This is a genomic window from Methanomicrobium mobile BP, assembly GCF_000711215.1.
Taxonomy (GTDB): Archaea; Halobacteriota; Methanomicrobia; order Methanomicrobiales; family Methanomicrobiaceae; genus Methanomicrobium; species Methanomicrobium mobile.
Genome location: NZ_JOMF01000004.1, coordinates 115,344 through 230,686 on the forward strand (window position 1 = coordinate 115,344; position 115,343 = coordinate 230,686).

General features: G+C 50.0%; 102 protein-coding genes and 4 tRNA genes (2 of these 106 cut by a window edge). 44 read left to right on the forward strand and 62 right to left on the reverse strand.

What is annotated here, in order from left to right; genetic code table 11:
• From glmU to T502_RS00535, 6 genes are all read right to left on the reverse strand, one after another.
• Positions 1–576 carry the 5' portion of a bifunctional sugar-1-phosphate nucleotidylyltransferase/acetyltransferase gene (glmU, locus tag T502_RS00510; RefSeq protein WP_042705148.1) on the reverse strand. It extends 672 nt beyond the left edge of the window, so 576 of the gene's 1,248 nt are visible here — the first part of the coding sequence; it begins with the start codon at positions 574–576; the stop codon falls past the left edge of the window.
• A 125-nt stretch (positions 577–701) separates the two neighbouring features.
• Positions 702–2,120, reverse strand: coding sequence for a phosphopentomutase/phosphoglucosamine mutase (locus T502_RS00515; protein ID WP_042705149.1), 1,419 nt, complete (start codon positions 2,118–2,120; stop codon positions 702–704).
• A 55-nt stretch (positions 2,121–2,175) separates the two neighbouring features.
• Positions 2,176–2,844, reverse strand: coding sequence for a hypothetical protein (locus T502_RS00520; protein ID WP_042705150.1), 669 nt, complete (start codon positions 2,842–2,844; stop codon positions 2,176–2,178).
• Entirely contained in the window at positions 2,841–3,488 is a 648-nt protein-coding gene (locus tag T502_RS00525) for a cyclase family protein (protein WP_052358930.1), read from the reverse strand. The genes T502_RS00520 and T502_RS00525 overlap by 4 nt, the downstream gene beginning before the upstream one ends.
• A gap of 29 nt (positions 3,489–3,517) precedes the next feature.
• A complete protein-coding gene (locus tag T502_RS00530; RefSeq protein WP_042705151.1) occupies positions 3,518–4,633 on the reverse strand; it encodes a SufD family Fe-S cluster assembly protein in 1,116 nt (371 codons plus the stop codon).
• Entirely contained in the window at positions 4,618–5,349 is a 732-nt protein-coding gene (locus tag T502_RS00535) for an ABC transporter ATP-binding protein (RefSeq protein ID WP_042705152.1), read from the reverse strand. The genes T502_RS00530 and T502_RS00535 overlap by 16 nt, the downstream gene beginning before the upstream one ends.
• Before the next feature lie 307 nt (positions 5,350–5,656).
• Here T502_RS00535 and T502_RS00540 point away from each other — a divergent pair, with 307 nt between their 5' ends.
• From T502_RS00540 to T502_RS00550, 3 genes are all read left to right on the forward strand, one after another.
• A complete protein-coding gene (locus tag T502_RS00540) occupies positions 5,657–5,923 on the forward strand; it encodes a hypothetical protein (protein ID WP_042705153.1) in 267 nt (88 codons plus the stop codon).
• A 119-nt stretch (positions 5,924–6,042) separates the two neighbouring features.
• Positions 6,043–7,296: a helix-hairpin-helix domain-containing protein gene (locus T502_RS00545; RefSeq protein WP_052358931.1), complete on the forward strand. Its 1,254-nt coding sequence runs from the start codon at positions 6,043–6,045 to the stop codon at positions 7,294–7,296.
• 116 nt (positions 7,297–7,412) lie between these two features.
• Positions 7,413–7,796: a hypothetical protein gene (locus T502_RS00550; protein ID WP_042705154.1), complete on the forward strand. Its 384-nt coding sequence runs from the start codon at positions 7,413–7,415 to the stop codon at positions 7,794–7,796.
• A 181-nt stretch (positions 7,797–7,977) separates the two neighbouring features.
• On the opposite strand, the gene sepS is transcribed toward T502_RS00550, so the two are convergent.
• The 7 genes from sepS to T502_RS00585 all read right to left on the reverse strand — a co-directional run bounded on the left by sepS (position 7,978) and on the right by T502_RS00585 (position 16,736).
• On the reverse strand, positions 7,978–9,648 hold the full coding sequence (gene sepS, locus T502_RS00555; RefSeq protein ID WP_084172910.1) for an O-phosphoserine--tRNA ligase: 1,671 nt from the start codon (positions 9,646–9,648) through the stop codon (positions 7,978–7,980).
• A gap of 128 nt (positions 9,649–9,776) precedes the next feature.
• The gene (gene twy1 / locus T502_RS00560; protein ID WP_084172912.1) at positions 9,777–10,787 is read right to left on the reverse strand and encodes a 4-demethylwyosine synthase TYW1; all 1,011 of its coding nucleotides are present in this window, start codon (positions 10,785–10,787) and stop codon (positions 9,777–9,779) included.
• Positions 10,768–12,432: an arginine--tRNA ligase gene (gene argS / locus T502_RS00565; protein WP_042705155.1), complete on the reverse strand. Its 1,665-nt coding sequence runs from the start codon at positions 12,430–12,432 to the stop codon at positions 10,768–10,770. Before argS ends, twy1 begins: the two co-directional genes overlap by 20 nt.
• Before the next feature lie 104 nt (positions 12,433–12,536).
• Positions 12,537–13,811 (reverse strand): peptide chain release factor aRF-1, encoded by a 1,275-nt coding sequence (gene prf1 / locus T502_RS00570; RefSeq protein WP_042705156.1) that lies wholly within the window; start codon positions 13,809–13,811, stop codon positions 12,537–12,539.
• A gap of 283 nt (positions 13,812–14,094) precedes the next feature.
• A complete protein-coding gene (dinD, locus tag T502_RS00575; protein ID WP_042705157.1) occupies positions 14,095–14,955 on the reverse strand; it encodes a DNA damage-inducible protein D in 861 nt (286 codons plus the stop codon).
• Between the two features lie 142 nt (positions 14,956–15,097).
• Complete coding sequence (locus T502_RS00580; protein WP_052358933.1) at positions 15,098–16,141, reverse strand: alpha/beta hydrolase family protein; 1,044 nt, start codon at positions 16,139–16,141, stop codon at positions 15,098–15,100.
• A 43-nt stretch (positions 16,142–16,184) separates the two neighbouring features.
• Positions 16,185–16,736: an NUDIX hydrolase gene (locus tag T502_RS00585; protein WP_052358935.1), complete on the reverse strand. Its 552-nt coding sequence runs from the start codon at positions 16,734–16,736 to the stop codon at positions 16,185–16,187.
• Between the two features lie 481 nt (positions 16,737–17,217).
• On the opposite strand from T502_RS00585, the gene T502_RS00590 reads away from it, so the two are divergent.
• Positions 17,218–17,571 carry a hypothetical protein gene (locus T502_RS00590; RefSeq protein ID WP_042705158.1) on the forward strand — a complete coding sequence of 118 codons (354 nt, stop codon included), beginning with the start codon at positions 17,218–17,220 and terminating at the stop codon, positions 17,569–17,571.
• 90 nt (positions 17,572–17,661) lie between these two features.
• Here the strand turns inward: T502_RS00590 and queC are convergent, their stop codons facing one another.
• The 3 genes from queC to T502_RS00605 all read right to left on the reverse strand — a co-directional run bounded on the left by queC (position 17,662) and on the right by T502_RS00605 (position 19,657).
• Positions 17,662–18,423 (reverse strand): 7-cyano-7-deazaguanine synthase QueC, encoded by a 762-nt coding sequence (gene queC, locus T502_RS00595; protein WP_052358937.1) that lies wholly within the window; start codon positions 18,421–18,423, stop codon positions 17,662–17,664.
• Between the two features lie 120 nt (positions 18,424–18,543).
• The gene (locus T502_RS00600) at positions 18,544–19,152 is read right to left on the reverse strand and encodes a 7-carboxy-7-deazaguanine synthase QueE (RefSeq protein ID WP_042705159.1); all 609 of its coding nucleotides are present in this window, start codon (positions 19,150–19,152) and stop codon (positions 18,544–18,546) included.
• Between the two features lie 82 nt (positions 19,153–19,234).
• Positions 19,235–19,657: a 6-carboxytetrahydropterin synthase gene (locus T502_RS00605; RefSeq protein WP_042705160.1), complete on the reverse strand. Its 423-nt coding sequence runs from the start codon at positions 19,655–19,657 to the stop codon at positions 19,235–19,237.
• A gap of 460 nt (positions 19,658–20,117) precedes the next feature.
• Between T502_RS00605 and T502_RS00610 the strand changes: the two genes are divergently transcribed.
• From T502_RS00610 to T502_RS00625, 4 genes are all read left to right on the forward strand, one after another.
• Complete coding sequence (locus T502_RS00610; RefSeq protein WP_042705161.1) at positions 20,118–20,546, forward strand: 30S ribosomal protein S12; 429 nt, start codon at positions 20,118–20,120, stop codon at positions 20,544–20,546.
• Positions 20,547–20,551: 5 nt separating this feature from the next.
• Positions 20,552–21,157, forward strand: a complete 606-nt coding sequence (locus T502_RS00615) for a 30S ribosomal protein S7 (RefSeq protein WP_042705162.1) — start codon at positions 20,552–20,554, stop codon at positions 21,155–21,157.
• 42 nt (positions 21,158–21,199) lie between these two features.
• Positions 21,200–23,395 carry an elongation factor EF-2 gene (locus tag T502_RS00620; RefSeq protein ID WP_042705163.1) on the forward strand — a complete coding sequence of 732 codons (2,196 nt, stop codon included), beginning with the start codon at positions 21,200–21,202 and terminating at the stop codon, positions 23,393–23,395.
• 360 nt (positions 23,396–23,755) lie between these two features.
• Positions 23,756–25,084: an MATE family Na+-driven efflux transporter gene (locus tag T502_RS00625; protein WP_157197428.1), complete on the forward strand. Its 1,329-nt coding sequence runs from the start codon at positions 23,756–23,758 to the stop codon at positions 25,082–25,084.
• 30 nt (positions 25,085–25,114) lie between these two features.
• Here T502_RS00625 and T502_RS09175 read toward each other — a convergent pair whose 3' ends face one another.
• The 7 genes from T502_RS09175 to T502_RS08435 form a co-directional block, all read right to left on the reverse strand.
• Positions 25,115–25,243 (reverse strand): rubredoxin-like domain-containing protein, encoded by a 129-nt coding sequence (locus T502_RS09175; protein ID WP_281172059.1) that lies wholly within the window; start codon positions 25,241–25,243, stop codon positions 25,115–25,117.
• A gap of 113 nt (positions 25,244–25,356) precedes the next feature.
• Entirely contained in the window at positions 25,357–25,899 is a 543-nt protein-coding gene (rbr, locus tag T502_RS00630) for a rubrerythrin (RefSeq protein ID WP_042705165.1), read from the reverse strand.
• An 86-nt stretch (positions 25,900–25,985) separates the two neighbouring features.
• Positions 25,986–28,151, reverse strand: a complete 2,166-nt coding sequence (locus T502_RS00635; protein WP_042705166.1) for a heavy metal translocating P-type ATPase — start codon at positions 28,149–28,151, stop codon at positions 25,986–25,988.
• A 16-nt stretch (positions 28,152–28,167) separates the two neighbouring features.
• Complete coding sequence (locus T502_RS00640; RefSeq protein WP_042705167.1) at positions 28,168–28,584, reverse strand: MarR family winged helix-turn-helix transcriptional regulator; 417 nt, start codon at positions 28,582–28,584, stop codon at positions 28,168–28,170.
• A gap of 433 nt (positions 28,585–29,017) precedes the next feature.
• On the reverse strand, positions 29,018–29,200 hold the full coding sequence (locus tag T502_RS00650) for a hypothetical protein (protein ID WP_042705169.1): 183 nt from the start codon (positions 29,198–29,200) through the stop codon (positions 29,018–29,020).
• 118 nt (positions 29,201–29,318) lie between these two features.
• Positions 29,319–29,990 carry a hypothetical protein gene (locus tag T502_RS00655; protein WP_042705170.1) on the reverse strand — a complete coding sequence of 224 codons (672 nt, stop codon included), beginning with the start codon at positions 29,988–29,990 and terminating at the stop codon, positions 29,319–29,321.
• A gap of 118 nt (positions 29,991–30,108) precedes the next feature.
• Entirely contained in the window at positions 30,109–30,744 is a 636-nt protein-coding gene (locus T502_RS08435) for an archaellin/type IV pilin N-terminal domain-containing protein (RefSeq protein WP_052358939.1), read from the reverse strand.
• 188 nt (positions 30,745–30,932) lie between these two features.
• On the opposite strand from T502_RS08435, the gene T502_RS00665 reads away from it, so the two are divergent.
• Positions 30,933–32,108, forward strand: a complete 1,176-nt coding sequence (locus T502_RS00665) for a cation:proton antiporter (protein WP_245597717.1) — start codon at positions 30,933–30,935, stop codon at positions 32,106–32,108.
• A gap of 172 nt (positions 32,109–32,280) precedes the next feature.
• Here the strand turns inward: T502_RS00665 and T502_RS00670 are convergent, their stop codons facing one another.
• From T502_RS00670 to T502_RS00705, 6 genes are all read right to left on the reverse strand, one after another.
• Positions 32,281–33,294, reverse strand: a complete 1,014-nt coding sequence (locus tag T502_RS00670; RefSeq protein ID WP_042705171.1) for a PDDEXK nuclease domain-containing protein — start codon at positions 33,292–33,294, stop codon at positions 32,281–32,283.
• A gap of 775 nt (positions 33,295–34,069) precedes the next feature.
• Entirely contained in the window at positions 34,070–38,731 is a 4,662-nt protein-coding gene (locus T502_RS00680; protein ID WP_042705173.1) for a DUF4011 domain-containing protein, read from the reverse strand.
• A gap of 280 nt (positions 38,732–39,011) precedes the next feature.
• A tRNA-Arg gene (locus T502_RS00690) sits at positions 39,012–39,083 on the reverse strand.
• Between the two features lie 72 nt (positions 39,084–39,155).
• A complete protein-coding gene (locus tag T502_RS00695; RefSeq protein ID WP_042705175.1) occupies positions 39,156–39,602 on the reverse strand; it encodes an ACT domain-containing protein in 447 nt (148 codons plus the stop codon).
• A complete protein-coding gene (locus tag T502_RS00700) occupies positions 39,602–40,903 on the reverse strand; it encodes a phenylacetate--CoA ligase family protein (RefSeq protein WP_394296300.1) in 1,302 nt (433 codons plus the stop codon). The genes T502_RS00695 and T502_RS00700 overlap by 1 nt, the downstream gene beginning before the upstream one ends.
• The gene (locus T502_RS00705; RefSeq protein ID WP_042705177.1) at positions 40,900–42,192 is read right to left on the reverse strand and encodes a phenylacetate--CoA ligase family protein; all 1,293 of its coding nucleotides are present in this window, start codon (positions 42,190–42,192) and stop codon (positions 40,900–40,902) included. The genes T502_RS00700 and T502_RS00705 overlap by 4 nt, the downstream gene beginning before the upstream one ends.
• 211 nt (positions 42,193–42,403) lie before the next feature.
• Here T502_RS00705 and T502_RS00710 point away from each other — a divergent pair, with 211 nt between their 5' ends.
• The 3 genes from T502_RS00710 (at position 42,404) to T502_RS00720 (ending at position 45,241) form a co-directional block, all read left to right on the forward strand.
• Entirely contained in the window at positions 42,404–43,276 is an 873-nt protein-coding gene (locus tag T502_RS00710; protein WP_042705178.1) for an ABC transporter substrate-binding protein, read from the forward strand.
• Between the two features lie 184 nt (positions 43,277–43,460).
• The gene (locus tag T502_RS00715) at positions 43,461–44,282 is read left to right on the forward strand and encodes an ABC transporter substrate-binding protein (RefSeq protein WP_042705179.1); all 822 of its coding nucleotides are present in this window, start codon (positions 43,461–43,463) and stop codon (positions 44,280–44,282) included.
• A 161-nt stretch (positions 44,283–44,443) separates the two neighbouring features.
• Positions 44,444–45,241, forward strand: coding sequence for an ABC transporter substrate-binding protein (locus tag T502_RS00720; protein WP_042705180.1), 798 nt, complete (start codon positions 44,444–44,446; stop codon positions 45,239–45,241).
• A gap of 86 nt (positions 45,242–45,327) precedes the next feature.
• Here the strand turns inward: T502_RS00720 and T502_RS00725 are convergent, their stop codons facing one another.
• The 4 genes from T502_RS00725 to T502_RS00740 form a co-directional block, all read right to left on the reverse strand.
• The gene (locus tag T502_RS00725) at positions 45,328–46,014 is read right to left on the reverse strand and encodes an amino acid ABC transporter permease (RefSeq protein WP_042705181.1); all 687 of its coding nucleotides are present in this window, start codon (positions 46,012–46,014) and stop codon (positions 45,328–45,330) included.
• Positions 46,015–46,019: 5 nt separating this feature from the next.
• Positions 46,020–46,784, reverse strand: coding sequence for an amino acid ABC transporter ATP-binding protein (locus tag T502_RS00730; protein ID WP_042705182.1), 765 nt, complete (start codon positions 46,782–46,784; stop codon positions 46,020–46,022).
• 40 nt (positions 46,785–46,824) lie between these two features.
• Positions 46,825–47,511, reverse strand: a complete 687-nt coding sequence (locus T502_RS00735) for an amino acid ABC transporter permease (protein WP_042705183.1) — start codon at positions 47,509–47,511, stop codon at positions 46,825–46,827.
• Positions 47,512–47,604: 93 nt separating this feature from the next.
• Entirely contained in the window at positions 47,605–49,041 is a 1,437-nt protein-coding gene (locus T502_RS00740; RefSeq protein WP_052358943.1) for a BaiN/RdsA family NAD(P)/FAD-dependent oxidoreductase, read from the reverse strand.
• 1,145 nt (positions 49,042–50,186) lie between these two features.
• On the opposite strand from T502_RS00740, the gene T502_RS00745 reads away from it, so the two are divergent.
• Complete coding sequence (locus T502_RS00745; protein ID WP_042705184.1) at positions 50,187–52,196, forward strand: agmatine deiminase family protein; 2,010 nt, start codon at positions 50,187–50,189, stop codon at positions 52,194–52,196.
• 177 nt (positions 52,197–52,373) lie between these two features.
• Here the strand turns inward: T502_RS00745 and T502_RS00750 are convergent, their stop codons facing one another.
• The 4 genes from T502_RS00750 to T502_RS00765 are packed head-to-tail and all read right to left on the reverse strand — an operon-like array spanning position 52,374 to position 55,685.
• Complete coding sequence (locus T502_RS00750; protein ID WP_042705185.1) at positions 52,374–52,766, reverse strand: Zn-ribbon domain-containing OB-fold protein; 393 nt, start codon at positions 52,764–52,766, stop codon at positions 52,374–52,376.
• Positions 52,767–52,768: 2 nt separating this feature from the next.
• Entirely contained in the window at positions 52,769–53,935 is a 1,167-nt protein-coding gene (locus T502_RS00755) for a thiolase domain-containing protein (protein WP_042705186.1), read from the reverse strand.
• A complete protein-coding gene (locus T502_RS00760) occupies positions 53,932–54,981 on the reverse strand; it encodes a hydroxymethylglutaryl-CoA synthase (protein ID WP_042705187.1) in 1,050 nt (349 codons plus the stop codon). The genes T502_RS00755 and T502_RS00760 overlap by 4 nt, the downstream gene beginning before the upstream one ends.
• The gene (locus T502_RS00765; protein ID WP_042705188.1) at positions 54,975–55,685 is read right to left on the reverse strand and encodes a helix-turn-helix domain-containing protein; all 711 of its coding nucleotides are present in this window, start codon (positions 55,683–55,685) and stop codon (positions 54,975–54,977) included. The genes T502_RS00760 and T502_RS00765 overlap by 7 nt, the downstream gene beginning before the upstream one ends.
• A gap of 256 nt (positions 55,686–55,941) precedes the next feature.
• Between T502_RS00765 and T502_RS00770 the strand changes: the two genes are divergently transcribed.
• The 3 genes from T502_RS00770 (at position 55,942) to T502_RS00780 (ending at position 58,301) form a co-directional block, all read left to right on the forward strand.
• Positions 55,942–56,589 (forward strand): DUF120 domain-containing protein, encoded by a 648-nt coding sequence (locus T502_RS00770; protein ID WP_245597719.1) that lies wholly within the window; start codon positions 55,942–55,944, stop codon positions 56,587–56,589.
• A 159-nt stretch (positions 56,590–56,748) separates the two neighbouring features.
• Positions 56,749–57,444, forward strand: coding sequence for a 3,4-dihydroxy-2-butanone-4-phosphate synthase (ribB, locus tag T502_RS00775; protein WP_042705190.1), 696 nt, complete (start codon positions 56,749–56,751; stop codon positions 57,442–57,444).
• Between the two features lie 140 nt (positions 57,445–57,584).
• Entirely contained in the window at positions 57,585–58,301 is a 717-nt protein-coding gene (locus T502_RS00780) for a M48 family metallopeptidase (RefSeq protein WP_042705191.1), read from the forward strand.
• Between the two features lie 64 nt (positions 58,302–58,365).
• On the opposite strand, the gene T502_RS00785 is transcribed toward T502_RS00780, so the two are convergent.
• A complete protein-coding gene (locus T502_RS00785) occupies positions 58,366–58,902 on the reverse strand; it encodes an adenylyltransferase/cytidyltransferase family protein (RefSeq protein WP_084172917.1) in 537 nt (178 codons plus the stop codon).
• The gene (locus tag T502_RS00790) at positions 58,902–59,315 is read right to left on the reverse strand and encodes a Mov34/MPN/PAD-1 family protein (protein ID WP_342665729.1); all 414 of its coding nucleotides are present in this window, start codon (positions 59,313–59,315) and stop codon (positions 58,902–58,904) included. Before T502_RS00790 ends, T502_RS00785 begins: the two co-directional genes overlap by 1 nt.
• Positions 59,316–59,402: 87 nt before the next feature.
• Between T502_RS00790 and T502_RS00795 the strand changes: the two genes are divergently transcribed.
• Positions 59,403–59,849, forward strand: coding sequence for a universal stress protein (locus tag T502_RS00795; RefSeq protein ID WP_042705193.1), 447 nt, complete (start codon positions 59,403–59,405; stop codon positions 59,847–59,849).
• Positions 59,850–59,937: 88 nt separating this feature from the next.
• On the opposite strand, the gene T502_RS00800 is transcribed toward T502_RS00795, so the two are convergent.
• On the reverse strand, positions 59,938–61,398 hold the full coding sequence (locus tag T502_RS00800) for a dihydropteroate synthase-like protein (protein WP_042705194.1): 1,461 nt from the start codon (positions 61,396–61,398) through the stop codon (positions 59,938–59,940).
• Between the two features lie 44 nt (positions 61,399–61,442).
• On the opposite strand from T502_RS00800, the gene T502_RS00805 reads away from it, so the two are divergent.
• The 3 genes from T502_RS00805 (at position 61,443) to T502_RS00815 (ending at position 63,426) form a co-directional block, all read left to right on the forward strand.
• A complete protein-coding gene (locus T502_RS00805; protein ID WP_042705195.1) occupies positions 61,443–62,126 on the forward strand; it encodes a CehA/McbA family metallohydrolase in 684 nt (227 codons plus the stop codon).
• A gap of 31 nt (positions 62,127–62,157) precedes the next feature.
• A complete protein-coding gene (gene truA, locus T502_RS00810; protein ID WP_042705196.1) occupies positions 62,158–62,973 on the forward strand; it encodes a tRNA pseudouridine(38-40) synthase TruA in 816 nt (271 codons plus the stop codon).
• A gap of 231 nt (positions 62,974–63,204) precedes the next feature.
• Complete coding sequence (locus T502_RS00815; RefSeq protein ID WP_042705197.1) at positions 63,205–63,426, forward strand: hypothetical protein; 222 nt, start codon at positions 63,205–63,207, stop codon at positions 63,424–63,426.
• A gap of 309 nt (positions 63,427–63,735) precedes the next feature.
• Here T502_RS00815 and T502_RS00820 read toward each other — a convergent pair whose 3' ends face one another.
• Both T502_RS00820 and T502_RS09180 read right to left on the reverse strand, forming a co-directional pair.
• Positions 63,736–64,656 carry a hypothetical protein gene (locus T502_RS00820; protein WP_052358945.1) on the reverse strand — a complete coding sequence of 307 codons (921 nt, stop codon included), beginning with the start codon at positions 64,654–64,656 and terminating at the stop codon, positions 63,736–63,738.
• A 209-nt stretch (positions 64,657–64,865) separates the two neighbouring features.
• Positions 64,866–65,525, reverse strand: a complete 660-nt coding sequence (locus T502_RS09180) for a J domain-containing protein (protein WP_042705198.1) — start codon at positions 65,523–65,525, stop codon at positions 64,866–64,868.
• Positions 65,526–65,796: 271 nt separating this feature from the next.
• Between T502_RS09180 and T502_RS00830 the strand changes: the two genes are divergently transcribed.
• From T502_RS00830 to T502_RS00845, 4 genes are read left to right on the forward strand one after another with little or no spacing between them, the layout of a single operon-like run.
• Positions 65,797–66,696 carry a thiamine pyrophosphate-dependent enzyme gene (locus T502_RS00830; RefSeq protein ID WP_042705199.1) on the forward strand — a complete coding sequence of 300 codons (900 nt, stop codon included), beginning with the start codon at positions 65,797–65,799 and terminating at the stop codon, positions 66,694–66,696.
• A 1-nt stretch (position 66,697) separates the two neighbouring features.
• Positions 66,698–67,843, forward strand: coding sequence for a transketolase C-terminal domain-containing protein (locus T502_RS00835; RefSeq protein ID WP_042705200.1), 1,146 nt, complete (start codon positions 66,698–66,700; stop codon positions 67,841–67,843).
• Positions 67,843–68,370, forward strand: coding sequence for a 2-oxoacid:acceptor oxidoreductase family protein (locus T502_RS00840; RefSeq protein ID WP_042705201.1), 528 nt, complete (start codon positions 67,843–67,845; stop codon positions 68,368–68,370). The genes T502_RS00835 and T502_RS00840 overlap by 1 nt, the downstream gene beginning before the upstream one ends.
• A gap of 16 nt (positions 68,371–68,386) precedes the next feature.
• The gene (locus tag T502_RS00845; protein ID WP_042705202.1) at positions 68,387–68,632 is read left to right on the forward strand and encodes a 4Fe-4S binding protein; all 246 of its coding nucleotides are present in this window, start codon (positions 68,387–68,389) and stop codon (positions 68,630–68,632) included.
• Between the two features lie 76 nt (positions 68,633–68,708).
• Here the strand turns inward: T502_RS00845 and T502_RS00850 are convergent, their stop codons facing one another.
• The 6 genes from T502_RS00850 to T502_RS00875 all read right to left on the reverse strand — a co-directional run bounded on the left by T502_RS00850 (position 68,709) and on the right by T502_RS00875 (position 72,646).
• On the reverse strand, positions 68,709–69,047 hold the full coding sequence (locus T502_RS00850) for a hypothetical protein (protein WP_157197429.1): 339 nt from the start codon (positions 69,045–69,047) through the stop codon (positions 68,709–68,711).
• 185 nt (positions 69,048–69,232) lie between these two features.
• The gene (locus T502_RS00855) at positions 69,233–69,973 is read right to left on the reverse strand and encodes a metal-dependent hydrolase (RefSeq protein WP_169736965.1); all 741 of its coding nucleotides are present in this window, start codon (positions 69,971–69,973) and stop codon (positions 69,233–69,235) included.
• Between the two features lie 282 nt (positions 69,974–70,255).
• Positions 70,256–71,446, reverse strand: coding sequence for a PDDEXK nuclease domain-containing protein (locus T502_RS00860; protein WP_245597720.1), 1,191 nt, complete (start codon positions 71,444–71,446; stop codon positions 70,256–70,258).
• A gap of 331 nt (positions 71,447–71,777) precedes the next feature.
• Positions 71,778–71,850: transfer RNA gene (locus T502_RS00865), tRNA-Asn, on the reverse strand.
• 154 nt (positions 71,851–72,004) lie between these two features.
• Positions 72,005–72,337 carry a hypothetical protein gene (locus T502_RS00870; RefSeq protein WP_052358947.1) on the reverse strand — a complete coding sequence of 111 codons (333 nt, stop codon included), beginning with the start codon at positions 72,335–72,337 and terminating at the stop codon, positions 72,005–72,007.
• An 81-nt stretch (positions 72,338–72,418) separates the two neighbouring features.
• Positions 72,419–72,646, reverse strand: coding sequence for a hypothetical protein (locus T502_RS00875; protein WP_042705205.1), 228 nt, complete (start codon positions 72,644–72,646; stop codon positions 72,419–72,421).
• Positions 72,647–72,718: 72 nt separating this feature from the next.
• Between T502_RS00875 and T502_RS00880 the strand changes: the two genes are divergently transcribed.
• The 4 genes from T502_RS00880 (at position 72,719) to T502_RS00895 (ending at position 77,168) form a co-directional block, all read left to right on the forward strand.
• Positions 72,719–73,897 carry a M24 family metallopeptidase gene (locus T502_RS00880; protein WP_042705206.1) on the forward strand — a complete coding sequence of 393 codons (1,179 nt, stop codon included), beginning with the start codon at positions 72,719–72,721 and terminating at the stop codon, positions 73,895–73,897.
• Between the two features lie 184 nt (positions 73,898–74,081).
• Positions 74,082–74,972 carry a type II methionyl aminopeptidase gene (gene map / locus T502_RS00885; protein ID WP_042705207.1) on the forward strand — a complete coding sequence of 297 codons (891 nt, stop codon included), beginning with the start codon at positions 74,082–74,084 and terminating at the stop codon, positions 74,970–74,972.
• 123 nt (positions 74,973–75,095) lie between these two features.
• Positions 75,096–76,379 carry an ATP-binding protein gene (locus T502_RS00890; RefSeq protein ID WP_042705208.1) on the forward strand — a complete coding sequence of 428 codons (1,284 nt, stop codon included), beginning with the start codon at positions 75,096–75,098 and terminating at the stop codon, positions 76,377–76,379.
• Between the two features lie 69 nt (positions 76,380–76,448).
• Positions 76,449–77,168 carry an MBL fold metallo-hydrolase gene (locus T502_RS00895; RefSeq protein WP_042705209.1) on the forward strand — a complete coding sequence of 240 codons (720 nt, stop codon included), beginning with the start codon at positions 76,449–76,451 and terminating at the stop codon, positions 77,166–77,168.
• A gap of 98 nt (positions 77,169–77,266) precedes the next feature.
• Here the strand turns inward: T502_RS00895 and T502_RS00900 are convergent, their stop codons facing one another.
• Together T502_RS00900 and T502_RS00905 are read right to left on the reverse strand one after the other, a co-directional pair.
• Positions 77,267–77,545, reverse strand: a complete 279-nt coding sequence (locus T502_RS00900) for a DNA-directed RNA polymerase subunit L (protein ID WP_245597721.1) — start codon at positions 77,543–77,545, stop codon at positions 77,267–77,269.
• Between the two features lie 170 nt (positions 77,546–77,715).
• Complete coding sequence (locus T502_RS00905) at positions 77,716–78,330, reverse strand: translation initiation factor IF-2 subunit beta (RefSeq protein WP_042705211.1); 615 nt, start codon at positions 78,328–78,330, stop codon at positions 77,716–77,718.
• A 95-nt stretch (positions 78,331–78,425) separates the two neighbouring features.
• Here T502_RS00905 and purL point away from each other — a divergent pair, with 95 nt between their 5' ends.
• On the forward strand, positions 78,426–80,498 hold the full coding sequence (gene purL / locus T502_RS00910) for a phosphoribosylformylglycinamidine synthase subunit PurL (protein ID WP_042705212.1): 2,073 nt from the start codon (positions 78,426–78,428) through the stop codon (positions 80,496–80,498).
• A 114-nt stretch (positions 80,499–80,612) separates the two neighbouring features.
• Here purL and T502_RS00915 read toward each other — a convergent pair whose 3' ends face one another.
• Positions 80,613–81,038 (reverse strand): hypothetical protein, encoded by a 426-nt coding sequence (locus T502_RS00915; protein WP_042705213.1) that lies wholly within the window; start codon positions 81,036–81,038, stop codon positions 80,613–80,615.
• Positions 81,039–81,286: 248 nt separating this feature from the next.
• On the opposite strand from T502_RS00915, the gene mptA reads away from it, so the two are divergent.
• The 7 genes from mptA to T502_RS00950 all read left to right on the forward strand — a co-directional run bounded on the left by mptA (position 81,287) and on the right by T502_RS00950 (position 88,272).
• Positions 81,287–82,225 carry a GTP cyclohydrolase MptA gene (gene mptA, locus T502_RS00920; RefSeq protein ID WP_042705214.1) on the forward strand — a complete coding sequence of 313 codons (939 nt, stop codon included), beginning with the start codon at positions 81,287–81,289 and terminating at the stop codon, positions 82,223–82,225.
• A gap of 285 nt (positions 82,226–82,510) precedes the next feature.
• Positions 82,511–83,881: a coenzyme F420 hydrogenase subunit alpha gene (gene frhA, locus T502_RS00925; RefSeq protein ID WP_042705215.1), complete on the forward strand. Its 1,371-nt coding sequence runs from the start codon at positions 82,511–82,513 to the stop codon at positions 83,879–83,881.
• 10 nt (positions 83,882–83,891) lie between these two features.
• Positions 83,892–84,425: a coenzyme F420-reducing hydrogenase, FrhD protein gene (frhD, locus tag T502_RS00930; protein WP_042705216.1), complete on the forward strand. Its 534-nt coding sequence runs from the start codon at positions 83,892–83,894 to the stop codon at positions 84,423–84,425.
• Positions 84,426–84,567: 142 nt separating this feature from the next.
• The gene (gene frhG / locus T502_RS00935; RefSeq protein WP_211248133.1) at positions 84,568–85,341 is read left to right on the forward strand and encodes a coenzyme F420 hydrogenase subunit gamma; all 774 of its coding nucleotides are present in this window, start codon (positions 84,568–84,570) and stop codon (positions 85,339–85,341) included.
• Position 85,342: 1 nt separating this feature from the next.
• On the forward strand, positions 85,343–86,206 hold the full coding sequence (frhB, locus tag T502_RS00940) for a coenzyme F420 hydrogenase subunit beta (protein ID WP_042705218.1): 864 nt from the start codon (positions 85,343–85,345) through the stop codon (positions 86,204–86,206).
• 348 nt (positions 86,207–86,554) lie between these two features.
• Positions 86,555–87,157, forward strand: a complete 603-nt coding sequence (locus T502_RS00945; protein WP_042705219.1) for a hypothetical protein — start codon at positions 86,555–86,557, stop codon at positions 87,155–87,157.
• A gap of 2 nt (positions 87,158–87,159) precedes the next feature.
• Positions 87,160–88,272, forward strand: a complete 1,113-nt coding sequence (locus T502_RS00950) for a sensor histidine kinase (RefSeq protein WP_042705220.1) — start codon at positions 87,160–87,162, stop codon at positions 88,270–88,272.
• A gap of 120 nt (positions 88,273–88,392) precedes the next feature.
• On the opposite strand, the gene T502_RS00955 is transcribed toward T502_RS00950, so the two are convergent.
• Positions 88,393–88,938 carry a DUF2124 family protein gene (locus T502_RS00955; protein ID WP_042705221.1) on the reverse strand — a complete coding sequence of 182 codons (546 nt, stop codon included), beginning with the start codon at positions 88,936–88,938 and terminating at the stop codon, positions 88,393–88,395.
• A 247-nt stretch (positions 88,939–89,185) separates the two neighbouring features.
• Between T502_RS00955 and T502_RS00960 the strand changes: the two genes are divergently transcribed.
• A complete protein-coding gene (locus T502_RS00960; protein WP_245597722.1) occupies positions 89,186–90,667 on the forward strand; it encodes a glutamine synthetase family protein in 1,482 nt (493 codons plus the stop codon).
• A gap of 279 nt (positions 90,668–90,946) precedes the next feature.
• Here the strand turns inward: T502_RS00960 and T502_RS00965 are convergent, their stop codons facing one another.
• The 4 genes from T502_RS00965 to T502_RS00980 form a co-directional block, all read right to left on the reverse strand.
• Positions 90,947–92,380 carry a PEGA domain-containing protein gene (locus T502_RS00965; protein WP_042705223.1) on the reverse strand — a complete coding sequence of 478 codons (1,434 nt, stop codon included), beginning with the start codon at positions 92,378–92,380 and terminating at the stop codon, positions 90,947–90,949.
• Between the two features lie 100 nt (positions 92,381–92,480).
• Positions 92,481–95,390, reverse strand: a complete 2,910-nt coding sequence (locus tag T502_RS00970) for an MEMAR_RS02690 family S-layer glycoprotein (protein WP_084172921.1) — start codon at positions 95,388–95,390, stop codon at positions 92,481–92,483.
• Between the two features lie 215 nt (positions 95,391–95,605).
• Entirely contained in the window at positions 95,606–98,482 is a 2,877-nt protein-coding gene (locus T502_RS00975) for an MEMAR_RS02690 family S-layer glycoprotein (RefSeq protein WP_169736966.1), read from the reverse strand.
• A gap of 256 nt (positions 98,483–98,738) precedes the next feature.
• Positions 98,739–101,603, reverse strand: coding sequence for an MEMAR_RS02690 family S-layer glycoprotein (locus tag T502_RS00980; RefSeq protein WP_042705224.1), 2,865 nt, complete (start codon positions 101,601–101,603; stop codon positions 98,739–98,741).
• A 590-nt stretch (positions 101,604–102,193) separates the two neighbouring features.
• Here T502_RS00980 and T502_RS00985 point away from each other — a divergent pair.
• Positions 102,194–102,266: transfer RNA gene (locus T502_RS00985), tRNA-Gln, on the forward strand.
• A gap of 122 nt (positions 102,267–102,388) precedes the next feature.
• On the opposite strand, the gene T502_RS00990 is transcribed toward T502_RS00985, so the two are convergent.
• The 4 genes from T502_RS00990 to T502_RS01005 form a co-directional block, all read right to left on the reverse strand.
• Positions 102,389–103,093, reverse strand: a complete 705-nt coding sequence (locus T502_RS00990) for a DUF1614 domain-containing protein (RefSeq protein ID WP_042705225.1) — start codon at positions 103,091–103,093, stop codon at positions 102,389–102,391.
• A 139-nt stretch (positions 103,094–103,232) separates the two neighbouring features.
• Positions 103,233–103,835 (reverse strand): fibrillarin-like rRNA/tRNA 2'-O-methyltransferase, encoded by a 603-nt coding sequence (locus tag T502_RS00995; RefSeq protein WP_042705226.1) that lies wholly within the window; start codon positions 103,833–103,835, stop codon positions 103,233–103,235.
• Positions 103,832–104,929 carry a hypothetical protein gene (locus T502_RS01000; protein WP_084172925.1) on the reverse strand — a complete coding sequence of 366 codons (1,098 nt, stop codon included), beginning with the start codon at positions 104,927–104,929 and terminating at the stop codon, positions 103,832–103,834. The genes T502_RS00995 and T502_RS01000 overlap by 4 nt, the downstream gene beginning before the upstream one ends.
• Positions 104,930–105,011: 82 nt before the next feature.
• Positions 105,012–106,328, reverse strand: a complete 1,317-nt coding sequence (locus T502_RS01005) for a tripartite tricarboxylate transporter permease (RefSeq protein WP_245597724.1) — start codon at positions 106,326–106,328, stop codon at positions 105,012–105,014.
• A gap of 90 nt (positions 106,329–106,418) precedes the next feature.
• On the opposite strand from T502_RS01005, the gene T502_RS01010 reads away from it, so the two are divergent.
• From T502_RS01010 to T502_RS01025, 4 genes are all read left to right on the forward strand, one after another.
• Positions 106,419–107,105, forward strand: a complete 687-nt coding sequence (locus tag T502_RS01010) for a uroporphyrinogen-III synthase (RefSeq protein WP_042705439.1) — start codon at positions 106,419–106,421, stop codon at positions 107,103–107,105.
• Positions 107,106–107,155: 50 nt separating this feature from the next.
• Positions 107,156–109,117 (forward strand): RNA-guided pseudouridylation complex pseudouridine synthase subunit Cbf5, encoded by a 1,962-nt coding sequence (locus T502_RS08705; RefSeq protein ID WP_245597725.1) that lies wholly within the window; start codon positions 107,156–107,158, stop codon positions 109,115–109,117.
• Positions 109,118–109,215: 98 nt separating this feature from the next.
• Positions 109,216–109,302, forward strand: a tRNA-Ser gene (locus T502_RS01020).
• A 274-nt stretch (positions 109,303–109,576) separates the two neighbouring features.
• Complete coding sequence (locus T502_RS01025; RefSeq protein ID WP_342665731.1) at positions 109,577–110,803, forward strand: aldo/keto reductase; 1,227 nt, start codon at positions 109,577–109,579, stop codon at positions 110,801–110,803.
• Between the two features lie 57 nt (positions 110,804–110,860).
• On the opposite strand, the gene T502_RS01030 is transcribed toward T502_RS01025, so the two are convergent.
• Complete coding sequence (locus T502_RS01030) at positions 110,861–111,550, reverse strand: hypothetical protein (RefSeq protein ID WP_157197430.1); 690 nt, start codon at positions 111,548–111,550, stop codon at positions 110,861–110,863.
• 423 nt (positions 111,551–111,973) lie between these two features.
• Between T502_RS01030 and T502_RS01035 the strand changes: the two genes are divergently transcribed.
• The gene (locus T502_RS01035; protein WP_042705229.1) at positions 111,974–113,494 is read left to right on the forward strand and encodes an AMP phosphorylase; all 1,521 of its coding nucleotides are present in this window, start codon (positions 111,974–111,976) and stop codon (positions 113,492–113,494) included.
• 66 nt (positions 113,495–113,560) lie between these two features.
• Here the strand turns inward: T502_RS01035 and T502_RS01040 are convergent, their stop codons facing one another.
• Entirely contained in the window at positions 113,561–114,856 is a 1,296-nt protein-coding gene (locus tag T502_RS01040) for a hypothetical protein (RefSeq protein WP_042705230.1), read from the reverse strand.
• 108 nt (positions 114,857–114,964) lie between these two features.
• Between T502_RS01040 and T502_RS01045 the strand changes: the two genes are divergently transcribed.
• On the forward strand, positions 114,965–115,343 hold the start of the coding sequence (locus tag T502_RS01045) for a ribose 1,5-bisphosphate isomerase (protein ID WP_042705231.1). It continues 590 nt past the right edge of the window; only the first 379 of its 969 coding nucleotides appear in the window; its start codon is at positions 114,965–114,967; the stop codon falls past the right edge of the window.

Consider the following 115,343-nt stretch of genomic DNA (forward strand, 5'->3'; position numbering starts at 1 on the left):
TGCGTCGGGAAGCTCGTATTCGCCGCGTTCGGACAGAGAGAGGCTCTTAAGGATGGCAAATATGCCGGTATCGAAGAGGTATATGCCGGCATTTACCAGATTGCTCTTCGGCTCTTTGGGTTTTTCCACTATTGAGAGGACTTTGGCGCCGTCGACGTCCAATACGCCGAAATCCTGCGGATGACTGCTCTCCACCGTGCCAACGCAGGGAACGGAACTCTTCGAGAAGGCGAGGATATCGTCCGAATCGAGGATCATGTCGCCGTTTAATAGCATAAACGGACCTTTGAGAAGATTTTCGGTGCACAGGAGAGCGTTTGCGGTTCCCGACTGTTTTCTCTGCACGGCATACCTGATCTTTACCCCGAACCGGTCGCCGTCTTTGAAGTAATCCCTGATATCCTGCTCTTTATAGCCGACAACGAGTATGAAGTCCTTTATACCCGCATCGCGGGCGGAGACAATCAGATGCTCAAGCATTGGTCTGCCAGCGACGGGGAGCATTACCTTGGGTCTTGAGGCTGTCAGCGGACGCATCCTTTTTCCTTCGCCGGCAGCCAGTATCACGCATTCCATTCTATCTGTCCGTTATCGAATTTAGTATCGAATTTTATTATTGAATTTTACTGTTGAATTTTATTATTGAATTTTACTATCGAATTATATTATTGTAATCTGTTGTAACCGTTTATTTATTCTCTTTATCCGTGGGATAAAGTCTTTCCTGCCGCTTTCAGCATTGTCAGACCTTTTTCCCGCATCTTTTCGGCACTCGCGGTTGTTTTACCCTCCGCGGTTATCCTTACCTTAGGCTCGGTGCCGCTCGCACGAATCAGGCACCAGCCGTCATCTTCCGTGATTCTGAGCCCGTCAGTCGGGTTCTCCGCACCCATCGCCGTGAGCACCTCCTTTGCATTTCCGCAGGGGTAGGAACTCCGCAATATCGGATACGAGGGCATCTTATCGACGAGTTCCGAGATTTTGTGCTCGGAGGCAATGCTGCAGAAGAGACCTGCGGCATAGATACCGTCGGGGCAGAGCGACATCTCGGGGAAGATCCACGCTCCCGAGGCTTCTCCCCCGAAATCGCCCCATGAGAGAAGTTCTTCGGAGACATAGGAGTCGCCGACCGGCGTCCTGCGAACCTCGGCGGTCTCCTCGATTGCCATTGAGGCATCGACGGTCGTAACCACGTGCTTTGCCCCCAGAAACTCCGCAAAGAGCATCATGAGGTGGTCTCCGCTGATGTAGCGTCCCTTCTCGTCGAAACCCATGAATCTGTCGGCATCGCCGTCGTGGACAATCGCACCGTTCGCGCCGCGTTTCAGGACGAAATCATGAATGTAGGGCAGATTTGCCTCCAGCGGCTCGGAAGGCCGTGCAAAGACTCCGCCCGGGGTGCAGTTTATGCACGCGGCATTAACGCCCGCGTCCGCAAGGAGACTTGGGGTTATCACCGAGCCGGCACCGCAACCGCAGTCAACGACCATGCGGAGCTTTTCGCTTATATCAAACGAGTCCAGAATCTTATACTTATGCGGCGTTATGATATCTTCGGCGGACACCGTCCCCTGATTCTCCCACGAGGCTTTTCCTGACGGTTTGCCCCCTTCAAAAGCCGCGATTCGCCTCTCCGTTATTGCCTGCTGCCTCTTAGTGAACGCGGATCCGTCGGGATTTAAGAGTTTTAAGCCGTTGAACTCCTCGGGATTATGCGATGCCGTGATACAGCAGGAGAACGAGGTATTCCTGCCCGCATATGCGACCGTGGGTGTCGGGGCAATGCCGCCGTCGATTACCTTTGCGCCGTAATGAAGAGCGCCGGCGGTAAACGCGTCCTGAAGAATCTTTCCGCTCGTCCTGCAGTCGCGTCCCGTCATTATAGTCAGTTTTGCGGGTTTTGACGGTTTTGAGAGATTTGACGATTTTGTCAGTTCTGTCGGTTTTGCAGCCTTTGACGATTTTGACGAATCCGCAAAAGAATCTGCGCAGGAAAAAAGAGTCTCGGAGTCGGATGAATTAGGGGTATCTTCGCAGGAAACCGCCATTCCCGTTTTAAGAGCGAGAAAGAGGAGTTCACTGTCGTATATCTTTCTGATTCCCGATGAGCCGAACAGCATATACTATCTGATTTTTCTTAATACTTGATATATATTCGGAATTAAACGGTTAGAATCATCGCCTGCCGTAGGGACAATGATGTTTTCTGCCGTGCATGACGCAGAATCCCGTGACGGCGGGACCGATGAAGATCAGTTCCTTTGAAGCGCAATCGCCGTTTCCACAGTTTCCGTCGTTTCCGAAGTATCTCTCGGTTACGGCAAGCTTCTCCTTATCGAAGAGACCGTCGCCGGAGACAAGGATGACGTCGGCATCCTCGGGTTTGCCGACAAGGGTAACACGCTTTTCGGGGTAAAGCGAGCCTGCCTCAAGGAGCATGCCCTCGAGATTCGTGAGGCAGCCGTTCAGATATACCTTTTTCCCCGCGATTTGAGCTGTCAGCTCATCAAGGCAGGCTTTATGCGATTCTTCGCCGCAGGCACGTCCTTTTCTGGTAAAGCACATGAAATTCGAGATGACGTTTAAGATTGCGCATGCCGCCGTTCTCTGAACGGGCGACTTCAGCGGGCTGTCAAACATGAACGAGACCTTGGATGTCGCATCGAGCGGAAACGAGGTTGAGAGTTCCGAGACCCTGCCGCCGTATTCCGTGACAACCGTTATTCCGTCCTCATAGGGACAGCCTGCCGATGCCGTGGGAGATATTCTTACGAGTCCGTCCTCGCAGCCGCTGCCGAAGATGCGGTTTTCGAGTATTTTTACGGCATCGGAGACTATGCTCATATCTTCTCCTTTTCGCCGCCGACAGAGCCGCGTTCGCGTCCGGCAATATCCGAGAGAATTATCCTTGCCGGCGCTCCGTCGAGACCCTTCAGTCTGAGCGGCAGGGCAATCATATTGTAGACACCCGCGGTTACGAACGAGAGGTCCAGAAGTTCCGCACATATGACGTTATTCGAGAGAAGGCGGGTGTGAACACTGCCGTTTCCGCCGAAGGACTCTATCGAGGGTGTATCAATGCCTATGAAGATTACTCCCTCGTTTAAGAGGTATTCCGCCGCCTCATTGGTCAGATGCGGATAATTATCCGTGAAACTCCGCTTACCCGAGAACGAGGTCTTGAGCAGGACACGCTTTGCCCCCTTTACCTTACCTTCAAGGTCGTATCTGCCTATCGAGCCGAAGTTTGCCGAGAGGTCGATGACTCTTGCTTCGCCCATTAAGGTCTCGAAGGGGATTCTGTCGACCGTAATGCCGCTGCTTATGTAGTGCGACGGCGCATCCAGATGTGTCCCGCTGTGCGTGGATAAAGAGAGAGCCGAGACTCTGCACCCCTTCTCTTCCTTTTGTTTTACCGAGATCGCGGGGTCGCCCGGGTAGACCATCATATCGCCGTCAAAAGCCCGTGTTATGTCATGGAATGCCATTGTAATGTAAAAAAATTGAAATCAATTTATCAGAATCCGGATTCGGCGGCGTTTATCACGGCGTCAATCTTCTTCTGAAGCGAGTCGGGAAGTCCGTTTATCTTGACGTCAAGGAATCCGCGGATGATGGTCGCGGTCGCCTCCTCCTCGTTGAGTCCCCTTGCCATGAGATACTCTATCTCGTCGCGGGCAATCTTTCCTACCGCAGCCTCGTGGGATATCTCGGTGTTAGTGAGCTGTCCCTCTATTTCGGGAACGGCATGAATTGTGCCGTCTTTGAGGATGAGTCCCTTGCACTCGATATGACCTTTGGTACCGTCGGCGGCGCCTACGATACGCGAACGCGAGATTGCCTTGCCGCCCGTCGTTATGAGCCTGGATATAATCTCGGCACAGGCACCTTCGGCGTTGAGGAGAGCGCCCTGACCCATATCGAGCTCGGAGCCTTCGTGAGCGATGATGACGGAGTTGAATCTGGCGACCGAGTTTTTGCCGACAAGGTTCGCGACCGGATACATCTGGACATAGCCGACGGGATTCATGCTGACGTAGTTGGAGAGGAAGGTTCCGTTCTCCTCGACCACGGTGCCGCTGCGGGGAAGAACGCGGATATTCTCGCCCCATGTGTGAATCATGGTATTGCTTACGAGAGCGTTCTTACCTACATAGGTCTCGGTAATGCCGTAATGCGTGCCTTCTTTTCGACCGATACTGCTCGTGCAGCCCGTAATCAGGTGAAGTTCGGCGCCCTCTTCGGCGACGATGATATTGTGGACGGTCTGGACCTCGGATTTCTGCATAAAGAGGCAGGACTGGAGCGGGAATATGTTCTTGCTTCCCTTTCTTGCGATTACGGCGAAACCTCTCGGACCCTCCTCCTCTTCGCGTTTTGCTACAAAGCGGGTGTATTCGTCCTTATCGCGGTCGACGATATTCCAGAATTTTTCTTTGAGCCAGTCGTATTTTTTGAGCGCGATATCGATTGGGAGCATCTCAATGCCTTCAATCTTTGATTCCGAGTGATGAATGTGCTGATCCGTCTGGATGAAACTGCCCGAACGGTTGGATTCATCGAGTTCGATGCCGCCCATCTCGAGACGTTTTTTGTCTTCTTCGGAGATATCGGGGATTAGTTCTTCTGACATCTGATGCACTCCCCGTATCCTTTTTCCTGAATTAATTTGAGAATTTCACGCGGATTTCCGTGGCATTTTATCTCGCCGTTGCAGAGCATGTGACCGGCATCGGCTTCGATGTAGTCGAGGATATATCCCGTATGGGTGATGATAAGCCCCGATTTGTTTCTGTGCACGATGTGGCGGTCTTTCTCGAGAAGGGTCGCTATGGATTTGCCGATAAGGGCAATGTTCTCGAGGTCGACGCCGCTTTCGGGCTCGTCGAGCATGATGAAATCCGGGTTCTGGACAAGAAGCTGTAGGATCTCGCTTCTCTTGATTTCTCCGCCCGAGAAACCGGCGTTGACGTCACGACCCATGAAATCGGACATCTTCATCCTTTCCCCGAATCTGCCTATGCTCTCGGGGGAGCAGTTGGCAACGGCGTTGAGCAGTTTTCCGAGTTTGAGTCCCGAGAGTGTCGGCGGACGCTGGAACATCATTCCCATTCCGTATCTTGCACGTTCGTCGAGGGGCACTTCGGTTATGTCGCGGCCTTTAAAGTATATTTTGCCTTCCGTTATTTTGTAACCGGAGAATCCCATTATCGTGCGCAGTAATGTGGTCTTTCCCGAGCCGTTGGGCCCCATGAGAACATGGGTTTCGCCGTCGCCGATAGCAAGACTGACGCCATGCAGGACCTCCTTGCCGTCGATCTCCACATGCAGATTTTCAATATTCAGCATATTCCATTCACCAGTTTTCCGTGTGATCTGTCTACAGATTATGATCATATTTGAATATAGCAATGTCGAAAAATTCCAAACCCTGTTTCAAAGATCGGTGCCTCAAAGATCGGTGCCGAACAACTCATTCAAAAACGTTCGACATATTACGAACGATTTATGCAATATATTAAATCATGTACGAACAATTTTTACTTACAATAAGTATCAAAGAACGAATCCTCAGATATGTCGAATAATATTTCCGAAAAATCACTTTCGCACCGCACGGCTTAGTTGGATATATATGTCTGAGCAATCATTGCGCATGTCAGAAACCTTCTATTATATTGCTAAAAGAGCCGTATTCGAACGACAGATAATCAGAAAAAGTCAGTTTTCAAAGAACTTTGACTGCGGCATGAGCGGTACGGGCAATACATGCGGCTCAAGAGGCTTCGCGGACTTCGGAGGCGCAAGCGTCCTATACGGTCCCTGCAATTTCGGAAAACTCTGCGGTTTGGGGGACTGCCGCAATTTCGCCGATGTCTCCGAGCGCGATGCCGTTCCCGCGGGGACAATAATCGAATGCTGAAGGTATTACCTGAATTACCCGATAGACGAAACAAGCGCCGAATATGAGCACTTGCCGTAAGCACTGATGCAACTACTTGATTCAAGCACTGATGTGAGCACGTGATATGAGCACCGGATATGTCCGAGTTCCTGCGTAATCTGGATGAACTGACCCGCGAGGCGGTTTTTGAAGAGTCTGCGACAGACACGGAGACAGTGACGGAGACGTCATACAACGGCAGCGGGAGGGGATGCTGCGGCAACGGCAATCCGGACGGGGACTGGAAAAGCCTCTTTTACGATCCGCTGGCGGCAAACAACGTCACCGAAGATCACAGATCGCGCTGTCGTCCCTGCAAGATACTTACATCGCTTCTCCATGCCGAATGTGAATACGACTGCGCCTATTGCAGAGTCTGCAAACGAAAGACGCCGGCGTCCGTGACCCCGAAGGAGATGGCGGATTACTTCGTGAAAAATTGGATAAACGGCAGATACGGCGGTATTTTCCTGAGTTCCGGCATCAGCGGCGACGTAGACGGCATAATGGCGGAGATAATCGAGACCAGCGAGCGTATACGAAATGCGGGGTTCAACGGCTATATGCACCTGAAGATCCTCCCGGGCGCAAACCGAAGCGACATCGATGCCGCCGCCGCAATCGCCACACGCGTCAGCCTGAACGTCGAGACCACGTCGCGGGCGCACATGAGCGAGATTGCGAATCTGAAAGACTATACGCAGGATATAATGAAGAGGCTCGACTGGCTCGGTGCGGATGCACCGGGGAAGCATACCACGCAGTTCATAGTCGGCGCCGCGGACGAGAGCGACCGCGAGATTATCTCCTGCATGTCGCATCTCTATAAAAAGACAATGCCGGCAAGAATTTATTTCTCGGCATTTGCGGGGCAAAAAAACACGCCGATGGAGTTTCACCCGAATACGCCCGAATGGCGCACGAACAGGCTTTATCAGACGGATTATCTCCTGAGGAAATACGGGTTCAAAGCCGACGAATTATGCTCGGTACTGGACGAAAAAGAATTCCTTCAGAATGCCGATCCGAAGATGCTTCTTGCCGAAAATCTGCCGCGAATCGATATAAAGACCGCGAATTACGAACAGCTCCTAAGGATACCCGGGATAGGCCCCGTCAGCGCCAGAAACATATGTCGTTTCAGAACCGAAGCACTAAAAGGAAGAGCACGAAAAAGAAAGAGAATTGCAAATCCGACAGGCACTTCGGGTAACGAAAAAAAAGGATATCCTAACGCGGTTGCGGAAGATTGCGACTGGTCAACCGTCTACAGCATGATACCCGCAAAATCACTGCCGTATATCATACTTAGGGACAGCGGCATACAGAGCCGAATCGATGAATATATCTGAATATTTGACATTTAGGCAGATTTCGAAGATATTTACAGTGTCTCCGTGATGGCGAACGGCAGGGAATTACATCAAAACAGACACAATCTTAAACTTAAAAACTCCATATTTTCCTCATGGAAGAAGAATTACCCGAATACAATATCTGCCCGAAATGCGGCAGAAGAAGCACCCCGTACAGCGAGACATGCTGGTATTGCAAGACGCCGTTCTTCAAATCGCAGGATGAGATTGAAGAGACCGTGCAGGAATCACCCGCGGAAGAAGAGATTGAGACCGTCACCCCGTGCCGCCTTGAAAGCATGAACTTTGCTGAGCGTATGTTTGCCTATAATCTGCTCTTAAACGGCGAAATGCTCCTCGAATTCTGCGACTGCGAGATATGCAGAAACGCCTACAACGACCTCAAGGAACTTCTGAACGCGGCCGGCGCCGAGATCAGGGACGATACGGAGAGCATCCGCGGAATTACCTTTGACATGTCCGTGCTCAACTTCTGAAACGGCAGAATATTTCAAGAATCAGAAAATATTTCTTTCAGATTTCAATTTTTTTTCAGATATTTTAAAAAAAAAAGAGTTTTAGAGATTTTCTGATTTTCTGGTGTATTGCAGGCAAATTGCTCGTTTATTTCCGGTTAATTACTGCATTATTACCTGCATATAGCGCCCTTTACGCAATTTACTCGTCGCAGCAGTGCGAAGCGTCATGGCAGTGACATTCGCATTCGGGGTCATCGCATTCCTCGCCGCCGCAGGTGCATTCCGTCGGTTCAATCTCCCATCTGACGGCGGTAAACATCGGACCGCGGACATCTATCTTCTTGTTGTTGTCGGTGATATAGCGCATTGCCCACGGCGCAATCCTGAGGTTAATCTCGGAGGGCACCTTAATCATCTTGAAATCGACGCTTCCGTTCTCGCCGTAGAAGACCGCCTCTTCTATCTTTGCGGCGGCGAGGTTTGCGGCGGCGTCAATGAACGAGATCTGCGCATTTACTCCCTTATCGCGCTGTTTCTTGTAACTCGGAGTGTCGGGAAGACCCAGGATCTTGCCTTCGGAGACGAAGACGTCGTTCAATGCCGCGGGTCCGAGAAGTTTCGAGTTCTCCTCGTCCTCATAGACATAGGCTTTGACGCGGCATCCGAAGCCCATATCGACGTCGCAGGCGAGGAACTCACAGGGACTCGGCGCATCGAAATGCTCGCGGGCGGTCTTTGCGATAGCTGCGGCAATATCGACTCCGATCTGAGTTCTGGGCTCTTCCTTGAGCGAAACGGCGCGGGCGAGCTCGAGGTCGGAGAAGGTCTGCGGGAAGAACTGCGGATGGGTCATGGCGCGGACGTCTTCGGCGCCGTATTCTATCATCGCAAGGCGCTCGACGCCCAGACCGAGGTTCATGACCGGGATCTCGACGCCGTATGCCGCAAGCGAATGCGGTGAGTACATGCCGAAGGTCGCGACCTCGACCCAGCCGTGCGTCGGGTGCTTGGCATAGACCTCGGTCTGCGTATCGGGGATATAGTATTTCGAGCGCTTGTCGTCGGGTCTGAACTCGAAGTCGGTGAATCCGAACGCCGAAAGGAGACCTGCGGCAACCGCTTTTCCGTCTTCGACGCTGACGCCCTCGCCGGCGATGATACACGATGCCGAGTGATAGGTCATGAGGCGTGTGGGTCCCTCCTCCTGTTCGCGGCGGAAACAGCGGTCTATGGCAAACATCCTTATCGGAAGCGGCATCTTGTCCCACATTGCGCCAAGCGACATGAACCAGCCCGAGGTCATGTGCGAGCGCAGGGTAATCCTCGAGGACTCGGGGACGAGCTCCTTAAACTCGGGGAAGACATCTTCGAGGATATTCACGACGAGACCGTCGTCGGTGTTGAGTACGACGGCAAGCTCGTGCGTGAGTTCGTCGCCGTCGATCTCCGATTTCTTGTAGGCATGCAGGGTCTTTCTGAGGTTCTCTTCGGTCTCGGCATCGACGGGGTGACCGATAATCTTTGCAATGCCGTCGAGCTGCTTCTTTCCGATACCGACATTCGGGCGCGGAAGACCGCCGATATAGAAAACGCGGTCGAGAACGGCGGAAGCCTCGGGGCCGAACTGCTTGTAGACCTCGTTTTCGTCTATGAACACGGGCACGCGTGCCTCGTCGAAGCCCATCATCAGATATGCCTCGCGGAGTCTCTGAATGGTCTCCGCAACGGGGTGTTTCTTTGCGCGTCTGATAACGTTTCTCGGATACCTGTCCGCAACGGGGACGGTCTCCATTATCTCCGCGCCTTTGTGCCATGCCGCCTCAAAATCGGATTTGGCAAGATCTCTGAACTCTTTTGCACTGAATTTCATGTATATCGCCGCTGTTCTTCTGTATATGTTTTGGGAATAATGATATTTATGATATCTTTGCGGAAAGATGATAGATTATTTGATGTGCATCGTTTGATGTGAATAATCTGATGCGAATCGCACCCTGCTCAACGTCTTGCCATGCAGACGACGCGGGAGAGGGCGTTTTCGTCGATTATATCGTAATCGCAGTATTTCGCTATTTCCTCGGCAAAACCGCGGACATGCGAATGTTCGGGCATATTCTCCTGTTTCAGCCGTTTCCGGCTGTGACCCACGAACATGTAGCCCTTGACCTCGACAAAGTCGGCGCCGCTGTCCTGATAGATCTTCGCATAACCTTTCGGGTCGATATCGTTGTATCCCGCGACAACCGTCGTTCTGATTGCGCTGCGGCGGTCTTTGAGAAGTGAGAGGCTCTCAGCGATATTGTCCCAGAAATCCGATTCGGGGCGGCATATTTTCATGTAGGTCGCCGGGTCGGGCGCGTCCACCGAGATATAGGTCTGATACGGGCGGCATCTTCGCAGGACATCGGGTCTTGTGCCGTTCGAGACGAGGAAGGTCGTGTATCCTTCGGCGTTCAGCATATCGATGAGTCTTGGCAGATACTCATAGAGAGTCGGCTCTCCCGAGAGGGATATTGCCGCCATGTTCGGGGTGAGGGCTTCGTCCCAGCGCTCCTTCGTCGCCGTGCTCGTCGGCAGTATCGGGTTATATCCCGCAAGGGACTTCTTCTGAAGTTTTTTTATCTTTGCAAGGATTGTTTCGGGGGGGCATTCCTCCTCTTCGCAGACGGCATACTCCATGCATCTCCAGCAGAAGAGGCACCTCTGATTGCATTTGAGAGTCGGCGTAAACTGGACGCAGCGGTGGCTTGTAATGCCGTAAAACTGGTGCTTATAGCACATGTCGCCGCCCTGAAGCGAGCGCTTGTTCCACATGCACGGCTTTAGTGCCGCGGACGACTTATCCGAGAAAAAGAGATAGCCCTGTTTTTCAAGGGCTTTATACGAACCGTTCCCGCTCTCGGGGGAGACGGCGTTTGCAGTGTTTGCAGTGTTTGCTGAAATTACGTCTTTTGCGGATTCCGTGGATTCTTCGAATTCCGATTCCGCATCACATGCTCTTGATTGCATCTATACCGAGTGTTGTCAGCGCTTCGCGGAGCGTGTTTCCGGCGGCTTTCACTATGGTGAGCCTTGAGTCGCGCACCTCGCCTTCCGCCTTGATTACGGGGTTGTAGCGGTAGAACGAGTTGAAGAGGTCGGCAAGTTCGCGGGCATAGATTGCAAGGACATGCGGGCGCAGGTCGCGCGATATCTCGTCTATGACCTTGGGGAACATGCCGATCTTCTTGACAAGCGCAATCTCCTGCTCGGTCTCGGGTGCGAAAACCTCCTTGAAATCGCCGGCTTTCTCGAGAATCGAGCAGGCGCGGGCGTGCGCATACTGGATATACGGGGCGCTCTGCTTCTCGAAGTCGAGGGCTTCTTTCCAGTCGAAGACAGTCGACTTCTCCTGTGAAACGCGGATTATGTCATACCTTACGGCGCCGATTGCGACCGACTCCGCGATACTTCTCTTCTCTTCCTCGCTCAGTTCGGGTCTTCTGAGATTGACCTCTTCGTATGCCCTCTTTCTGACTTCGTCGATGAGGTCGTCGGCGGAGATGAACTTGCCGGCACGCGTGCTCATCGAGCCTTCCGGCAGCGAAACGAACTCGAAGAAGACAATCTCGGGCGGAACGTCGCCGAGGAGCTTGAGGGTCGCCTGAAGCTGCCTGCCTATGAGTTTGTGGTCGGCGCCGAGGATATCGATTGCACGGTCGTAGTTCGCGCCCTTCCATTCGTGGTATGCCAGATCGCGTGCCGCGTAGACCGACGTTCCGTCCGAGCGTCTGAGGACGTATTCCTTCTCGAATCCGAACTCACTCAGGTCAATCGAGAGGGTGCCGTCCTGCTTCGCCTGCGGCAGCGCTTCAATCCTCTTGAGGACGTTTATCATGGACTTGTTGCGGACGAAGTCGCTCTCGAACATGAAGCGGTTGTGCGGCGCATTCATCTCCTTTAAGGTCGCCTTTATGCCGTCAAGGCAGAGTATGACGGCTTCGCGGAACTTCTTGACCATCTCGGCATCGCCCTGCTCTATGAGCGCCATTCTGCGGTCAATCTCCTCCTTTATCGAGGGGTCGGCATTGAGCCTCACGTTTGCCTCGACGTAGACGTCGGCAACGTATCTGTCGCCTTTCTCGCCCTCTTTTCTCGCGATTCCGAGGTTATCGAAGCCCCACGAGACTATGGCAATCTGGCGTCCCATGTCGTTTACGTAGTAGTGAACGTCGGTGTTGTAGCCGGCTTTTCGATAGACTCTCGCGAGCGTGTCGCCGATTACCGAGTTTCTGATATGACCCACGTGGAGAGGTCCGTTGGGGTTGGCGCTGGTATGCTCAAGGCAGACGCGGACGTTCTTCGCAGGAAGCTGACCGTATCCGGGTTTGAGCGCCTCCTTGAGTATGCCTTTTAAGTATTCTCCGCCGAAGACGAAGTTGATGTAGGGACCTTTCGTCTCTATGCTTACGCCCTTTGAGGCAAGCTCCTTATCCAGTTCCGCCTTCAGATCCGCGGCTATCTTCGCGGGATTTTCCTTCCTTTTCTTTGCGAGGGCGAATGCCACCGTTGATGCAAGGTCCGCATGTTCGCCGCCGTCGCCCAAGAGAACGTCATCCTCGCCGGTGACCTTCTTAAGCGCATCTTCAACTGCCTTATATGTCTCGAAATACATTCTTTCACCAGTTATTTTTTCGGTATCCTGTCAATCAGTATTCTGTCAATTATTCAGTATTCTGTCAATCAGTATTCTGTTATTTCTCAGTATCCCGTCTGTTTTCAGTATCCTGTTCTGTATCGCAGAATTGCCGCAAAGCCTCCGAATGCGTTGAAGAGCATTGCGCCTTCCTCGAAGTCGTCCGAGATAATCATGACGGTCGCATTGCCCGCGTCGGCAAGAGCGGCAAGTTCGTCTATGATATCGGTCTCCTCGGCTATGTATACCGGCGCCGAGCACTTCGGGCAGATTCCGATCTCGACGTCGCTGAGTTTCTTGCCGCCGGACATGTTCACGGTTTCCTCGCGGGAATAGTCGCAGTTCTGACAGCAGACCTTTATTCTGGACATCCTGAGGATACTCGAGAGGAGAAGGACATCGACCGCGTTTATCTCGAGGTTCTTTCGGACGCTCTCTTCGCCGTATGCGCTTAAGCCGTCGTCCTTGATGAGTTCCTTGAAGAATCTCTCCATCATGACTTTCTCTTTCATGACCTCGACGCCTTTTAGTGCGTCGGCGGCATTGTCGACGAGCTCGGAGAGTCCGCTTTCGTTGGTGTATGAAACGTCGAAGAGACCGATTATGCGCTTTTGAAGTTCGTGGTGCAGGTATCCGCCGCTCTCGAACTCGTCCTTAGTCGGTGTCGGGCCGCCGATGAGCACACCCTTGAATCTGTCAAAGAATTCGGGTTCGGCAAGGAAGATGTCGTTGGCGCGGTCGGCTACCCTCTTATAGAACTCGTTGATGGCGATGAGACGCAGACGCTGGAAACGCATTGCGGACTGACCGCCTTTTCTCTGCTTGCCCGGGACGGTGGAGGTGACGGTCGTTATCGCCTCGATTCGGTTGCCGCGCAGGAAACCGACGCAGGCTTCGCGTCTGTCGATGACTATGAGTCCGTAGACCTCCTTCTCGACGAGCATCTGCTTTAAGGGCTCGAGCTCGAAGTTCGAGGAGCATCGGTAAGAGTAGGATGTTATCGGCTCGGGCGGCTCGAGTATAGTACAGTCAAGGTCGGTCCTGTCGCCGCCGAGCTTAACGGTTCCGCAGAAGATTGCCATTCCGTTCTCGGGCGCATGCTGGTAATTCTTCAGGCGCGAAAGTATCGAGGAGATTGCGCTCTGAACGTTTGTTCTTGTCTGTTTGCTCTTGATGTTGGCGCACTGTCCGAATTCGTCGCGAAGCTGCGCTGTTACATCGTAGATCTGTTTGTCCCGCGGAATGTAGATGGAGATTAGCTCCGTTCCGCTTCCTTCTTTTTCGGCGAGTTTCTCAAGTGTTTTCTTGAATTCGTATCGTTTTCTCGCGCTGTCCAACTCTGATGTTTCTTCTGCCATGTAATTTTTTTCCGTCCGAGGATTTCCGTTTCGGGATATTTCGGTCTGAAGGCGACTGCATATGATCGCACCGACCGTGATGCATGAACTTTAGTATAATTCGACGTGTACAGCATTAAGTCTTAGTCTTTTATCAGGATTCTGAGGGGGTCTAAGAGATGGCGGGTCAAAGATAGGACAGAAGAGGGGCGGCATGTCAGGGTGCAATCTAATCAATGCTTTGTGCAGTCATGCTTTGTGCAATCACATTTTGTGCAGTTATATCAACTGCTCCATTCTCATCTTATCCATCGTTATCTTCTCCCTTCAAACATCCCGATGATTCGGCAAGTTTCTTTTCCTGCACTTTTACGCGCCTCTCAACCTTTTTGATGTCTTCAGCCGGCGGAAGTTCTTCCGGTTTTATTCCGCGTTCTCCCAGCATCTGTCGAATTGTCGTATTGTTTTGAACGTGCTCGTCCGTAATCGGAGACTCTCCGTACAAATCTTTCTGCTCGACATTGTAATTAGTCATCTCTGTCGCAAGATTCTTGGCAGCGATTGTTAAAGAAGGCAGAAAATCTGCCAGGGGACGGTTTTCCCGGACGCCAAGCCGTTGCTTCATGGCTCCCGTGGAATTGCCGCCAAACAGCGCTTCATCTCCTTTTGAACGAATACGCCCGAAACCTGCGTCATCAACTCCGCGTTCATAGATATTCTGAGAAAGCCTTTTTTCTGACTCCTTAAGCCGCTCTCTGGCATTACTGCGCTCAATGAAAGCAATCCTCTCTTCAATCAGTTCCTGCTTTCTCGTCTGTACCGCAAAATAACTCTGTGCAAAAGCAATTTCTTCCTTTCGCGGATCACCGTTCTGCGCTATAAGATAACATGCATATCTTGTAAGCATGTAATCAGTTACTGTCCTTTGTCCCCCTTTTCCGATCTCGATCATTTTGCTGACCTCAACAAAATGATCCGCGCATGAAACACCGCATTTTTCGCACGCAGTCATCGCATTTGTGATCGCATTTTCAAAGTTCCTCCATTGAGCATATCCCAAACAAGTCATCAGTTCCCTTGCAAGCCAGTATTCAATATTACTGTCCGTATAGTGGACAATTTGATCAAATGTCTGTTTTAACTGCCCGATTTGGTTCTTATCCACTTAACAATCCCCCTTTCCTTTTTCAGTTTCTTCGGTTCAGTGTTCAACTGCACTTGTTTAATTGCTGTTTAATTGCTGTTTAATTGCTGTTTAATTGCTGTTTAATTGCTGTTTAATTGCTGCTTAATTGCTGCTTAATTGCTTAATATTCGTCGGAAGGAGTCTGCGTCCACAATCCGACCTTTGTTCCCGACTTCAGATTCTCCAGCGCCGTTGCGTTGCCCAGCGTCCTCAGCAGGTACTGATCGACTTCGGCGTTTATTCCGTGACCGCCGATGAACATCTCAAAGTCTTTCGGCTCGCCGGCACGGTTGTATAATCCGAGTCCCTGATCGTAGGGGATTAACGAGTCGGAGGCGGAGTGAAGGATATAGACTTCGCGCGGCGCTATCTTGCCGATATAGGTGTCGGGGTTGATGCTTCTTACAAATATGTCCATTCCGCCCTGTCCGGCTATGCCTTCTTCATAGACGTAGCCCGAGGTCGATATTCCGACATAGCCCGCAAAGCCTTCGTCGATTGCGGCGGCAACGCAGGCGTATCTTCCGCCGTTGGATGAGCCTGCGGCATAGATCGGCAGGTCGGAACCGTAGATGCCGGCGATGTATTTCTGCGCGGCGCAGAGGTCGAAGATTATCTTGTAATACTGCGGAGTGGTTCCGCGTGAGAAGGTCTTGTATTCGTTCTGGATGTTTAAGGGGACGCCTGCCGTTTTTCCGCCGTTGCCGCGGATATCGACTGCCATGAAGACAATGCCGTCCTGAGCATATTCTATGGAACGGTTGAGGTGTTTGTCTGCGGCAACTCCGGCGCCGGGTGCGAAGATTACGGCGGCTCTTGCCTTAGATGCGTCGACAGGCTCGGCAATGAGGGCATATACGTCGCTGCTGCCGTCGTTCATGGTCAACTGCGTTATCTTGACGCTTCCGTCGGCGGCGTAGGTGACATTGCCGGCGGTGTATGCGTAGTCGGTGCCCGTAAGCTTCAGAGCGCCGTATTCCGTGAGCGAATACGAGTATTTTTCACCCGCACCCGAGCTTAAGGGCGTGCGTTCTTCGTTTGCCGCCGTGCATCCCGCGATAATTGCGGAGGCGAAGACTGCGGCGATGAGAAGGGCAAGCGCCGCCGTTGTGCGAAGACTGCGGGGCATCTGCCCGTATTTTTCGGTTTCCTGATTTTCTTTCATGTTATCTTTATTGTGCCGTATTTATTGTGCGGAAAATGCGGACTTACTCATTTCCGGGAGAGTTTACGTAGGCTTTCACGGCTTCTTCGGAGAGTAGTGACTTAAGGACGAGGCATATTGTCTTGGCATCGACGATTCTGCCGTCGCGGATCATCTCGAATACCTCTTCCTTCTTTACTTTGACGACCTCGATGAGCTCGTCCTCGTCCTTGTGGAACTCGTTCGAAGGCGTCAGGGAATGTGCCTCGTAGAGCCAGATTCTTTCGTTGGTGTAGCCCGGCGTCGTATAGATAAAGCCGATTGGGACAAGCCTGTCCGACCTGTAACCCGTCTCCTCGATGAGTTCGCGGTATGCGGTCTCGTCGGGTGTCTCCCCCTCGTTCATAGTGCCGGCGGGAGCCTCGTAGATGTATTCGTCTATCGGGTAGCGGTACTGCTTTATGAGGTAGCAGCTGTCCCCTTCGATGGGGAGCATTGCCACGGCGCCGCCGGGTTTTACCACGACACGCTCGAGTGTGACGCCGCCCGGGAGGTCGACTTCGACACGCTCGATCTTGAACCTGCCGCCGTTGTAGATATCATCGATTTTTTTCATGACGCATTCTCTCGGTTTGTTTTTCAGTATTTTCCGTAAGTATAGTTTCTCGGTTTTTCTATTAGTATTGTCTATTGGTATTGTCTCTTCGGTTTTACCGGGATTTCCCCGTTCTGCATCAGGTTCAAAACCGCGCATAAACTTTTGCATCTTTACATACCGGCATCTTCAGATAACATTTTGCAAATTACATATTACGGATTTGCAAATCAACATTTTACAGATGACATTTTGTAAATTATACTTTACACACGTGCATTTTGCGGATTCACGACCTTTAAAGCTTTTGAAATGTTGCAGGCAATATTGTCCGGATTTTAACAGGTATTTTTTTGTTTGCCGCTTATTTACGTGCCGTTTACCGTGTACGTTACAGAATTCATAACGCCAAGCATTACAGGAAACATTTATAAAACATTGTACCACCAAGATTATATTATGGTATCGGGGGATACCATGCCAAAAATTACGATGGGGAATTATGATAAAAAACTTTGGGGACTGCTCGGACATGTGCGAATTTTGCAGGCATGTTCAAATCGATAAATCGAGATGTACAGGTGATCTCTGCTGTGATGCCTTCCCGAAAGGCATCCCGGTATATATTCTCTGGGGATACGACCACAGAGAGTCTTACCCGAACGATCACGGCATAAGGTTTGAAATCAGGGATGATCTCACGGATCTGGATGTCGTGATGATGCAGGCGAGAATGGAGACAAGAATCTCCGAAGACCGCAACAGACAGATCCTTGAGCATCGCCGGAAAGACATTGAGAATTACCTAAAGCGAAAGCAGAATCGAAAACCGATTCCGATTGAAAAAAGATATTAATTCGGATTATAAATCACTCAGATTTTTTGTTATTTTTTTGATTTTTTGCTGTTTTCCGCGGATTCAGATTTGATATTTCAATTTTAAGACTCAAAGCAGTCTCTTGAATTTTGCCGGCGCCTTCTTGTTTATCTCGACGATTGCCTTCTCATAGGGGATGGGGTCTTCGACGCCGATCTCGTTGAACGCCTTTAAGCGATAGTAGCAGGAATCGCAGGTGCCGCATGCGTTCTCGTTGTTCCTGTAGCATGACCATGTATGTTCGTAGGGAACGCCGAGCCTCAAACCTTTCTCGAGGATCTGCTTCTTGTTCATCCTGACAAACGGCGTCATCAGCTTTATGTGAACGGAATCGGATGTGCCGAGATCGATAACCCGCTGAAATGCCTCGATATATTCGGGGCGGCAGTCGGGGTAGCCCGCATAATCCGAGGACTGAACGCCGATGAATATCGCATCGGCATTGCGTGTCTCGGCGTAGCTCGTCGCTATCGCAAGAAGGTTGGAGTTTCTAAACGGCACATAGGTATTGGGGAGTTCGCCGGCGTTCGCCGATGACTTTGCGGATTCCGCCGCTTTGCCTTCGCCCTCGTCCTCACCGTGACTGTGAACCTTCAGATTCGTATCCGTAAGGGAGCTGCCGCCGAAGACCTTCAGATGCGTGAGGGGTATGTGCATGAACTCGAGTGCGTCCAGCGAAGCCGCGATCTTTTGTGCGCAGGCAAGTTCCTTTGCCTCGGTAAGCTGACCGTATGAGGTGTGAAGCGCCAATATGTCGTAACCCATATCCTTGGCAACATAGGCAAGTGTGGATGAATCCATTCCGCCCGAGATAAGGCATACTGCTTTCATTGTATAATCGTGGTAATTGAAAGATAAAAGATGTTTTTAAAAGGGTTTTTAAAAGGAGTTTTAAGAGTTATTATTGCGGGTTATTGCGGTTTATTGCGGGTTATTGCGGCTTGTTGCCGGTTATTTCACGTCGATAACCTTGTGAAGCTGCACCTGGAAGGTTACCGGGATACGGTTTTCAAGGATATACTCCGCAATTGCGTGGCAGTCGCTGCCCCAGACGGGGGTTATGAAGAGTCTTGCCGCCGTATCGTATGACTCGATGATACTTTGCGCATATTTAAGATCCGTCATGTCGCCGACGACGAACTTCACCATATCGCGGGGGCGGAGTTTTGCGAGTATGGAGAGGTCGCTGTGCTCCCCCGAGGAGGGGCACTTTACATCCATGCATATTGCCGCATACGGGAAGCATTCCGAGGGATCTATGGTGCCGTTGGTCTCAATCTCGACATAATATCCGTCATCGTACAGGCGCTTTAAGAGCGGCACCAGGGCTTTCAGATGAATCAGCGGCTCTCCGCCGGTGACACAGATATTGGCGCAGCCCAGCTCGGCAATCTTCCCGCAGATCTCCTCATGGCTCATATCGGTGCCGCCGTGACGTGACTCGGGGGTATCGCACCACTTGCAGTTGAGGTTGCAGCCCGCAAATCTGACAAAGACCGCCGCCGTTCCCTGAAACGCACCCTCGCCCTGAAGACTCTTAAAAATCTCAAATACCTTCATTACAGACAATCACTTATCTCGGACAATCATTAATCTCGGACATTCATTAAGCAATCTTATCGGATAATCGCAAACGGCGCTCTCAGTGTGCCTCGGGCGTGCCGGGCGTCCATTCGGCATAGCAGGATGTCGACTCCCAGACCCTGCACTTCGAGACATTTATTATAATACCGAGTTTTGCGCACTCCGCCTCAAGCTCTGCCGACATCCTCTCGGCAAGATGCTCGCTTGTCGGGTCGCCCTTTGTCGTGACAACCTCCTGAAACTTCTTCAGGCAGTCCACCATCGGATCCTCCTCGTTGAGAATAATCTGATGATCGTAGCGGTTCACGATGTTCTTAATCAGATTATAGTCCACAAGGATCTGTGAATCCTTTGCGACGGCACCGTCAACCCAGAACTCGACGCGCCACTGGTGACCGTGAAGGCGGTAGCATTTGCCCTCGTAGTGCAGAAGCCTGTGCGCCGCCTCGAAATATGTCTCTTTATAAATCCTTACAGTCATGATTTTCCCGCAGTTGCCGCAGCATAGTTGCCGCAGCATTTGTTATATCAAATGTTTTGTTATATCAAATGATCAAATGCGCGCACGGAGATTCGCGCACGTAAATTGATATCAGTCCTTAATTATTTGCGCTCTCATGAAGTAAATGTTTACCACGATGTAAAAACTCTTCAATTTCGGCGGCGATTTCGGGGCATGACCGCGCGGAAAAAGTGTGCGGGCTAATATCTTTAATATGTCACAAGTTCAAATTTTAGGGAGAAGTCTGATATGTACCGACAGCGGCGGTGAGGACAGCAGGGTAGTATCTGCCTGTTTTCTTTAAATCTGCTGTAAATCAGCCTCGCTTTACATGCGATTTCATTGAATTACTCTGTAGTCGGGCATACCAATTTCGCGCGAGCAATCGCGCATCTCCAAAGAGGCAAAATGGATACATTCCATCAATTGAGGTGTTCAATTGGGTAACGGAAAATTCGCAGCAAGAAAATGTAAGCGCGACTCTAAAAACAACAGATGGCGCGACGTAAACTATTCAAGAAAGGCTCTCGGCCTTGACATCAAATCCGATCTTCTGGAAGGTGCACCGCAGGGCAGAGGAATCGTTCTTGAAAAGATAGGTGTAGAAGCAAAGCAGCCGAACTCGGCAATTCGTAAGTGTGTCCGTGTTCAGTTAATCAAGAACGGCCGTCAGGTCAGCGCGTTCGCGGTCGGCGACGGTGCAATCAACTTCATCGATGAGCACGACGAGGTCACAATCGAAGGTATCGGCGGTCGTCTCGGTCGTTCGAAGGGAGATATTCCCGGAGTCCGTTATCAGGTCACTGCCGTTAACGGCGTCTGTCTTCGTGAAATGGTTCTCGGCAGAAAGGAGAAACCGCGCAGGTAATTATCATGGCAGATGAAGCAAGCACACAGGCACAGACCGGCATTGAGACAAAGAGCCTTCTTTTCAACAAGTGGGATATCTCCGAGGTCAAGGTCAATGACCCGGGTCTGGTACGCTACGTAAGCGTAAACTCTCTCATTGTTCCGCACTGCTGCGGCAGAAAGCAGAAACAGCAGTTCTCAAAGTCCGAGATGCTCATCGTCGAGCGTCTGATCAACAGACTCATGCAGACCGAGCACAACACGGGAAAGAAAGAACTCACAACCCGTATCGTCGAGGAAGCCTTCGATATCGTCAACAAGAAGACCAAGAGAAACCCTGTTGAGATTCTTATCGAGGCAATCGCGAACGCGGGTCCGCGCGAAGAGACCGTCCGTTTAAAGTACGGCGGTATCAACGTCCCCAAGTCGGTCGATACGGCACCTCAGCGCCGCATTGATACCGCGCTTTACTTCCTTGCAAAAGCAGTTCAGCAGGGAAGCCACAAAAAGAAGCGTGCGGCTTCCGCAGTCCTTGCGGAAGAGCTTATCCTCGCAGCCGCCGGTGACACCCGCAGCTTCTCGGTAGCAAAGAAAGAAGAACGTGAACGTGTAGCTAAATCGGCACGTTAAACCTGATTTAACTTATAAAATACTTTTTTTTGGTGTATCTACATGACCAGACGAAAGAAAATGGTGGAAAGGGTTACGGAACTGATGGATCAGCCGAAGATGATCCGTAACATCGGTATCGTAGCTCACATTGATCACGGAAAGACCACACTCTCTGATAACCTTCTTGCAGGCGCGGGAATGATCAGCGAGGAGATTGCAGGTAAAGCCTGTTGGATGGACTCGGATGAGGAAGAGCAGGCACGCGGTATCACTATCGATGCTTCGAACGTCTCGATGGTTCACGAGTATGACGGCAAAGAGTATCTCATCAACATGATTGATACTCCGGGTCACGTGGACTTCGGCGGCGATGTTACGCGTGCAATGCGTGCCGTAGACGGAGCTGTTGTTCTCGTCGATGCCGTAGAGGGAACGATGCCTCAGACCGAGACCGTTCTTCGCCAGGCACTCAAAGAGGGTGTCAAGCCCGTTCTGTTCGTCAACAAAGTCGACCGTTTAATCAACGAACTTAAAGTCGACGAGATGACGATGCAGATCCGCCTCGGAAAAGTCATTGATAAGGTTAACAAACTCATCAAGGGCATGAACGAGGAGGCATACAACAACGGCTGGAAGCTCGATGCGGCACAGGGAACCGTCGCATTCGGTTCCGCTCTCTACAACTGGGCAGTTTCGGTCCCGTACATGAAGAAGAGCGGCGTTTCGTTCAAGGATGTCTACGAGAAGTGTACCGCCGGCGACATGAAGTGGCTCGCAAAGAACAGTCCGCTCTGCTCGGTTGTTCTCGATATGGTAGTCAACCACCTGCCCAACCCGCTCGAGTCGCAGGAACGCCGTGTCAACATTATCTGGCAGCACGGCGACAAGTCGACCCCCGAGGGTCAGGCAATGTACAAGTGCGACCCCAACGGTCCGGCATCTTTGATGGTTACCGATATCTCCTTCGATCAGCATGCGGGTGAGGTAGCAACAGGACGTCTCTTCTCGGGTACGCTCAGACGCGGTACCGAGCTTTACGTAATGGGTACCGCAAAGAAGATCAACCGCCTTACCCAGGTAGGTGTCTTCATGGGTGCGGAGAGAATCGAGGTGGAGGCAATCCCCGCGGGCAACATCGTTGCCGTCACGGGTCTTAAGGACGCAATCGTCGGTTCAACCGCATCGACCCTTATGGAGATGACTCCGTTCGAGTCCTTAAAGCACTACTCCGAGCCGGTCATGACCGTAGCCGTCGAGGCTAAGAACATGAAGGATCTGCCCAAGCTGATTACGGTTCTCCGTCAGGTCGCAAAAGAGGATCCGACCGTTCAGGTTACGATCAACGAGGAGACCGGCGAGCACCTTATCTCCGGTATGGGTGAACTTCACCTTGAGGTTATCACGGGACGTATCGCACGTGACAAGAATGTCGAGATTGTCACTTCACCGCCGATTGTCGTTTACCGCGAGACCATCACCGGCAAGGCAGGTCCCGTCGAGGGTAAGTCACCGAACCGCCACAACAGATTCTACATCGAGCTTGAGCCGATGCCGGCAAACCTCGTCAAGGCTATCAAGGACGGAGAAGTTTCCATGGATATGCCCGCACTCGAGCGCCGCGACAAGTTAATCGAGCTGGGTATCGATAAGGAACAGGCAAAGAACCTTGTCGCCATCGAGGGTACAAACACATTCTTCGATATGACAAAGGGTATTCAGTACCTCAACGAGACCATGGAACTTATCTTCGACGGCTGGAGAGAGGCTCTTGCAGGCGGTCCGCTTGCGGATGAGCAGATCCAGAATGTCATGATTAAGCTCGTCGATGTTAAGCTCCACGAGGATGCAATCCACCGCGGTCCGGCACAGGTTATTCCTGCGGTCAGGTCTGCCGTCAAGGCGGGTGTCCTCATGGCGGGCGACACACTCCTCGAGCCGATGCAGTTCCTCCAGATCACGGTTCCGCAGGAACACATGGGAAGCGCAACCGGTATGATCCAGGGACGCCGCGGTCAGGTCTCGGATATGACCTCCGAGGGTGACACGATTACCGTTATCGGTAAGGCACCTGTCGCTCAGCTCTTCGGTTTCGCCGGCGATGTCCGCTCGGCTACCGAGGGTCGTGCAATGTGGTCTACCGAGTTCGCAGGTTTCGATGTTGTTCCGGCAGGTATCCTGAAGGACGTCGTCAAGGAGATCAGGAAGCGCAAGGGACTTAAGGAACAGATTCCGACACCCGAGGATTATCTCGTATAATCCCCAATACAAACACAAATCGGATACTTTCAATACGCGGGTATCGGGGACGGATACAATAACAGATACTGCGTCCCCGTTTACCCGAATATCATACAATATCACATCATTTCTCAACCGTTGCTTTATGCAACGGTTGCCTTCTTTCCATACGAAAACCTCGGATTGAGTGGGTTTTTACCGATTCGAAATAATTGACTGCCCGAATTGTTTGACGATGTCATATTGCCATTAGGTTTTTATACATATTTATTCAATCATTAATCGGTACACCTCCTAAGTGGTAGTCGGAGTCCTTTTTAGGGACGGCGTCAGTACCGCGCCCGCGTCCGATATACTCGAGGTAATCGGAGGAATAATGTGAAAACATTTTTCAACGTACCTTCAGCCGAAGGTATCAAAGAAATTATGAAGAGCGAACGCTTTAGCAAAGCGGAATATCTGCTTCTGTTGTCGTTGATAGCATTCACGTTCATACCGAGCATCAATCAGCTGATTGTCGACAGGTTCATCACCGACATCGGCGGAAATGTCCTGGAGATTGCGGGACAGATCGAATGGTTTGATCTCTTTAACGAAACGATTCTGGCATTTCTGACCGTTCCTTTGTATTTCGTGTTCAACAGGGCAAAGGATGACGAGGAGTTCTCCAGCAGGATTAACACGACATTTGTCATAGGGTTTGTCCTGTATACGCTGATCTCGATTGCCATATACTTCTACGCGGGTACTCTGACCGCATACATGAATGCTCCGGCAGAGAGCGTTAATTACCTGTGTCTGGAGACAATCGGGTTCGTAATAGGATTCATCAGTTCATATCTGTTCGTAGTTTTCGTTGTCAGAGGAAAGAAGGAAATTTTCGTCTCGCTTCTGATCGTGAAAGTAGCCATGCTGTCGATAGGGAATGCGATCCTCATTCCGGAATACGGCGTCATAGGTGTGGCAATGACCAACATATCGGTAAATCTGATGATCTCGATTATTTCGATACTGTTGCTTTACAGGGAGAAACTTCTCAGAAGATGGGGCGGAATCAATAAGCCTGCGATTGCCGATTGGGTTAAGACGGGATTATTCTCCGGAGGTACGGTCTTCGTCGCCAATCTGATCTATGTACTCATAGTGATGAAGATGGTCAACGAGGTCTCGCAGATGAGCAATTACTGGCTTGCCAATAACTTCATCTGGGGGTGGCTGATCATACCGATAGCGGCAATAGGAGAGATGATGAAGAGGGAATACTACAACGGATACAGAAGGATATGGAACTATCTTGCCCTGACTACATTGGTTTTGGTTATCTGGCTCATATCCGTTCCGCTTTGGGATTTCATGTTCCGTGAGATCATTCAATGCGAAGATCCGTCGGCGATTACCGGGATACTCTATATGAGCGTTCCGTTTTATGTATTCTACGCATATTCCGTGATTATTCAGGCAGTGCTGATCTCGGTCGGAAAAACGAGATACATCTTCTACGAATGCCTGTTTGTCAACTTTGTCTATTACGGCATAGTATACGGTCTGTATCTTGCGGGTGTGTTTGAAGCCTCACTTGAGTTCATCATACTGATGTTCGGAGTCGGTTTGGCTGTATGTCTTGTGATAGATTCGGCATTCTATCTCTATTCGATGAAAGACATACCGAAAGAATATCTCACCGAAGATGCGGCATTGACCAATTAGAGGTCTTATTACCTCTTCTTTTTCTGCCAATCAAATATTCCGTTTTTTTATGAAAGCCTGCGGGTGATCGCAGACGGGGCAGGTATCGGGCGCTTCCCTGCCGATACCGATATCTCCGCAGTTTGCGGCTGTGCTCCGTGACCCCACGTACTTCTTCATTTTGAACTGTTGCAAAATTTGCAACAGTTGCCCCAGCCTGTATTACATGATAAAAATCCCCAAATCAATGGATAATTGCCGAAAAAAAAGGTGTTGCAATAAATTGGGTAAGTTCAGTAGTTGTCTGCCTTAATCTCAAAGTATGCCTGCGGGTGATCGCAGACGGGGCAGGTCTTGGGTGCTTCCTTGCCGATACTGATGTGTCCGCAGTTTGCGCATTTCCAGACCTTAACTTCGGGGCGCGAGAATACAATCTCTTTCTTGACGTTTTCAAGAAGTTTGCGGTAGCGCTCCTCGTGCTCCTTCTCAATCTTTCCTACAGCCTCAAAGAGTGCCGCGATGTCGTTGAAACCTTCCTCGCGTGCTTCTTTTGCAAACTTTGCATACATATCGGTCCACTCGAAGTTTTCTCCCTCGGCGGCGGCAAGAAGGTTCTCTATTGTGGAGGGTACGTTGCCGTCATGGAGGAGTTTGAACCAGATCTTTGCATGCTCTTTTTCGTTGCCCGCAGTCTCCTCGAATATTGCGGCTATCTGATTGTAGCCCTCTTTCTTTGCCTTTGACGCAAAGTATGTGTATTTGTTTCTTGCCTGAGATTCGCCTGCGAATGCGGTCTGCAAATTAGCTTCCGTCTTTGTTCCTTTAAGATTTGCCATAACTAATCCTCACTTGAGTTAATTTGTTTAACATCAAGTTGTTAGTACTTTTCACTAATATTACTTTGCGTATATACAACGGCGGTTTACCTGCCGAGTTTCAGCGGCAGGAGTGCGGAGTTGACGAGGACTCCCATGACCGCGACCTCGTGACCGAGTGCGCCGACGACGGGGGTAACTATGCCCAAAAGGGCGAGGATGACGAGTCCCGCGGATATCAGGACGGCAAATGCGGTGTTGAATTTGATCGTCCGCACCGCCGTCTTTCCGATCTTAAGAAGCATGCCGACGGCTTCGAGGCTGTCGCGGAGGATTACGGCATGTGCGGTCTCGATTGCCGCGGTGTTCTCACGCGAGGCGATTGCGGCGCCGAGGTCCGCCTGCGCAAGTGCGGGGCTGTCGTTGACGCCGTCGCCGACGAAGCAGACTTTGTAGCCTTCTTTCTGATACTTTTCCGTGATCTCTTTTTTGTCGGCGGGGAGTATGCCGGAGTAGAGGTCTTCGGAATTTATGCCGCATTTCCCGGCTATACTGCGCACAATCTCGTCTTTGTCGCCGGAGAGGATGGCAAGTTTGCGTATTCCCGCGTCTTTGAGCTGCGAGATTACACGCGGCGATTCCTCGCGTATCCTGTCGGAGATGCCGATTATGCCGATGATTGTGCCGTTTCTCACGACGAAGAGGGTGTTGTAGCCCGCGGTCGAGAAGCGTTCGCCGGCACTTTCCGCCTCATCGGTGAAGGTTACGTCCGCGGACTGAGTGAAACGGCGGTTGCCGACCCGAATTACCTTTGAATTTTCTTTGAATTCGGCGATCATGCCGTTGTTGACCGCGGTTCGTATGCAGTCGGCGTTCTCCGACGCGGCGGTCGGTATGCCTGTTTCTGCGGCATAATCCGTGACCGCCTTTGATACGGGGTGCTGAAGTCCGTTCTCGGCGATTGCCGCTTCGGTTATGACCTCTTCTTTCGTGACGCCGCCGAATGCCTCGACTGCCGTGACCGTCATCTTACCCGTAGTCAGCGTGCCGGTCTTGTCGAAGAGGACGGCGTTTATCTGCCCCGCTTCTTCGAGGTATCTGCCGCTCTTGAAGAGTATTCCGCGCCTTGCTCCCGCGCCGATTGCGGCAATCGCGGCGGAGGGCGTTGCGAGGAGGATTCCGCACGGACACGAGACGATTATGACGGTGATTGTCTTCTCGATACTGCCGGTGACGAGAAGGATTAAAGCCGCGACAATGAGGGTTATCGGGGTGTAATACCGCAGGAATTTCTCGATGAACGGGTATGACGGCGGTTTTCTCTCCTCTGCCTCGTGGACGAGTTTGAGTATCTGCGAGTAGGTGGAGTCGTTTCCGCGACGCTTTACCTCTATCTCGATGAGTCCGTTGAGGTTTACGCTTCCGGAATAGACCATGTCGCCGACGGCTTTGTCCACGGCGATGCTTTCGCCGGTGATGCAGGATTCGTCCATGCTGGCGGCGCCGGAGATGACGATTCCGTCGGCACAGACGATGTCGCCGGGTCTTATGCGTGCGATGTCGCCCGCTTCTATATCGTCGACCGGCACTTCGATGAATTCGTCGCCGTGATCTTCGCAGCCGCATCCGTCATGTTCGTGGTCTTCGCAGTGACATTCGCCGTGTTCGTGCTCGTGTTCGTGTTCGTGGTCTTCGCAGTCGCAACGGTGTTCTTTGCGCTTTATCAGACCGAATTTCGGGTGGAGAGAGGCCAGTTTGTGTATGTCCCTGCGCGAGCGGCTGTATCCGTAGTCTTCGGCAATCTCGCCGAGGGTGAGGATGAAACCCACTTCGGCGGCGACCATGTAGTCGCCGAGCCAGACGGCGCCGAGGATTGCCAGACCCGCAAGCTCGTAGAGTCCTCTTCTTTCGATGATGAGTCCTTTGAGTGCGTAGTATATGATCGGTATGCCGGTGAAAGCCGCGGATACGAGAGCGAGCGCCGATATCTGAAATGCCGTGAGATAACCGCCGTATTCACCGATTAGCGCCGCTAGAAGCGTGACGCCGGCGATGACGAGCAGGATGTATTCAGGTTCCTTCCACCACGGCGAATCCGCATCCCGTTCTCTGCCGTGGTCGTGACCGCAGCCGCAGGGACAGCCGTGCGAGCCGCTGTGTTCGTGCGGGTCGTGATGTTCGCGGTCATGATCGTGTTCCGCGTGTTCTTGGTCGTGATGTTCGTGATCGTGCCCGCAGGTGCATCCGCAGCCGCATTCTTCATGATGACTCATGTTTTCCCCTTTCGACCTAGATCTCTTTGTTTATCTTCTCGAGAACCGCGGTGAAGCACTCGATCTCTTCGTCGGTGAGCAAAGCGGCAATCTCCTTCGCAAAGCTGAGGTGATGCCGGTGATGGTCAAGATACGCATCGTTTCCCTTCTCGGTCAGGCGTATGATATAGGAGCGCCTGTCGTTGTCGGCACGTTCGCGGACGGCGTATCCGCCCTTTTCGAGTCTGTCGACCGTTATCGTGGTGGTGCCGGTCGTGACCCCGAGCGCCTTGGAGAGATCTTTCATGCTCATGCTCCCGAACTGCCCGAGTTTCTCGATTGCGTGTGCACCCGCGACATTGAGCTTTCCCTGCTGAATCACGGACTGCTCCCATGAGGACATGCGGTCGAAGAACTCTACAAGATTTTCATTCAATTCATCTATCGGATCCATATTTTCCCCGTTTCATATTGTTTGATCTGCGTATTATTTGACATAATGATTATTTGACACACACATAGTTTGAATATCAAACAATATATAGTTTTTTTAGACGCAATTTACGAAAAAAATGAGGCAGACCTAAATTCACGGGCGGAACGGGCAGTTCGGGTAACGGCGGATGGACTGACTAAGGGTAAAACTGCGAAAAAAGGTGTGGTAGTTGTGGTGATTTTTGTGGAGTTTGTGGTGGTTGGGGTATGATTTCGGTGGAGTTTGGGGTATGATCTTAGTGTGGTTTTGTGGTTGTGGTGGAGTTTGTTTAGTGTCAGCGTCAGTGGTTACGCTGTTTTGTGGTTGGTGTGGGTGTGGTTGTGGTTGTGTTTGTATTTTTCCTGTGTCTGTCCTTTATTGCTTTGTCTTTGGCTTTTCCGTCTTTCGGCAATTACTGATCATCCCTGACGATCAACGCGCCGCCGAGGAGGAGCACAAGACCGAAGAGCATGGCTATTACGCCCATGAAAGACTGCATGATCATCTCGAGTATCTCAATCTTGAATGTCATTCCCGCGCCCATAAGCAGAAGCATGAGTCCGAGAATAATTGCTACTAATCCTAAATAATCCATATTTCCTCCGATATTGCGGCAGTATCACGGACTGCCGCGGTGTTTACATATCTTTGCCGTATTAATCATGAGTCCTATGATTAAATATTTTTTACTTTTGCAACCCGCAACCTGCGGTTCATAATCCCAGCTGTTTGTAATACAGGTAGACCGCGAGGGCGCCGGCGAAGACCGACATGAGCAGGCAGAAGAGGGCAATCTGGAGATAGCCGTCGGTCTTTTTGCGGATGCGGTTGAGCTCCCCGTCCCTTGCCTTGATGAGCCTTGAGAGTTCCTTCAGTTTGTCGTTTATGTGCCCGGTATCGCCTTTTTTGAGGTAGATTGTGATGTCGTTGAGGATGTTTCTCTCCAGCGGCGGCAGATCGGAGTAGGGCACCTGAATGTCGTTCTCGGTGATGATGCGGTCGAGAAGTTTTTTCCATTCGAGGATGTCCTCTTCGCGTGTCGTCCGCGGGATTATCTTCTCGTCCTTGGAGATGAGAGCCACGAGGTATTCGCGGAGATAGCGCGAGAGTCCGTATCTGTAGCTTATGTCTTCGTCGCTCAGCGAGGCGACCGCCTCATAGATATTTAAGATATCTTCGAGGGTTTTTATCGATTCAAGCTGAAATCCTTCGGTCAGACTTCGGAAGAACTTCGCTTTGAACTTTTTTTCGAGCCTTATGTCATCGCGGTCGCGGATCTGACCCGCACGGTTTCTGCGAACGGCAATCAGGGCTATGACTATTATTATGAAATATGCGACCAGAACGACGGCGGGCACAATTTCGGCAGACAATTCTTCAACCATAATCGAGTTCTCATTATGATTGGGCGCTAAGGGATATATCACTGCTGAAATTTTTGCGGGGTTAAAGAAAAGGGATTTACGGGAGTTACGGGTTTTACGGGTCTGTGGGCTTACGGGGTTACGGCTGAGCGGGCACGGTTCGCGATATGAACATCGAGAGACCCAGAGGCTGCACTACTTCAATCCAGTATTCGTCGCCGGGTTCCAGCTCCCTGTCCGCCGGCAGATGCACGAGAATTATCGCATAGTCGCCGTTGTAGAGAAGTATGGCGTCTTTACCGGCATCGGAGCCCGTATTTCTGTAGATATTCCATTTTCCCGCCGCCGGCGGATTGCCGTTGTCGTAGAGCGGGCTGTCCTGCTCGATGGTGCAATACCCTTCGGGCGTTGCAAAAGAGATTGTCATCTTGGAGAGATCGGCGGGAACAAGGGAGTGCGGACTCCTCATGTATATCCGAATCATCCCGATGTTGCCCGTCGTCGAGTTGCGGATGTACATGACTTCGTCGACGAGGATGGACGAGGAGCTCTGCTCGAGTGCACTGTAGATTACCGCCTGACTTTTCTGAACGGTATGGAAGCCGCTGCCGAGAACTACGTAGGAGAAGGCGGCTGTCACTACGACGAAGGCAAGAAGTACTATTGCGGCTTCAAGCCCGGTAAAGCCTTCCGAAGATATGCGTCCGCCGGCGCTGCGGTCTTTGCGGATCTTCGGGTTTCCCGCGTTTTTCGGAGTTTTTCGGTTGCGGCTCATTTCAGGATTCGAGAATGTATTCTGCGTTTAATATGTTAGATGATATTTAGATTATGCAATAAGTAATTATCTGATATGCCATTTTTAGTCCGCGACCGCGATATTGCGCGTGAAAAGACTGATATATCTTCGATTTTAAAATAGTGATTATGTTGCCTGTGAATATTTTGGATTCCGTCGAATTGCAGATGAGTCTTCTGCTTTTCGTGGCTCTGGGCGGCTATATGCTGGCTTCGCGCATTCATCAGTCGGCGGTCGTGGGAGAGATTCTTATCGGTCTTATCGTGGGACCGAGTTTTCTGGGTCTGATTACGTATACGAGTTTTGTTCAGAGTATAGCTTCGCTGGGCGCCGTTATTCTGATGTTCGTCATAGGTTTTGAGTTTAACATCAGGGATCTGACGGATATACGGTTCGGCATTATCGGTCTTGTGGGCGTGATTGTGCCGTGGCTGGGCGGTTATGCGACGGCGGTTGTCTTCGGTTTCGACAATGTGAGCGCTCTGTTTATAGGTACGGCGCTTACGGCGACGAGTATCGCGATTACCGCGAACGTGCTTCGCGAGATGTCGCTTCTGGAGTCTGCGGCTGCGAAGGCGATTATCGGTACCGCCGTCATCGACGATGTCCTGAGTCTGCTGGCGCTCTCGATTACGGCTTCGGTCGTTGCCGGTTCGTTCTCGCTTGCGTCAATCGGAATTACGATTCTGATTCAGGTGGGCTTCCTTGTCATTGCGGGCGCCGTGGGTATCTTCGTCATCTCGAGGTGGCTGGAGAAGATAGACAGTACCGAGTTTGCCCGCAAGAATCCGGAGTTTGTCTTCATCTTCGCGGTTATGGTTGCGTTCCTCTACGCGACCCTTGCCGAGATGGTGGATGTTTCGGCTATCATCGGTGCGTTCATCGCGGGTGTCTCCTTTAACGGCGTTAAGCTGAAGCACGGCAAGAATATCGAGGAGGGCGCCGATTATCTCTACATCATATTTGCGTCAATATTCTTCGTCTCTCTGGGTATTCTCGTGGATATGTCGGCTCTGACCTTCGATGCCGTCCTGTTCCTCGCGGTTCTGACGGTCGTGGCTATCCTGACCAAGGTCATCGGCTGCGGTGTTCCGGCAAAGCTCCTCGGATATTCCAAGAGCGATTCCGTTGTGATAGGGGTCGGCATGGCGCCGCGCGGCGAGGTGGCGATGGTCGTCGCTCTTATGGGTCTTACCATGGGACTTATCGGTCAGAATATCTACGTGACCATTGTTCTCATGAGTCTGATTACGACGATTCTCACGCCGATTGCTTTGAAGAAGGTTATCAAAGGCAACGGAGATACGCAGGCACCTGCGGCTGAAGGTGCGGGTGAGGCGTAGCACCATAGGCGGAATGTGGAAAACACTTAAATAAAATAAAAAATGCAAAAAACACAAATCGGCAAGTGAAAACTGCTTGCATAAGGCTTGGAATTGCCTGTAAAGGCATGACCGCGCCCCGATAAAAAGGGTACGCACTGCGTACCCTTTTCATTTTATTTTAACTTTATCCTTAGGATTTGCAATCATCAGATTTTGCGGATTCCAAAGCATCATATTCCTTTTTCAATTCGCGCAACAGTTCTTCTTCGGTAGGGAGGAACAGCTTGTATTTTGATGCAAATACCTGCGTCTCGTTTTCCGGCAGGGTATATTTTACAACGGCATCGCTTTTAGCGGCGCAGAGCACGATACCGATTGGCGGGTTATCACCCTCGTTCATCAGTTCCCGCTCAAAATAATGGACATACATCTGCATCTGCCCCAAATCCTGATGCGTCAAATCTCCGACCTTCAGGTCAATAAGAACAAAGCACTTCAAAATGTAGTTGTAAAATACAAGGTCGATTCTGAAATGCCGACCGTCAAAAGTGATCCTTTTTTGTCGTGCGACGAATGAAAAGCCTCTTCCGAGTTCCAGCAGGAAATTTTGAAGATGTGTGATCAGTGCCTGTTCAAGATCGCTCTCGTAAAATTCGTCATTCGGCGTAAGTCCGAGGAACTCAAGCACATACGGATCGCGGATTATGTCTTCCGGCGTTTTTGGCGGTTCCAACTTCTTAATTTCCTGCGATACCGCATCCTTATTGCGGCTGGAAAGCAGTCTCTCATAGAAAAATGTGTTAATCTGCCTTTCCAACTGTCTTGTGCTCCACTGTGATTTTACGGCTTCGTCAAGGTAGAACTGCCTTGCATTTTCGTTTTCAACCCGCATTAAAAGGCGGTAGTGCGTCCAGCTCAATTCACTGCGCAATGCGTCTTCGTTCGGGAAGGTAAGATAGAACTTGCGCATATTTTTGAGATTAGTAACATTAAACCCCTTACCGTAATCCTTCGTCATCTGAACGGAAAGTTCCTCGATCAGTCCGTCCCCATATTCGGCACGGTCTTCTCCACCCTGTTCGTCAATTATGGACTTTCCAATCTGCCAATAGGCTTCGACCATGGCATAACTTGCTGTCTGAAAGACCTTGTCTCGTGCCGCATCAATTATGCCTCTAATCTCGTCATAGAATCTGCCGTTCATATCATATACCCCATATTTGATATTCGCCCAGACATCCTAAAATATCTTATAGTTGTGTTTAACGCCGACAGCAAAAAAGGTACGCACTGCGTACCTTTTTCAGAAAAGCAATATAAATAACTTTTCCCGATCCGCAAAAAAGGTACGCACTGCGTACCCTTTTTGAAAAACAATTTTTTAGGCATATATATAGAAAACAAACAATATACGTGCAGATTATTTTTGAAGATCAAGGTCGGAGTCAGGTTCAACCCGCTACAAAGTGCGTACCCTTTTCAGGAAACCTATATAAAAATATTTCCCCGCTCTGCAAAAAAGATGCGCACTGCGTACCCTTTTTGGAAAACAATTTTTCAGACAGATATTACGAAAACAAACGATATACACACAGATTATTCTTTAGGATCACGGTCTGAATCAGCATTCAATACGCTACAAAGTGCGTACCCTTTTCGAAATTTCGCTTAAAAAAACTTTCGCCGTTTTTCACCGATGCCGAGTGCAAAAAAGGTACGAAGTGCGTACCCTTTTCAGGAAACTCCTATAAATAAATTTCCCAAACCTGCAAAAAAGGTACGCACTGCGTACCCTTTTTGGAAAACAATTATTCAGACAGATATTACGAAAACAATCAATATACGCGCAGATTATTTTTTAGGATCACGGTCAGAGTCAGCTCCAATCCGCTACAAAATGCGTACCTTTTTCAAATTTTCGCTTAAAAAACTTTCGCCGATTTTTGCAGAATATCAGCGTAAAAAAAGGATCAATTGAATCATTTTGATTTAAGCTTAATCATATTTCCGGATATTTCAATTGTATTATTTAACAGTTGTAACGCGGAGTCTAAATACGGAACCATTTTCGGAGAAGATCTCTGGAATCCCTGTAACCTTGCCACAGTACGATATAACCCGTCCTTATCGATAGAAACATTTTGTTCTATTATTACACGCATACCTGCTGCCAACTCTTCAGGAGCTATCTCTTTGATCTCACGATATACTCCGGGGTCATCCCCTGGGATCCTGAAAACATATGAATTCCTGTCTTTAAGATATAAAAAGCCATTTCGTCTTATTATTCCATAATCTATGCAGTCCTTCATAAAATATTCATACTTACTTTTTACAGTACTTGTAACTTTATCTTTACCGAATACCGACTTAACTATCCTCTTCAATAAGAAACCTTCATTCACTGGTGCCTCGATCTCCAATACGGCTAATACAATATCCACTACTTTATCAAACGATTTCCCATTCAGAGAGTCATTGGCGAGAGTATATACTGGAAATCCCGAATCATTTTCATCTATTTCTCCCTCAAAGGAATCATCTTCAGATATCAAAGAGTCCTTGAAATCGTCTTTTGCCGAGATTACTCTCTCGGCACGGGAATCGGTGATTGCATTTTTAACAGCTTCGAGAAGTCTCTCTTTTTCTACGGCTTTATTCCTGAACCAGTCCGTAGACCAGATGCGGTAGAATTTCCAGCCCATACTCTCCAGAATTTCCTGACGGAGTCTGTCTCTGTCTCTGGCATTCTTTGATGAATGATAGGTGGCACCGTCGCATTCTATCGCCAATAAATAATCCGAAGTGTCCGGTCTCCTTAATCCGAGATCAATCCTAAATTGAGAACATCCGACCTGCGTATCGACCTTATAGCCTTTACTTCTAAGGAACTCACAGACTTCTTCCTCAAACGGCGAATCAAACCGTTCAAACGGATCCACTTCAACGGATCTGTCAAGGGCAATCGTGCCGTTTTCGGCATAATCAAGATATTCCCTAAGAAGTCTCGAACCTTCCGCCCGGGTTCTGCTCAGATCAATATCCATGTATTTTATGGAAGCTACAAGTTGAACGCTTATTTTTGCACGGGTTACTGCAACATTAAGCCTTCTTTCACCGCCGACTTTGTTAAGCGGTCCGAAGTTGTGAAGTAATTTACCTGCTGAATCTTTTGCGTATCCTACACTGAATATGATGGTGTCTCTTTCATCACCCTGAACGGTTTCCAGATTTTTAACAAAGAACGGTTCTTCAGCATCTTTGCGGAAGAAATATTCTTTTGACGGATCCGTTTCTCTTCTCTTGGAGAGTAGATTGTCAATCAAATCCTGTTGAGATACACTGAAGGCAACGACACCGAGACTTCTGTCTGGGTGTTTTTCAATATTTTTAAAGATAAGATCCACAATGTATTCGGCTTCTTTGCGGTTGGTCTTTGAATGATGATCAAAGGATCCTCCGTCGACATAGAAGAATTCAACGCCCTCATCATTCCTTTTTGTAATGGATGAAGGGAACGTAATAAGTTCGTTGTCATAGAAATTCTTGTTGGAGAATGCTATAAGCTCTTCAAATCTGCTCCTGTAATGCCATCTCAGACGCTTTTGACTCACGGATGCCGCACATATGTCAAGAATCGACTCGAAGTCGGTCACATCCCCGGTTTCCTCATCATCGTCATGCACCTCGGCGGTTGATACGAAGAAATTGCTGGGGGGCATCTGCTTCGAATCGCCCACCACAATCATCTTATCGGCACGATATATTGAACCGACAGCGTCCTGAGGGAAGATTTGTGAGGCTTCATCAAATACAACCAGATCGAATTTGATGCTCTTTTGTGTAAGAAACGTGCTTACACTCTGCGGAGACATAAGGAAACACGGTTTCAGTTCCTGTATGAATGTACCGAGTTCATCAAGCAGATTTCTGACACTCTTCTGTTTTCTCTTCTTTTTACCTTCTCTCATCAGAATTGCCGCGGGGCTTTTGGCAGAAACAAACTCCAGAGAGGGTCTTTTTGCCGCCAATTTCGCCCTTATCTGGGATATACTGATGTTAAACTGTAATTTGTCAAGCTGAACAAAATTCTCGACCTGTTTGTCATGCGTAATCCTGTTAAACGCGAGCAATTCATCCGAAGAATGAATAATACAATCTATCCATTGCTCATAGTATTTGTATTTAAATGAGATTGGAATATGCTGAGAAGGCACATTTGCCGCAATTGCGGCATCGACAAACCTGTCGATTCCCAGATCATGCATCTGCATGTAAAGACGATTGAACCGTGACCAGTTCTCAAGTTTATTGCTTTCATTTTTACATGCCGTCATCTTGTCGCGTGACTGCGCAAGATCCGCGTTGTAGATATCATAGGATTCCACATCAAAACATCCCGCAAGATAATCCGCCGTTGCTTTGGATTCATTGAGGACTTTCTTAAGATCATAACTTATCAGATCGAATTCGTCACGGCATTTCTGATACTCCTCATTATCCATGCAGGATATTTTAGGTAAGTCACCTGTGATCTGAAGTGCCGTTCCGAAATAATACAGTTCGTTATTGATCTTTTCCCAGTCCGAATCATACCCTGTGTATAAAGTTCCGAGTGAACTCTTTACGGGTCCTTCCATCTCGGCATATTCACCCAAAAGCTGACGATATATGGACAATTTCTGCGTTATTCTAACGGCTTCGTCATATGAGACTTTCTTCCTGCTTTTGCTGTAAAAACGCAGATCGCTCATTATGTCCTTATATTCACCGCTTAAGATCCTTGAGGTGAAACTCTTGTATTTTCCAGTCAGACGATAGTGATAGTGTCCTCCGTCGAGCACGTATATTTCTTCATCATATTTTTCCTCGATTTCGGATTTTAATGAGATAATACGCCTCGCCAGAACTCCCATCTTCCAGAGTTCTTCCTTGATATAATCAAAACGCTCTCTCTCAAAAAAGGTCGGCGTAATCAGATTGCATCTTGCGGCGACAAGAAATATAGTGCCGGATTTTGCCGCCTTGGAGATTGAACCGAGATTTACGCCGTATTTTTCCGCAACAGATGTCTCTATATTCGCAAGTTGTCCGAAGACATCAGCCATAATGCCGACTGATTCTTTTACCTTTTCATAAGTCTGATAATTTGTGTCCGGATTGTTATAACCGTACCAGGGATTATTCTTGTACTGATAGCCGATTGACGGAATAAAATCAACGTACTGCTCAAGGAGATTGATTGCCGACCGGAGATAATCTTCGTCTTTACTTTCTATATCCTCAAGTGTAAGTTTGACTTCCTTTGCATCACGGCACGCGGCACATTCGGAGTATAACTGATATAATGAACGGTTGATTCCCTCACGTTTTTTGTGAAGTTCGACTTCGTATGAATCAAGTATCTTCTGACTCTTTTCTTTGGATAAGATCTTCTCATCGGCAATGTTGGAGACCGTGGTCTTTGCCAGACTCATTGTCTTGCAGAGGTTATCGATGACTTCTTTTTTATTGGCTTTGTAACTGTGCAGTTCCAGACAGAATTCATCCAGTCTTGCTTTCTTCAGTTTTTCAAATACGACATTTAATGCCGCCTGCTTCTCGGATACGAAGAGGACTTTTTTGCCGTCATAAAGACATTCGGCGATAATATTTGTAATGGTCTGACTTTTTCCCGTGCCCGGAGGTCCCTGAAGAACAAAACTTTTTCCGGCTTTAGCCATCTCGATTGCTTCTATCTGACTTGAATCCGCGTCAACAACGTTGTGAAGTTCTATCAGCGGGTTGGAAAGCCGATATTCGCTTTCGTCGAACTCAAATCCGTCATTTTCTGATGATTCGCCGAGCAATTTTCGTATATTGGCGTTTCTAAGGATTGCTTCCTTGTTATTCATCAGATCCTTATACATGTTCAGCTTATTGAACGAGAAAATCCCTATTTTACATTCATGAGATACCGTCCAGCCGAGTTTCCCGACCATTGACTCGATTTTCGAGAGGTAATCGTAGAGTGTTCCGTCCTCATATTCGGGGAGAACTATTCCGCGTTCAGCCTGTATTTTGTAGCTGAATACGGGATTTAAGAGGATTTCATCCTCCGACATCTCGACATACCACGGATCTATCGCCGAATCGTTTCTGAATTTGACCGGCACCAGCAGAACCGGCGCTCTGAAAAATTGCCTGGACTCATCGCTTTCGTTCCAGTGAATGAATCCGAATGCGAGATATGCGACATTGTTACCCGTCTCTTCAATATACGCCCTCGCCTTTTTGTCGATGTTCTTGAGCGCCGTCACAGGGCTTACATTCGGATTATACAGAAGGATTTGACGGGATTTTTTAATTTTTGGACAATATTTTGCGAGATATTCTTCACGGTTAAGTTTTACGGGCTTTTCGGTTTCTTCTTCGCCGTCTTCAGGTTCATAGTCGAAATAGTCGTCAAATGTGGTATCAATGATCTCGGGATTATATACTTCAAGTGAGAATGAGGTCTCTATTTTGTCAAATAATTCCGATGCAGACGGCAGGATTATTTCAAGAGTGGAAACCTTGGTATCTCTGAAATTTACCAGATTGTTTCGTTTCCCGGTATCCAATAACAGACTCGCCCATTTCTCTAATTTCTTTGTGTCCATACTGATCCCTTCGTTCAGGCATTGCCGTATAAAACCCGTATTCGGTGTTTACGCCTGCCAGTCGGCGCATTCCGAATAATGTAATTGAAACGCCCTCATTTTATCATGGTCACGGAAAATGAGTCTGCCAGAATAATTAATAGTGTTTCATAAACCCATATTATGCTTTCCTTTGTCAATATATCGCCAAAAATCACGAATTTTATGGTCAAAAACACTAAAAAACACACAAGAACCTTTAGAACATCAAAAAACATCAGAATTGCAAAATCATAAAAAACGGACCCAGCGGGAATCGAACCCGCGTCTTTGGGTTCGAAGCCCAAAAGGATATCCTCTACCCTATGGGTCCGCACAGGGTGATAAAATAACGCTATTAGTATTGAATCTGATAAGATTAAAAAACAGCGGATTAAGAGTGTGCTTACAGGCACTCTTCCGCTTTGATAAGCTCTTTGCCCGCCGCAAGAAGTTTCTTGACCGCCGACGTGACGTCATCGACGCGGATGATGAGAACCGCGCCGTTCCTGCCCGAATACGCATACGCATACTCGATATTGATACCCGCATCCCCGAGAATCGACGCCGTCTCGTAAAGACCTCCCGGTCTGTCCTCCATCTTGATACCGATAACATCCGTATACGAAACCATGAAACCGATATCCGCGAGCTTCTTCAGAGCCGCCGTCGACTTATCCACGATAAGCCTCACGACGCCGAAACCTTTCGACTCGGCAATCGAGAAAGCATAGATGTTAACGTCCGCCTCCTCGAGCCCCTTCGCAATCGCCGAAAGGCGACCGGGTTTGTTCTCGGAAAAGACCGAGATCTGTCTTATAACATACTTGCAAGAATCTGAATTTTCCGTCATTATAATACTCTCCTGTCAATAACTCTCTTCGCCTTACCCTCGAAACGCGGAAGCGAATCCGGCGCCGTAAGCTCCACATCCACGCTCACGTTGAGTGCGTTCTTAAGCTCATACGCCACCTTCTTTCTTATCTCGAGAAGATCGTCGATCTTATCCGAGAAGAACTCCTTACGCAGCTCCACCTGAACACGCATGCTGTCCAGCGAACCGTCGCGGGTCACTATAATCATGTAGTTCTGACCCGAGATCTCGGGTATCTGCATAAGACAGTGCTCCACCTGCGACGGGAAGACATTGATGCCGCGGATAATCAGCATATCGTCGACCCTTCCCGTAAGGCGGCTGATACGCGGATGCGTGCACCCGCAGGGACAAACCGAAGTGTCCAGCGAAGTAATATCGCCCACGCGGTAGCGTATCATGGGCATTGCCTCCTTCTGAAGCACCGTCACCACAAGCTCGCCGCTCTCTCCGTCGGGAAGATTCTCGCCCGTCTCCGAATCGATAACCTCGGTATAGGCGATATCGCCCCAGATATGAATACCCTTCTGCTCGGCGCAATCGGTAAACATCGGACCCGAAATTTCTGAAGTGCCGAAGATATTGTGGGCGCGGATACCCAGCCTCTCCTGAATCCTGTCGCGCATACCCGCAGTCCACGGCTCCGCTCCCAGAACCGCGACGCGAAGCGAAGTATCGTTCTTAATCGAAACACCCATCTTCTCGGCAACGTCGCTGATATGGTTCAGATACGACGGCGTGCACGCGATAGCAGTCACGTTGAGATCCTGAATCAGCGTAATCTGCTTCTCGGTACTGCCGACGCTTGCCGGAACAACGGTGGCGCCGACCTTCTCGGCGCCGTAGTGCAGCCCGAGACCGCCCGTAAACAGACCGTAACCGTAGGAAACCTGCATCACATCCCCGCGGCCGATACCGCACGAAGTCAGCGAACGTGCAAGCGACTCCGTCCAGACATCCAGATCCTTCTGCGTATATCCGACCACGGTCGGCTTTCCCGTCGTTCCCGACGAAACATGATAACGCACAAGCTCATCCGTCGAAGCCGTAAACATCTTGTTGGGATAATTGTCGCGGAGATCCTTCTTGTACATGAAAGGAAGTTTCTTCACGTCGGCAAGAGAACGGATATCGTCGGGGTGAACCCCCGCATCCTTCATCCTGTCGTGATAAAACGGCGAAAAACTGTAAAGTCTGTAGACCAGCGTCTTCATCAGCTTATACTGAAGCTTCCTCAGTTCATCGACAGGCATCTCCTCAATTCTAGGATTCCATCTCAAAATTTGTCACCTCTCTTATCGACAACGCGCTTTGCCTTGCCCTCAAACCTCGGAAGCGACTCCGGCTCAACAAGTGCAATCTCGGTTCTCACCTGTAATATTGCTTTCAGCTGTTCTTGTATCTTGCGCTGAATCCTCTCGAGATCGCGAAGTTCCCCGCTGAAGAACTCCTTCTTGATCTCGACCTCAATCTTCATCTCGTCGAGGTGGTTGACGCGGTCGACATAGACCATGAACTGATCCCCTACTTCGGGAATCGACTTCAGAACATCCTCGATCTGCGACGGGAAAACGTTGATGCCGCGGATAACCAGCATATCGTCGCTCCTTCCCGTAAGACGCGCAATCTTCGCACCGCGGCCGCACGGGCACTCGTCCTCGAGGATCATGGTAATGTCGCCCGTACGATACCTCAGAAGCGGCATCGCCTCCTTGACAATCGGCGTCACGACAAGCTCTCCCTTATTACCCGGCTCCAGAACCTCGCCCGTCTTCGGATCGATAATCTCCACGATATACGAATCGTGCCAGAAATGCAGACCGTTCCTCTCCTCGCACTCGAACGCCGCACCCGGACCGTACATCTCGCTCATGCCGTAGGAATCGAAAGCCCTCACGCCGAGCCTCTCCTCCAGCGCCTTTCGCATATTGTCCGACCACGGCTCCGCACCGAAAAGACCCGTCTTCAGCGTCGGCAGGTCGGTTCCCATACTCTCCGCAACCTCGGCAAGATGCATCGCATAACTCGGCGTCGCATGAAGTGCGGTAACGCCGAAATCGTTTATCATCTCAATCTGCCGCTTCGTATTGCCCGTGCCCGACGGAACCACCGTCATACCTATCTTCTCGGCGCCGTAGTGGAAACCGAGACCGCCGGTAAACAGACCGTAGTTGACGGCATTCTGGAACGTATCCTCATCCGTAAGACCCGTCATTGTCATGTTGCGGGCAATAAGCTCAGACCAGTTGTCGAGATCCTTCCTCGTATATCCCACGACCGTCGGCTTGCCCGTCGTTCCCGAAGTCGTGTGAATGCGCACGACCTGCTTCTTCGGCACCGCAAAAAAGCCGAACGGATACCCCGTGCGCAGATCCGTCTTCCTCGTAAACGGCAGTTTTTGAATGTCGCTTATCTTCCTGATGCCGTCGGCATCGACGCCCGACTCATTGAGCATCTTTTTGTAGAAAGGTATATTTTCCGCCTGACGGATAGTCCACTTCAGGCGCTTCAACTGAAGACTCTCGAGAGCATCCCCCTTAAGAGTCTCCATCTCTTTATTCCAGAACATTTGCACTACTATGTTATGCGATAGCATGACAATATAATATCGCTATCGTCCCAAAGCCCCCGCAGACCCGACGCAAAGACGCCGAGCCGAAACAGGATACCGGATACCGGAATACCAAAATACCGAAATACCCGAATACACGAATACACGAAAAACGCGGGTGCGGAATTTTTCACAAGTATTATACATGTACTTAACAAACTGAAATAACATGGATAAGAAAATTCTATCTGTATGCATTATCGCACTCGCGGTGCTTGCCGCTGTGTTTGCGGGATGTACGGGCACGCAGCAGTCTGCCGCAACCGCAACACCCACACCCGTAACGAACACCGACAACCCGACGGCCGCACCCACGGAAACCGAGGCTCAGACCGAGGCTCCGACAACGGCAGTCATTGAAAAGACCGTCTACATCATCGGTATCGACGGCGAATACCCTCCGTATTCCTACGTTGACAAAGACGGAAACGCACAGGGATTCGATGTCGACTGTGCAAAATGGATCGCCGAAGACCAGGGCTTTGAAGTAAAATTCCAGCCGACCGCATGGGACGGAATCATCCCCGCACTTCTTGCAAAGAAGATTGATATGGTCTACGCAGGTATGTCAATCACACCCGAACGTGCCGCCAAAGTCACCTTCTCGGATGTCTACTGGGTAACCAACCAGGGCGTTGCCGTAAAGAAAGGCTCGTTCATCACGATTGACGACGTCAAGTCCGGCAAAGCAAAGATCGGAACCCAGAGAGGCTGCACCGCTGCCGAATGGATCCAGAACGAATTAATCGACAAGGGAATCCTTGACGCAAGCAAACTCGTATTATACGACAACTTCCCGCTCGCACTCACCGACCTCGAGAACGGCCGCATCGATGCCGCAATGTACGACACACCCGTCGTCAGGAAGTCAATCGAAGGCAAAAACCTTGAATTCCTCGGCACAATCGAGACCGGCGAAGAATACGGTATTGCCATCAGAAACGAGGACACCGAACTTCTCGAGAAGATGAACGCGGGTCTCAAGAACCTGAAAGCCAGCCCGGCGTGGGCAGAACTCGTAGCGAAACACGAACTCGAGTAAACCAAAAGCGTCCGGCAAAAACGGACACACTGAAAAGATCAAAAAATAACCATATTTTTTGATTTAGCAACTTTTAGAGCCCGCAGTATTCTCTTTTACGCAATCGTGCGGCAGACGCATACAGCCGATTAAGCCGCATGCTACCTGCACAAATATTATACCCGTAATATCCCTACTGTTTAACATGCACAAAAAGATCCTGCCCGTATCCCTACTCGCAATCGCGATTATTGCCGCCGTAATCGCGGGCTGCACGACAACACCCGCATCACCCTCATCCGACACACAAAACGTAACCGGAAACGCGAACGGAATCGAAAGCGGAAAAACAATCGCGGTCGGCATCGAAGTAAAATACCCGCCCTATTCCTACATCGACAAAGACGGAAAACCGCAGGGATTCGACATAGAATCGGCGAAATGGATAGCCGAAGATCAGGGACTGAACATAGAATTCCGGACGGTGGAATGGGACGGAATCATCCCCGCACTCCTCGCAAAAAAGATTGACATGGTCTATTCCGGCATGACAATAACCCCCGAGCGCGCCGAAAAAGTCGCCTTCTCCGACATCTACTGGGTAACCGATCAGGGAATCGCCGTGAAGAAAAACTCCCCTCTCACGCTCGACGATGTCATGAGCGGCAAAGCGAAGATCGGCACTCAGAGAGGCTCGACCGCCGAAGGGTGGATTAGGGAAAACCTCATCGGCAAAGGAATACTCGACAGCGGCAAACTCGTCTTATACGACAATTTCCCCTTCGCAATAACCGATCTCGAGAGCGGACGCATAGATGCCGCGATGTACGACACACCCTTCGTCAAAAAGAACCTCAAAGGCAGAGACCTTGAATTCCTCGGCATTGTCGAAAACACCGAAGAAAACTACGCCGTCGCCGTCAGAAACGAAGACATCGAACTTCTGGACATGCTCAACACCGGTCTCAAGAACCTTAAAGCAAGCCCCAAGTGGGCGGAACTCGTAAAGAAATACGAACTCGAATAAAGACAGAGCCGGACAGCCCGACAAACTCTATTTTTTTTTGAAACGCCCGATTACGCCCTCTTTTACGCATCCGTGCGGTCCGCCGCATGTGTCGCATACGGACGCAGACAGCCGCAGATACCCTGCACAAATATTATACCTTAATATACCTACTGTTAAACATGCACAAACAGATCCTGCCCATAGCCCTCCTCGCAATCGCGGTCATCGCCGCCGTAATCGCTGGCTGCACCGGAACGCCGCCGGACAACGACATCCCCGACCCCGACCGGACATACTACATCGTCGGCATAGACGAATTCTATCCGCCCCATACCTACCTCGACGAAAAAGGAAACCCGGTAGGATTCGACGTCGAATCCATGATCTGGATAGCGCAGGATCAGGGACTCGACATACGGTTCAAAACCAGAGAATGGAAAGGAATCATCTCCGCACTCCTCGACAAAAAGATCGACATGATCTACACTGGTCTCTCGATTACACCCGAACGCGCCGAAATAATCTCCTTCTCCGACCCCTACTGGGCAATCAATCAGGGCGTCGCCGTAAAGAACGGCTCGCAGATCACAATGGAAAAGGTCATGAGCGGCTCGGCAGTCACGGGCGCACCCAAAGAGAGCACGGCGGCGGAATGGGTTCAAAGATACCTTGTCGGCATCGGCGTCCTTAAAAAGGACAGATTCAAACTCTACGACGATTTCCCGGGTGCAATCAGGGCACTCGAAGACGGACAGATTGACGCCCTAATCTATGATACCCCGGGACTAATCGAGGCAATCGAAGACAAAAACCTTGAATTCATCGGCGCAATCAATACCGACGAAAAATACGGCATTGCCGTCAGAAAAGAGGACGCACAGCTTCTCGAAAAGCTCAACGCCGGTCTTAAACACCTCAAAGATAGTCCCAAGTGGGCAGAACTCATAGCAAAATACGAACTCAACGAAAACAACTGAAACGGATAAAACCCGAAAGTAAAAACCAAAAATAAAAATCAAAAATCAAAATAAATAGAAAAATACTTTTTTATCCGTTTATCCCGTCATCTCTTCTGTGTGCCCGGCACGGCATACTTCTTCTCGAGGGCATTCGCACCCACCGTCGTAACCGTAACCAGCGCCAGATACACGATGCCCACGACAAAGAAAACCCCGGGCTCGAAATACTTCGTGAAAACGATCTTGCCGGCGCCGGTAAGCTCCACGAGCGTGATCATGTAGGCAAGCGAGGAATACTTGATAAGATAAATAAACTCGTTGGAAAGCCCCGGGATTGCCCTTCTCAGAGCCTGCGGCAGAACGATATACATAATAGCCTGCCGCTTCGTCATACCCAGAGCGCTCGCCGCAATCAGCTGACCCTCCTTCACCGAGATGATGGCGCCGCGAACGTATTCCGAGTTGTAAGCGCTGTTGCAGCAGATAAAACCGATAATCGACGCCGTAAACGCGTCAAACGTAACACCCACGTAAGGCACGGTCGGAAGACCGAAATAGAGGATGAACAGAAGGAGCATAAGCGGGCAACCCTTCACAAAACCCACAAACAGCCTGCATATCCAATTGCCGTAACTCTTACCGTAAACCCGACCGACCGCAAGCAGAACGCCGAAGGCAATCCCGAAAGGCGCGGTAATCAGCACCAGCAGTACGGTTATCATAAGACCGTCGGCAAGCGCCGGAAAGAGTATGTTAATACAGAAATCGATAAACTGGGCTGTCTCATCCATAATGGTCAGTCTCCGCTCAAATCACCGATTTTTCCCATGAAACTGCGTATTCTCTCAAACCCGCCGCCGTCTCCGAAGACCTCCGCGGGCGTTCCGATCTCCTGAATGACGCCGGATTCCATGAAGACGATCTCGGTCGCAACCGACCTTGCAAAACCCATCTCGTGAGTGACGACAAGCATGGTCATGCCCTCGAGGGCAAGCTTCCTCATGACCTCGAGGACCTCGCGGGTAAGCTCCGGATCGAGCGCCGACGTGGGCTCGTCGAAGAGGATGACGTCCGGCTCCATCGCCAGCGCTCTTGCAATCGAGACACGCTGAGCCTGACCGCCCGAAAGCTCCGCCGGATAATGGTCGGCGAAATCCTCCATTCCGACCTGCCGAAGCTCGTAAAGCGCCTTCTCACGCGCCGCCTCGGGGCTCATGCCCTTGACCTTGATAAGCGCAATCTCGACATTCTTTATTGCCGTCAGATGATCGAAAAGGTAAAAATTCTGAAAGACCATCCCGATCTTCTGCCGGAACCGATTGATCTTCTTGCCGCTGTTCGTGACCTCCTCGTCGTGAAGCCAAACCCTTCCGCTGTCGGGCACGGTCAGCTGATTGATACAGCGAAGCAGAGTGCTCTTACCCGTCCCCGACGGTCCGATAAAGACAATGGTATCGCCCTTACGGACATTGAACGAGACCCCTTTGAGCACCTCGGCATCGCCGTAGGTCTTGTGTATGTCCTCCACCCGCAATATGTAGTCGGTCTTATTTTCACTCATAATATCACCCGGGTCTTCTTCCTACCCGTCCTCACACTCCTCACACTATTCCCGCCTGACCGCCTCCCGAAAATCCGGGGATGGCAACCCTCTTCTCGAGATATGCAATCACCCGCATTCCCGCGAAATTCAGCATAATGAACATCAGAGCACAGAGAATGTAAATCGGCATCGTAATATAGGTCTGTGTCACAATCTGCGAAGTCCTCGTCAGGAGTTCGGCAACGCCGATAGCGTAGCAGATTGCCGAATCGGTCAGAATATTCGGATACTCGTTCGACCACCCGGGAAGTGCGATGCGGACTGCCTGCGGGATGATAATCGTCCGTATTGCCGCCGCACGGCTCATTCCGAGGGAGCGTGCCGCCGTCATCTGCCCCTCGCTTATCGACTGGATGGCGCCGCGGAAGATCTGCGACTGATAAGCCGCACCGCGAAGTCCGAGAACGGTTGCGCCCACGAAGAACGCATCCAAATCCAGATTGAGCAGGGGAAAGATCGTGAAATAGAACATGAAGAGCAGAACAAGGACGGGAAGACCGCGAAAAAACCAGACATACAGACCGATGACATATTTCAGCGGTCTGCTCCCGTATACCTGCCCGATTGCCATGGGCAGACCCAGACATGCGCCGATGATAAGAGCGGAGGCTACAAGCCCTACGGTAACCAGAATACCCTCAACAAGATACGGAAACCATTCCGCAACCACCGAAAACAAGTCCATCCAGTGCGCACCCCTGTATTAGCAGTCTTAAGCAGTACCTATTTATCCTATGATTTTTTTATACTTCTCTTTTTGTCCTGCATGACCCCGCGGTCACGCACCTTCTGAATTCCGAAGTTTTTTATCTATGGCGGCACCCGCGGCATATCCCGTCGAGAATGCCGCCTGAAGATTGTATCCGCCCGTATCGCCGTCTATGTCCATGACCTCGCCCGCAAAATAAAGACCCTTACACAGCTTCGACTCCATGGTCTTCGGGTTTATCTCTTTCAGACAGACGCCGCCGCGGGTGACCATCGCCTCGTTGATGCCGCCGAGCGCCTTAATCGTCAGTTTGCAGTCGCAGAAGGCTTCGGTAAGCCTGTTCCGGTTCTCTTTCGTCAGATGCGCACAGGTAAGCCACTCATCGATTCCCGTAATCTCCATAACCATGCGAGCAAACCTTTCGGGAATCACGGTCGCGTTTCCGACGTTGCCGTTACCGCCGTTACCGCCAACAGCGCCGCCGACACTGCCGATACTGCCGACACCCCCTGCGCCCGAAAGCACCGACTTCACGAGTTTCTTCGGGTTCTCCGCCGCAAGCCGCGTAAGACTCTCACGGAATTTCTCCGCCGTCATGCCCTCTATGAACGAAACGCGGATGAAATCCCCCTTCTCCGCATATCTGGAGAGATGAAGGATCCCCGGACCCGAAACCCCCTTATGAGTAAAGAGGATATCCCCGACATTCTCGCGGATCTTCTTATTCCCGTGATAGAGAGATATCACCGCATTAGGGAAGGAAATCCCCGAAAGGCTTGCAAACGGGTAATCGCCGATGACAAACGCACATAGTGCGGGGGCAACCGGCGTTATCGTATGCCCGAACGACTCCGCAAGTCCGTAGCCGTCGCCCTCCGAACCCGTCGCGGGATAGGTCATGCCGCCGCAGGCGATAACAAGATTTTTCGCATAAAAGCGCCCGGATTCCGTCGATATCTCGAAGATTCCCTCCCCGCAGTCTCCGAGATCACCGTTATCTCCGTCACCGCCGAAATCGCCGCCGGCAAAAACCGCATCGCGGACGGACTCTCCGCATCGGATCTCGACCCCGCAGTCACGCACCCTTCCGAGAAGCACCTCCAGAACATCCGCGGCCCTCCTGCTCACCGGAAATACCTTGCCGTTACCGTCGGTCTCGGTCTTAAGCCCCCGCAACTCAAAGGATTCAAGCAGATCGCGGTTGGAAAACCCCATGAGCGAAGCCTTCAGAAACTGACCGTTGCCGCCGTAGTGCCCGAAGAACTCCCTTATATCGCCGCCGTGAGTCAGATTGCACTGCGACTGCCCCGTAATGAGAAGTTTCCGCCCGCAGGTACTCTTCTTCTCAAGGAGAAGCACACTGTTTCGCCCGCCGCCCGAGGCGGTTTCCGCACAGACAAGCCCCGCCGGACCCCCGCCGACTATTGCCGCATCCCAGACGAAAGGCATACTGCGCCCTTCGCGGAAATCTTCCCCGCATTTGCCGGTATTCTCAGCCGAATTCATATTTCAGTAAAATCTCCGCTTAATACAGATTATTTTTGCGGCTGATAAATACATGAGTCATTACGATTCCGGACATAATCGGGGCATAATCAATGACATGAACAATGAGCATAATCGGGGCATAATCCGCAGTACTTAAACGTTTTGTATAATATGCACGATAATTATTTATCCGACAAGATAAAATTTCGCCTGATTTCCGATATGATATAACTGCGTAACATGCCGATTTTCCAAAACCACGCGAGATTTTTCCGTTATGCGTATCGCCGCTTTCAAACCGGCTTTGCGTCAGGAAAAGTTGAAGAAAATATATATAGTTTGAAGTTGATTTTAGGGTATAGACTTAAAAGGGGGAATGAAACGACTAAAATGGTGATAACGAACTGAAAAGATGGGTTTTATATGGTTTTACGCCTGCTGACATAGATGAAGACCGATAAACATGCATAAAGTCATAAGTACCCGCGGAGAAATTTGCGGGATACCATCATGATGTTCCGGCGAGAGCATATACTCTGATTCACAAGCAAAACATACAGGCACACAATCAAATAAATCATACCAAAGGAAGTCCGATAAGCAATCGGAACGATAAATCACTCACTCTACGCAAAAAAGCACTGTCACATTTAAAAACGCATGTCATAAGCCCGTGTGAATCTGACCGTCCCACGGGCAAGATCATTCATTAATCCGACCCGCGATAAACTGACCACTTAAGAACGGGTCGGAATCCTCAAACGCACAAAAACACCTAACGGTTCTTTAACGGGATCTGCCCGAACAAGGGCAGATCATTATTATTTTTTTGATTTCGCAGTTTTACCGCAGATATTTAACCGGCACGGCACTTTTCCCGCAAACAGTTAACGCCGTTAACACCCCGGGCGTTGTTAACACCGTTAACATTGTTGACAATGTCAGCACCGACAATAACGTTAACACCGTTAACGCTATTGGCACAACCAACATGTTAACACCGTTAACACTGATAAATCCGTTAACACCGTTAACACGCTTGCCGTCGTTATCGCCGTCGCCTTTTTACATTGACAAGAATTATAACGGCTCTGACAAAATATTTTCAAAGAAAGTTCTCTCATAAAATTCTCCGATAAAAACAGTCAATAACGGCAATAACGATGGTAAAAACAGCACTCATTCAGATGCGGGTCGCGGGCGACCCGAAAGAGAACCTGCAAAACGCTCTCTCGATGACAAAAGAGGCGGCAGACGCCGGCGCAAAGATAATCTGCCTCCCCGAACTCTTCATGCACCGCTATTTCCCGCAGAAAGAGCACTTCGACGAAGGAATCTCCGCCGAAGACCTCGCCGAAGAACTCAACGGAGACACAATCGCCGCATTCGCAGCCGCGGCAAAGAGGCATCATGCCGTAATAATCGTCCCCTTATTCGAGAAATGCCCAAACGGACGGGACTCCGGCGTTAAAACCGCAGGCACACACACATACCGCAACTCGGCGGCGGTAATCAACTCCGACGGCACCGTATTTCCGCCGTATCGCAAGATGCACATCCCCTACGACCCTTACTTCTACGAAAAGAACTACTTCGCCCCGGGCGACGAAATACCCGTCTTCGAGACCACCTACGGACGCATTGCCGTATTAATCTGCTATGACCAGTGGTTCCCAGAAAGCGCAAGAATCGCGGCGATAAAAGGCGCACAGGCAATTTTTTACCCGACGGCAATCGGCAGACCGAAGGAATACGCCGACGAAGAAACAGCCGAAGGCGACTGGCGGGAAGCGTGGAAGACCGTGCAGCGCGGTCACGCCATCGCCAACAGCCTCTGGATAGCGGCGGTAAACCGTGTCGGCATTGAGGAAGAACTCGACTTCTGGGGCGGATCCTTCGTCTGCGACCCCTTCGGAAACGTCGTTGCGCAAGCGGGCAACGAGCAGGGCATCATCTTCGCCGATATCGACTTTGACTTAAACGACGACATCCGCGCCGGCTGGGGCTTCATGAAAAACCGCCGTCCCGACCGCTATCATGCAATCACGGGCTCGCAGGACGAGCGTTTCTTAAGCGAAGGCTGGCACGCATCTCCGAAAAACCTGCCCGCAACCCCGAAAAAATGCGGATACCGCATGCCCGCCGAATGGGAACCGCACGACGCCGTCTGGCTGGCATTCCCCCACGACGAAGAAACCTTCGAAGAGCTTGACGCCGTCGAACAGTCCTATATCAAGATAATAACCGCAATCGCAAACAGCGGCGGCGAAGAAGTCAGACTCCTTGTCCTCGACGAAACCATGCGAAACCGCGTCTGCGAAATGCTCGCCGATGCCGGCGCAGACCTCACCAAAGTCAGTTTCCGCATCCGCAGATACGCCGACGTCTGGTTCAGGGACTACGGACCAATCTTCGTCGTAAAACGGGATGCGGAGAATGCCGGCGAAAACGACCGCATTGCCATCACCGACTGGGTCTTCAACGCATGGGGCGGCAAATACGACGAACTGCGCCCCGACAACAACATCCCCGCTTGGATAGCCGCGACCGACAACATCCCGAAATTCTCCGCCGAGATCGTCCTCGAAGGCGGCTCAATCGACGTAAACGGCAGAGGACTCCTGCTCACCACAAAGCAGTGCCTCTTAAACGAAAACCGAAATCCGCGGCTCAATCAGTCGGAGATAGAAGAATACCTCTCGGAATACCTCGGCGCCGAAAAAGTCATCTGGCTCAACCGCGGACTTGAAGGCGACGATACCGACGGACACATCGACGACATAGCCCGCTTCGTAAACGAAAACACGGTCATCTGCGCCGTCGAAGACGAAACAAACAGCGGGAGTGAAAATTACGCCGTCCTCAAAGAAAACCTCGAAATTCTCAGAGCCGCAACCGACGCCGACGGCAACCCCCTAAAAATCGTCACCGTCCCCATGCCCGATAAAATCGACGACGAATATCCCCTGCCCGCAAGCTACACCAACTTCTATATCGCCAACACCGCCGTCCTCGTCCCGACCTTCGGCTGCGAAAACGACCGCATTGCCCTCGAAATAATTCAGGATGTCTTCAAAGACCGCAAAGTCATAGGCATAAACTGCCGCGAAATGGTCTACGGACTGGGCACGATACACTGCGTAAGCCAGCAGCAGCCGAAAACTTACAAATAACTTTAAAAAAAGGAATAAAGCAAAAATTAGGTTTTGGTTTTTTATTTGGGTTTTTAATTTCGGTTTGATTTATTCTATGACCTGTTGATTTTCTATTTTATTTGTTTATTGTATCTTATCGTGATATTCCGTATATTTTCTGTTCGGTATATTTCAGTGATTTTCCCGTAAATTTACCTATTCGCGGATGAACTTCGTTCCGTAGACAATGATACCGCTGTCGCCGTCCGCGGAGATCTTTCTGAAGGTCGACTTGACCCTCATGCCGATATAAACCTCGTTTATATCCGAGCAGATAACCGGCGCCGTCAGGCGCGTACCCTCGTCAAGCTCGATGATTGCGACAACGAAAGGCGTCTGAAGATCGAACTTGTCGCTCGCGGTCCTTACGACCGAGAACGTAACAATCTTGCCCGTGCCCTTGAACTTATAGTCGACAATCTTACCCTCGCGTCTGCACTTGGGGCACAGCGACCTCGGCGGGAAATAATAAGTGCCGCATGTCTCGCATTTCGTACCTATCAGATTATACCTGTTAGTCTGTTTTCTCCAGAATCGTGGAACCGACATCTTTAAACCCTCCTGAAAATACTGGTAACGACCGTAGCGCCGGTGCCGCCCACATTGTGCGTCATACCAATCTCGGCGCCGTCAACCTGCCTCTTGCCCGCCTCGCCGCGAAGCTGGGTAACAACCTCGCAGACCTGCTTGATACCCGTAGCACCTACGGGGTGACCGCATGCCTTCAGACCGCCGCTCGTGTTAACCGGCAGCTTGCCGTCAAGAGCAGTGTATCCTTCGGCGGTGAGCTTGCCTGCCTCGCCTTTCTTGCAGAAGCCCATATCCTCGATGGCACAGATCTCAGCAATCGTAAAGCAGTCGTGAACCTCGACGAGATCGACATCCTTGCGCTCAATCTTTGCGATATCGAAGGCACGGTTTGCCGCCGCGACCGTCGCATCGAGTGTGCTGATATCGCGCCTGTCGTGAAGCGAGATTGTATCGGATGCCTGCGTCGATGCCAGAACCTTCACGGGGCAGTCGGTAAACTCCTTTGCACGGTCGAGCGAACAGAGGATAACCGCCGCAGCGCCGTCCGTAACCGGCGAACAGTCCATAAGACGCAGCGGATCGGCAACAAGAGTCGAGTTGAGAACCGTATCAATCGTAATCTCCTTCTGGTACTGTGCAATCGGGTTTCTGGCGCCGTTGTAGTGGTTCTTGACCGCAACCTGAGCAAGCTCCTCGCGGGTCATGCCGTACCTGTTCATGTAGTCGCGTGCCATCATAGCATAAAGCGACGGGAAAGTAACGCCGTACATTCCTTCCCACTCGCGGTCGGCGGCGCCCGCAAGGGCATCCGTAGTCTCTCCGCCCGAGACATCCGTCATCTTCTCGACACCCGCCGCGATAACGATATCCTGAGCGCCGGAGGCGATACAGTTGACCGCCTGACGGAATGCCAGACCGCCCGAAGCACATGCCGCCTCCGTCCTCGTCGCCGGAATGTGGTTTGTCGCAAGACCCGAATAATCCGCGATGAGCGCTCCGATATGCTCCTGAAGGACGAAACGTCCTCCGCTCATGTTGCCGACGAACATCTCCTGAATATCGTCGCCGTCCATACCTGCATCGTCGATTGCCTTAACGCCGGCTTCGACGCACATTTCTCTGAATGAATCGCCCCAGCGCTCACCGAACTTGGTGAGACCGACGCCTACTACTGCTACATCTCTCATTTTTGCATCACTATCTTACCCTTGTGTTTTGCATACTGTGCGTAGTCGAGGTAAATCTTGTCATTGAGCATTGTCTCAACCGAAGGTGCCGCTTTCCTGTCAATCTTGGTGAGGATAGCGTCCGTAACCGTGATATCGAATGCATCCGAACCCGAGCCGGAACCGTATGACGTGACAAATATTCTGTCTCCCGGTTTTGCGACATCGAGAACCGACGAAAGACCGACGGGGACCGCACCCGAGTAGGTGTTTCCGAGACGCGGCGCACAGAGACCCTGCTTAATCTGCTCGGGCTTGAATCCGAGCATTGCCGCGACATTCCTCGGGAACTTCGCATTGGGCTGGTGGAAGATTGCGTAGTCGTAATCCGCCGGCTTTGTTCCCATCCTGTCCATCATGAGGTGAGCCGCGCCCTGAACATGCTTGAAGTATGCCGGCTCTCCCGAGAACCTTCCGCCGTGTCTCGGATATGCCTGACCCTCGCGTCTCCAGAAGTCGGGAGTATCGGTCGAATATGAACATGTATCGTTAATCTCGGCAATCGGGTCGTCGTTTCCGATAACGAACGCCGCACCGCCTGCCGCCGCCGTATACTCCAGAGCATCGCTCGGTGCACCCTGTGCAACATCCGAACCGATGGCAACTCCGTATTTTATCATGCCGCTCTTGACAAGACCCATACAGGTCTGAATGCCTGCGGTTCCCGCCTTGCATGCAAATTCGTAATCGGCTGCCGTCATGACCGGCGTCGCACCGATAGCCTCTCCGACCGTAACCGAGGTCGGTTTGACCGCATACGGGTGCGACTCGCTGCCCACGTAGATTGCGCCGATATCGGCGGGGTTGACATCGCGTCTTGCCAATGCATTTCTTGCCGCATTCACTGCAATAGTCAGTGAATCTTCATCCATATCCGGAACGGATTTTTCAAATACTCCGAGTCCGTTGGATATCTCGGTGCCGTTTGCACCCCACACTTTCGCAATCTCATCCGCTTTTATACGGAATTGCGGGATGTAGGCGCCGTATGTAATAATTCCTACCATGATAATTCCCTTAGTGTTTTTACAATGTCGCCGACTTCCATCTCGGTCGTCAAAAGAGCAATCCTGTCGCGGGAAGCGAGTTCCGCAACCATCGGATGCAGTTTTTCGGGTGAAATTCCCTGAAGAATGACACACCTCGGCTTGAAAGGAGTCACGCGAATTGCTATCATAGGCGATTTTCCTGTCGATACATTGGTAAAGATCAGTGCCCGTTCTGTACTCCAGCCGTAGATTTTGTTAAATTCCGCGGCTGACAACGAGACAATCGCGTTTAAACTGTTGACTACGGTATAACCGTAGATCTGACAGTCCATTGACCCATTTACGAGCTTACAGCCCAGCTTATCGCAGAATTTCTTCAGCGCCAGCGGGGTGTCGTAATCGTGCATGTCGTAGATTACTTCGTCGTCAAAGTTACTGTAGAGGATATTGGCGTATTTATTCATGTAACGTCCGCCGTTCTCCTCGTCAATGGATAAAATGGTTTCAACAATCTTTCCGACAACCGCGGTACCCGGACTTTTCCTTCGACCTCCTTCATAATCGGAGATGACCGAGGGCGAGAATCCGAGCTTCTCTGCCAGAACTCCGGGAGTGATGTTGAAGTTGATTCGCCATTTGCGAAGCGCATCACCCGGGGAATCTGAGAGCGTAATCTCTCCCGCCATCTTTTCGGCAAGACGGGTACGCAGTGCGGAATTCATACAATATTATGGTGTCCTTATATGTTATATAGATAACGAACAGTAATTCGTCATTTCACGAAACAACCCCGTCCCGCCGTGCCGCAAAAACGCCTCGGGAGAACCGGTTACACCAAAATACCCCCGTATATCGATAATCATAATCCCGTGAGATGACGACAAAATATGCATCGCCGTTGCCGCATAGCAGGATCAAAGAACTTATATGTTATGCCTATCAAGTAAGTTGTTACGTATGATCAGTGCAGAAGATCTGATGTTCCTTAAAAAGATCGGGCTTATGGGCGGATTTAACGGTCAGGTCGCCATATCCTCGCAGAAACTCGGCGATTCCCTGAATATGAGCGCAATGACCGTCTCCCGACGCCTAAACGCTCTCGAAAAGGAGAATCTGATAGTGCGATCCGTAAGACCCGACGGTCAGTATGTCTCGATAACCTCAAGCGGCGAGGACACACTGAAGAAAGAATACTCCGATTACAAAAAGATATTTGAGGATAATGCGGGTATTCTCAGAATCGACGGTGAAATCATAAGCGGTCTCGGGGAAGGAAGATACTACGTCAATATCCCGGGATACTCCTCGCAGTTTAAGGAGAAACTCGGAATCGACCCCTTCCCGGGAACGCTCAATATCAAGATATTCCCCGCCGCCATCGAGACCAGAAAGAAGGCGGAACTTCACGGATGGACCGATATCGACGGGTTTACCGCAGACGACAGGACGTTCGGAAGCGCAAAGTGCATTCCGTGCAGAATCGGCGGCTACAAATGCGCAATCATAGTGCCGGGGCGCTCGCATTACCCCGAGGATATCCTTGAGATAATCTCGCAGGTGCATCTGCGCGACAAACTCAAACTCACCGACGGCAGTGTCGTGACCGTCGAGATTTGCATAAAATAACAGAGATTTAACCGAAAATTTATCGAAATTCAACCGAATATTTACCGAAATTCAACAGAAACTCAACAGAAACTCAACAGAAACTCAACCCAAATTCAACCCAAATTCAGGCAATTAATCCCGATACCCGATACTGACAACAGACAGGAAGAATAAGATATGGATCCCGAAACATCAAAACTTGTTGAAAAGGCAATTGAAGAGCTGAAGAACGGCAGGTTCATCCTGCTCTACGATTTCGCCGACCGCGAAGGCGAGACCGACTTTGCAATCCGCTCGGATGCGGTAAATCCCCGCGACATACTGCGGATGCGAAAAGACGGCGGCGGGCTTATCTGCACCTCGATTCACTCGAAAGCTGCCGAACTCATGGGACTGCCGTTTGCAAGCGACGCCCTCAGGATGACAAAGATTGCCGAGCGCGAAGGCGACATTCCCTACGATAAGGAGAACCATTCCTCATTCTCGCTCTGGGTCAACCACTGCGACACCTATACGGGTATCCCCGACAACGACCGCGCCCTCACCGCAAACCGCCTTGCCGAGCACGTAAAACAGGCAATGGCGGGAACGCCGCTGGAGTTCAGGAGCGAGTTCAGGACGCCGGGGCACATGGCAACCCTTCGCGCAAACGACAAACTCCTCGACAAGAGGCGCGGACAGACCGAACTCTCGATTGCACTTGCGCAGCTCGGCGGCTTTACCCCGTGCGTCACCATCTGCGAGATGCTCGACGACAACACGGGCAAGGCACTGACGAAAGCCGACGCGGAAGCCTACGCAAAGAAGAACGGCTTTGTCTTCGTAGGCGGCAAAGAAGTCGTCGAATACTGGGAAGCACATAAGGTCTACTGAAAAGCGACCCGATTTCACCCGTATTTTCACCTTCGTTCCGCCTTATTACCGCATTTCCCCACATTTTTTCCATCGGTTCCGCCGTATTTTTTGCCGCGACCCTAATCGGTTTTATCATCAATCGCGGCATAATAATCAGTATGCCGAGATCCCGTGACGACAGCGCAACGGAAGAGATGGTCTATGAGGGCATCCCCGTCAAAATCGTCCGAAAAAACGTCAAAAACCTGCGTATTTCGGTACACTCCGACTGTACGGTCAGGCTGACCATACCCAAAGGCTGTGACCCCCTCGACCTGCTCGAAAAAAAGCGCGACTGGATGCTCGACAAAATCGAGAACAACCGCAGCCTGCGGGAACGCTGCGAATCCAGATCCGACCGTATGCTGCTCTTCGGGAAAGAATTCGCCATGCAGCTTGACGCCGACCTGAAAAAAGGCTGCTATATAGACACCGAAACCATGACAATACACTACGCATCCGTGGCGGATTTCGGCAAATTCGTAAAAAAAGCACTTGAAGAGAGGATAGAGCAGCGCATCTGCATGATCTCCTCCGCCATGGGCGTATCGGACCATGTCGGAAACATAACAATAAGAAAGCAGAGATCGCGGTGGGCAAGCTGCTCGCATGTCAACAACTTCAACTTCAATATCCGCATGGCAGCGCTACCGCTGAAGTTCTTCGACTACATAATCGTCCACGAACTTGCGCATATCAGAGAAAAGAACCATTCCCCGCGTTTCTGGGCGATTGTCGCGAAACATTGCAGCAATTACATGATATGCAGGAAGCATCTGAAGGAATACTGGATATTCTGCAACACAAACGTCTACTGGAAAGCGCTGATTGAATAAAAAATCAAAAAAAATCAATAAAAAAATAAAAAAATAAAACCAATATTAACCTGTTTTCTCGTATTTACGCCTTTTGAGCGGGATCGCCGCCGTCCTGTTTCATGAAACCCGGGCATCTCTCCTTCAGGATATTGTTCATGATTTCGCGCGAACTCGAGAAGCCGTCGCCCTCGAAAGCGCCTATCTTAACCACGTCCGCACGAAGTCCGCGCTTTTTCAGATCGACCTTCAGCTTTTCGATATCGAAATACTGGTTGAAGCCGATTGTGATGATATCGGGGTCAATCTCCTCGATAAGTCTGAACATATCGCCGACATTGCCGAGATGCGCATAATCGACCGTCTTCAGAGCGCCGACCATGAACACACGCTGATGCTCGGGCACGACCGGCTTGGGCTTGTGCTTAACGTTGGCATCCCGCGCCACAATCACGTGGAGCTCGTCGCCCAGCTTCTTCGATTCCGTCAGATAATAGATATGGCCCTGATGCAGAATATCGAAGGTGCCGGTCGCGACCACCTTCACGGGCTTTCCTGGTTTTGAGACTTTTCCTTGATTTTCAGGATCTTTCTCCCCCGCATTCGCCCCGCAGCACCCCATCAGTCGACGACCTCCATCTCGTAGGGCTCGCCGTTGGCACGAAATGCCCGCCACGTATTTTCATTGTATGGCGTGCCTATGATAATGTGGTAACGTCCGATCTTGGGAAACATCTTCAGGTCGGCATCGGACGGACGGACAAGACCGCAGGGATGCGAGTGGGCACTGCCCGCCGTGTCCGTCGAAAGCGGCATCATGTCAATGCTGAAACTGGCACTGTTCTCGTTCGAATACGTCCCGGGCGCCAGCTCAAGCTCCTCGATAATACCGTCCTTCGCCTTTAAAATCGCCAGAAACTCATTCGGATGCTCTGCCTTTCCCAGCGCAAAGAGCATCTCAAGAAGTTCGCGTCTAATCTTCATCTCGGGCATGTGATGATATATGTTTACATCCTTTACAGATAATTCTTTCACAATCCGACATTGAACACGCACGATTCGCAATGCCGTTCGATAACCGTTCGATAATATTAATGCCGCCGGGTAGCGATATAACAGATTATGTATTCCAGAATAGTTGTTGCAATGGACGGTTCCGAACAGTCCTACAAAGCACTCCGAAAAGGTCTCGAACTTGCATCCCTTACCGGCGCAAAGGTCTACGGGCTGCACGCCGCAAGTCCCGGGCTTTACAGTTCCTCATTCGTCGGCGACGACGTTGACGCGGCAGATCCCTCGATAAACAGGGTAAGTGCAATGAAACAGAAAGAGATTAACGGGATCCTCGACAAAGGGGCGGAGATTTCCAAAGAATACTCCTGCGAGTCTGAGTTTGCCGTGGAATACGGCGACCCGAGAGACGAGATCATCGACTATGCCGAAAAAATTGACGCAGACCTCATAATCGCGGGCTCGAAAGGCAAGAATCTCCCCAAGAGAATCCTTCTCGGCAGTGTCAGCTCCGCGGTCGTGACAGGAAGCAAAATCTCAGTCCTTGTCGTCAAATAAAGTCCAAAACAGTCCTAAAACTGCCCTAAAACAGCCCTATAACAGTTCGGAAAGAATTACGAAAAGAGTCGGGCGGGGGATTGCCGACTCAGAACTCTCCGTCCTGATCGAAACTCCTGTTGTAACGAAGCGCAAGCTCCGCCTTATAGAGTTCCTTGCCCAGATATGCCGCGTGACTCATGAGAGAAACGCGGTCATCCTTCAGCAGAGCCTCAAAGATATCATACCAGTTTTTGCCCTTGAAGGCACAGCCTTTGTGAACCGCGACAATCAGACCGTCCTCGATGCAGATGCGGACATTCCCTCGCGGGTCATAAGTCAGGTCGCCGTCGGGGTCGCCTTCGGGGACGATGACGCTGCGCTCATACTCCGGTGGCGGCGTTATCCTGCGGCGTTTCTCCTTTATCTTAAAGAGACCGAGTCCCAGATCCTTCGGATAGGGGCGGTCGGTCATGAGGGTCATCATATCGACGGCACGCCTCATCTCGGCGACGCTGCCGAAAGTCTTGTCCGAATGCTCGCTCGTGAAGATGACCGAAGCCCCCGCCTCCTTTGCAATCCCCGCAAGAAGTGCGTTGACGCCCACCGAATCGACGTCTATAAGCTCGGTCACGTTGCCGGCGCCGAAGAAGAGCGGGCAGTCAATACCGCCCTCGCGGGCATGAAGGCACTCCGCCGCGGACTCCGTAAGACCGCTTCCAACGGGCTGAATGAGAGTATCGGCGATAATCTTTCGTATTCCCGCATGTCTTGCCGCGGCTATGTTCTCGCTAAGCGGCCTGTCATGCGGCACTATGACGGCGGCAAGGTCGCGGGCGGCAACGGCACCCGCGGTCTCCCCCATGTTGCCGTCGTGAAGCGAGAGCACGATATCGGCATACGGCAGCGCCGCCTTAATCAGCGCGGGGTTTTGGGTATCGACCGAAAAGAGCGTGCGCGGGTGGCTGCCGCGAATGGACTCAAGGCTCTCGAAGGTGCGCACGACATCCTCCGGCGCGGCGTCGAAACCGAAACCCAGATCGACGATATCCGCGCCGCTCTCGATAAAGCGCTTCGCCTTCGCGATGAGAACGGACGCCGCGGGTTTATGCGCATCCATGATCTCCGCCAGAACCTTCATTCGCGAGCCGCCGCCGAACTTCACCCCCCTTATCTCGAAATCGAAATCGGCATTCTCCTCAAGGGATTTCAGCTTTGAGAGCGCATCCGCCTTCTTTGATTCCTCGAAGAGCTCGTCGGCGGGCACCGTCTTGGAGAGCGTGACACTGCCCGACTCCAGCTTTGAGAGGACCATTCCGAGATCCGCGGCATGGCGCGGTCCCATGAAAATCGGCACCCCGCACTCCTTTTCCGCGCCCGAAAAATCCGCCGTGCACATCCCCGAGACCAGAACCATATCGCACGGATTCGCCTCGATAAGCTTTTTCAGCGCCTCCGGCGTGATAAACGCGGCTATCTTCCCCGACACCCCGATGACCGTATCAAAGCCCTTTGACGATTCGCGCACGATTGGATAGGCAAGTGTTCCCGTCGCGAGAAGTATTCTCATATGCTTGAATTAATATCCGATAGAAGAAAAATACTACTGATTCGATGTTGAAGTGCGACCTTCATGTCCACACCAACTACTCAAGCGACGGCGAGAGCAGAGTAGAGGACATAATAGACAGAGCAATAAAAATAGGGCTTGATGCCGTGGCAATCGTCGACCACGACACCGTAGAGGGCGCGGCATACGCCGTTGAATACGTGAAGTCCAATAATCTCGATATCGTTGTGATACCCGGCATTGAGGTCTCCACAAAGCAGGGGCACCTTCTGGTAATGGGCGTAACGCAGGCCCTGCCGCCGAAAGAGGACTTCTTTGAGACCGCAAAACGCGGACGCGAGATGGGCGGGCTGCTCATCCTTCCGCACCCGTATCACCAGTTCAGGCACGGCGTCGCCATCCGCCTCAGAAACGCCTTCGAAGCCGTGGATGCGGTTGAATCCTTCAACAGCCGCTACATTGTCGGCTCGGCAAACAAAAAAGCGGGCAGAAAAGCGGACTTCTTCGGCAAGCCCTGTGTCGCCGGCAGCGACGCCCACAACTACAGATATGTCGGCTACGGCGTTACGCTCATTGACGCGGAGAAGAACCTGAACTCGATTCTGAACGCAATCCGCGAGGGAAAGACGACGCCGACGGGCAAGATGACACCCATACGTGCATATGCACGCCAGTCGCTCAAGAATACCAAGCGGAAGATCATGCGCAGGGTTCACAGAAGGGACTGACGGCAAAGGGCAAAGGAACAAAAACGGCAAAATGCGGCTTGCTTTCAGGGTATCATATATCGGCACGGATTTCGCGGGATCACAGCAGCAGCCCGGCGAGAGAACGGTCTGCGGCGAGATACTCGACGCAATCCGCGGTCTTAATCTCATATCCGACGCCGCGGACGATGCCTGCGCACATTTCAGGTTCTCGGGACGCACCGACCGCGGCGTCAGCGCAAGACACCAGATTGCCGCGTTTGACACCGACTTTCCCGAACGTGCGATCTCAAAGATAAACCAGAAACTGCCCGCCGACATTACCTTTACGGGCTATGCGGAGGTGGACGCGGATTTCAACCCGCGATATGCCGTAAAAACGCGAACTTACAGATATTACTTCCCGATTATCGCCGAAGGCGAATACGACCTCAAAGCCATGCGGGATTGCGCCGCACTTTTCGCGGGGGAACACGATTTCACGGCATTCTCGCGGAGTTCCGAGCGAAGCCCCGTCCGTGAGGTCATCTCCTCGGAGATATCCGCGGACGCCGACGGCGGATTCCTCGTCTATGAAATTCGCGGTTATTCTTTCGTCTGGAACCAGGTCAGATGCATAGCCTTTGCGCTCGATGCCGCAGGGCGCGGAGATTTAAGCGTCGCCGACGTAAAACTCGCACTCGAAGACCCGGAAAAATTCGGCAGGCGTTTTCCCGCCGCACAACCCGAAGGACTCATACTCTGGGATACGGAATGCGGCATTGAATTTACCCCGATGCCGGAGAACAAAAAAAGCACTTTGCTCGCAGGCAGTCTCATACGCCGATATTCCCGGCTCAAAAAGACAGCGGAAATCTGGAATAAATGACATGAGGCATTATTTTCCGAATATTATATTTTGCTTTTTTGCCGCATGAGGACACTATATATAATTTGATTCAGTCATATTAGAAGTACGGACTCTCTGTGACAGCCGCCACCCGTCACAGCCGTCACGGGATTTATCCGGCGGGTGCGGCAGGGGGCAGGGAGTCATACCAAAACGGCTTAAACATAAGTCGATGCAAAGAATCCGAACACATACACGGGAGGAGAAAAAATGAAAACCCAATCAAAGAAAGAAGTCGCCGTAAGCCTCTGGGATATGGCAGACAAGATAATCAAAGAAGGCGACTACGATGTCATAAACGTCAGGAAAGCACAGTTCATCGACGCCGTCAAAGCGGCTTCGGCATTATCCCCCGCCGAGAAAGAAGAGATCCTAGAGATCTTTCAGACAGCGGGCGCCGCCGAGGTCAAAAAACACCTCGAAGAACTGTGATCAACGCGTAACGTCACATCACAGAGTCCGTCAAAATCCAATCACAAATCCAATCACAATTCCAACCAAAATCACATCATAAATCCAACCAAATCACATCATAAATCCAACCAAATCACATCATAACCCAATCAAAAATACAATCGGCAATCAAACCCGAAATCCAAACCAATTTCACTTTTTTTGCGGCATCGGTCGCAACAGATCATTAAATGAAACAATAATTATTAATTCGACAAATACTGCCGCAACGGTCTACGATGCAGTTAAAACAGCATAAAAAAGATATTCAAAAAAATTATGGAAATATCAGATTGTTCTGTATTCCACATTCTTTGAGAGCGGGTTGATAAGCAGCGACGGAATTGAACTCGATGTCTTCAGGTTGAACTTGAAAGCGTCCTTGTTCGTGATAACGCCCTCATACTCGGCTGTAAGCTGATAATCCGTGTTGAATATCTCAATGCCGAAGACCTTCACCGTCATGTGCTTCGTGGGGAAAACACCCTGTTGTCCGATGGCAAGAGTCTGTCTCTCGTTATTGACCATGAGCGTCACCGAACCGCCGCTTGAAAGTGCGTTAATCGGCATTCCGAGGAACTGGCAGTTCGTGTTGTCGGGGACAAAGACCTCATAGTTCGCCTGATAGGAGAGCGGATAACCGTATCCGTCAAACGTCTCGACACCCGAGATAAGCGAGATGTAGGCACCCGCAAGAATTGCGATGAGGATGACGACAATAATACCGACATTCCTTAAAGTGTGGGACTGACCCTTCTTTGCGGCTTTCTCCGCGGCAAGTCTCTCCTTCTCCTCCTGCTTCTGCTTGGCAAGGATCTCCTTCTCGATCTCGGCTCTCTTCTTATCCTCTTCCGCCTTCTTTCTTGCCTCTTCGCGTTCCCACTCCTGACGCTCCTTATCCTTCCTCTGCTGCTCGATGGCGAGGGCTTCCTGACGCTGTTTTTCGGCAAGCAGACGCTCCTGCTCCGCCTTCTCCCTTGCCTCTATCTCGGCATACTTCTTTGCCTTCTCGGCATCTTCCTTTGCCTTGAGGTCGGCTTCGTACTTCTTAATCGCTTCCGCCTCAATCTTTGCGCGTTCGTCATCGGAAACGCCGGCAGAAGCCGCAGGCGCTTTGGAATCCGACGGAGAATCGGACGGCAGTTTGACAGCTTCACCGACTTTCTGCGTAAATCCCGTAAGGGAAGCTTTGTCAGGTAATTTTACCATTTAGATTCACCTGTCTAAGTGTATATTTGCAAAATATTTAAAAGATATGTCTTTGCATAACGATTTTTAAAAGAGAACGGATTTACGGAAGATTTGAAAAAAAGTTACGGGCAATCGGAGGCAGTCACCGGAGGAAGTCGGCATATAAATCTGCAATCAATCTGCGTATCAATCTGCAGATCAATCCTTATATCAATCTGCATTAATGCTCAGATACTCCTGATGCGGAAGGGTCTGCCCTCGATAATCACGTACTCGTTCCCCGACATAAACAGGTGCTCGGCATTGTTCACGGTATAATCGACACCGCCTATCCTGTAGCGTTCCCTGCCCTCGTGATTTATGCGTGTTACCTCGCCGATATGCAGCATGGTGTCGCCGTCGACTATGATGTATTCCTTATCGCCGATGACAATGTGTCTGGCATTCTCGAATCTTCTTTCGACGCCGTCAATGAGGAAACGTTCAACCTCGCCGCTGTAGAACTCATAGTCCGCCATACGCGAGTAATCGTCCTCGTCGGAATCTTCCGAATCCTCCGAATCCTCCGAATCATCGGAATCCTCCGACCCATCATCGTCGAAGCCATACGAGCCGTCGGTATCGTCATCGGAAGCATCAAAATCCTCGCCGTAGAGGGATGCCTTAAGCCTGCTGTCGTAATCCCGTTTTGAATCGGGATCCGAGAGAACGTCGTATGCCGCGGAGATCGCAAGAAAACGTTCTTTTGCCTTCGGATGCGTCGACGTATCGGGATGAAAAGCCTTCGCGAGACTGCGGTAAGCCTTCTTTATCTCCTCGTCCGAGGCATCCGCCTCCAGCCCCAGAACCTCATAATAATCTATAATACTGCCTGAACCGTGCGCCATGTTTTACCCGTATATGTAAATCCGTATATGCAAATTCGTATATGTAAATGAATATCTGCGCAATCAGTGATAAGTTCTGCTTATCATGCCGTTATTATAATACTGTGCAATCAATGGGTGCTATCATGCCCTGTTTATCATATCCGTCCAATATCCGTCAATTATCATCCCGCATTATCCCAGCATCATCTCACGGGACATAAAAACATCAAAGAAAGATAAAGCAAACTGTCATTATAAATGATGATAAATTAAGTAGGGAGGTTATTACATGGCTGAGATTCCTGACGAGGAATTCATATTGAAAACGACATCCGCATGTGCGGGGTGCAGTGCATCCCTGATACTGCGCTATGTCACAAAAGCCGCGGGAAAAGACACGGTTCTGGTCATTCCCGCGTGCTGTACAAGTGTCATACAGGGAGTATATCCCAACACCGCCGTTAATGTTCCTGTATATAATGTGGCGTTTGCATCCGCGGCAGCCGTCGCATCAGGAATGAGCGAAGCTTTCAGAGCGGTCGGAAAAAAGACAAACGTCATCTGTTTCGCGGGTGACGGCGGCACGGTCGATATCGGCATTCAGGCGCTCTCCGGCGCTCTCGAACGCGGCACCGACTTCTTATATATCTGCTACGACAACGAGGCATACTCCAATACGGGTATGCAGCGCTCGGGTGCGACGCCGATTGGCGCAAAGACCACGACAACGCCGCTGGGCAAAAACGAATACAAGAAAGACCTCGATGCAATCGTCGAGGCACACAACCCCGTATATATGGCAACGGCATGCAGTGCATACCCCGTCGACCTCTACAACAAGGTCAAAAAGGCGCTCTCGATTCCGGGTCCGAAGTTCATTCACGTGCTCTCACCCTGCCCGCCGGGATGGAGATTCCCCTCCGAGAAGACAATCGAGCTCGGAAAACTCGCCGTCACATCGGGCATGTGGTTACTCTACGAGCGCGAGAACGGAAAACTGACGATCACCGGCGCTTCAAAGGCAGCGATGAAGAAGAGCACGCCGATTGAGGACTACCTCAAAGCACAGGGCAGGTTCAGGACGGCAACACCCGAAGACATAGCAATGCTCAAGGAAAACTCGAAGAGAAAGATGGCACGCCTTGCGCACGAAGCCGAGGCACAGGCAGCCGAAGCGGAGGAAGCATAACATGCTTACGTTTTCGACAGGCAACAAAGCCGTGGCAACCGCGGTAAAGGACGCAAAGACGGTCGTCGTCGCCGCATACCCGATTACCCCGCAGACCGAGGTCGTCGAGGAGACCGCAAACAATGTGGCATCCGGCGCACTCAAGGCACGCTATATCCCCGTGGAATCCGAGCATTCCTCTATGGGCGCATGTATCGGAGCCGCGGCAACCGGCGTCCGCACGTTTACGGCGACAAGCTCTCACGGTCTTGTCTACATGTGCGAGCAGATTCACATGTCGGCGGCGGCTCGCCTGCCCATAGTGATGGCAAACGCCAACAGGGCACTCGGTCCGGGCTGGAATATCGGCGCAGAGCACACCGATTCCATGTCAATGAGAGATTCGGGCTGGCTTCAGGCATATGTGTCCACGGTTCAGGAAGCCTACGACACAACGCTCATGGCGTTTCGAATCGCCGAGAACGAGAACGTTCTCCTGCCCGTCATGATAAACCTCGATGGATTCCTTCTGACGCATATCACGCAGCCGATGGACACAATCGACGATCTCGGCGACTACCTGCCGCCGACGAACACGCCGCATGCAATCGACATCAATAACCCGGGCGGCTACGGAACGCTCACTCCGCCGACCGAGCACTTCAAGTTCAGGCACGATATCCAGCGCGGCATGAAAGACTCCGTTGCCGTCATAGAAGACGCACAGGCTGATTTCGCAAAGCGTTTCGGCAGAACCTACGGCATGTACGAGGAATACCTCTGCGACGATGCCGATGTCGTCATAGTGGCGGCGGGCACACTCGCGAAGGAGTCCGAGGTCGCCGCCGATATCCTCAGAAAAGAGGGCATCAAAGCCGGCGTCCTGCGCATTCGCTGGCTCAGACCCTTCCCCGACCTTACCGCGGCGCTGAAAGGCAAGGACGTCGTCGTTATCGACCGCGACTACTCGTTCGGTCTCGGCGGCATACTCGTCAACGAGATAAGAACCAAGGCGCTGGAAGCTTTCATAGGCAAAGACGGCAAAGCCAATCTGCCCTTCAGCGTGATTGCGGGTCTCGGCGGTCAGGAAGTCACCTACGACGATATCGCCGACTTCGTGAGAAACCGCAAAAGCGGCGGAGAACTCTGGTTCGGGGTGACGGAATAATGTACGAGATAAGACTTCACTCCCGCGGCGGTCAGGGCGGAGTTACCGCGGCAAAACTCATTGCGCAGGCGGCCTTCCTTGACGGCAAATACGCGACGGCAACCCCGCTCTACGGTGCGGAACGCAGGGGGGCGCCGGTTGTCTCCTTCATCAGAATCGACGACAAACCCATCAGAATCTACTCGCAGATCAGAAAACCGGACCTTGTGATAGTTCTCGATACCTCGATAATGCAGACCGTAGACGTTCTTGCGGGTCTTAAGGCGGACGGCAAAGTCCTCGTCAACAGCCAGCACCCCATGGAGCTGGGAAGCCATAAGGTGTATCACACCGATCTTACGGGCATTGCCCTCTCGCTCGATCTCGTCCTTGCGGGCAATCCCATACTTAACACCCCGCTTCTTGGCGCGGTTGCAAAGGCAGGCATTATCTCGCGCGAATCCGCACAGAAAGCAATTTCAAGCGTGTTTGCGGACGACAGGAACACGAAAGCGGCCGTAAAGGCATTCGAGGATATGGAACCGTGAAGGGAGGAATGAAATCATGAAGGTAAAACTTGCAATATCGAAACCGACCGTTGGAGCATCGGGAAAGACGGGTTCATGGAGAACGTTCAGACCCGTCGTCTCGCACGAGACCTGCACGAAATGCGGCAACTGCTACCGTTTCTGCCCCGATGCGGCAATCGACACGGAGTTCAATATCGACTACGACTTCTGCAAGGGCTGCGGAATCTGCGTGGAAGTCTGCCCCAAGTCATGCATTAAGCTGATACGGGAAGATGAATAAATAACCAAGAAAATCTCAGCCAAATTTTTAACTTTTTAAAAAAATGTTATATGATGGAGTTTTAGTCAATGACGGTCTAAAAGATCCATTCTTTTTCAGTTTTTGATTTGCTTTTTGATTTTTTTGGCGCTCCTATAAATTCATCGAATGAAAGATTCTTTCTACCGTCTCCAGTAAGCATTTTTCTCATCTGTCCTCTACCAGTTTTTGGTCCCTTCTTTGGCGCTCCTATAAATTCGTCGAATGTAAGGTTCTTTCTTCCGTCACCGGTAAACATTTTTCTCATCTGCCCTCTACCGGTTTTTGGTCCCTTCTTTGGCGCTCCTATAAATTCGTCAAATGTAAGGTTCTTTCTTCCGTCACCGGTAAGCATTTTTCTAATCTGTCCTCTACCGGTTTTTGGTTTACTTGCCATTTTCTCTCCTCTTTTTTATAATTTTATTGACTTTTTTGACTTTTTTGGGAAAGCTTTCTCCCATGCTGTCTTCTTTCTGCCGTCTCCGGTAAGCATTTTTCGCATCCGTCCCGTTTCAGTTTTTGGTCCTGAGTTAGCCATAATAGGGAATATCAAATAATATCTATAAATATCTTTTTCCTCTTCTATCGATTGCTTCGCTTGCAGTTTATCGGATGTTGCGACCAGATGTACATTATTACCCAGACCAATAAACTGAGAAATACTGCAATTCCTACCATTTGAACTGGCGTTAATCCCTCAATAAAATTATATTTGGCATATGCCGGCGTTCTTTGCACTGAGTTAATGTATACATATGACACAACGCTCAATACTGCAAACATCGCCGCAAATTGGTGGGGACGCTTGTCGGGTAAAAATGTGTTTATGCCTCCCCGCAGTTTTCTTTCAGAGAAGGGATAAAACAAACGAATTCCGGAACATGTGCAACAGTCTTCCAGCAGATGAAACAGTGCGCCCGCAAAAAGACCGATTGAAGCAATAATTAATCCGGAATTCCAATAATTCACAAGATATAAGATTATGTTCAGCGGGATTACAATCAGCAATGATGCGACAAAAACACCCGGAACACTGTGTAACAGTCCCCTGTGTGACTCATATTTATTATTCGGATCATCCTTGATTGATCTGAATATCTTACCCGTTATTTTTGAAGATGCGGAAACTGCATAACCCGCACCCCGCATCACATCCCCTCTTTTTTCATATGGGGATACGGATGCATCTATGTCCGGAAGCAGAGAACCTATGAACACTCCTATTATGAACATAAGAACATAGGTTGAATTTATTGCGATAATGGGAGTCGAAATCAGGAGCGCCCATGTTATACTAATGAATATGTGATCTTTTCCTTTCACGTTTGAAGAACCCCATTGAACTTCAATATTTGGTATGGTTGTTTTAATCGCATTTATACTGTCTGTTTTAGATTTTATCAGAGTCCAAAAAGAAAATAAATAAAAAATTTTTCGTCTTTTTTGTTGTTTGAATAACAATGACTATATATATTATGAATTTGGCAGTCACTGACTGCAAAATTCATCTTATTTAACGATTTTGCACGCGTGTGAATTTGAGCGTGACTCTGCAAAAGATCATCCAAATGGCGGAAATTCACAGTCAATCTGACATTTAAACGCTCAATCGGATTTATTCACCCTGTACTCAACACCCGCTTCTCTCAAAACATTTGTCTCATTCAATACAAAACGCTCAAGTTCTTTAACATCGGGGAGCACTGCCTCATACTTGGAAACAAATACTTCATTAGATAATCCGCCGGTCGCATAATGAACAATATCCTCATCTTTTCTGGGACATAAAACAATACCGACGGGAGGATTGTCTCCGGCGGTCATTTCATTCTCACGATACCAATTCAGATACATGTTCATCTGACCGATATGAGCATGACTTAAACCTTCCATCTTCAAATCCACAAGGACATGGCACTTTAAGATCCTGTGATAAAAAACCAGATCTACGGCAAAATACTCTCCTCCGATTAAAATACGTTTTTGCCTTGCCTCAAAACAAAAACCATGCCCCAATTCGAGCAAAAATTCTTCAAGTTTATTCAATATTGCCGATTCAAAAGATGATTCATCCATGACATCGAGTGACCTCAAACCCAAAAAATCAAAAATATACGGATCGCGGATTACCAGAGCAGGGGACTGAATTTCTGCGCCGCTGTTTGCTAAAACAGACAGTGCCTCTTTATCCTTGGATAAACCGGAACGCTCAAAGTACATGGAATCAATCTGTCTTTTCAGCTCACGCACAGACCACGTACCTTTTATGCATTCAGTTTCGTAAAACAGACGCTTCAACGGGGACTCAATCTCGATAATTTCGCATATGTGTGTAAAAGAAAGCGAAGTTACAAGTTTTTCAGGAGGAATTCTGAATTCGGGAGTCAGTGACTCCCGAATTCCTTGTATTTGAATATTATGTTCACTGCCGGATTTCAATTCAGCACCCGAGCAGACAGAAAGATACTGCTCTCTCACGCTATCGGGCAGAATCTTCTCAATTTCAGGATACCTTTCATAAAATAAAACATAGCGCCTTAAGTCACGAGGATCGCACCTTTTCATTCCCAGATCTTTCAGCGAATGTGAAATGCGTTCAAAAAGTTTCTCCCCGTACTTTGCCTTTTCCTCGCCGTAAAGCTCAAACTCTGAGATATATGCACCTATACACCAGTTCCTGAGAGTAAGTCCAACATTCACAGCCCGCACAGCCGATTCGCAAAACTGAGAATCAACAGACTTGATAGCGCCAATAAGACCGTTAAAAGATAATTCACTCATACCTGATTTCCCCATTAATCAAAAACAGAAATAATGCACCCAATGATTCATCAAATAAAGCCATGCACCTAACCCTGTTTTAAAATTAATATTAAATATTGATTAATTTATTGCTTTAAAACAGAGCGGATCATAAAAAAACGAAATTGAATCAATAATAACCGCCTTTTTTTTGTTGTTCGAATATCAGTAGTTATATATATTATGAATTTGGGAGTCAGTGACTCCCGAATTCATTATATTTAAACCATTGCACACGGACGGATTTAAAACACGGGCACTCTAAGTCACAAGCGAATGCGTAATGTACCAAAACAGAACAGAGCGTTAGAACAATAACGCCAAGCGCCCCCAACAGGACTCGAACCTGTGACATTCTGATTAACAGTCAGACACTCTACCAACTGAGTTATGGAGGCTTGTCAGCATTGCGTAACAATGTTGCCATATAACCTTGACTTTTGATGTATTAAAGATTATGAATTAAGTCAGTATCAGGAATTAATTCTGCGGCATAAAGGGTCGGCATAAGGGATTGGAATTACGCCGGCGGATAAGCCATAGGATAACCGATCAGCCCTGCTCACCCTGCTCTTTTTTACAGTTGCGGTCTGCCTCATCCTGCCGTGTCTTTACGGACTCGATGAGCCTTATCAGCGAATCCAGATCCTCGTTCAGACTGCCGATGAGCTCCGCCGCCTTCTCGGTCGCAACCGCACCCGCGGGCGAGGCTTTGATATATCCCGAATGCTCCAGAACCTTGAGAGAATAGCGCACCCGATGCGACGGAATCCCGAGAATCTCCGAGAGTTTCAGGATACCAATCGGCTGATTGTCGAGGACGGCACGAATAACCTCGAGATGCCGCGCCACAAGTTCGACCTCATTCATAAGCTTTTGAATCATGGATAAACCCCGCATTAACCCCGCATATTCATTGCATAATCATTGCATACTCATAGCATACTCATTTTAGGCATCACGACGTCAGTCCTGTGCCATCAGCCATTCCTTATCCCGCTTATAGTGCTTTGCGAACAGATACGCGATAACGCCGGCAAGAACAAAGCAGACAACCGCAATCTGAATACTGTAAAAAGGAATCAGACCAAACAGCGCAAGAATGCCGATAGCGACCAGCAATATCATGAAATTGAGCATCATTGCAAGTTTCGTAAACTTCATCCTGAAAGTTCGTTCAGCTGTAGGATTCATTACATTAAAATATAATCTTAAACCGTAAAATTACTTCTAAATGTGAATCATAAATTACAACGGCGGCAAAAAATGAAAAATATCGACACACTCTTAAAATCGGCGAACGCCGACGCATACATCCTCTACGCAAACTCAAACGATCCCGACATGCGCTATATCTCGGGATTTAACGTAAGCGACCCGCTGTTATGCATAAAATGCGCAGGCAAAAGACCGGCCCTCATAGTGCCGCAGATGGAAAAGGAGAGAGCCGCCGCGGAATCCGCATGCGATGTGCTCACCCGCGGCGAAATAGGATTCTTCGAATATTACGAAGAATTCAAAGACGGATTCAAAGCGCAGGCGAAGATGACCGCGGACTACGTCGCCGCAAACGGCACCCAAGACCGCGACGGCAAAAAACCGACCGTCCTCGTCCCCGAAAACTTCCCCATAGTCTTCGCAGGGGAACTCGGGAACTACTGCACGCTGACGGTCGACCGCGGGGGAATGGGGGAGATTCGGAGCGTAAAGACCGCCGATGAAATCGCAAAGATACGAGCCTGTCAGGCGGTAAACGAACGTGCCCTCGCATTCGCCGTCAACATCATAAAAACCGCACCCGCGGATAACGGAGAACTGCGTATACCCGCCGGCATGAGCGGCGAAGGCGAACCGCTCACATCCGATGTCCTGCGCGGACTTATAGAATGCTTCTTCCTGAAAAACGGCTGCATTGCCGAGGAAACAATAGTCTCCTGCGGCACCGAGACCGCAATGCCGCATAACATCGGGCACGGAGTCCTCTGCGAAAACGAGCCCATAGTCCTCGACATATTCCCGCGCGACAGAAAAACGGGCTACTACTCCGACATGACAAGAACCGTCCTAAGAGGTGAGCCCTCCCGCGAACTCGCAAAACTCTACGAGACCGTCGCCGAAGGAAAGCGCCTCGGAGAATCCATGATACGCGCCGGAATCAAAGGATGCGATGTCCACAACGCCGTCCTGAAATACTTCGAAGACAGCGGATACCATACCGAAACCGAAGGCTTCATCCACAGCCTCGGACACGGCGTCGGTCTCGCAATCCATGAACAGCCCTCACTCTCGCCCTCCGGCGGCGAACTCGCACAGGGTCATATAGTCACGGTCGAGCCCGGACTCTACTACAAAGGAATAGGCGGCGTCCGCCTCGAAGACATGGGACTAGTCACCGCCGGCGGCTTCGACTGCTTCACGAAATTCGAAGAGAGACTCGTGCTTTAATGCTTAATGCCGCGGCACATAACCCGCAGACATAATCCCATAATCCGACTTCGGGTTATATCATCCCCGACATCCAAATAATAATGGCTTAAATAACCGACATATAACCTACTCAAATAACTGACTTATTACACACATATAACTGACAGATAACTGACTTAAATAACGACATAACAGAGGAATCATGACCAAATACACACTTGACGACGAAGTCGTCGATGCATATGTCGAGGCAGGCAGACTCGCCAAAAAACGTCTTGAAATCGCCGCATCAATGGTAAAACCCGACGCACTCATCCTTGACGTGGTCGAGAGCACCGAACAGGCAATCAGGGACGAAGGCGCTGAGATAGCCTTCCCGGTCAATATCTCATTAAACGAAGCCGCGGCGCACGACACGGCGTCATTCGGCGACGAACGCGTCTTTTCCAAAGGCGACGTCGTAAAAGTCGACCTCGGCGTCCTCATTGACGGATATATCGCCGACACCGCAATGACCGTAGACCTCGGTAATCACGCAAAACTCGTGGAAGCGTCCAGAAACGCGCTCAACGCCGCCGCAGCCATGGTCAAACCCGGCGTCAGAACCGGCGAGATCGGCGCCGCCGTTCAGGCGGAGATAGAAAAACTCGGATTCCTGCCCGTATCCAACCTCACGGGTCACGGACTGGGATACTACCACCTCCACGGCATACCCACATTCCCGAATGTTGCCGTGAGCGGCGGCACCGTCCTCGAAGAGGGCATGACCTTTGCAATCGAACCCTTCGCCACAACCGGAAGCGGTCACGTGACGGGAGCGCCGAGAACCGAAATATTCAGCCAGATCGGACGAAAACCCGTGCGTCTGCCCAGCGCCAAGGCGCTTCTGAAGACCATCGAGACGAGAAAAACCCTGCCCTTCTCGCGCAGATGGTATCACGACAAAAACTCCGAGGTAAATATCGTCAGAATGTGCAACGAAGGCATATTAACCGACTATCCGGTACTGCGCGACATTCAGGGATCCTTTGTCTCGCAGGCGGAGCATACCTTCATAGTAACCGAAGACGGCTGTATAATAACGACCGCATAATCTGTTTACGCCGGATTGTCCGCCGTATCGGACAAATCGGCAAACTTTTTTGCCGTTTGGCACCCGCATACGTGTAAAAGATACATATATGACAATTTAAGCCGAATATACTACGTTGTACGCATGTCTTTAAACACAGATGCAGAAGCGCTGGAGATAATCGAACTTCTCCTCACGGGCGAGATCATCAACAAATACGATAGTCTGAATAAGGATGATCTCCCGCCGCGACTCAGAAAGATTCTCGGAGCGCCGAACTGCAATACGGAGATTGAAAGACCGATCGTCTTAAGCGAAGCGATTGTCGAGAAGACTCTCGGAATCGGCGCCGCATACGAAAAAGTAAGCAAAAACCCCTTTGTAAAATACGAGGACTTCGGAAAAAGGCTCGGCATATCCGCACTCGACGCCGCCGCCGGCTGGTTCCTCAAGCAGGATGTCTCCGACCTCATAGCCGAAAACCCCGCACTTTCCTACTACTACGAGCAGGCTAAGACACCCGGAGTCTCCTACGACGAAGCCAGAAGACTTACGCCGCGATACTGCGAGTCAAGAGATTACCTTGACGCCAAACTCGAAGAGATCATAGGCGACGACGAAGAACTCAAACAGGCAAGAAACCTCATACTCTTCTCGGCATCCGAGGACGGCGAGATGTCGCTCGAAGACCTCGTATGCACGCCGCGTCAGGAAGAGATGATAAAGAAGATAGACGTCGCTTTAAAGAATCTGGACTTCCTCCGCGAGAGAAAGATCTACGAGTTCGGAAAGCTCCTCTTCGTGGGACCCCCGGGAACGGGAAAGACCTCGCTTGCGCTTGCGATGGCAAAGAAACTGAAGATGCCGCTTCTCGAAGTCCGCCTCGCCATGATAACCTCGCAGTATCTCGGCGAGACCTCCAAGAACATCGACCGAATCTTCGACCTCGCACGCAGATTATCCCCGTGCATCCTCTTCATCGACGAGTTCGACTTCGTCGCCAGAAGCAGGGTTACCGAGGATAACGGCGCAATGAAGCGTGCCGTCAACATGCTCCTCAAGAACATCGACACAATCAGTTTCGTCAAGAACGGCGTCCTCCTCATCGGCGCAACCAACCACCCGGGGATGCTCGATGAAGCGGCATGGAGAAGGTTCGACGACGTCGTCGAGTTCCCGCTGCCCGACTTCGCGATGAGAAGGGAGATTTTACAGAAGATCACGCGCTGTCTCGACTGCACCTGCGACTACGACGGTCTTGCCAACGAGACCGAAGGCTTCAGCGGCGCCGACCTCAAGATTATGATAAAGGAATCTCTTATATCGGCACTTATGCGCGACAGTTTCGTCATGGACGACGGCGACATCGAACAGGGCATGAGCAGTGTCCGCGACCGCGAAAACATCCGCCTCGGCGCCTCAATCTGAGAAAAAAGATTAAATCGATAATAAACAATAACGGATTATTACGATAATCGGTGCGGCAGGTTACGAAGGATGAAGCTGACGGTTTTGGGCACGGGCGATACGGTGGGAACGCCGAAGATAGGCTGCGACTGCGATGTCTGCAAGGCGGCGCTTGCCCTGGGGAAAGAACGTCTGCGCTCGACATATCTCATCGAGGAAGACGGACACCACCTCCTCATCGACACGTCGCCGGACTTAAGGAAACAGCTTCTCCTCGCAGGCAGCCCCAAGATCGACGCGGTCTTATGGACGCACGCGCACTATGACCATATCGCCGGCTTCAACGAATTCTACAGGATTCAGAAGTTCCCTCCGGGGTATGCGGCGGCGACCGCGATGGACGACATCGCAAAATACTTCCATTTTATCAATTTCAAAAAATTCCCGCAGGAACCTTATGTGCCCTTCGAGCTCTTCGGCATAAAGTTCACCTTCGTCGAGGTCAACCACCCGGGGATGTACACCTGCGGCGTCATAATCGAGTATAACGGCAAAAAAATCGGAATCACTTCGGATACCAGCGATATCCTCAAAGACGAGACGGTCGCGGCTTTCGAAAACTGCGACATCATGTTCATCGACGCCCTCATGAATCCCACTATCCATATCGAAAAGCACATGAACTACGCCGAAGCGATTGCGTTTGCGGAGCGCGTGAAGCCAAAGGAGTTCCATCTGGTTCACATGAGCCACAATATCCCTCTTGACTGGAAATACGTCTGCCACGACGGATTCAGCGTCGAGATATAATCCTTATAACCGATATAACCCATATAACCGCCATAATCGTGATAACGGGTTCAAATCGCTTAAACTGTTTTTAAAATAAACTGTTTTAAAAAAGTAATTTATGCCTTCTCAATCTGTGCGAGAAGAGAAGCGCAGTCTTTTGATATCTGTTGAGCGGCGGTCTTGATGATATCAATCGGGTTCTTTTTGTTCTTTGTCGTTACGAGAAGAATCGGGTCCGAGAAGGTATATTCGCTGTAATACTGAACAACATCCACATCGGGATTGGTGATGATGACTTCCTTTAACAGATTCATGTAGGTATGATTTTCACCGACAAATGTGAGCTTTGCCTTATCTTCGGTCAGCTCGATGATCTTTATTTCCATAGATACCATACATATACGATTTTCATTAAGTAAAAGATTCCCATAAAATGCGGGTCGCGGATATCGCACCGACCTGCCGCAGCGTATCAAGGACGGAATGATTGCGGGAGCGCGGAAAAATGGAATAAATCGCGTAAATGACTGTAAAATTGAAAAATTATAAAACGGTAAGACGGCTTTTACACCATCTTCTCGGTAAACACTATCATTCCCGCAACTCTGGTGATTCTTACCTTCACTCTCTGACCGGGCTTTGTTCCCGTCACATAGAGCGTGTATTTACCTATCTTGGCAACGCCGTCGCCGCGCTTGGAAAGGAACTGGATATCGACTTCCATCTCCATGCCTTCCTCGACCTGCTCGGAGATATTCTCGGTCTTTGCCTTCCTCTTGCGAATCGGGCGGTGACCGCCGCAGGCATCGCACTTAAGGGTGATAGTCCTTCCCTCTTTCACAAGTCTTGTATCCGGCTTTCCGCACTCGGAACAGATGACATAGTCCTCGATGTATTTGCCGATAATGCCGCCAATCTGCTGTTTGTCGAACTTACCGTTGAAGACCGCACGCGAAGAATCAATCTTGCCTGCCGTTCCCAGCTCGCCGCAGAGGTATTTCAGGACGCCGTCGGGCTCGCGTCTTAAGACCGAGACAATCTCGGAGAAGTTCTCGATAACGGTCGTCTTACCCTCCACGAACACCCTTGCCTCGGGCACAATAAAACGTCCCTCATCTCCGGATTTCTCGGTAATATTGGTATATGCGTGCTTCAATAGAGCCTCGTATGGATCGGTCATGCATATATTGTTGGATTTTATAGTGTAATAACTGCTCGTTATGGGAATTAATCTGCACGTATTATCTTTTCTTAAGGCACATAATTTCTGTACTTATGCTATGTTCAAGCGACGTTGAATATATTCAGGATAAAATCGGACGAAAACTCACCGATTTGGAAGCGGCGTGTTTTGAGAACCTCTGGAGTGAGCACTGCTCATACCGCTCCACAAAGAAACTTCTGCGCACCATGCCGACTACGGGCAAAAATGTCCTGCTGGGACCCGGCGACGATGCGGCGATTGTCGCATTTTCGGACGACATCGCGATAGCAATCGGCATGGAATCGCACAACCACCCCAGTTACGTCGACCCCTACGACGGATCGGCGACCGGCGTCGGCGGTATCGTAAGGGATATCATATCCATGGGATCGCGCCCCATCGCCCTCATGGACCCGCTCTACTTCGGCGACCTTAAAGGCGAGAAGAACCGCTACCTCTTCGAGCACGTCATCGCCGGCGTCGGCGACTACGGAAACTGTATCGGCGTCCCCGTCGTCCGCGGCGAACTCACCTTCGACGAGAACTACAGCGGCAACCCGCTCGTAAACGTGGTCTGCGTCGGCGTCGTCAGTCCCGACAAATACCTGACTGCGCGTGTCAAGACCCCGAAGAGCCGCCTGCTCCTCTACGGATCGTCGACGGGAAGGGACGGACTGGGCGGCGCATCCTTCGCATCCCGCGACTTATCCGAGGATGCCGAAGCCGCGGACCGACCCGCCGTTCAGGTCGGCGACCCCTACACAGAAAAACTACTTATCGAAGCCACAATGGAGATGACGGCGACGGGCAAGGTCCTCTCGTGCCGCGACCTCGGTGCCGCGGGACTTGCGGGAGCATCCTCGGAGATGTCAAGCTCTTTCGGCGCAAGAATTGAGGCGGATAAGGTCCACCTCCGCGAGAGCGGCATGAACGAGGTCGAGATTATGCTCGCGGAATCTCAGGAGAGAATGCTCATAGAGGTAATGCCGCAGGACATCCCGCTCATGACCTCCATCATCGAGAAATACGACCTCAAGTGGAGCGATATCGGAGAGGTCATCGAAGAGCCGCGTTATATCGTCACCTTCAAGGGCAAGACCGTCTGCGACCTTCCCATCGACCTGCTCGTCGGCGGCAACCCCGAGGAGTCGTGGCCCGCAAAGTCCTACTCCGCCGAAACAGCATATAAGAAACCGACCGCGGATATCAAAGAACTCTGCAGACTCATCATCTCGCACCCCGACATCGCCTCGAAGGAATGGGTCTACCGCCAGTATGACAGCGACGTTCAACTCAGAACGGTCTCGAAGGAAGGCGGCGCCGCCTGCGTCAAACTCGGCGATGCGGGACTCTACCTCTCATGCGGCTGCTGTCCGCGTCAGATTGCGCTCAAACCCTACGAGGGCAGCGCAAACACGGTCTACGAGAATGCCGCCAACCTCGCGGCAATGGGCGCCGAACCGCTCTGCGTCGTCGACTGCCTCAACTTCGCAAGCCCCGTCCACGAGGAGATATTCTGGCAGATTGCCGAGTGCGTCCGCGGTATGGGTGACATGTGCCGCAGACTCGACGTCCCCGTAGTCGGCGGAAACGTCTCCCTCTACAACGAATCCGACGAGCTCAAGACCCGCATCCTGCCGACCCCGTCAATAGGCATGGCGGGAAAAGGTGTGGTCAGAAAATTCGTGAAGCCGGCCGCGGGCATGAAACTCGGCATCCTCGGAGAGACAAAGGAGGAATACGGCGGCTCGATGCTCGACCTCGTCACGAAATGCGGCGGAGCTGCCCCCTCGATTCCCGACGTCTCCGTCCTTAAGGAAGTACGCGGACTTGTTAACGACGGCATTGTAAAATCCGCGTCCGACATCTCCAGAGGCGGTCTTATCGGAACGCTCGCCTCGTTTGCACCGCAGTGCGGCATTGACGTAAGCGGCACAAAAGCGGGCGCATTCGCCGAATTATTCTCCGAGTCCTACGGCAGATTCCTTGTGGCATACGAGGGAGCGGCTCCAAAAGGCGTAAGAGAAATAGGAACCGTCGGCGGCGATTCGATGACGATAAAAGCCGACGGCACGACGGTAACAATACCCAAGTCCGAGATGGACGAATGGTATAACTCGACGACCGCGCTCATGAGATTCTGAAACGGTGAAGTGACGTTAAAATTTAAAAATTAAAATTTAAAAATTAAAAAATACTTTTTTCAGGGTTTTCCGGTTTTTACGGTCTTTGCGGTTTTTCCGGTTTTTGAGGTCTTTTCAGCAAAAATCATCGGTGCCGACGATCCTGATTTTGACACCCTCGGGCAGGGCAAACTCATCGCGGCGCGGACAGTCGGGATGAAGAAGCAGCAGGCAGTTGGAATCCAGAAACCACAACTCCTGCCCCGCTCTCAGATAAGGTCGAACAAAACGCGGAAAAATCGCCTCGAAGATCGCCGGCGGATGCGTAATCAGCACGATATCGCTCATCGCGACGGCATCGGATATGAAATATACTTCAAAACCCGCCGTCGACGCCCTCTCCCAGCTCGGTCCCGGGCGGACGCCGACAACCGCATTAATCTCAGCCCCGCGCAGGCATTCCGCACATACGGCACCCTCCGCGCCGTATCCCGTAACGCACACATTTCGCCCGCCGCAGTTTCGGGCAAAATAATCCGCCAGAACGTCCCTGTTTATCATAAAATCACCGAATTATCGAGTAAACTCATTTGTAAGAGAGGTATGCATTTTCATAAATATTATATCACTTATTACAAAAACATAAAGCACTACAAAGTTGCTCAGCGGGATCTTTGAGAGCGATTCGGAATTGCAGAGAAATCGGTCAGAATTGCATGAAACCTGCCTCTCAAAGAAAAGTCAACGGTTGCTACGGTGCGAAGATCCCGTGATATTCCCGTGTGGGCACAGCTATGAGGTAAAAATCAATGGAATTACCGGACACACAGTCTACTCTGCCGGAAGTAAGAATCAATCTGACAAGAGTAGGCGTCAAGAACGTCAAGAAACTCGTTGAAGTTGCCAGACCCGGAAAGAGACCCGTGATATTCATATCCAGTTTCGATGTCTTCGTCGACCTGCCCAGCAGCCTTAAGGGTGCCAACATGTCCCGCAACTTCGAAGTAATCGACGAAGTACTGCAGCAGGCAGTTCAGGGAAAGGTCAACGGCATTGAGGACGTATGCAACTCGGTCGCCAGAAAACTTCTGGATCACCACGAATACTCCGACCGCACCGAAGTCAGGATGAACAGCACCTACATGATGAGACGCCAGACGCCTGTCTCGGGAACGGAATGCGACGAGGTCGTAAAAGTCGTCGCCAGTGCGATTGCGCAGAGAAACAAGTCTAATCCGATTGTCAGAAAGAGCATAGGCGCCGAGGTCACCGGCATTACTGCATGCCCCTGTGCACAGAATATAATGAAAGAGGTTGCCGCCTCAAAACTCCGTGACCTCAATATCCCCGAGGAGAAGATCGCCGAGTTCCTCCGCGACGTCCCGATGGCGACGCACAACCAGCGCGGAGAAGGCTTCCTCTGCATCGAGACCGACGACGACCAGTGCGTCAACCTCGAAGACATCATTGCAATCCTTAAGGACTCCATGAGCGCAAAAATCTACGAGCTCCTCAAACGCGGCGACGAGAGCTATGTAGTCCTCAATGCCCACAAAAACGCACGTTTCGTCGAGGACTGCGTCCGCGAGATGGCAAAACGCGTCGTAAACGACTTCTCCTTCCTCCCCGGCGACTCGCTTATACGAATCCGCCAGACAAACAAGGAAAGCATACACCAGCACGATGCATACGCGGAAAGAAAAGCGACAATCGCGGAACTTCGTGCGGAACTCCAGGAAACATCCTAAATTTGTAAAATAATCCCGGATTAAACCTAAATTTCTTTTTAACATTTGTGATAAGCTTAACAGAATGTAACGAGTAGTAGTTTTGCTACATAAAGTAACACGAAACTAAAAAAACGTAGCAAAATCCTACGTTAACAACGAAAGCCTTTTTTAAAGCAACACTGAAAGTTTACTTAGCGTACTGAACCCTATGGTTTCAGGTACGTGTGTTGCAATAAATTTAACGTGTGTTTTTACACCAAAGTACAGACATCTGAACAAAAATATTTAAATGAGGCGATTAATTTGTCGAAAGTTGTAGAGATTTCCCCAACCACAAGACATGAGGGTCACACGAAACTTGTCCTTAAAGTAAACGATGAGGGCATAATCGAACGTGGAGACTGGCTCAGTATTACACCTGTCAGGGGTATCGAGAAACTCGCAGTTGGAAAGACAATGCACCAGGCACCCAAGATCTCATCGCGTGTCTGTGGAATCTGTCCGGTTGCACACACCCTTGCCGGTATCGAGGCAATGGAAGGTTCAATCGGCTGTGAAATTCCGGATGATGCATACCTTCTGCGTATAATCCTGCAGTGTGCAAACAAACTGCACAGTATTGCACTGCATAACATCCTTTCACTTCCGGATATGTATTTACCGGGAACTGATATTCACATCAACCCGTTCTCGAAGGAAGAACCAGTACGCTCAGTTGCATTGCGTATCCAGAGACTCCGTGAGATCGGACAGACCATCGGCGAGATTGCCGGCGGTGAACCTATTCACCCGAGCAACCCCCGTATCGGCGGTATGTACAAGAATATCTCCCCGCGTGCAAAATCCAAGATCTATGACCTCGCAAAAGAGGGATCCGAGCTTGCACGTGCACACATGGACTTCATGATCTCCGTCTTCAAGGACTGGGACAACCGCAGCACGGCATCCGTTGCCAGCAGCTACGAAGTCGAGAAGAACGACAAATTCGGTTTCCACGACCAGGGTTACATGGCTGTAGACCCGCTCTACGCAAGCACAAACCTTGATGCGGACCCCAAGTGGTTCCCCGAGCGCTGGACCGAAGTCAGACCGTGGGACTGGTACATGGGACAGCAGGACATCACACTTGATGACCCCAACTACCCGAACAAGGCAACAACACCCGCGGGTGCAAAAGCATGGCCGCAGATGGAAGCCTGTACGGCTGTTCCTCTCTATGACGGAGCACCTGTAGAGGTCGGTCCGCGTGCACGTCTTGCAATCTTCCGTAACTATGACAGAAAAGGCGCAATGGGACTCCAGATCGCCCGTCAGATGGAATATCCGGACTGCCTATACGCAATGATGGATGCAGTTGACGCACTCAACACATCAGGACCTGTCGTAGCGGATGAGATCCCGCAGGGTGACGGTTCACTCGGATGGGCAGCAAACGAAGCTCCGCGCGGAACAGATGTACACCTTGCAAAGGTCAAAGACGGACGTGTTCAGTGGTATTCACTTCTTGTGCCGACCACATGGAACTTCCCGACAGTCAGCCGTGCACTCGAAGGAGCGCCATGGCAGCTTGCAGAGGTCATTGTTCGTGCCTACGACCCATGTGTATCATGCGCAACACACATGATGGTGGTCGATGAAGAGAAGAAGGTAGTGGCCCAGAAGCTTGTTCAGTGAGTGAGTGTTGATGTCTGACTGGTATGCGGAGAACATGATTATCGGATGCGGCAACCCGCTCCAGACCGATGACGGATTCGGTCCCGCAGTCATTGCGGAACTGAAGAAGCTCGATCTCCCCGATAACGTAAAAGTTCTGGACGCCGGTCTTGCAGGTCCGCACTTTCTCTTTACCATGATTGCACAGTCGGAAATGCCTGTGAAAAAGATGGTAATCGTAGATATAATGGACTTCGGCGGAGAACCCGGAGAGATTACCCGTGCAACACCCGACATTCTGATGCCGGGCGCATATACGGATCCTCATTCATGGGGACTCAAGGAGCCTTTGCAGGAGATAGCACAGAAAACCGATGTGGTTATCTTCGGATGCCAGCCGCAAAGCATTGACATATCCCAGATCGACAACGAGTCGGAAGACGCGGAGTTCTGGGTCACTGAAAGCGTAAGAAAGGCCATTCCGAAGGCAATGCAGTTAGCACTTGCCGAAGTAGGGGTGGATTATGGGACTGCTATCACGTCTCAAAAAGATCTTCACGGGTGATCAGGAAGCTGAAGCAAAAGCAGCTCCCGAGAAGAGAAGCGAGCCCGCTGCAAGCAAAACGGCAGCCGCAAAGCCTGCTTCAAAACCCGAAGATGTGAAGGTTAATCGAATACAGGATGCAAAAATAAAGGAGGATAAGCCTGTGGTAGAAAAAATTACCGTTGGACACGTTCATATGTCCGGATGTACCGGATGTCTTGTATCTCTTGCAGATAACTACGAGGGATTATTCAAGATTCTGGATGACTACGCTGACCTTGTCTACTGTCTTACACTTGCAGATGTAAGGCACATCCCAGAGATGGATGTAGCACTGGTAGAAGGTTCGGTCTGTCTCCAGGATGAGTGTTCCGTTAGAGAAATTAAAGAAACCAGAGAGAAATCGAAAGTTGTCGTTGCTCTCGGTGGATGTGCAGCATATGGAAACATCACAAGATTCAGCCGCGGCGGTCAGTGGAACCAGCCCCAGCATGAGTCATTCGTACCTATCGGTGACCTGATTGACGTAGATCTTTATCTGCCGTCATGTCCGCCGGGCGCGGAAGCAATCAGAAATGTCTGTTTAATGGCATATCTGCTTCTCAGAGGCGACGAGTCACAGAAGGCCCTTGCGGCAGCTTACTTAAAGCCGCTCATGGAACTTCCGAAACGCGGAACCGAAGCCTGCGGCTGCGACTTAATGGTCGATGTCATCAACCAGGGTCTCTGTATGGGATGCGGAACATGTGCAGCAGCATGTCCTGTCCGTGCAGTATCAATGCAGGCAGGTAAGCCGAACGTTGACCGCGAGATGTGTATCAAATGCGGTGCATGTTATGTACAGTGCCCGAGGAGCTTCTACAGCTTCGACGTCGTAGGACAGTTCGAATCAATCAGCGAGCTCATCGCAACTGTAATGGGCAAAGGAGGTCAGTAAAATGGTTCTCGGAAATTACAAGACAGCAGTCTGTGCACGTGCTGCGGATGCAGACATTCTCAAGTGCTCACAGGACGGAGGAGTCGTAACCGAACTCTTCACATATGCGCTCGAGAACGGTGTCATCGACGGAGCAATCGTTGCGGGACCCGGAGACGCACCATTCAAGCCGGAGCCGATTGTCGCAACAACAAAAGCCGAGCTTCTTGCAGCACGCGGTACAAGATACACAATCAGCCCGAACATGAGCCTTATCAAAGAGGCAACCCGTTCATACGGTCTTGACAAAGTCGGTATCGTCGGCACTCCGTGTCAGATGCAGGCGCTCAGAAAGGCACAGCTCTACCCGATTGGTATGAGAAAAGTACCTGACAAAATTGCGCTTGCAATCGGTATCTTCTGTATGGAGAACTTCCCGTACCAGGGTCTTGAGGCAATCGTCGAAGACCACTGCAATACCAAGATGGAAAGTGCCGTCAAGATGGATATCGGAAAGGGTAAATTCACAGTGTACACCGAACGCGGAGCAGTCACACAGATTCCGCTCGGAGCAACACACAAATATGAACAGCCCGGATGCCACGTATGTCTGGATTACGTAGCAAACATGGCTGATGTCTCAACAGGTTCAGTAGGAACCCCTGACGGATGGAGCACGGTCTTCGTCCGCACAAAGAAGGGAGAAGATGTCTGGTCAAAGGCAGTAGCGGCAGGCTACTTCGAGACCAAGGACATCGCAAGCGTTAAACCCGGACTTGACCTTGTCACGAAACTTGCAACCGGCAAGATCGACAGGAACAAGAAGACACTCGAGGAACGTGCAAAGATGGGTGTCGGCAAGGGTCTTCGCAACCCCTACATCTAAATTTTTTTTCGTTTTTTCGATTTTTTTCGCTTTTTTCATTTTCTTCCCGTTTTTTCGTTTCGCAATTCGTAAGTGCGGTTCAAAATCGCAATCGCGGGAATGCCGGACCGAAATGTTATTATCGGCAAAATATTTTTGAAAAAAATGACAATTTTTGTCAAGATCATGCATGATTAACTTTATTTAGAAACACTTCTAATGATCCATTATCAAAAAGTGCCAACCGACAAACGATCCTTTTGACTATCCGATCATTCAACCATGATCCTTTCAGAATATTCAATCCGCCCGTTTACCGGTCGCACTTAATCAAAGCATAATCTTTGTGGTCTTAATTCAGGTGAACTGATGAAAGTTGAGATGACTGCGGAAGCGGCTGAGAAGGCTAAAGAGATTCTGAATATCTGTATGAAACGTCCCGAGCATGTGCTCGGCATAATCAGTTCCGGGGTTTCAATCAAGGTCGCCGGCGTCAACATATACACCGTAAAAGAGATTGTGGAATCTCCGAAGAAAGAATTTGAAGAGAGTTCAGCCACTATCGGGCTGAGTTTCACGGGAGATCTTGCGGGTATAATAGCCGTTTCTTTTCCGATGGAGAGCGCCGCCAAACTCGTAATGGCTATCAGCGGCGAAAATGCGGGAACACCCGAACTTGACAGGCTCAGGATTGCGACCTTAAGAGAGGTCGGCGGCATTGTCATCAGCGGCATCATGGGCTCAATCGGTAATGTCCTGGACAGTCATATGGATTATACGGTTCCGTCCTATGAGAAAGGTTCGATAGCATCGCTCCTTAACCTCGGCGACAGGATGATGGACTCTCTTGTCCTTATTGCGAACGTCTCTTTTACGCTGCACGATTTAAACGTTGAGAGCAATATCCTGATGGTCCTTGAAGAGGAACAACTGAAACTGCTGCTCGACAAAATAAAGGGGATTCTGTCTTGATTATGGCGAACGACAACTTCTTTAAGATTACCGAACTCTTTCCGGTCGGCATCTGCGTTATCGACGGCACCAATCGGATTGCGTTCTGGAACAGACTCATAAGCGAGTGGACGGGTAAAACGAGCGATGAGGTCTCGGGAAAGATACTCTGCGAAGTATTCCCGCACCTTTCCGGATCGTCCTTTGAGGAGCGCATAAAAGAGATCTTTACGGGCGCACCGCCGGCGATATTCTCGTCGCAGCTGCACGGCGCCATTATACCGACATATCTCCCGTCGGGCGAACCGCGCATTCAGACGACAACGGTGCTTCCGCTTCGCATAGAGGATGAGATATACGCCGTCATCGTCGTCGAGGACTGTACCGAGCTCAAACGTGAGGTTACCGCCTACAGGAGAATGAAGGACAGCGCGATTCTGGCATTAAACGACAAAATCAACGCGGAAAAAGAGGTCGTCCGTGCCAACGAGGAGTCAAATCTCTACCTCGGCATCATGTCTCACGACCTCAAGAACACCAACGCCATTATCATGAGCTATGCACTTAAGATGGCGGAATTCGATAACCCGGAAGTGGTTAATTACGCCAAGAAGATAATGATGGCGTCAACGGGAATCAATGACATCATAAGAAATGTCTCCGTAGTACGAAAGATGAGTCATGAATCGCAGGGCCTCAGACCGTTCCCGCTTAAAATGGTCATCAAGGACGCGGCAAGAAACTTTGAAGGGCTTAAGTATGAGATAATCGGCGATGACGTGCGCATATTCTGCGATGACCTTATCTCCGAGTTGTTCGTAAATATCTTCTCAAACTGCGTCAATCACGCGGGCATTGCCTCAAAGATTCACATCACCATAGGCGAGAAAAACGACAAAGGATATGTCCGTGTCTCGGTTGCGGATGAGGGACCCGGCATCTCGGAAGAGCGTAAGGCGGATATCTTCGCCAAATTCACCAAGAAAGTCAGGGAAGAGAGCGGAGATGAAGGAACGGGACTTTACATCGTTAAGGTGCTCATGACACGCTATAACGGCAATGTTTCGATTGAAGACGCATACCCCGACGCCATAAGAAAAGGTCTTAAGATATGCCTTGATTTCAAAACGGCATAATTTAAGACCATTATAAGTATTTTAAAACATATTCAGACCGTAAAATAAAAAATATCAAATTGATTAAATCTGTTTCAATAAAATCTGTTTCATTAAATCTGTTTCATTAGATCTGTTTCATTAAATCTGTTTTTTGAGCACTCGTACGGGGCTTATGGTTGCGTCGATGAGCAGGTCGAAATCCAGTGCATCCGCCCAGCCCTCTTTCTCGAGGAATCCCATAAAGCAGACGCCGACACGTTTGCAATCATACTTCGAGATTACTTTAAGCGCATCGGCGACGGGGATGCCGGTCGACTTCATCGAAAGCCCGCCCATTATCACGGCAACCGCGGCATCGAGTTTTATGGGTTCGCATGCGCCGCATGACCCGTCTGCACCGCCTGCACCGTCCGACCCGCAGGTTTTGCGTGAGACCGTCTGCATGCCGATATCCTCTACCAGTTCGAGATACACCGCTTTTTCTTCGCTGAGGAAGGGCACGAAGATAAATCTGCACGGCAGTGTTCTTGCCGCATATGCCAGCAGTTCGACTATGGGAAGGCATGTGCCGCTGCATCCGTAAAAGACAACCTGACTGCCGGCGGGCAGTTTGAGGTCCTCGAGATATTTCTTGAACGGGCGCAACAGTCCCGTTATTCCGTCCAGTCTTTCAATCTCCTGCATGAAAACTGATTGGCGCCGCCGCATTAAAAGATTTACTCAACGCCACAGTGATTTGCACAAGATAATTTACACGGATATCATGTGCGCTTTTTCCGACCGCGGTGCCGGAAAAACCGAGTAACGCCGTGAAAAAACCGCGGTCGGTCCCGCTTTTTTATAAGTATTGATGAATAAAATCGACACTTAACAGCGAATATATACGGTAAACCGCATACATATTAGATGAATGAATGACTCTGAAATTTTGATGAATCCAAACGATCTGGTACAGTTCCTTAAGAAAGATCCCAAAGACTTCACCAAGGACGATATTATCAGATTCTGTGAAGAGAATAAGATTGAAATGGTCAACTTCCGCTACGTTGCCGCGGACGGCAGACTCAAGACCCTTAACTTTGTTCTCTCTTCAAAGGAGTATCTGGACACTATTCTCTCGGACGGCGAAAGAGTAGACGGCAGCAGTCTCTTCCCGTTCATCGAGGCAGGAAGCTCCGACCTTTACGTAATTCCGCGCTATTCCACGGCTTTCATGGACCCGTTCGCGGAAGTGCCGACACTCGACATACTCTGTTCTTTCTACGACAACACCGGTAAGCCGCTGGCGTCGTCGCCGGAGTATATCCTCAGGCAGGCGGCAATCGCATTCAAGAGAGAGACCGGCATGGACTACAAGTGCCTCGGCGAACTTGAATACTATGTAATCAGCGACGTTGACGAGATCTACCCCGGTGTCGACCAGAAAGGTTACCACGAATCCGCACCCTACTGCAAGTTTGCGGAGATGAGAACCCAGGCTCTCCTCATGGTTGCGCGTGCCGGCGGTAAGATCAAATACGGTCACTCCGAAGTCGGTTGTTTCACAAAGGACGGCAAATACTACGAACAGCACGAGATCGAGTTCCTCCCCTGCGACCCGATTCTCGCGGTCGAACAGCTCATCATCGCAAAATGGGTCCTCAGAATGCTCGGCAGCCAGTACGGCGTCGAAGTCTCATTTGCGCCGAAGATAACTGTCGGCAAGGCAGGTTCGGGCATGCACTTCCACATGCTTGCCGAGAAGAACGGCAGAAACGTGATGGTAAAGGACGGCAAGCTCTCGGACACCGCAAAGAAGATGATCGCGGGTATCCTCGACATCGGCGATGCGATTACCGCATTCGGCAACCCGATTCCGACATCCTACTTAAGACTCGTTCCGCATCAGGAAGCGCCGACCTACATCTGCTGGGGCGACAGAAACCGCTCGGTAGTTGTCCGCGTTCCGCTCGGATGGACAGGCTCGACCGATATGGCAATCGAAGCCAACTTCGGTCTTAAGAGAAGAGTCGAGAAGGCATCGAAGCAGACCTTCGAATACCGTGTTGCAGACGGCGCCGCGGACGTATACGAGACGGTCGCTTCGCTTATCATCGGCGCAATGCACGGTCTTTCAATGCCCAATGCGCTCGAGATGGCAGACAAACTCTATGCCTCCGGCAACATCTTCGACAAGGAATATGCCTCGTTCTTAAAGAAACTCAGACAGCTTCCGACCTCATGCAGCGAGTCCGCGGATGTTCTCTTAAAGAACCGCAAGCTCTTCGAGAAGGACGGAATCTTCCCGCCCGGCGTCATCGATGCCCAGGCTAAAAAGTTAAAGGCATTCAAGGACGCGGGTCTCTCCGACAAGCTCCTCGGCAACGAAAAAGAGTTCGCAAAGCTTGTTCAGAAGTATATCCACATCGGATAAACGGATAGACAAATAAACAAAACATCGGGTGCACGGTGCCGACGGTCTTCAACGCTGTTGCATCATGCGATAATAACTCGATTCAATAATTTTTCCGGTTTTTTATTTTTAGTGTCATGAAGTATTTTTATCAATAATTCCGGCAAAAATTCCTGTTAAAAAAGTAATTGATTATTTGGATTTTACTTGGATTTTACTCGGATTTATTTGTATTCGACATAATACACAGTTATTCGGCATGATGCCGTGGATATCGTTCCGATACAGACATTATGCCGGTTACAGCCCGCCGTCGTCGCGTCTGCGCGGGGCTCTTCTCTGACCGCCCTGTCCGCCGCGACCGAAACCGCCGCTCCTGTTCATGACGACGTATGCAACCACGGCAATCACGGCAATGACCGCAATGACGCCGACAATCGTCATAAGCGTGGAGTCTTTCTCGATGATGAACGTAATATTCATCTCGGTGCATCCCAGCGGCACCTGACGCATGTCGGAATAGTCCTTATAGTCCTTCGCTTTTACCGTAAAGGCATAATCCTCGTTTGTTATAAGTTCGGTCGAAAGTTTTCCCGTCGCATCCGTGACACCGAGAACCTTGCCGTTCGCGGTTACGGTCGCATCCCCGACCAGATTATTGTCCTTGTCGATGACGAGAATCGATATCTTCGCCGACGAATACGCAAGTTCGACGATTATGTTGTCGGTCGTCGGGTTTACATCGATGTTCGCCTTATAATCGTTGTATCCCGCTTTTCTGACGAGGATCTCATGGTTTCCGGATGAGAGCTGTTTTACGCCGCTTCTGCCGTATGAATCGGTAAGTCCCGTAAGACTGCCGTCAATGTAAATCTCGGCCTCGCCGAGCGGGCGTTTCTGCGCATCATATACGGATACGGTTACGGGATTCAGCGACTTGTAGAGTGTCGCGGTATAGATAATCTCGTCGCTGGAGAAGTAATGGTTCTCCTCAAACGGCTCGTAATTGGTTTTCTTCACGGCAATCTGATATGACTTCTCATGCTCGAGATTGAGATTTACCTTGCCGTCACTTCCCGTCTCGCCCGCGAGTTTGCCGTCAATGTAGAGCTCGGCGCCCGCAAGAGGTGCTTTCGAAGTGCTTTCGCCGTCAAGTATCTGGAATATGACCAGATCGTTTCTCTGCATGAGGTAATCGACGCTCTTCGATGCATCCGACATCTCGACCGTCTTAACAATCGTCTCGTAGTTCGTCAGCTTTACCGTGACGACATACGGGGTGTAAAAAGAGACTGCAAATTCCGCTTTGCCGTTAAAGTCCGTGGATTTGCGCGCATCCAAATCAATGCCGACTACCTCCACAATCGCGTTCTCGAGAGGCTCGAGAGTGTCTGATTGCAGGACGTTAACGGTGAGCGATCCCTTTTCGCGCGTCAATTCGACTTTGACGGTTGTCTGACCCGGGGTTACCTGATTGCTCCAGTATTCATAGCCGTTCTTCTTGACGCCGATACGATAACTTGAGATAAAGGAATGCGTATGCTCAAGCTGTCCGTCAACGTTTGTTAATCCCACATAGCTTCCGTCCACATATACCGATGCCCCGGATACCGGCTGATTGTTGTTTTCGTCAACGACGGTGATTAATACGGTCGTTGTCGTAGCCGAAACCGTGCCGACCGTAAGGATTAATCCGAGTATCAGTATGAACGCCGAAATTATACGTTTATACATGAATTACTTTTCTTTTCATAGCTTTTATAATATTCTGATTGAATGGGGGGTTGTCTTAAAAAAAGTGTGCAAAAAATATGAAATAAATCCGGAAAAATACTCACCGGATATGTTTTCCGATTACAAAAGCCAAAGCCCCCGCTGCACCAAGCCCGATTAATGCAATCAGTGCTCCGAATCCGGGCGCAGTCGTTGCCGCCGGAGCGGATGCGGTTGCAGGTGTACCTGTAGGTGATGAGGCAGGTACGCTTGTCGAACCTGCTGCAGGTGCCGCCGCCGGTGTTCCCGCAAGTATGTTGAATGTGGTTGTTGTCGTAACATCGGCTTCGATTGCTTCGACGTTTACGATGTATTCGTCCGTTTTGAAGGTCGATGCATCGACATCGAGCGCCCATTCGTTATAGGTCGAGCCTTCGTTAACCTTTACGGTCGAAGAAACGCCCGAGAACTCACCGCTCTGTGTCTTCTGTGTCGGCTGGAAAGATGATGATGTAACTTCGACGATAAGAGTGTCGCCTACTGCGAGGTTTGTCGTACCGGTAATCTTGAAAAGGTCACCGATGTAGTGGTCGCCTACGGAGTTAACTCTGATCCATGGCTCTTCAACAAGGAAGGTCAGCTTTGTGTAAGTATCGTCAACGTTCGCCGAGTTGATTGCCGTGATTAAAGCTTCCGCGGCATCCGAGCCCTGAAGTTTGCCGTTACCTGCGACGATAAACGCAACTCCGTTTACATCCTCGGCGCCCTTAGGATTCGTGATTACCTGTATGGTCTTTGCATCCTCGTTCTTCTGAGACTTTACATCGAAAACGCCGTTGTACATAGGGTGCTGGACAACCACAAAGTACTGACCAGATGCAAGATCCTTTGTATCGGCTGAACCGAGTTCATACTCGAATGACCCGTCATCGTTCACGGTCTCGGTTACCATTGATGACTCCATAAGATTGGTCTTTTCGCCGTTCCAGTAATTCTTTCCGAGAATCCAGACGGCAACACCCTGTGTCGGCTGACCTTCGGCGGTTCCGCGGATGTAGAGTTTGTCACCTTTTGCGACCGTGGATGACGATGTCGTTGCCGTAACAAACGGCTTCTTGATTACGACGGAAACGGTATCGTATTTGACGTCCGAAAGCGTCTTGTTAATGCCGCTCTTTAAAGCGAAATCGGATGTCGCATAGATTGTGTATGTGCCGGCGTCAAGGATTGAACCAGAGGTATCCCACTTGTATTCCCAGGTATCATCGGTCTTGACAGTTACTCTTGTATTATCCTTCGAAGTCGGATTTGTCTTGGGTGCGTCGAGTTTGCCGCCGGCAACCGGCAGGTTGGGTCCCGTGATGAAGAGATATACGTCATCCGAGTCCGTGTTTGTACCCGAGAGCGTTACCTCTTCACCCAGGTAGTATGAACCGTCGCCGGATGCCGAGACCGTGACCGCTCCCTTTTCGACCTTTACCTTTACGGTATCATATAGTTGCATATCAAGCTCATAATATTCTTCGGGACTGAGAGGTTCATCCAGATATTTTATCCTCTGTGCACGGATAGTGAACGAAGTGTCTTTTGTATTCTCATTGGTCATTATGCCGATGTTTATGCTGCCGTCAGCGGCGAGTTTTGCAACGACGGCATAATTGCCGGTGAAATCACCTTCCTCCGTCACTCCTTCTGGCAGATCATCCGCTATATTCGTGTGGGAGGGCTTATATTCCGTTCTTTCCGCCTGCAAATAACTCATCGGAGTAACATCCTCCTGATCCTTAATGAATGCGGGCACCTCTTTATAGTTATAGCCGCTTACACCCGTAAACCAGACCGCGTAAAGTGCTCTCGGAGTGCCGTCTACTCTAACCGAGAATCCGTTATTACGGATAACGGTCGCTTTGTCCGACGTTATCTTTACGGTTTCCCTGTCTACCGTGACCTTTACGGTATTGGAAACAGTCTGTCCCGTAATCTCGCCGAGGTTATCCTCCATGCCGTTGACGTTGATCTCGGCATAGAACTGATATTCGCCCGTAAGTATTTTATGCCCGAGGACTTTGTCATTATCAACAATACGTCCCGCACTCCAGACGGGGGTTGCGTTATTTACCCAGAAATCGGAACGATTCACCTTAATGGCCTGAAGATTTACATTCGTAAAGTTACCGTCGTTTGGATTAGGAACCACTATCATCGACTTAAGTTTTGCTTCGTCGGGAGTTATTGCATAAACTTCGATGCCTATATCGTCATAATTCGGAACTGGTCTCCGGTATACAAAGTCCAAAGATTCATCATCTATTGTGCCATCATCATAATACGTATAGCCATACGTGACATTCAGAATATTACGATACTTTCCTATTTCAGTGCCTGTGATATTAAAAAACTCTGTCCTATAATAATCTCCACCATCAGACCGCTTAGCAAGTAAATTATAAAAAGTATTCTCCTCCTGGTCGTTTTCTCCGCGTAAAAAGAGCGGCGCAAAAGTACTTTCAATCTTAAGCATTACCGGATCATCGGCGATGACTTTCTTGCCGTCAATCGAAGTTGTTCCGTCACCCCGGTAGCTGTTTATTTTTAAAGAAGGCTTCTCAACATAGAATGCCAATTCGGCAAGACCGCCGGTTGCATTATATGAATACCATGGACCCGTATAGTCTGCGAATCTTGCCGAATCAAAATAGAAATGGTATATTTCTATAGGCGCGATAGTAATTACTTTTCCGGGAGTGTCCGTTCCGACTCTTGAACCCGGCGCATACCATGCGATGGTTCGTGTTTTATTGAGAGTCTCGTAAATATTCAAATTGGACTCTCCGATAAAGACTGTATCCCCGGGAAAAATACCGGTTGAATACGGATTGTCAATTACACCCGACCCTCCGGGTATGGGTTGATCGTAGTATCTGACCGTGATATATGTCACATAATCCGTCGCCTGAACGGCGGAGACTGTCAAAAATAGGGCAATCAATACGAGAGATAACCGAACTATGATGATATTATTATGTGTCATTTTCGTCTTTTCGGGTTTGGTTTTATTGACGGCATCCTCATTGAATGACAGTACAAATGCAGGGTAGCCGTCTCATGCAGTTTACTTCAGTACAGGCATGTTACTAATTTAGATAGATATATTTAGCGTATATGAGTAATAGTTCTTCGCAGATTTTCGCCACCATAACCCTTATGATCATGAATGCCTTAAAAAGGGAAATCACAGATCTTTTCTTACGGATCTTTTCCGATTACAAAAGCCAAAGCCCCCGCTGCCACAAGCCCGATTAATGCAATCAGTGCTCCGAATCCGGGCGCTGTCGTTGCCGCCGGAGTCGGCACGGTCGTCTTGGCGGGTGAGGCTGACGGAGTTTCGGATGCGGAATCGCTCTCCGACTCGTCTGCCGATTCATCGGCGGATTCATCTTCGGTTTCGTTTACAGATTCGTCTGCACGTTCGTTTTCCTGTTCGTTTTCAGGCTCGTTTACCTGCGGGGTTACGGGCGTTCCTTCATGGACGTTAAACACCGTGGTTTCTTTGATATCCGCATCCACGGATTCGACGGTAAATATATACTCATCCGGCTTGAAAGTCGAAGCATCGACATTGAGTGCCCATTCATTGTATTCCGAACCCTCGGTAATGGCTATCACTGAAGAAATGCCCGTAAACTCGCCGCTCTGTGTCTTATCGGTCGGCTTGAAGGACAGAGATGTAATTTCCGCAATAAGACTGTCGGCGATCGCAAGGTTGGTCGTGCCCGTAATTTGGAATTTGTCGCCGACGTAATGATCGGCGATTGAATTAATCCTTATCCACGGCTCTTCGACGATGAAGCTGAGCTTGGTATAGGTATCGTCGATATTCGCCGAATTTATCGAGGAAATCAGGGCATTCGCGGCATCGGAACCCTGAAGTTTGCCGGCGCCGGCGATTATAAACGCAATGCCGTTCGCATCCTTCGCTCCATAGGGATTTGTGATGACATCAACGGCGTTTTCATCTTCGTTGACCTCGACCATGACATCGAACTCCTCATTATACATGGGATGCTGGACAACAACGAAGTACTGACCCGAGGCAAGGTCGCTTGTGACCCCCGAACCGATCTCGTATTTGAACTCGCCTTCACTGTTCACGCCCTCGGTTACCATCGCCGAACTCCCAATCTCTTCCTTCTCGCCGTTCCAGTAGTTCTTTCCGAGAATCCAGATGGCGACACCCTTTGAAGGCATTCCTTCCGCCTTTCCGTTGATGAAGAGTTTGTCACCCTTTGCCACCGTGGCGGCGGAGGTTGTTGCCGTAACGAAGGGTTTTCTTAGCAGGATGCTCATACTGTCGTATTCCACATCAGAAAGCGTGTGTTCGGTGCCGCTCTTAAGCGCAAATCCCGATGTTGCATAGATTGTGTATGTTCCCGCATCAAGAACCGAACCGAGTGAGGTCTCCCACAGATACTTCCATGTGTCATCGGTATTGACGGTAATCCTCAGACTGTCGCTTTCATTCTGCGGACTTACCTTAGGATTGTCGAGTTTACCCCCGGCAACGGGCAGGTTGGGTCCGGTGATAAAGAGATAGACGTAATCGGAGTCCGTATTCGTACCCGAGATTGTTATGTCGTCGCCAAGGTAGTATGAACCGTCGCCTTTTGCCGAGATGACTACGGCTCCCTTCTCCACAGTTACCTTTACGTAATCGTAGAGCTGATCGTCAAGTTTGTAACCGCTCGGGTCATCTTTCGAATAGGGATTGCGCAGATTCGGAATTCTCTGAGCGCGGACGGTAAAAATCGTCTCCTTTGTATTCTCATCCGTCATCAGACCAAGGTTAATAGTGCCGTCTTCCGCTGTTTTGGCAACGACTGCATAATTGCCCGTGTAATCGTGCTCACCCGCTTCATACACGTCGCCAGGCAAATCGGAAGCAATATCTTTCGACATATAAGTAGTGTTAACTGCCTGAGCATAGGTCATCGCGGTAACATCGTTCTGATCCCTCATGAATGCGGGCACTTTTTTATGATCGTACCCTCTTACGCCCGTGATCCAGACGGCATAGAGTCCTTTGGGAGTACCGTCGAGAGTCACCGAGAAATCATTATTACGGGTTATGACTGCTTTCTCCGCCTTGATTGTAATATCTTCCTTCTCGACATTAACCGTTTCAACGAATGAAACTGTCTCCCCCTCTATTTCACCGAGGTTATCCTTGATGCCGTTTACGTTAATGTCGGCATAAAACTGATATTCCCCGGTAATAATCTTATGACCGATAACATTGTCGTTATCGACGACACGTCCCGCACTCCAGACAGGATGATCGTAATTAATCATATAATCGGTGCGATCGGGATGCCAATTTTGGAGAGATGCCACATTATAGTCGGGGCTGAATATATCGGGAACTACAATCAAGGATGAAAGTTTCGCTTTGTTCGGCGCAACCGCATATACGTTGACACCCGGCATTGAATCTGAAAGGGTTACGGTAATATTATCCGGATGCTCATCCGCTGCTTCAAAAGCTTCGGAATATGCAATGCCATAGTATATACCCGGAACAGATAAATTTGTATAATTTACGGCACCGCTGGTATTGATTGCAAAGAAATCAAAGACACCGTATGGCTTATTTGCATCGGTAGAAGCACGCTCAAAGAGTCTCTCGAACGGACTTTCAATTTTAATCATTAACGATTCATCGGCAACAACTTTATAGTCGCCGATAGGATAGGTTTCATTCTCCTTATAAAGACTTATGGATAATGAAGGCTGTTCCACATAGAATGCCAATTCGGTATTGGCGGAATCAGTGGAATTATAAGCATACCACGGACCTGTATAGCCCTCAAATGTTGCCAAATCCACATAATAATTTTTTATTTCCGCAGGTGTGAGCGGGACTACTTTTTCGGGTTCATCCGTATGGACATTTGAACCTTCGAAAAAATATGCTATCTCAGTCTCCAAACCGAGAGCCGCGGATACATTCAACCCGGATTCGCCGATAAATATAGTATCTCCGGGATAGATATTTACTGCGAGTTTATTTCCCGTGTCGTATGCCTGAACGATTCCGACTGTAAAGAATATTCCTATAAATACCAAAACCGGAATCATACGAATGTGCATAAAATACTATTCTCCTTATTGGCTTTATAATATTCTGATTGATTATAAAATTGCTTCGCAGGATTATGCCGTAAATGTGAATAAAATATCTGCTGTAACAATAGAATCCAAAAAACACTTAAACACGCGTAAATCCACAATTTAATCAAATTTAACACGTGATAACAATGATAAAACAGTCGTAACTAATCAGATAAATTTACAAAAAAAAGTTTTGAATTTAGGGATTAATTTAATCCTTTCTGATGATCAGAGCAGCTACTGCTCCAAGACCGATGAGTGCAACAAGTGCTCCGAATCCGGGTGAAGCTGTTGCTGCCGGGGTCGGTGCGGTTGTGGGTGCACTGGTCGGTGCTGAGGTAGGTGCTGAGGTCGGTGCACTGGTAGGTGCAACGGTTGCTGATCCAGTCAGGATGTTGAATGTTGTGGTTGTTGTGCATTCTGCTTCAATTGCTTCGACGTTTACGATGTACTCGTCTGCCTTGAAGGTTGATGCGTCAACATCGAGTGCCCACTCATTGTATGATGAACCTTCGTTAACCTTTACTGTTGAAGATACACCGGAGAACTCTCCGCTCTGTGTCTTCTGGGTTGGCTGGAAGGATGAAGATGTAACTTCTACAATGAGGTTGTCACCGATTGCAAGGTTGGTTGTACCTGTGATCTTGAACTGGTCACCGATGTAGTGGTCGCCTACGGAGTTAACTCTGATCCATGGCTCTTCAACCAGGAATGTGAGCTTGGTGTAGGTATCATCAATGTTTGCGGAGTTGATTGCCTGGATTAAAGCTTCAGCGGCATCTGAGCCCTGGAGTTTATCAGCAGCACCTGCGATGATGAATGCCTGACCATTTACAGTCGCTGTCTGAGTTCCCTTCGGGTTTGTGATTACCTGTACGGTATCGTCTCCACTGTTGTACTTGGTCTTAACATCAAATTCACCGTTGTACATCGGGTGCTGGACAACTACGAAGTACTGTCCTGATGCAAGGTCTTTTGTCTTAGAAGTACCGAACTCGTACTCGAATGAACCGTCATCGTTTACATTCTCAGTAACCATGTAGGAGCGTTCATATTTTCCGCCCTCAAGTCTTTCACCGTTCCAGTAGTTCTTTCCAAGGATCCAGATAGCGACACCCTGTGTCGGGTTACCTTCTGCAGTTCCGCGGATGAAGAGTTTGTCACCCTTTGCAACTGTGGATGCCGAGGTTGTTGCCGTAACGAATGGCTTCTTGATTACTACTGAGACTGTGTCATACTCTACATCAGAGAGTGTCTTTTCAGTACCGCTCTTTAATGCAAAGTCAGAGGTTGCATAGACTGTATATGTACCTGCATCAAGGACTGAACCTGATGTATCCCACTTGTATTCCCAAGTGTCGTCTGTCTTTACAGTAACTACCTGACTCTGAGACGCATATTTCGGACTGAACTTCGGGTTATCGAGTCTGGCACCCGCAACCGGAAGGTTAGGTCCTGTGATGAAGAGATAGACATCATCTGAATCGGTGTTTGTACCCGAGAGGGTTACTTCTTCACCAAGGTAGTATGAACCGTCACCGGACGCTGTGATAGTAACAGCACCTTTCTCAATCTTTACCTTTACTGTGTCGTAAAGCTGATCGTTAAGATATAATTTTTTATCAGTAGGTGTAGATCCGGAATAGATTCTTTCTGCACGGATTGTGAAAGATGTATCCTTAGTTTCCTCATTTGTGATCAGACCAAGGTTAATTGTACCTGCTGCATTGAGTTGTGCAATAACTGCATAGTTACCGGTGTAGTCGTAATTACTATCAACCGTATCATTTACAAACGCATTCTCAGGTATATCAGAAGAGATCCTTCCTCCAGATGCCTTATACTCTGAATAGTATGCCTGTGTATGATTCATTGGATAAACATCCTGCTGGTTCTTTACAAATGCAGGCACTTCCTTGTAATCATAACCGTGTGTGCCGGAAATCCAAACAGCATAGTATGCTTTTGGAGTACCGTCGACTTTAACCGAGAATCCATTGTTACGGATAACTGTCGATTTGTCAGAGGTAATTGTTACAGTCTCCTTGTCGATTGTAACTGTTGCAGTGTTGGAAAGTGTCTTTCCGGTGATCTCACCGAGGTTATCTTTCATGCCGTTTACGTTGATATCAGCATAGAATTTGAATTCACCGGTAAGTAACTTGTAGCCGAGCTGTTCTTCAACATCAACAACTTCACCTGCACTCCAGACAGGATAGATAATCATTGCATCGTAAGAAGGAACATATTCGGTTTCCTCGAAGTTGTGAACCATATAATCGGAAACATCCGGGTGCTGAGCTCTCAAGGATGTTGTACCAAAGTAAAGGTTAATTAATGCATTAAGCTTGGCGTTGTTAGGCGCAATTGCATAGAAGTTGACACCAGGTACACTATCGCTGAGCGTTACTGTAAGGTTCTTTTTAACATCTTCAGTAGCACTTGCATAGAAATCCATTGTCGATGTGTAGTTCCTACCAATGGTCGTACCAGGGACACTCAGATTATCGCAACGTGTTCCGTTCTTATACTGTGAGTAGAAATTAAACGTTTCACGGTTGCGTAAGAGGTTATTCTCAGTGGTTGCACGCTGGAAGAGTGTTGAAAATGTACTTTCAATCTTAAGGTTTACATTTTCATCAGCGATGGCTTTCTTGCCGTCAAGCGACGTTGTACCATCCTCTCTGTAGACACCTACTTTTAATGAAGGCTGTTCAACATAGAATGCAAGTACCGTATTTGTTCCGTTAGTTGCATTGTATGAATACCACGGACCAAGGTAATTTGAGAAAGTTCCCTGATCGACATAGAAATTATAAACACCCTGAGGTGTGAGTGTCACAACTTTTGCAGGTGTGTCTTCCTTAACTTTTGAACCTGCTGCAAACCATGCAATGGCATTGCCATTTGTTGCATTGAGAGCATAGGTTATGTCCAAACCGGACTCTCCAATGAATACTGTATCTCCTGCAGTAATGTTAGTTGCAAACGGATTCGCAGCAGCAACTGGTGCAACTGCAAAGATTGCAAGAACAACAAGGGATAACAGTGCTATTCCTAATTTTTTGCTTGTCATTTAAACCTCCTTAATTTACGAGTTAAGGTTCTCATATAGACACATCGCATCTGATTCGTCATTTGACGAATGCCAATACGCTATGCCCCATACTCCGAACGACGGAATATACAGGAATATTTGTAGACCCCTTAATATATCCTTTGTGGTCACAGGTGCGGATCGCAGGTGTAAATATCGCAGACATCTGCGAATATCGCTAAAAGAGTTGCACAACCGCATGATATTTCGGTGTGAGTGTGACATGCCAGCATGTGATGATAAAATTGGCGGTCGGAGGGTATCATGTTATCGACAATCACAAAAGCGGTATATATACTGCACCGCATGAGTGCTTTACCGGGTACGCATATGCCGACACACCACGCATCAACCGGGCATCCGCATAAATAATTAGATGCGGGCAATGTTGCATACATGCATTAATTCCATATATCCAATAATATTGTCCATTATCGGCAAATATACGCAAATCAAAGAAATTCTTTCACAAAAATTACTGCACGAAATCCGAAAAAACAGTTACATTAATTAGTCAAAAGAGACTATATGTTAATGCTTCCTGTAAAGGCTAACAGGTCGCAATTAATAGTCCGGTAGTGTAGCGGTCAATCATGTGAGACTCTGGATCTTGCGACAGCAGTTCGAATCTGCTCCGGACTATTCTCCTGTTTTGAGATTTTTGAAAAATGACATACAATTTACAGTATCTCTATATTCAACACCGATTTTGAAAATATAGTCCTTTCATTTTTGAAAGAATTTAAAAGGGTTTTAATAGTTTCTCACGCCAGAAACGCCGCAATGATGCCGCTCAGGAAAATCGCATCGAAAGTCCCCGCACCGCCTACTGATGCAACGGGAGCGCCGGCATTGGCGAGATTCTTAAGATTCATTATATCCGCACCTATGAGAGTGCCGATTGTGCCGCTTATGTATGCGACCGCGACCGCGGTAAACGGATCGCCGCCGGCGAGCACAATGCCGCAGATAAGCGCGCATAACGGCGGTATAAGGAAACCCGTCGCAATTCCGAGCCCCGCAATCGGCTTTGAGGTCTTGAAGACAACGGCGGCGACTATTGCCGTTCCGATAAGGCAGCGGAGATAAAGTCCCGCAGGGTCGGCAAACGTCAATGCGCTGAGCAGGATGTAAAGCGATACGAAAACGGGGATGACACAGCCGCCCACGTTAACGGCGATAACCGTCTCGTTGGAAAACTCGGGCACTCTGTAGAGCCTATCCATGAGCCTGCCGTGCTCAACGCGGACGAACTGCTGCTCGGATCTTACCTTCGTTAACGGAATATTGATGAAACTGCCGACGATCATGCCGATTATGAGCGCGATAATCCAGATAATATTGAAACCGAGTTTTGAGAGAGCACTTCCTATCAGACCCAGAAAGAGCAGTGGAATAAGGAAGATTGCCGCCGCTATCAGAAATAAAAGAAGGATTACCGATACCGGACTGAAGAAATACCGAACCATGTTAGAACCTCTTTTTATGCAGAATCTCGTTGCATGCAGTCGTTATGTGAATTATTCTATATCTAATCTAAATTTAATCTAAATTTAATCTAAATATGATCTAAATTAAATATAGTCTTTTTTGAGCCGCTTCGGGCTGTTACGGCTTGCGGCAGACTATACATGCGTGATCGTGATGATACGGTTCAAGGCGGCATGTATCCTCGACAATGAGACCGCCGTCCTCAAGCGTCTTTATCGTATCCTCAAAGATTACCTTCGGATCCGCCGTTACGTCCACACTGCGGGCTTTAAGCATGAGGATCACGACGCCGCCCTTCTTCAGAAACGGCAGATTCACGAGAGCAATCTCCGCCTGATTGGGCTGTGCGACATCCTGATATATCATCCCGACTTCTTCGACAAACGGCGCGTATTCACGCGGATTTGCGGCGTCCGCCATTATGGGAATGATATTCTTCCTGCGCCGCGAAACCTCGATGAGATCCTGCATCGGTCGCGGTGCGAACTCAACGGCATATACCGTTTTTACGTAATCGGCGAAATGAGATACGGTAGTTCCGTTGGCTGCGCCGAGATAGAGAACCCGCAGATCTTCGTCCAGATCGGTCTCGGGCTTTATCATCGCAAGTGCCGCAAACTTGCTGCGATACGGATCCCAGACGCGAAGACCTTTCATCATCTTCTCGCCGTAAACGCCGCCGGAGCCCTTAGAAAGCAGAACTCCGTCAATTCGTATCATTCGGCAGACCTCCTTTTATCGTTCTTCTTTTTACCCTCATCTTTACCGTTAACTCTCCCCTCAGTTTTCACGTCATTTTTACCGCCAGCATTGCCGTTAACTTTGCCGCCGGCTTTACCGCTCTCTTTGCCTTCATCTTTGCTCCCGTCCTCACCCGCGGCAAAGACATAATCTATACGTTCCTGTGCTTTCTCTATGAATTCGGGCGCAATCTCGCCGCGATAATAGTCGAGTCTTGCGGCTATCGCCAGCTTGCCGCCGAGGACACGCGAGACCTTTCCGCGAACGCCGGTTCCCGCATTATGTATTCTGCGGTGCTGAAAGATTATTCCGTGCTTCGGCGACGGCGTATTGCCGCGAAGATGCGTGAATAAAGCGCTCTCCGCGCCCAGAACCTGAACCGCGGATGCAGGCATCATCGCCATCCGCGACAGGCTTCCCGCACGCGATATGAGTCTTGCGGCAACGAGACCGCCGACCAGCGCACTGCAATTCGGAGCGATGATGTCCGCCCTGTCGGAAATCTCACGCATAAGGCGCGTTCTCTCAATCGAGAGCCTGTCAATCTCGTAACCGAGCCTGCCGAGAGAGTTCTTCTCGCGCCGCATGATATCGACCATCTTTTTGGCGCTGACCGACTTGTATTTCCGCGAAAATTTAGGGTTTTGAACGATATACCACTCGGTAGCGCGTTCGATAAGGCGATTGATGACATTGTCCATCTCGTCGAGAACACGCACCATCTGGACGAGCTCGATATCCCCTTTGGTGTAGTAGAGCTTTATCTTTGACTCCGCAAGCGCGATTGTCGTAAGACGAAGTGTCTCAAAATATTCGGCTTCGTCCTTAAAACCGGCGGCATCATCGTTATTTCCGTTATTTACGTTATTTACGTTATTTCCATTATTGCCGCTATCGCCCGCAATCGCATCCGCAACCCTTAGCGGAACAAAATCCGCCATATCGGACTCGATATTACGACAGCGTTCCGCATAATCCTCGGGTCCGCTCTTCCCGGGGATTTTTACACGGCGGGGCGTGCCTTCGCCGTTGTCGCCGATTTCAACGTCGCCGAACCAATACTGCATCTGCATATGTATGGGTTTGTCCCGAGGAATGATTAAATGCATACTTGAAAATGGATGCTTGGATAATGCATGCTTGGATAATGCATACTTAGAGAATGCCGAACGAGAACAGAATTACGGGAATCATCACCGCACCTATGCAGGGAACTCTCCTTATATCGATAATTTGAGTCAGACTGCCGACAACGGTCGCCAGAATCAGTATGAACAGCCCGAATATGCCCGTAAATAGCAAGGTAACCGCGGTCATGAAGATTATCACCGAAATTCCGAGACTGCGGACATTGATGTTCGAAAAGAGTCTGCCCGCCTTCGATAATCCGATTGTGAGTAGATATCCGAATATTGCCGCGATTACGGCGGCGAGAATGACGAAGGTCATTTCGGGCAGTTCCTTCAGGTGCGAAAACGCCGCCATAACGCCGTTTCTCATCCGCATTATCGCATAAAAGGCGCCGATTGATATGAACGCATTCGCCGTGTTCGCCGCACTTGCGGCTATGATATATCCGCGGCTGCCGTCTGGCCCGCCGTTATTCTCCGGCAATGCGGACACTGTCGACCCCGATTCATCGGAATGCGGCTCCTCAAACATGACAAAGGACGCGATAACAGCGTTTGCCGAGGCATTCGAGAGCCCGGGCAGCCATCCGACGACACTGCCGGCAAAAGTCCCGATAAGACCGCATTTAAGGATATTTCTCCTTTCGACATGAAGTCCGTCGAAGGTCTGCGGCGGCATGCTTCCCTTTTTCGAGAATATCAGGACGGAAATGCCGAAAAGACCCGTTAAAAGCGGCATGAGAACCGATGCCGATGACGGGCTTATAAGGTCTGTCAGCGGGACACAAAGCCACGAATACTCAAAGGCAAATACGCCGAGGATTCCCGAAAGACAGAAGACCGCAAATGACCATTCCGGCGATTCCGACCAGACTATGAGAACTCCCGCCACTATTATCAGAATTATGCCGCTCCACCAGTCAATCATGTCCTGAACGGCGGGCAGAACAAGCAGGAATACCGAGAGGATTGCAAGCCCGAATACGGTTCCGTATGCACTTCCGATTGCCGAGAGGCGCACAGCCTCTTCGCCGTGACCCAGCAGACAAAGCCTGTGCGCAGGCAGGACGGAAAGCGCCGTATCCGCGTCGGGAACGCCGAAAAAGGTTCCGGGAACGATATCCAGAAAAGTGTGGACAATAAGGACAGCCACCATGCAGACGGCAAGTCCCGTCTCCCCGTATACCGCAAAAATACCCGTTCCCGCCGATAAAATGAGTCCTGCCGCGGTATTCGAGTGAATCCCGGGGATGAGCCCGCTTATCGTGCCCAGAATTACGCCGATGAAGAGCGGGATTATCACCGGAATTGCGGCGGATATCATATTTCCGGATATTGTCATCACGGAATATAGATATTTTGAAATGCGCCGGCAAAATTGCCGGCGCCAATCAGCGGCAATATTATCATCAGATCGCGCAAATTGAAATTAATGTTAATTGCCATAACCCGCCTCAAGGAAAAGTCCGGAAAGGACAACGAAATGTGCAGGAAATACGGTCACGAGTGCCGGACCGTATCTCCCATGAAAGCCGAACTCTACCCCGAAAATATCCGCAATTTCGTTGCCAAAGCCAATTCCGGAGCCTTCGACTGCATATTTTTCACGAGCGCACTTCCGGCGCAGTCAATAACGCCGCTTCTGGACGATACGGGACGAAAAGCGCGTCTCGTAGCAATCGGACCGCAGACGGCAAAGACCGTAAAGAGCTTCGGCGTCGAATGCGAGACGCTTACGTCGTTCTACTCAAACGACTTCACCTCGTATCTGGGGGACTGGATTAAAGGCAAAAATATCGGCATTCCGCGTGCCGATGTCCCCAATCCGAGCCTTATGGAAGGAATAAAGAACGCGGGCGGCGTTGTCTTCGAGACACCGATATATGCACTCATCCCGTCAAAAGAACCGCTTGACTTATCTGGATGCGATGTGATACTGTTTACCAGCGCCAACTCATTTACGTATTCGGTCTGGGACAGAACAAAACCGATTATTGCCGCCGCTATCGGCGAGGTAACCGCCAAAAGGATGAGAGATGACGGGATTACGCCGTCTGTTGTCGGCGACGGTTCGCTTGAGGGGACGTTAAAGGCGCTTAACGGCGTATACGGCAATTAAGACGCAATTTAATGCAATTAAGACAGGCTTTGAGAGACAGAGAGAATACGATGGAAATGCCGGACGATGCTATGAACGGGGCTGAAGGGAACGAAGAAAACCGTGGCTTAAACGGCTTAAGCCCGCAGGTTCAAAAACTCTTGAACTGCGGCATTATCGCGGTGGACAAACCGCAGGGACCCTCAAGCCATCAGGTAACGGCGTGGGTAAAGGAGATTTTCGGCGAAAGCGTCGCAAAAATCGGTCACGGCGGCACACTTGACCCCATGGTCTCGGGCGTTCTCATCATAATGCTCGGTCGGGCAGTGCGGCTTGCGCCCGTCATTTTAAAGCACAGAAAAGAGTATATCGCGGTATTAAGGCTTCATGCCGACGTTACCCCCGAAGCCGTAAGGAAGGTTGCCGAAGAGATGACCGGCCGCGTCTATCAGAGACCGCCGCGAAGGAGTGCGGTCCGAAGACAGCTCAGAATCCGCACAATCCACGAGATTGAGGTCCTTGACTGTGCCGACCGCCTCGTTCTGCTCCGGATTGACTGCGAGGCGGGAACTTACATAAGGTCGCTATGCACCCATATTGCGCTTGCTTTGGGCGTCGGCGGTCAGATGGAGGAGTTAAGGCGGACGAAGTCGGGCGCGGTTACGGACGCGGACGTTCACACTTTGCAGGAGATTAAAGATGCCTTTGTCTTTGCGCAGAACGGCAATTCTGAGCCGTTATTATCGATGCTTCTGCCCGTGGAACGCCTTACCGAGCAGATTCCGACCGTGAAGATCCGCGATACCGCCGTCGAAGCGCTCTGCTGCGGCGCTTCCCTCGCAGGAACGGGAGTTATATCCCGCGAAAATTACAAACGCGATGCTCTGGTCGCGGTTATGACAGAAAAGGACGAACTGGTCTGTATAGGAAGAGCAATCAAATCATCCGAGGAGTATAAGCCCGGCGATACGGGCATTGTCCTCAATTTGGAGGCAGTGATTATGGAAAGAGGAAATTACGAAAAGGGCTGGACAAAGAAAGAGTATTCCGGACCCAAGGTTATTAAGCCGAATTTTAAGAGAGACGAACAGAAAAAAGGCAAATTCAATAAGAGCAGGAACGATGCCGACGGCGGTCGCGGATACCGCGAGAGAAACCGCGATAACGAACGCGGATACAATAAACGCGGCTTTGATGACCGTGATTATGACGAACGCGGATTTGGCGACCGCGGCTACGAGAGGCGCAAATCGGGCAAACACGGCTTCGACGGGCGCGATTACGACGACGACAGTTATGGCGGACGCGAACACGGTTACGGAAGGCACGATTACGGTAAAAAGCGCCGTTTCGACGACGATGAGGATTTCGGCGGCAGAAGAGAAAAATACAGGGAATACGACAGCCGAAACAGTCGCGACGGCGGAAAAAGGGATACCGGACGCGACAGGCACGATAATCGCGGCAGAAATGACTATGACACCGATTTCTCCGGGCGAAAAGAACGCAGATCCGGAAAACCGCAGTACGATCGCAGGTCATCCGACGACGAGGTCCCGACCGGCCGCGTCCTTTCTAAAGCCGCGGCGTATAAACCGCGAAAAGCCTACGAAACGGGCAAAAAGAGCTATGCTTCCGAGCTTCTCGACCGCCAGTATAAAAGGGAGATTATCCGCGGCACTACCGCCGAGGGCATAGATGCCAGCGAGTATTCGCTCTCCGAGGACTTCGTGTCCAACAAAAACCGCCGCGAGAGCGGAGATTACACCCATTCGGGACATGGGGGGCATGCGGGGCATTTCGGACATTCCGCAAACGGCGATCAAAAACGCCGCAACTCACAGGATCGCGGTTACGACGGCGGAAGACGCGAAAGAGAAGACAGAGGTGATAAGGGAGAGAAAAGAGGATATCGCCGCGATAATTCGAGGGATTCTGAGCCGTGGTTCTCCAATCCGAATACGCCGAGGGTCAACAACAGAAACGGCTACAAACTGCGCAAATCGGGAAAGAATAAGCCCCGACACGAGTAGCGCCGTTAAACACAACTCATTTTTTTGCACCGTACCGGGTGCATTAAATGGATAGAATTAATAAATTCACCGTGCAATAATTAAGAGCACGGTTTTATGCTGAGGTAGTCTAGACCGGTAGGGCGCGGGCCTGGAAAGCCCGTGGGACCTAATGTCCCTCGGGAGTTCAAATCTCCCCCTCAGCGCTTTTCAAATTATGATTCGCGAGTGAAACGCAGGTTTTGAGATCTGCGGCACGTTTTCTTAGATTTTTTTCAGATTGTCGATATCACGCCGGCATCGTCAGCTCTGGTCCGGTTTTTTTGCGGCAGTCGGGGCTGCGCAATGCCAATAAACCATATACGAGTTTATGAAAACAATGCCCGATTTACCGGATACCTTTACGATGCCGCATCAAAACACCCGCATATACCTTGAGAAAAGTCAAACGCGAGGATATTTATGATAATAAAATAATCCATGAGTATGCTTTACAGAGAGGGTCCCGACGGCGAAAAGCTCTCGGCAATCGGTTTCGGCTGCATGAGACTGCCGCAAAAAGCCGGACTAATCGACGAGAAAGAGGCAATCCGCGAGATTCATCACGCAATCGAAAAGGGAATCAACTATTTTGACACGGCGGTACCTTACCATCTCGGCGCAAGCGAGCCCTTTCTCGGACGTGCCCTCGCGGGAGGACTGCGGGAAAAGGTCAATATCGCGACAAAACTGCCGCACTGGGCGGTTAAAAGCCGCGATGACATGGACGCAATCCTCGAGAGACAGCTTGCCAACCTTAGGACCGATCGCATAGACTACTACCTCCTGCACAGCATAGCCGCGGATTCATGGGCGAAACTGAAAAATCTCGGCGTAAAAGATTTCCTGAAAGACGCAAAGCGATGCGGCAAAATACGTCATTACGGCTTCTCGTATCACGGCGATAAACGCTCATTCAAAGAGATTCTGGACGATTTCGACTGGGAATTCTGCCAACTTCAATACAACTACATCGACGCCGACTCGCAGGCGGGAACGGAAGGCATAGAATACGCCGGTCGGAAAGGAATCCCCGTAATCGTAATGGAGCCGCTTCACGGCGGAATTCTGGCAAAAAAACTCCCGAAAGACGTTACTGACATTTTCGACTCTGCGCCCGTGAAGCGGACGCCTGCCGAATGGTCATTCCGCTGGATACTCAACCGACCCGAGATTGCCGTTGTTTTGTCGGGAATGAACTCGATTGAGCAGATCGACGAGAACACGGCGACGGCATCGGACGCATTGCCCAACGCTATGTCCGAAGAGGAACTCGCCGTAATCGAGGCTGTAAAGCAAAAATACGCCGAAAAAATCAAAATATCCTGCACAGGATGCCGATACTGCATGCCCTGCCCGTTCCACGTAAATATCCCCGAATGCTTCGCGGCATACAACAACTACCACATGTTCAACCGCAATTTTACGAACAAACTCCAGTATCTCGGCAGAATGGGCGGGGTACTCTCCGACAGGAGCTTTGCCGGCATGTGCAGAAAATGCGGCAAATGCAAAAAAGCCTGCCCGCAGGGGATAGATATCCCTAAAGAGCTCGCAAAAGTATCTTCCGAGATGGAGGGTCCGACATTCAAAGTTCAGATATTCTTAATGAAACTCGCAATGCCGCTTCAGGCGAAACTGGCAATGCTCGGTCGAAAACGGAAATAATAGATATAAACGGACTTAAAAGGAGATAAAAAGATATTATTGGATTTAATATGATTTTCAGTATTCGGGATATCCCTTATACTTGAAATCGTCCGCCTTCTTCTCTTTCGAGAAATAATTGTCGTAGGATTCGACAGCAGTCTCCGCGTAGTCCGATATCTCCGCAAGACAATCCGAGAGGGATGACATCGAGACATTGTTCAGAATCATACCCGTAATCGTATTGGGATCGAGAGAATTCATGCCGAATTCCTCCGCGATAAAACCCTTCATATTATCCGCCAATCGCGAATTGTAGTCCCTTTCGTTCTTTAAAAACGCACTTTCGCAGATAATGTCCGAAGATTCGTTGATTACATCCCAGTCCAGATGCGGTTTCTCGAACAGAGACTTATACTGCTCGATTTTAAGCCATTCGCCGCCGAAGAAACCGGATACCGCGCTCTTGTGGGCAGCCAGGCAGTCGACAAATTCCCTGAATTCCCTGAAGAAATTACGGTAACTCTCTTTAAATTCCGTAAAAACCTGATCGGCTTTCTCCTTAGCATTCGGAGGATCGGCTATAAAACCGAGAACGGAAGAACCCACCAGCATAGTCGAGCACTTTGTCAGCTCATCGAATGCCGCTTCCGTCCTTGACAGATGCGTAAAAACCGTATCGGGGACTTCTTTTTTCCCGACTCCGTCGGAGTAGAGTTTCTCGTGCACGAGCAGGAAGAACGCCGGCATTGCCGCCATTATCGACATAAAGGAGATAATCCTCATCTTAAAGTAATTGCGGCTTATCGGGCTTAATATTTACCACTTTTACAGGCATACGGAACCCTGTGAGACAACCTTACCTGACGTACGAGATCGGATGCGGGACATGTTTCATAAACCCGTATACGGTTTATTTAAGATTTGGGGCAAAAAATAACATTCTTAAAATAACTCGCAATCACCCGACAAAAACGTAAATCAAGACCAGATTACTCATAAAAAGATTCCCCGCAATATGAAGAATCCGGCTTAACATACGGCATCATAAAGCATCTTCGGATTGTAAAAGGCTATATAATAACAGGGATTATTCTACATTACCTAAGGAATAAAAAGGCAATGACGTTACGTCACGACGAAACGGGAACGAAAACGAAAGCGGCGTAAACGTGAAAAAGGGAGATAACAATGGCAAAACTGAAAGTAAAAAGGATCGACGCGGGGATACAGACAGCGGTCATAAACAAAGAGGATGCCAACCAAATCGGCTTGAAAAACGGCGGCAGAATCAATATTCTCAATGAGGAAAGCGGCAGGTCGATTACCGCATTCATTCAGATCACGGACAACATTATCGGGAAAGGAACAATCGGACTCAGCAGCGGATTTATCAGCCAGCTCGATGCCGATGACAATAAAGAACTCGCGGTTCGCGCCGCGGACAGACCGATATCGCTGGAATACATCCGAAAGAAGATGGACAACGGAAAACTCACTGAAAATGAGATTAACACGATAATAAGCGACATCACAAACGACGTCCTCTCGGCAGGCGAGACAACCGCGTTTATCACCGCAGTCTACATCAACGGACTTGACACGGACGAGGTCGAATATCTGACCCGTTCCATGGTCAAAAGCGGCGAACAGCTCAAGTTCAATACACACCCGATCGTCGACAAACACTCAATCGGCGGCGTTCCCGGAAATAAGATAACCCTTCTTGTCGTCCCGATCATCGCCGCCGCAGGTCTGAAGATACCCAAGACAAGCTCGCGGGCAATCACCGGCGCCGGCGGCACTGCCGACCTGATGGAAGCACTGGCACCCGTGGAGTTCAAAGCTGCCGATATCGAGCGTATGACCGAGAAGGTCGGCGGCGTCATTGTCTGGGGCGGCGCCACGAACATAGCCCCCGCCGATGACAAGATAATCGTCCACGAATTCCCGCTTAAGATAGACGCACGCGGAATCATGATTGCCAGCGTCATGGCAAAGAAGATCGCCTGCGGAGCCGAGATCGTTGTCATCGACATACCCGTGGGTGCCGAGGCAAAAGTAAAGGATATGGACGATGCCAGAAGACTTGCCCGCCAGTTCATCGAGATAGGAGAGCGCTTCAAGGTAAAGGTCGAATGTGCGATAACGTTCGGCGACACCCCGATAGGACGCGGAATAGGCGTAAACCTCGAGGTCAGGGAGGCGCTCATAGCCCTTGAAGGCAATGTCGAGCAGAACCCCTTCACCCAGAAGAGCCTTACGATGGCAGGAATTGCCTTTGAGATGGCGGGCAGAGTCGAGAAGGGTGAGGGCTACAGGTTCGCCGAAGAAATCCTCAACAGCGGCAAAGCGCTTGCCAAGATGAAAGAGATAATAGCGATTCAGGGCGGCAACCCGAATGTGACCTCAAATGACATTCTGCCTGGCAAATACTCCTTCAATGTGAATGCAAAAGATAGCGGATACATAGTCGGAATCAAGAACCGTGCGCTGATAACGATTGCCAGAACCGCGGGTGCGCCTGCGGACAAAGGTGCGGGCATATACATCCATAAACTCCTCGGCGAGAGAGTCGAGAAGGGCGAGACAATCTATACAATCTACGCCGATAAAGAATGGCGTCTCGGAAAAGCACTTGCCGAGGCAAGAAAATACATGCCCGTAGCCGTTGAGGGGATGCTGCTTGAGAGAATAACTTCCCTCAACTGACTTTTTTCAAAAAAATCCTTTTTTTCAAAAAAATTTCCGCAAAAAAATTCAAAAAAAAGATTTATCTCAGTATTCGATATCGTTTACCTTGCTGTTGAAGATCGTTCTCCTTACTCCCTCGACATCGTAGGGGCGATCCACAATCTCGTTCCAGACCTCAATGTTCTTCTGATAATACTCGAAATATTTGTTGTATTCGTCAACGCGGTTCTTATACCTCTGATATGCCGTGTCGTATTCAAGTTGCGTCGAGTAATACTGCTTATAATTGATGAGTTTGTATTTCATCTCTTCGAGCTCGTCATACCAGCCGTCGAGCGTCGTCTTGAAGTAATCAATCCTCTTTTCAATCTTCTTTTTGCTGTCGACGATATATGCGACGTAGTTATACTTGGTATAGGGCATGCCGCCGTCCGAGAGCGGGATTACGAGAACGTCGGTATTCGCGAAAGACTCCGGATAAAGTCCGATGTAATACGGCGTCGTCGCCTCGATATAGAGGTATTTCCTGCCGTCGTCGGCTCTGTAGGTCGTGAAACCGACATCGCCCTGCGGGACAATCTTGATTCCGCAGACGGCATGACCCAGTTTCGGGAACAGGAGAAGTGCGGTGTCGTAGCCGCTCTTCTCCAGAAGTCCCATGAGGAGCATGCTTTTCTCATCGCAGTCGCCCATGCCGTCATAGATGACTTCGACGGGGAAGCGGGTATTGCCCTCGGGGGAGTTATAGGGTATCTGCTGGACGAAGGTAACCAGATACTCCAGATATTCCTCGTCGCTGAGGCGTTCCGTGATCTTGATGTAACGGAGTTGTTTTATGAGAGCGTCGAAGAAATCGCTGTTCTCCATGCCCTCAAAATACGATCTGTAGAACTTGTACTGAACTTCTGGCGACTCCTTTGTTATCTTTCTGCCCAGACTTTTGTCGGCATTGCGTGCGCCCTTGAGAAGCGCCATATCGACATCAATATCGATTGTGAACTGACGATTCTCGAATTTCGTGGTGAAAGTTCTGCGCACGGTCTTGCCCTCGTAAGCGGCGTCGGGAACAAGCACGGGATAGACCTTAGTATCTGCCGCTATATCGGCACCGCCGCCATATGCATTGTTTTCAGCATCGGCGCCCGTTCCCGTATCCGTGCCCGAAGACGACTGCGCGGTTCCCGCAGATCCGGAATTGCCCGTATTGTCGGGATTGCCCTGCGGCGTGGGACTGCTTCCGCTGCCGTCGCCGGCATCGCCCATGCCGTTGACGCTGTCGCCGTTATTGCCGTTTACGCATCCGCAGGCAAGCATGCATGAGGTCAGAAGAAGAAATCCGAGTATTGCCAGAGATATCTTCGAAGATCTTGCGGGAACCATTCTCTATTTAAGGATGGGTCTTTCTTTTATAGAATTTTTGTGCAGGAAGATAGGGGCAGGTTGCCGCCGCAGTGCTTTATTTATATGGATACAGGTCAAGAATATGTTATGTCAGTCGCTGATACCGCCGAAAAAATAAAAAATATGGAGATTCGCGGCGCCGGAAAGATAGCACGTTCCGCCGCGGGAGCACTCTCGGAATACTCCGCCGGGATTGCCGCAAAAAACATGCCGCTGAAGGAATATCTGCAAAACATGCACAAAGCCGCGGATATACTGAAAGGCACGCGCCCGACGGCGGTCTCGCTTCCCAATGCCGTCAATATCACCCTCCGCGGCATCGACTCCGCGACAATCACAAGCACGGCGGATGCCGACAGCCTCCTTCAAAGGAACGCCTCGGAATTCATCGGGAACTCAAAGCTTGCCATCCAAAATATCGCGGAGATCGGCGCACGCTACATCAAAGACGGCGATACGGTAATGA

Coding starts and splice junctions, on each gene's coding strand:
- T502_RS00605 (WP_042705160.1), bottom strand. CDS start 19,657: ATGACTGTAAGGATTTATAAAGAGACATATTTCGAGGCGGCGCACAGG.
- T502_RS00780 (WP_042705191.1), top strand. CDS start 57,585: ATGCCGAGATCCCGTGACGACAGCGCAACGGAAGAGATGGTCTATGAG.
- T502_RS00860 (WP_245597720.1), bottom strand. CDS start 71,446: ATGGGGAAATCAGGTATGAGTGAATTATCTTTTAACGGTCTTATTGGC.
- T502_RS00735 (WP_042705183.1), bottom strand. CDS start 47,511: ATGGACTTGTTTTCGGTGGTTGCGGAATGGTTTCCGTATCTTGTTGAG.
- T502_RS00980 (WP_042705224.1), bottom strand. CDS start 101,603: ATGACAAGCAAAAAATTAGGAATAGCACTGTTATCCCTTGTTGTTCTT.
- T502_RS00705 (WP_042705177.1), bottom strand. CDS start 42,192: ATGTTCTGGAATAAAGAGATGGAGACTCTTAAGGGGGATGCTCTCGAG.
- T502_RS00905 (WP_042705211.1), bottom strand. CDS start 78,330: ATGACCGATCCATACGAGGCTCTATTGAAGCACGCATATACCAATATT.
- T502_RS00620 (WP_042705163.1), top strand. CDS start 21,200: ATGACCAGACGAAAGAAAATGGTGGAAAGGGTTACGGAACTGATGGAT.
- map (WP_042705207.1), top strand. CDS start 74,082: ATGACCAAATACACACTTGACGACGAAGTCGTCGATGCATATGTCGAG.
- T502_RS00820 (WP_052358945.1), bottom strand. CDS start 64,656: ATGGTAAAATTACCTGACAAAGCTTCCCTTACGGGATTTACGCAGAAA.
- T502_RS00525 (WP_052358930.1), bottom strand. CDS start 3,488: ATGGCATTCCATGACATAACACGGGCTTTTGACGGCGATATGATGGTC.
- T502_RS01030 (WP_157197430.1), bottom strand. CDS start 111,550: ATGTCGATAATGGCGGCAATGCCGGCGTTCTTCCTGCTCGTGCACGAG.
- T502_RS00880 (WP_042705206.1), top strand. CDS start 72,719: ATGAAAAATATCGACACACTCTTAAAATCGGCGAACGCCGACGCATAC.
- T502_RS00970 (WP_084172921.1), bottom strand. CDS start 95,390: ATGACACATAATAATATCATCATAGTTCGGTTATCTCTCGTATTGATT.
- T502_RS00545 (WP_052358931.1), top strand. CDS start 6,043: ATGTCCGAGTTCCTGCGTAATCTGGATGAACTGACCCGCGAGGCGGTT.
- T502_RS01040 (WP_042705230.1), bottom strand. CDS start 114,856: ATGGTTCCCGCAAGATCTTCGAAGATATCTCTGGCAATACTCGGATTT.
- T502_RS00760 (WP_042705187.1), bottom strand. CDS start 54,981: ATGGTAGGAATTATTACATACGGCGCCTACATCCCGCAATTCCGTATA.
- T502_RS01000 (WP_084172925.1), bottom strand. CDS start 104,929: ATGCAGATGCAGTATTGGTTCGGCGACGTTGAAATCGGCGACAACGGC.
- mptA (WP_042705214.1), top strand. CDS start 81,287: ATGGAATTACCGGACACACAGTCTACTCTGCCGGAAGTAAGAATCAAT.
- T502_RS01005 (WP_245597724.1), bottom strand. CDS start 106,328: ATGACAATATCCGGAAATATGATATCCGCCGCAATTCCGGTGATAATC.
- T502_RS00965 (WP_042705223.1), bottom strand. CDS start 92,380: ATGTATAAACGTATAATTTCGGCGTTCATACTGATACTCGGATTAATC.
- ribB (WP_042705190.1), top strand. CDS start 56,749: ATGGATCCCGAAACATCAAAACTTGTTGAAAAGGCAATTGAAGAGCTG.
- T502_RS00515 (WP_042705149.1), bottom strand. CDS start 2,120: ATGCTGTTCGGCTCATCGGGAATCAGAAAGATATACGACAGTGAACTC.
- T502_RS00745 (WP_042705184.1), top strand. CDS start 50,187: ATGGTAAAAACAGCACTCATTCAGATGCGGGTCGCGGGCGACCCGAAA.
- T502_RS00875 (WP_042705205.1), bottom strand. CDS start 72,646: ATGAATCCTACAGCTGAACGAACTTTCAGGATGAAGTTTACGAAACTT.
- T502_RS00725 (WP_042705181.1), bottom strand. CDS start 46,014: ATGGATGAGACAGCCCAGTTTATCGATTTCTGTATTAACATACTCTTT.
- T502_RS00665 (WP_245597717.1), top strand. CDS start 30,933: ATGAGTCTTCTGCTTTTCGTGGCTCTGGGCGGCTATATGCTGGCTTCG.
- truA (WP_042705196.1), top strand. CDS start 62,158: ATGCGGCTTGCTTTCAGGGTATCATATATCGGCACGGATTTCGCGGGA.
- T502_RS00740 (WP_052358943.1), bottom strand. CDS start 49,041: ATGAATTCGGCTGAGAATACCGGCAAATGCGGGGAAGATTTCCGCGAA.
- T502_RS08705 (WP_245597725.1), top strand. CDS start 107,156: ATGGAAATGCCGGACGATGCTATGAACGGGGCTGAAGGGAACGAAGAA.
- T502_RS00840 (WP_042705201.1), top strand. CDS start 67,843: ATGTACGAGATAAGACTTCACTCCCGCGGCGGTCAGGGCGGAGTTACC.
- T502_RS00795 (WP_042705193.1), top strand. CDS start 59,403: ATGTATTCCAGAATAGTTGTTGCAATGGACGGTTCCGAACAGTCCTAC.
- argS (WP_042705155.1), bottom strand. CDS start 12,432: ATGTATTTCGAGACATATAAGGCAGTTGAAGATGCGCTTAAGAAGGTC.
- T502_RS01025 (WP_342665731.1), top strand. CDS start 109,577: ATGAGTATGCTTTACAGAGAGGGTCCCGACGGCGAAAAGCTCTCGGCA.
- T502_RS00805 (WP_042705195.1), top strand. CDS start 61,443: ATGTTGAAGTGCGACCTTCATGTCCACACCAACTACTCAAGCGACGGC.
- twy1 (WP_084172912.1), bottom strand. CDS start 10,787: ATGCAATCAAGAGCATGTGATGCGGAATCGGAATTCGAAGAATCCACG.
- T502_RS00765 (WP_042705188.1), bottom strand. CDS start 55,685: ATGAATTCCGCACTGCGTACCCGTCTTGCCGAAAAGATGGCGGGAGAG.
- purL (WP_042705212.1), top strand. CDS start 78,426: ATGCTATGTTCAAGCGACGTTGAATATATTCAGGATAAAATCGGACGA.
- frhD (WP_042705216.1), top strand. CDS start 83,892: ATGTCTGACTGGTATGCGGAGAACATGATTATCGGATGCGGCAACCCG.
- T502_RS00990 (WP_042705225.1), bottom strand. CDS start 103,093: ATGGTTCGGTATTTCTTCAGTCCGGTATCGGTAATCCTTCTTTTATTT.
- T502_RS00950 (WP_042705220.1), top strand. CDS start 87,160: ATGGCGAACGACAACTTCTTTAAGATTACCGAACTCTTTCCGGTCGGC.
- T502_RS00695 (WP_042705175.1), bottom strand. CDS start 39,602: ATGACGGAAAATTCAGATTCTTGCAAGTATGTTATAAGACAGATCTCG.
- T502_RS00755 (WP_042705186.1), bottom strand. CDS start 53,935: ATGAGAGATGTAGCAGTAGTAGGCGTCGGTCTCACCAAGTTCGGTGAG.
- T502_RS00870 (WP_052358947.1), bottom strand. CDS start 72,337: ATGATTCAAAAGCTTATGAATGAGGTCGAACTTGTGGCGCGGCATCTC.
- T502_RS00900 (WP_245597721.1), bottom strand. CDS start 77,545: ATGGTATCTATGGAAATAAAGATCATCGAGCTGACCGAAGATAAGGCA.
- T502_RS00850 (WP_157197429.1), bottom strand. CDS start 69,047: ATGGCAAGTAAACCAAAAACCGGTAGAGGACAGATTAGAAAAATGCTT.
- prf1 (WP_042705156.1), bottom strand. CDS start 13,811: ATGGCAGAAGAAACATCAGAGTTGGACAGCGCGAGAAAACGATACGAA.
- T502_RS00800 (WP_042705194.1), bottom strand. CDS start 61,398: ATGAGAATACTTCTCGCGACGGGAACACTTGCCTATCCAATCGTGCGC.
- T502_RS00995 (WP_042705226.1), bottom strand. CDS start 103,835: ATGATACGAATTGACGGAGTTCTGCTTTCTAAGGGCTCCGGCGGCGTT.
- T502_RS00710 (WP_042705178.1), top strand. CDS start 42,404: ATGGATAAGAAAATTCTATCTGTATGCATTATCGCACTCGCGGTGCTT.
- T502_RS00915 (WP_042705213.1), bottom strand. CDS start 81,038: ATGATAAACAGGGACGTTCTGGCGGATTATTTTGCCCGAAACTGCGGC.
- T502_RS00750 (WP_042705185.1), bottom strand. CDS start 52,766: ATGTCGGTTCCACGATTCTGGAGAAAACAGACTAACAGGTATAATCTG.
- T502_RS00715 (WP_042705179.1), top strand. CDS start 43,461: ATGCACAAAAAGATCCTGCCCGTATCCCTACTCGCAATCGCGATTATT.
- T502_RS00635 (WP_042705166.1), bottom strand. CDS start 28,151: ATGAGTCATCATGAAGAATGCGGCTGCGGATGCACCTGCGGGCACGAT.
- T502_RS00590 (WP_042705158.1), top strand. CDS start 17,218: ATGATAAAAAACTTTGGGGACTGCTCGGACATGTGCGAATTTTGCAGG.
- T502_RS00945 (WP_042705219.1), top strand. CDS start 86,555: ATGAAAGTTGAGATGACTGCGGAAGCGGCTGAGAAGGCTAAAGAGATT.
- T502_RS09180 (WP_042705198.1), bottom strand. CDS start 65,525: ATGGCGCACGGTTCAGGCAGTATTATAGATTATTATGAGGTTCTGGGG.
- T502_RS01035 (WP_042705229.1), top strand. CDS start 111,974: ATGGCAAAACTGAAAGTAAAAAGGATCGACGCGGGGATACAGACAGCG.
- T502_RS00830 (WP_042705199.1), top strand. CDS start 65,797: ATGGCTGAGATTCCTGACGAGGAATTCATATTGAAAACGACATCCGCA.
- T502_RS00650 (WP_042705169.1), bottom strand. CDS start 29,200: ATGGATTATTTAGGATTAGTAGCAATTATTCTCGGACTCATGCTTCTG.
- T502_RS00720 (WP_042705180.1), top strand. CDS start 44,444: ATGCACAAACAGATCCTGCCCATAGCCCTCCTCGCAATCGCGGTCATC.
- T502_RS00815 (WP_042705197.1), top strand. CDS start 63,205: ATGAAAACCCAATCAAAGAAAGAAGTCGCCGTAAGCCTCTGGGATATG.
- T502_RS00960 (WP_245597722.1), top strand. CDS start 89,186: ATGAATCCAAACGATCTGGTACAGTTCCTTAAGAAAGATCCCAAAGAC.
- T502_RS00670 (WP_042705171.1), bottom strand. CDS start 33,294: ATGAACGGCAGATTCTATGACGAGATTAGAGGCATAATTGATGCGGCA.
- T502_RS00550 (WP_042705154.1), top strand. CDS start 7,413: ATGGAAGAAGAATTACCCGAATACAATATCTGCCCGAAATGCGGCAGA.
- T502_RS00770 (WP_245597719.1), top strand. CDS start 55,942: ATGTTCCTTAAAAAGATCGGGCTTATGGGCGGATTTAACGGTCAGGTC.
- T502_RS09175 (WP_281172059.1), bottom strand. CDS start 25,243: ATGAAGAAGTACGTGGGGTCACGGAGCACAGCCGCAAACTGCGGAGAT.
- T502_RS08435 (WP_052358939.1), bottom strand. CDS start 30,744: ATGAGCCGCAACCGAAAAACTCCGAAAAACGCGGGAAACCCGAAGATC.
- T502_RS00845 (WP_042705202.1), top strand. CDS start 68,387: ATGAAGGTAAAACTTGCAATATCGAAACCGACCGTTGGAGCATCGGGA.
- T502_RS01010 (WP_042705439.1), top strand. CDS start 106,419: ATGTTAATTGCCATAACCCGCCTCAAGGAAAAGTCCGGAAAGGACAAC.
- T502_RS00835 (WP_042705200.1), top strand. CDS start 66,698: ATGCTTACGTTTTCGACAGGCAACAAAGCCGTGGCAACCGCGGTAAAG.
- T502_RS00540 (WP_042705153.1), top strand. CDS start 5,657: ATGTCAGAAACCTTCTATTATATTGCTAAAAGAGCCGTATTCGAACGA.
- T502_RS00580 (WP_052358933.1), bottom strand. CDS start 16,141: ATGAAAGAAAATCAGGAAACCGAAAAATACGGGCAGATGCCCCGCAGT.
- T502_RS00520 (WP_042705150.1), bottom strand. CDS start 2,844: ATGAGCATAGTCTCCGATGCCGTAAAAATACTCGAAAACCGCATCTTC.
- T502_RS00955 (WP_042705221.1), bottom strand. CDS start 88,938: ATGCAGGAGATTGAAAGACTGGACGGAATAACGGGACTGTTGCGCCCG.
- T502_RS00890 (WP_042705208.1), top strand. CDS start 75,096: ATGTCTTTAAACACAGATGCAGAAGCGCTGGAGATAATCGAACTTCTC.
- T502_RS00640 (WP_042705167.1), bottom strand. CDS start 28,584: ATGGATCCGATAGATGAATTGAATGAAAATCTTGTAGAGTTCTTCGAC.
- queC (WP_052358937.1), bottom strand. CDS start 18,423: ATGAAAGCAGTATGCCTTATCTCGGGCGGAATGGATTCATCCACACTT.
- T502_RS00535 (WP_042705152.1), bottom strand. CDS start 5,349: ATGCTGAATATTGAAAATCTGCATGTGGAGATCGACGGCAAGGAGGTC.
- rbr (WP_042705165.1), bottom strand. CDS start 25,899: ATGGCAAATCTTAAAGGAACAAAGACGGAAGCTAATTTGCAGACCGCA.
- T502_RS00730 (WP_042705182.1), bottom strand. CDS start 46,784: ATGAGTGAAAATAAGACCGACTACATATTGCGGGTGGAGGACATACAC.
- sepS (WP_084172910.1), bottom strand. CDS start 9,648: ATGAAATTCAGTGCAAAAGAGTTCAGAGATCTTGCCAAATCCGATTTT.
- T502_RS00680 (WP_042705173.1), bottom strand. CDS start 38,731: ATGGACACAAAGAAATTAGAGAAATGGGCGAGTCTGTTATTGGATACC.
- T502_RS00785 (WP_084172917.1), bottom strand. CDS start 58,902: ATGGGGTGCTGCGGGGCGAATGCGGGGGAGAAAGATCCTGAAAATCAA.
- T502_RS00615 (WP_042705162.1), top strand. CDS start 20,552: ATGGCAGATGAAGCAAGCACACAGGCACAGACCGGCATTGAGACAAAG.
- frhB (WP_042705218.1), top strand. CDS start 85,343: ATGGTTCTCGGAAATTACAAGACAGCAGTCTGTGCACGTGCTGCGGAT.
- T502_RS00895 (WP_042705209.1), top strand. CDS start 76,449: ATGAAGCTGACGGTTTTGGGCACGGGCGATACGGTGGGAACGCCGAAG.
- T502_RS00530 (WP_042705151.1), bottom strand. CDS start 4,633: ATGTCAGAAGAACTAATCCCCGATATCTCCGAAGAAGACAAAAAACGT.
- T502_RS00655 (WP_042705170.1), bottom strand. CDS start 29,990: ATGGTTGAAGAATTGTCTGCCGAAATTGTGCCCGCCGTCGTTCTGGTC.
- T502_RS00585 (WP_052358935.1), bottom strand. CDS start 16,736: ATGAAAAAAATCGATGATATCTACAACGGCGGCAGGTTCAAGATCGAG.
- T502_RS00600 (WP_042705159.1), bottom strand. CDS start 19,152: ATGAAGGTATTTGAGATTTTTAAGAGTCTTCAGGGCGAGGGTGCGTTT.